Genomic DNA, 104,425 nt, shown 5'->3' on the forward strand with positions numbered 1-104,425 from the left:
TCTGGATTCCACACACCCACATGATCACTGCGGTGGCCGTCTCACGTCTCAGCCTCGACCAGATCGAGATCTCGAAGTGCGGCTGGAGTACTAAGAACTCGGCGGGAATTCCCGGTGGCGCTCATGCGTCCGAAAAAATAAGTGGCACGACCGCCGAGTCCGCCATTACCGTCGATGACAACGAAACGCGGGGCGGTGCCCGATCCGCCCCCTCCGGACCACAGCAAAGGAACCACGTCATGCTTCTCGCGGCCGCCGCACTCGGACAGGAAGGGCGAGGCTATCGCCGCCCTGCCGAGCTGGGCCGCGCCCTGCGTGAGGTGGCTCCTGGATGATCCTCGGAGAGGACCATTCCAGAGGCCGCCAGGTGACCACCCGGCGGCCTTTCCTTTTGCTGATTGACAATTGCACAGCGAAGCGCCATGGGCTGATGGTGAAAAGGCATCACACCTGCCTTGCAAGCAGGAGTTCGGGTTTCGAGATCCCGTCGGTCCACCAAGCCGCAGAAGCCGAACGGGTAAGGCGGCTGGCTTCCAACCAGCAGGACGGGGTTCGAGTCCCCGCTGCGGCTCTCCACGCGTCCGTAGCCCAATGGGAGAGGCGCCGGTCTTAGGAACCGGTCAGTGCGGGTTCGAATCCCGCCGGACGTACTGCGCCCCGTTCGTCCAGTGGTCAGGACACCCGGCTTTCACCCGGGAGATCGCCGGTTCGAATCCGGTACGGGGTACGGCCCCATAGCTCAATGGACGAGAGCGCCGGCCTACGAAGCCGGGTCTGGTGCAGGTTCGAGTCCTGCTGGGGTCACCTCACGCGCGAGCTGGGCATGTGGCGAGCCCACCCGGCTGTAAACCGGACGCTTCGGCTGTGGCGGTTCGACTCCGTCCTCGCGCACCGCTTTCCCGGCGCCGCCGGACCCCCATGATGCGGAGCTGAATGAGCCTGCGATAATGCGGCGAATGGATCATCGCTCTCATACGTGGATCCGGCGACGGCTGCGTTCGCTGGCGTGGCTCGAGTTGCTCAACATCCCGCTGCAGGCGATGATCTGGTTCGTCGCGGTCGGGTTTCCGCTGACGACCGTGAACATCGTGGGCTTCGGTCTGACCGCGCTTCTCCTGCTGGAGGGAGCCGCTTATTGGCGGGCCAAGCGCCGCAGGCTGGACACGGGCCGCAAAACCCTGCCCGGAGCCGGCGCTTTCACGGTCGCCCGCTGGGGCAATGTCGCCGTTCTGACCGCGGGCCTGCTCGTCATCCTTCGGGGCGTGGTCACCGATCCGGGAGTGGGAAGCTGGCCGGGTCTGGTGTTCGGCTTGTTCGCGTTTTTGGAGCACGTGAACTACTTCCACCTTCAGCTCATGTACGACACCGCCGAGGATCTCCGATACCTGCGAACGCGCGGCCTGCGCCGCGCCCATCTGGCCCGCGATCTCGCCCTCTATGCAAGAACGCGGGCATGACATTGTCGATTGACGAGATTCGTCAATCGTGCCGGCTTCTCATGGGCTTCCCGGCGCGTTCTGACGGCCGCGCCGGCTCGCCGATCCGCATGGCCCGGACTCTCAGCACTTGACCCTCGGCTCCGGCCGCGTCCACGGCCGCCTTGGACCGCGCCGGCCGCCGTATTGCGCGATCCGGCACCGCACGACGGACGTGCCTACGGCGTTGGCCGCCGAGGCCGCATCCCTTCGCGAAATCACCGAACGGCCGGCCGAGGTGACCAGGGGACCCTAGGGGCTGCCTCGGAGCGTTGACCGGCGGCGTGTCGCAGCTGCGCATCCACATCTCCGCCATCACCGACTGGCTCATCGCCCTCTGAAACACGCCCTTGCTGCTTGCCCTCCAGCGAGACGCCGGTGTGTTCGACGGGCGTCAGGGGAAGGCGCCGGACCAGCGGCGGCGCCACAGGTTCGTAGGGGGCGGGTGAGCTCGCCGTCACCGGTGCGGCGGCGGGCTCGTCGCCGTACGCCGCAGGCGGGGCGCCACACGAGGAGGGACGGGTGGCGCCGTCTTCGGCTGTCAGGAGGTGCGGCCGGGTGACGCGGGCGCGCTCCGGGCGGCACCGCTGTAGTAGGGGTACCACACGTCCCCACAGTCGGCCAGAGGCGCGTCGGCGACGCGCCAGCAGCAGATGTTCAAGACGTCTCGGAGCGTGTAGTAGACGAGGTACTGGAGCTTGCAAACGGTAAACGGCAAGGTCCCCGCACCGGGTAGTGATGTCGTGGCCTTGGTCTGGGCGCCGGCGGGTGCCGCTGTTCCTGCCGTCAGCAGCGCTACGGACATCACCGCGCCGAGCGCCGCGGCGAGTGCCTTCTTCGTGAGCATGGGCCTCCTCAAGGGACTTCTGTGACCTGTGGTGCACATGAGGAGTACCCCGCGGGCGGGGGCGCCGGACCAGCGGCGGCGCCACAGGTTCCTACGGGGCAGGGCAGCTTCACCGGCGGCGCGGCGGTTACTCGGACGTCACGGCCTCGGGCGCGGAGCGTCACGTGCGGGTTGTGCGGGCGGGGTGGGCGCCGGCATATGCGCAGGGCCCGAACCCCAGGCGGCGGGATCCGGGCCTTTCGCTGGTTCAGCGCGACCTGCTCTCCGGCTGATCTCCTGGCGCCGCACGGGGGAGTGATCTGCTTCCGGTGAAGACGAGTGCGTGGAAGGCGCTGCGGACGGCCGCGATCGGCTCGCGGTCCCGGCCGAAGTAGAGCTTGTTCGTCAGCAGGACGGCCCACCGTGACTGCTTGGCGGAGACCCACAGGGCCGTGCCGGTGAAGCCGTAGTGCACGTACACGTCCTCGTCGCCGCCGGGGCCGGGGTGCCAGAACAGGCCGCGCCGGGGAGCGAGGCCGCCGGTCTGGATCCGCAGCGACTGCGTCACCCACGCCTCCCCGAACCCGGCCCCGGGGGCGGGGTTGAGGAGGTGCCGCTGGAAGCGGGCCAGGTCGTCCAGGGTGGAGAAGACGCCGGCGATGCCGCACACGCCGCCGAGCAGACGGGCGGAGAAGTCATGGGCGACACCCTTGAGGTGGGCGCCGGACCCCGGGTCGAACTCGGTCGGAGCGCACCGCGCCCGCTCGGCGTCCGGCAGCGGCCCGAACCTCGTGCCGGTCATGCCCAGCGGCCGCCAGATCAGGCTCGCGGCGAGCCGGTCGAGCGGGGCGCCGGTGAGGTGCTCGGCGAGGAAGCCCAGGATGAGGGCGGCCCGGTCGGTGTACTCGACGGCCTCGCCGGGCGGCCGGTGCAGGGCCTCACGCAGCACTCCCTCCCGGACGGCGCGGGGGTCGGTGCCGTACGACGCCTTGAGGTTGGCCCGCAGCGGCACGCCGGCGGTATGGGTGAGCAGGTGATGTGCGGTGACCTGGCCGAGCGGCCGGCCCGCGACCTCGGGCCAGAAAGTGCCCAGGGGCTGGTCCAGCGGCAGCCGCCCCTCCTCCCACAGGGCGCCGATCACGGACCACACCGCGACGATCTTGGTCAGGCTTGCGACATCGAAGATCGTCTCGCGCCGCATCGCGGACCCGGGATCGTCGGGGTCGGCCAGCCCGCGGGCTCCCCAGCCGAGCACGCCGCTCGCATCGCCGACAGCCCACACCGCCCCCGGGAAGACCTGCTCGCGCACGCCCCGCTCCAGCAGCCGGATGATCGGGTCGTAGCAGTCCATGATGCGTCCTTGCAGGCAGGCGGGCATGCACCGGCCAGCGTAACGGCCGGTCCGCGTCGGGACCGGTCCTTCAGCGCGTACCACGCCCTGGTGTCGGCGCCCAGCGACAACACGAGCGTGATCGGCGCGGCAGCGCAACCGAACGCGTACGTCAGCGCCAGGGAGCCGGATCCCCGGCCGACGGCCATCGAAGGCCCGTCACCCGATCGCCCGCAAGGCGCGGGGCGGCAGCGGCCTCAAGGGGTGAGGACGAGACGGCCGCGGAGGCCGCCTTCTGCGAGGCGCTTGTGCGCGGCGGCGACCTGCTCCAAAGGCAGGGTCCCGGCCACGCGAAGGGTGAGTGACCCCGCCTCGACCAGGGCGGCGAGCTCGGCGAGGCGGGCGCCGTCAGCGTAGATCCAGTGGGTGAAGACGCGGACGCCGCGCAGCGGAGGCGGCGCCGCTCCGGCCACGAGCGCGGCGAAGGCCCCATGCGACCGGACCGCGTCGAGGGCGGCCGCGCCGGTCAGGGCGGCGTCCAGCGCAGCGTGCACGCCGCCGGGAACGAGGGCGCGAACGGCCTCGCCCAGCCGTGCCGTACGCGGCACGAAGAGATCGGCTCCGAGCTCGCGGACGAGCGGCTCGTCGCCGGCTCCGGCGACCGCGATCACCCGGATGCCGCGCGCGGCGGCGAGCTGGGTCGCGAAGCCGCCGACGGCGCCGGCCGCCCCGGTCACCAGCAGCGTCTGCCCGGGGCTCAGGCCGAGGCCGTCGAGCGCCTGCGCGGCGGTGAGCCCGTTCAGGGGAAGTGTGGCGGCCTGTACGGGCGAGACGCCCGCGGGTGTGGCCGTGACCGCGTCCGCATCGAGCACGACCTGGTCGGCCTGGGCGCCGAGCGGGACGTCCAGCCGGTCGGACAGGCCGATCACCCGGTCTCCGGGCTCGATGCCGGTGACTCCCGGGCCGACCTCCTCGACGGTTCCCGCGACGTCCCACCCGAGGCCCACCACGTCCCGCGCCGACATCAGGCCCGCCTCGGCGAGCGCACCCGACCGGGTGGCCAGATCGACAGGATTGACGGTCGCGGCCTCGACCCGGATCCGCACCTGTCCTTCTCCCGCGACCGGCACCGGAACCTCCGCGACTTCCAGGACCTCGGGCCCGCCGAACGAACGGACGACGACTGCACGCATGAAGATCTCCTCATCACGAAAAGTCGGAACTTGAGGAAGACCGTATGGAGACTTACTCTCTGTTGGGAAGTACGTACCTGAAGGTGCGTACCGTACGGAATGGAGAGCGATGACCACCCGCACCGCCGCCCAGCAGCGCGAGCAGGCGCGCATCGCCTACGACGCCTACCTCGCGACCTGCCCGACACGTCAGCTTCTCGACAGGATCGGCGACAAGTGGGTGGGTCTCGTGCTCACCGCCCTCGCCGATGGTCCCCAGCGCTACAGCGGCCTGTCGCGGACCATCGCCGGCGTCAGCGAGAAGATGCTCACCCAGACCCTGCGCACCCTCGAACGCGATGGCCTGGTCTCCCGGTCGGTCACGCTCTCCGTCCCGGTACGGGTCGACTACGCCCTCACCCCGCTGGGCAGAAGCCTGCTGCCCGTGATGCAGGCCATCAAGGACTGGGCCGAGACGCACATCGACGAGGTCACCGCCGCCCGCGCCGCCTACGACGAGCGCGAATCAGGTGAGCGGCAGGAGCACCTGCCATAGCTCCGAAGCCAGGTCCGCGCCGCCTGGTCATGGCGCCGCACCGGGAGGCGGGCAGGCGCAGTTCCCGCGGCGTCCGCTGCCGGAGAGCGGCACCGGGATGGCCGCCGTCTGCACCTGGCCCGCGACGCGGCCACCACGTCGGCCGCCTACCGCCGCGCCTACCGAGGCCGCCCGCAACCGCCCGGCCGAGACCGTCACTGAGGCTCCGGCCCGGTGTCAGGACTCGCGCACGACGAGGTGGCCCGCCACCACATGGCGGCCCGGCTGCGGATGCCCGTCGATCGCGGCGATCAGCAGCTCGGCGGCCCGGCGGCCGATCTCCTCCAGCCCCAGGTCGACCGTCGTCAACGGTGGCCGCGCGGCCTCCGCCACCAGGGCCCAGTTGTCCACGCCGACGACGCCGACCTGCATGGGCAGGGAGACCCCGGCCTCGCGCAGCCCGTCGGTGACGCCGCGGGCCACCACGTCGTTGCCGCAGAAGACGCCGTCCACGTCGGGGTGGGCGCGCAGCAGCTGGGCGGCGGCGAAGCGCCCCCACGCCTCGGTCCAGCTGCCGAAGTAGGGCTCGCCCACGAGCCGGAGGCCGTGCCCGGCCAGCGCTTCGATCGTGGCGTCTGCGCGTTCGCGGGCCGAGGCGTGGGAGTGCGGGCCGGTGATGTGGGCGATGCGGCGGCGGCCGGTCTTGACGAGGTGGTCCACGGCCAGGCGCGCGGCGCCGCGCTCGTCGCTGACGACGTTGCAGTCGTCCGGGTCGCTGCTCGGCGCGAGCGCGTACACGACGGGGACGGGCAGGTCGCGGCCCAGAGGGCGGCGCTCGTCGGTGCGCCGCCCGGCCACGATGATGCCGTCGACCCGGCGTTCGAGCAGCTTGCGCAGGTGGTGCTGCTCGCGGATGGGGTCGTCGCGGCTGTCGCACAGAAAGGCGATCATCTCGCCGGCGGCGAGCGAGTCCTCGGCGCCGCGCATCACGGGGATGCTGAAGCGGCCGTAGCTGTCGGTGGTGATGATGCCGACGGTGAACGTACGCCCGGACAGCAGGCTGCGCGCGTTGGTGTTGGGGGCGAAGCCCAGCTCCTCGGCCGCGGCGCGCACCCGGGCCCGGGTCTCCTCGCGGAGGTTGCCACGGCCGTTGAGCGCCTTGGACGCGGTGCCCAAGGACACGCCGGCCCTGGCGGCCACGTCCGCGATGCCGACGCGGCGGCCCGCGGCCTGGGGAGAAAGATCCTCGGTCATGTGCTGTTCTTCGTCGTCGATGGCGGGGCTGCGTGATCACAACCGTAAGCCGGAAACACGTGATCTCGTCTAGGAAAATTTTCCTCAACCGTACACGTGTGTGATGCTCCGCGATAGGCCGTGCCGAACGCCAGGATGCCGGTCGGAGCCTCAGATGGCCACTGTGAGCTGTTGTTTTCGCGGCGTCATGGCGCTCGGGTCTTGACCGGTTCAACGGCACGGTCCTATGTTGACGAACGGGAAAAGGTTTCATTCATGTTTCCCGGCGGTGTTGCCGCCCTCACGTTCCCGTCCATCCGCGATTGATCCCGACGTCACCGTGCGGCGGTGGTTCGGCGTCAGCAGCGACCCGGTCGACCGCTCCACGATCTCCACGAGAGGCAACAGCAGAACGTGCACACCCAAGACGCGCCGCCCCGAACCCGGATCCCGGGCCCGGCCGTACCGCGTAGGCCAGCGCGACTTGCCCCCATACCGCTGGACGCGGCGAAGCCGGACCCCGCGTCCCTGCTCGGCGGCTGGCAGGAGCTCAACGCCACGGCCACCATCCCGCACTGCGTCGACAACGTCGAGCGGACCTCCGCCATCGAGAACTTCCGCCGCCTGGCCGCGGCGGGCGAAGACGGGCCGCAGGGCACGTTCAAGGGGCCGTGGTTCGCCGACTCCGACCTGTACAAGACGCTTGAGGCCATCGGCTGGGAGGCCGGGCGCAGCGGCACCGGCCGCTGGGCGGACCTGCTCACGGAGCTGGCCGACCTGCTCGAACGCGCGCAGGCCCCCGACGGCTACCTCAACACCTACGTGCAGGGCACCGGCAGGGAGCCGTTCACCGACCTCGAGTGGACCCACGAGCTCTACTGCGCGGGCCACCTCATCCAGGCGGCCGTGGCCCTGCACCGAGGCGGCGGCGACGAACGCTTCCTCGCGATCGCCCGCCGCGTCGCCGACCTCATCGTGCGCGAGCTCGGCGAGGACGGCCGCCCGCTCATCGACGGCCACCCCGAGATAGAGACGGCCCTGGTCGAGCTGTACCGGGAGACGGGGGAGGAGTCCTACCTGCGCGCGGCCGAGCTGCAGATCGAACGCCGCGGCCACCGCTCGCTCGGCGCCGGCCGCTTCGGCTCGCAGTACTTCCAGGACCACCTGCCGGTACGGGAGGCGACCGAGGCGATCGGGCACTCGGTCAGGCAACTCTACCTGGCCGCCGGCGTCACCGACGTCTACCTGGAGAACGGCGACGAGACGCTGCTGGAGGCGATGGAACGCCTGTGGGACAGCGCCTTCGGCACCAAGATGTACATCACCGGCGGGCACGGCTCCCGGCACCGCGACGAGGCGTACGGCGACCCGTACGAGCTGCCCCCCGACCGCGCCTACGCCGAGACCTGCGCCTCCATCGCGGCCCTGCAGTGGTGCTGGCGGATGCTGCTGGCCACGGGCAAGGCCCGCTACGCCGAGGAGATGGAGCGCGCGCTGCTGAACGCGATCGCCGCCTCCATGGACCACACCGGCACCGCGTTCTTCTACTCCAACCCGCTCCAGCTGCGCACCGGGCACGACGGCTCGCACGAGGACGCGCCCAGCGAGCGCCTGCCCTGGTACAACTGCGCCTGCTGCCCGCCGAACCTGGCCCGCCTGCTGGCCTCGGCCGGCGCCTACACGGCCACGTCCGGCCCCGACGGGCTGCAGCTGCACCTGCTCACCGCGGGCACGTTCACCGGCCGGAACATGAGCGCCGCCGTCGAGACCGGCTACCCGTGGGACGGCGACGTGCTGGTCACGGTCAGCGGCGCCGGCGAGCTGGCCGTCCGGGTGCCGTCCTGGGCCGAGGGCGCCACCGCCACCGTCACCGGAGGGCGCGTGCTCGCCGAGCCGGTTCCCGGCGACTACCTGCGCGTGGCCTGCGACGACGGCGCCACCGTGCGCCTGACGCTGCCGATGACGCCGCGCCTGGTGCGCGCCGACGAGCGCGTGGACGCCGTACGCGGCTGCGCGGCCGTCATGCGCGGGCCGATCGTGTACTGCGTCGAGCAGGCCGACCTGCCCGAAGGCGTCCTGGTCGAGCAGCTCCGCCTCGACACCGCCGCCCCGATCACCGAGGAGCGCACCCCCGGCGACCTCACGCCCGTCCGGCTGCGCCTGTCCGGCACGATCCAGCCGCTGGGGACGGAGCTGTACGGCCCGTACGGCCAGGCCCCCGCCGCCCGCACCCCGATCACCTTCACCGCCATCCCCTACCACGCCTGGGCGAACCGCGGCCCAGGAGCCATGCGCGTGTGGATCCCGACCGCCTGACCCTCCATCCACCCCCCTCCACCCCCTGCCGGGCCGCGCGGGAAGCGGCCCGGCTCACCGCCCGCACGCGGCGCGGGCAGAAAGCGAAGTCACCATGAGAACCACGAGGCTCGCGGCCCTGGCGGCCGCTCTCGCGATCGCCGTCTCGGCCTGCGGGGGCGGCGACGCAGGCCAGACGTCGGCGGCCGGCGACAAGCCGACCGGCACCGCCACCCTCTGGGTACGCGACAGTGCCAAGGGCTTCATCAAGCTCCTCACCGACCAGTACAACAAGACGCACGAAGGCAAGGTGACGGTCACCATCGTGCCGTCGGGCAACTTCGTGCAGAAGTTCGGCACCGCCGCCGCCTCCGGAGCGGGACCGGACATCACCTCGATCGACCTGGTGTTCGCGCCGTACTTCGCCTCCAAGGGCGTCTTCGAGGACCTCACCCCGGTGCTGAACTCGCTGAGCTGGAAGGACGGGCTCAGCGAGGCGCACAAGAAGCTCGCCGTCTACGAAGGCAAGACCTACGCGCTGCCGTTCACCGCCGAGGCGTCGGTCACCTTCTACAACAAGGACCTGTTCAAGAAGGCCGGACTCGACCCCGACAAGCCGCCTGCCAACTACGCAGAGATGCTGGAGGCGGCGCGCGCGATCCGCAAGCTCGGCAGCGACTACTACGGCTTCACCATGGCCGGGCAGTGCGGCGGCTGCAACGTCTTCGAGTTCGCCCCGCATGTGTGGGCCAGCGGCGGGAAGATCCTGTCCGACGACGGCAAGACCGCGATGTTCGACAGCCCCGAGGTGACCGACGCCCTGGCCTTCTACCGCCAGATGTGGACCGAAGGGCTGATGCCTCCCTCGGCCAAGACCGACGGCGGCACCGTGCAGCCGCAGTCCTTCCAGAGCGGCAAGGTCGGCATGGTGAACCTGGGCGCCTTCTTCGTGCAGACGCTGGTGAAGGACAAGAAGTTCGACTTCGGCGCCACGCCCATCGTCGGCAAGGAGGGCGGCACCGCCTCGTTCGCCGGCGGCGACCTCATCGGCGTCGCCAAGAGCGCCAAGAACAAGGCCGTGGCCTACGACTTCGTCAAGTGGGCCACCGGCGAGGAGGCGCAGACCATCCTGGCCGAGAACGGCATCGTCCCGATCCGCACCGACCTCATCGACAAGATCTACGCCCCGCTCGACCCGCGCTACAAGGTGCTCGGTGACGCGATGGCCGCCGGGCAGACCCCGTACAGCGTGGTCGAAAACGCGATCATCAACGACAACAACGGCCCGTGGGCCAAGATGATCAACCAGGCGGTGTTCGGCACCGGCGACATCAAGGCGGCGCAGGACGCGGCCAAGCAGGCCGCCCAGCAGATCATCGACCAGGGCTGAGGACCGATGCCCGCCGCGGCGCCGGGCCGCCGCGGCGGGATGCACCACATCGGCCGAGCCGGCCGGAGGAGGGCCGCATGACCGAGACCGCAATTCCGAACGTGACGCCGGGCTCGCCGGACACCGCGGCGGCGACGCGGCCGCGCGGGCCCCGGCTGTCCATCAGACGGCGCCGCCAGCTGCTGGGGATGGCCGTGGTGGCGCCCGCCCTGACCGTCGTCACCGTGTTCTTCCTCATCCCGCTCGTCATGACGTTCTGGATGTCGCTGCACGAGTGGCCGCTGCTCGGCGACCACCAGTTCGTCGGGCTCGCCAACTACGTCAAGGCGCTGGGCGACGCCGAGTGGCTGAACGCCATCCGCTTCACCCTCGAGTACACGGCACTGATCACGCCGATCCTGTTCATCGCCGGCCTGGCGCTCGCCCTGCTCGTCCATCGCCGGAGCCGGGCGGCGCGGGTCTTCCAGTCGGTGTTCTTCCTGCCCGTGGTGATCGGCTTCGCGGCGGCCGCGTACCTGTGGCTCTACCTCGCCCAGCCGGGCCTCGGCCCGCTGTCGGACCTCGCCGTGCGGTTCGGGCTCGGCAGCCGCGACACCAACTGGTTCGCCACCGCCACCAGCGGCCTGCTCATCGTCACCGCGATGGTGGTGTGGAAGGTCACCGGCATGCAGATGCTCCTGCTGCTGTCGGGCCTGCAGTCGATCCCCGGCGAGCTGACCGAGGCGGCGCGCATCGACGGCGCGGGCCGCTGGAAGGTGTTCAGGCACGTCACGCTGCCGCTGCTGCGGCCGACCCTGGCGCTGGTGCTGGTCTTCTCCGTGGCCGGCTCGCTGCTCGCGTTCGACCAGTTCTACATCATGACCAGCGGCGGGCCGTCCAACGGGACGATCACCGCCGTCTACCAGATCTACCGCACGTCGTTCATCAACTTCGAGCTCGGCTACGGCGCCGCGCTGTCGGCCATGCTCATGGTCGTGCTCGCCGCGGTCAGCGCCGTGCAGATGCTCCTGCTGCGCAACTCGGACCACTCATGAACCTCATCGCCGACGTCCGCAGGACGCTTCCGCGCGCCGCCTGGTGGGCCGCATGCCTGTGCGTCTCCGTCGTCATCCTCTACCCGCTGTACACGATGCTGTCGCAGTCGCTGAAGACACCGGCCGAGGCGACGGAGAACCCGCCCACCCTCTACCCGCACAGCCTCTCGCTGGAGAACTACGCCGCACTCGGCGACACCGGCCAGGTCGGCCTCTGGCAGCACGTCGGCAACAGCCTCATGGTCGCCGCTGGCGCGACCCTGCTGACCGTGGTGCTCGCCACGCTCGCCGGCTACGGCTTCGCCAAGCTGCGCTTCCGCGGCAGCGGGGTGCTGTTCTTCGTCATCCTGATCACGTTCATGATCCCGTTCCAGGCGATCATCACGCCGCTGTTCTCCATCCTGCACGGCATGGGACTGAGCAACACGCTGCTCGGGCTCGTCCTCGTGTACGCGACGTTCCAGCTGCCGTTCGGCATCTTCCTGATGCGCAACAGCTTCGCCGCCCTGCCGCCGAGCATCGAGGAGGCCGCGCTCATGGACGGCTGCGGGCTCGTCGGCGCCATGACGCGCGTGCTGCTGCCGGTCGCGATCCCCGGCGTGATCAGCACCGCGCTGTTCACGTTCTTCGCCTCATGGAACGAGTTCTTCGCGGCGCTCATCCTCGTCACCGACGAGGCCAAGTTCACCCTGCCGGTGACGCTGACCGTGCTCGCCTCCAACCAGCTCGGCACCCTCAACTGGGGGCTCACCCAGGCCGGCGTCGCCGTCACGGCCGTCCCGTGCATCGTGCTGTACCTGCTGCTGCAGCGGTACTACGTCACCGGCCTCATCGCGGGCGCCGTCAAATGAGATCCGAGATCGGCCGGGTGCGATACTCGGAGATCACATGAGTACCGCACGCATCACCCGCACCGCCCTGACCGGAGGATGGACGCTCGAACCGGGCGCGGCCGGCCGCTTCCCCGAGCACGTACGCGCCCACGGCCCCATCCCCGCCACCGTCCCGGGCACCGTCCACACCGACCTGCTCGCCGCACACCTCATCGACGACCCCTACCTCGACGACAACGAACGCCTCCAGGGCTGGATCGGCGCCGCCGACTGGACCTACCGCCACGAACTGCGCTGGCGGCCCGACGGCAGCGACCGGCAGGAACTCCTCTTCCAGGGCATCGACACCGCCGCCGCCGTCAAGCTCAACGGGCACCTCCTGGGCACGACCAGGAACATGCACCGCAGCCACCGCTTCGACGTCACCGGCCTGCTGCGCGACGGCGCCAACGAGCTGACCGTCGAGTTCACCTCCTCGATCAGGGCCGCCGACGCCGCCAGCGTCGAGATCGGCTCCCGCCCCCACACCAACCACCACCCGTACAACGCGATCAGGAAGATGGCCTGCGGCTTCGGCTGGGACTGGGGCATCGACACCTCCACCTGCGGCCTGTGGCGGCCGGTCGTGCTGGAGACCTGGTCCGTCGCGGCGCTGTCCGAGCTGCGGGTGTCGGGCGTCGTACGCGACGGCGTCCCGACCGCCGTCGTGAACGCCACCGTCAAGCGCACCGGCGACGCCGGCCTGGCGCTGCGCGTCACGCTCGCCGGCCGCGAGACCGTACACACCCTGACCGGCGACCAGGCCACGATCGAGCTCGCCGCCCCGGACGCCGCGCTGTGGTGGCCACGCGGGCACGGCGACCCCGCCCTGCACGACCTGCGCGTCGAGCTGCTGCACGACGGCGAGATCCTCGACGCGCAGCAACGCCGCATCGGCTTCCGGACGGTCGAGCTGCAGACCGAGCCGGACGAGCACGGCACGCCGTTCCGCATCGCCGTCAACGGCGAGGTCGTGCTGATCCGCGGCGCCAACTGGATCCCCGACGACGCCTTCCCCCACCGCGTGGACCGGGCGCGGTACGCCCACCGGCTCGACCAGGCCGAGTTCGCCGGCATCAACCTGCTGCGGGTCTGGGGCGGCGGCATCTACGAGCAGGAGGACTTCTACGCCGAGTGCGACGAACGCGGCATCCTGACCTGGCAGGACTTCCTCTTCGCCTGCGCCGCCTACGCCGAGGAGGAGCCGCTGTGGCCGGAGATCGAGGCCGAGGCGCGTGAGGCCGTGGCCCGGCTCGGCGCGCACCCCTCCCTGGTGCTGTTCAACGGCAACAACGAGAACCTGTGGGGACGCCAGGAGTGGGGCTGGGACGCCGGGCTCGACGGGCAGACCTGGGGCGAGCGCTACTACTACGACCTGCTCCCGGCGATCGTCTCCGAGCTGGCCCCGCATGTGGCGTACACGCCGGGCAGCCCCTTCAACCCCGCGCGCGACGAGCGGCAGAACGACCCCGCCCACGGGACCGTCCACATCTGGGACGTCTGGAACGAGAAGGACTACCGGCACTACCGTGACTACCGGCCCCGCTTCGTGGCGGAGTTCGGCTGGCAGGGCCCGCCCACCTGGGCCACGCTCACCGAGTCGATCTCGGACGACCCGCTGACGCCCGAGTCGCCGGGCATGCTCGTCCACCAGAAGGCCGCGCGCGGCAACACGAAGCTCACCAACGGCCTCCTCCCGCACTTGAAGCTGCCCCGTGACATGCGCGACTGGCACTGGGCCATGTCGCTCAACCAGGCCGCCGCCGTCCGCACCGGCATCGAGTGGTTCCGCTCGCTCACCCCGCTGTGCGCGGGCACCGTGGTGTGGCAGCTCAACGACTGCTGGCCCGTCACGTCCTGGGCGGCGGTGGACGGCTACGGCCGCCGCAAGCCGCTGCTGTACGCGCTCCGCCAGGCCCACGCCGACCGGCTGCTCACCATCCAGCCGGACGGTGATGGGCTGGTGCTGACCGCCGTGAACGACACCGCCGAGCCCTGGCGCGGCACGCTCACGCTGGAACGCCGCCGCTACGACGGCACCGTGCTGGCCACCGAGACCGCCGAACTCGACATCCCGGCGCGCGGCACCGCCCGCCACACCGCCGGCCCGTCCCTGGCCACGCCCGGAGACGCCGCGAACGAGCTGCTCGTCGCCACCTTCAGCGGGGCCCGCGCGCACTGGTTCTTCACCGACTACCGGGACTCCGCCCTGCACGCGCCGGAGACCGAGGTCACCGCCGAGCGCACCCCGGACGGGTGGGCGGTGACGATCCGCGCCGCCACCCTCGTCCGCGACCTCGTGCTGCTCGCCGACGCGCTCGACCCGGACGCGGTCGCCGAGGACGGCCTCGTCACGCTCCTGCCGGGGGAGAGCGTCACCATCGCCGTCCGGGGCGCCGTGGACGCCCGCCCGGACGCGTTCGCCGCCCCGCCGGTGCTCCGGAGCGCGAACGACCTGGTGGCCGCTCAGCCGTAGCGGTACGCAGGCCCCGTCATCGGTGATCCGGCTCGTAGGCTCACGCGTATGGCGAAGCAGGAAGTCGGAGCCGCGAAGACCAGGAAGGCGTCCGAGATCGGCGGCCGCGCGTACTACGCGTGCTTCGCGCGGGGCGGCCGCCCCCACACCCTGCTGGACTGCTGGTTCGAGGACGAAGACGGGGACCGCGACAACTGCGACTGGGTCAACATCAAGACCGGCGAGGGGCCGTGGCCGTACGTCCGCAAAGGCGAAGTGATCACGCCGGAAGACCCGTGACGGGACCTACCGCGCGGGCCCGCGGACGTACCTGCCCGTCGACCAGGACCTCAGTGGCAGGGGTGCGATACCCGTCACCCTCCATCGTCGCGAGCGGCTTCGCCTCCGGCTCGCCCGGTTCGACCATCCCGGCGAGCAGCTGGGGGGCACCGCGTCACGGTCGCGCAGCAGGGCGCGGAAGAGGTGCTCGGCGCCCACGTACGCGTGGCCCATGGAACGCGCGACGCGCGCCGCCTCCTCGACGGCGGCCTCGTACCGAGGCGTCGGCGTGGGGCCGCCGGACCCTCGTGGCCGGTCATGTGCGGCGCTTGCCGTAGGTGCCGGCCGTCAGCGAGACGCCGAGCGCCGCCAGAGCCACCTGGATGCCCAGCTCGATCCAGTCGACGCCCGAGGTGTCGGCGACGCCGAGAACGGTGGCGATCGCGGTGCCGATCAGGGCCGCCACCAGGCCGATCACGATCGTGAGCCAGATCGGGATGCGCTGCCGTCCGGGGATGACGAGCCGCCCGAGCGCGCCGATGACGATGCCGACGATGAGGCCGGAGAAAATGCCGGTGATCTCCACGCGTCTACCTCCCGAGTCCCACACGTGCGTCTGCTCTGGGAACGAACGCCGCCCCGGCGCGGTTCCTGCACGGCCGGTCACGAAGGGGCGTTGCGCCGCTCGTAGTCCGCGAAGCCGTCGCCGACCGTGGTGATCGTCTGCTCGTGCCGGAAGTACGGAACGCCGAACAGGGGAGTGTCGCGCAGCCCCTCCCACAGGTCGTACCAGTCGCCCATGTCGGTCGTGGTGACCACGGCGACGTCGGTGGGGCTCGCGCTCCACGCCTCGGCGTCGAACCAGTCGAGCCGGGTGGTGCCGGCGTACCGCTCGAGCAGCGGCCGTACGTGCCGCTCGATCACGGCCCCGCGCTCGCTCCTGGTCAGCGCCAGCCAGGCGGGCAGCGCCGTGAAGTGCAGAAAGATCGTGTACGTCCGGCCGGCGCCGCCCTTTCCTGTAACAGGTGCTTCACTCATGGGTCGGCATTGAAACATGTAACACCTGCTACAGTCAACGCGTGGCGCGAGCGGCGGACCAGGAGAAACGCAGGCGGCTCATCGAGGCGGCCATCGACCACCTCGACCGGCACGGCGTCGCCGAGTTCTCGCTACGGCGGCTCGCCGAGGCCATCGGCACGAGCGCCCGCATGCTCGTCCACTACTTCGGCACCAAGGAGAACCTCCTGAGCCAGGCGCTGGCCGCCTCCCGCCCCGACGTGCCCGCCCTGTTCGGCACCGTCCGCGATGCCGCCGGCCTGCGCGAGGCGGCCTTCGCGCTCTGGCAGGACAGTGCGGAGGGCGCCCAACGCCGCAACGTCAAGCTGCTGCTGCAGACGATGGCCCTCGCGACCGCACCAGGCCACCACTACCGGCCGTTCGTCCAGGAGGCGGTGACCGCATGGGTGACGCCACTGGCCGCCGCCTTCGTACGCATCGGCCTTGACGAGGCGGAAGCCGAGGCCCGCGCGACCGCCCTGGTGTCAGGGCTCCGCGGCCTGCTCCTCGACCGCTACGCCACCCACGACACCACCCGCACCGACGCCGCCGCCCAAGCCCTCATCAACGCCCTCCTGCCCCCGCAATAGGCGACCGCCAAAACCCCCGCGATAGGTGGCCGGCGAAAGCCCCCGCGATAGGTAGCCGGGAAAAGCGTGATAGCCGCCCTTGCGCACACCCGAAAAGCGAGGTCAGATTTCAGCGAGAAATGCTCGCCTGATGTGCGCCAGCCCTCGTCACACCGCTGCTTTCAGCGTTATCGCGCGAGTTCACGGTCCGTTTCGAACGGACGAAATCACCACGAGGGAAAAGATATGGATCTCCAGCTTTCCGGCAGGGTCGCGGTCGTCACCGGCGCCTCCAAGGGCATCGGCCTGGCCGTCACCCGTACCCTCCTCTCCGAGGGCACACGTATCGTGGCCGCTTCACGGAAGAGCACCCCCGAGCTGGACGCGCTCAGCGGCGCGGCCGACATCATCGCCGCCGCGATCGGCGCCGACCGCGACAGCGTCCTCGACAAGGCCGCACCCGAGATGATGAAGCCGGTCACCGGCCGTCTGATCGCCCCCCAGGAGGTCGCCGACGTGATCGCCCTGCTCGCCTCACCCCGCTCGGCCGGCACGACCGGCGCCGACTTCGCCGTCGATGGCGGCCTCCTCAAGCAGATCTGACGAGCCCTGCCGTCCGGTGCCGGCTGCTTTCGGCGAGACCCGAAAGCTCGGGGGATGGGGCGGATGAAAGACGCCCCGGCGCCAGAGCCGAACACCTCTCGGCTGCTTGAGGATTCTCCACGTCATGAAGGCGACGCGTCATCAGCGCCCAGATCCTCCAGCAGGGCCGGCAGGAGCGTCTCCTCGTGGATGGCGAGGTCGTGCCGGCGCATGGCCTCCATGAGCTCCGGCTCCCAGGGAGTGGGGACCGGGGTGCCGGTGAGGGTGAGCACGGAGTCCGCCGCCAGGGCGGCCGCGGCCTCGACGTAGTCGCCGGTCCGCATCCGCCACGGCTCCACGCCGATCGAGAACAGACGCGCCGCGATCGCCACGCCCGGCCAGTCGAAATCGCCGTGGTAGCGGACACGTGCGCCGTCGTCCACGAGCCGGCGCACGACCTCCCAGGCCGCGAGGGACGGATTTCCCGCGAGGCACACCATGGGAGTGGTGACGCCGGCTCGCGCCGCGGCCTGCAGCACCTGCGGGTTCTCGCAGGCGAACACCTCGGCGCCGGGCGCGGCCAGGCGTTCCCCGAGCGCGGCGCCGCGCAGCTCGTGCAGGGTCAGGTGGGTCGCCAGGCCCATGCCGGCGCGGGCACGCATCATCTCCGGCCAGGGACCGGTACCGGGAGGACGGAGACGGAAGACCAGGGCGGTCCCCGAGACGAGATCGGGGGTGACGCCCAAGCGGATCCACAGCTCGCGCCGCTCCTCGGCGGTGCCGGGGGTGGCGACGCCGAACGCGGCCGCGGCCGCGCGGAGCAGGAGCGATGCGGTGAGTTCGCCGTCGTCCAGGCCGTGCGCGTCGCCGAGGCAGCGCCCGGCGAGCTCGGCCAGCTCCCAGCCGGGCCTGGGCACGACGGCGGTGTCGAAGACCTCCGCCGCGGCGCATTCGCGCAGCACCGCTGCGAACCGGGGGATCGCCGTCGAGGCGGCGTCGATGCCGGCTCTGGTCAGGATCCCCGAGCGGCGCACCCCCTCGACGAACGCCGGAGCCCAAGCGGCGCCGGCGAGGCCGGCGGACGCGAGGGCGGCGTCCAGGCGCTGCCAGATGCCCGCCCACGAGGCCCTGGTCTGCTCGCGGGCGGCCCTGCGGTCGACCAGGTCGCCGCCGGTGAGCTGGGCCACGACGGTGACCAGGCCCGCTTCGGCGGCCGAGCCTCGCAGCACCTGATCGAGCACGGGCAGGGAGACGCGGACCCGGCCCGCGGTGATCGTCCGGCCCAGCAGTCCGGAGAGCAGGGCCGCGCCATCGTCCTCCAGCGTCACGGCGACCGTTCCGGTGACGGCGAGCCCTGCGCGTTCCAGCTTCGTCCGGACGGCCGTCCACAGCGGAGCCAGGCCGGCGTGCGAGAGATAGCGGCGCGTGCGCTCAGGGAGGGCAGGAGCGGCGGTGGACGGGTTCATCGGGCGGCTCGCAGATGCCGGTTACGGCCGTCCCAGTGGATGTGCGTGGTCACGGCGGCCGTCCCTTCCCCTCGCCTGATCTCGTAGCAGTCCAGAGCCGGGACCTGGGCGAAGAATCCCCAGAGCGCGTGGCCCGTCATGGCGAAGTCCAGGTCGAGCCGGACGAGCAGCCCCAGCAGTTCGCCGATGGTGGGGTCGTCGACTTTGGCGAAGGCGTCGTCGAGCAGGATGAGGCGCAGCGCCTTCTTGGTGTCCGGCAATCCGGACAGATACGCGTCGACGGCGGCGAACAGCGTCACGTACGACACGAACCGCGTCTCGCCCTGGCTCAGCTTGGCCCGCCTGCTGATCTTCCGTTCCCGGCCCGGCTCGGGACCGGTGATGATGACCTCCACCTCATGCCACGCCCGGTAGTCCAGCGAGGACCGCAGGTGGGCCGCGTACCCGGCGGTCGGGTCCGTGGCGAACTCCTCATCGACGCGGGCCTTGAGCAGGTCGGTCAGCTCTTTCGTCTGTTCGGGGGAGCGGACGTCGTCGGCGACGGCCACGAGCGCGCGGATGCGCTCGACGGTGGGCCCGGCGTGCCCGGCGAGGCTCCAGCGCAGCCGGACGCCGATGCCGTGGCTGGTGCTGATGCCGCTCAGACTCGCGTTCATCGCCTTGATGAGGGTCTCGGCCTGCAGCAGGCGCCGGCGGAGCTCCTCGGCGACGCCTCCGAGGACGAACTCGGTGAAGACCCTCCGCTCCCGATCGCTCAGCGCGAGCCGGCCCTCCTCGCACTGGCGGCTCAGCTCGGCCGCGGCTTCCGGCAGTGAACGCTCACCGCTTCCGTCGACGATCGCGATCAGCCTGACGCCGTCGTTCACCGTGGGGATCACATCGAAGCCGCCGGAAAGCTCGCGTTCGGCCTTCTGCTGCGCGTGGATGAGCGCGTTCTCGTCGATGGCCGGGCCATGCCGCTTCAGCGCCGTCAGCAGGGCCTGGACGGCGCTCTTGACAGCGGCGGGCTCGGCGTCGGCCGGCGGAAGATCCGGGTGCGGCGGCATATCCGCCGCGGCGGCCACCCCGGGCAGCGCCAGCCGGCGGGCGAGCCGGTGGACGGCGCCGGCGAGCGAGCGTCGTTCGCGTGCGGCGCGCTCGTGCGCCGCACGCGCTTCAGCCTCGGCGGTGCCCTTCTGCTCGGCCAGCATGGCGATGCGCTTACCCACCTCGGTCAGCTCGCGGCGGCACGTGGCGAGCTCGGCTTCGGCGGCGTTCAGCTGGGCGTGCACCTCGTGGGCCGCCGCTTCGATGCCGGTTCGCATCGCGGCGACCGCGGATGCCTCTTTGTGCCAGTCGGCCCACTGATCCTCGGCCGCGGCCTCGGCTTCGCGTCGTTGATCGCGGGCGGCGCGCGTCCGCGCCGCGGCTCTGGCGTGCAGGTCGGCACGGTGCCGCAGCTCCCCGATGAGCCGGCGGGTGGCGCCGCACCGCTCTTCGGCCCGCCGGAGCAGCTCGCGTACGGCGTCGAGCGCGTCCACGGTGACGGGCAGGCCGAAAATCGCGCACGCCTCGCGGTGGGAGGAGACCGCCTGCGTCCATTCGTGGCGCAGTCTGGCCGCCTCTTCCCGGGCCTTGCGGCTCGCCTCCTCCGCCTTCTTCACCCGCTTGAGCGCCCTCTGCAGCGCGTCGCGCCTGCTCTGGACCGGCCGGCTGCGCGGAGCCGATCGGATGTGCGTCTCCAGTGCCCGCAGGTCGAGGTCCAGCTCCTGCCGCCTGGCGGCGCGCGCGGCGGCCGCGTCCGCCAGAGCGGCCAGGGAGCGGTCGATCTCGGCGAGCCGTTCCGCCCGCGCCGCGGCGCGGGCCGCGGCGCCGATGTGGCGGGCCGCCGCCGTGCGGTGGAGTCCCGTCAGCGGCCCGTTGCCCCAGGCGCCGTCGGCGTCCACCCAGGTCGGATGGTCACGATCACCCCAGGAGATCCGGCTGAGCACGTCCCGGACCAGCTCCACCGGCACAGGTGCGTCGGCGTCGACGACGAGTGCCTCCGTCAGCGGGTGGGCGGCCACCGGGCCGTGGGGGCTCACCAGAAGCCGGCCGTCGGAGGCGACGACGCTTCCCGCCCTGGTGATCGTCGCGGTCAGCAGACCCGACGCCAGCAAGGCACCTTCGAGGCCGGCGCGCTGGTCCTCGTCGAGGTGGGCGGCGAAGTCGAGGACGCGCCACAGAGGCACCTCGTCAGCGGACGGGGGACGTGTCCAGTGCGGCCGTGGAGGCTCGGGATCGCGTGCGGCGCGCAGCGCCTCGCGCTCGGCCTCCAGCTGATCGCGCCGTTCGTCGTCCGCCTGCTGCGCGGCGTCCAGGAGCGCGCGGGAACGGGACAGCTTGTCGCGTACGCCGATGGCGGCTTGTGAGGCGACATGGTCGAGCTCGGCCAGGAGCTCCCCTGTCTCATCGGGTTCGCCGGTGTCGCCGGGGACGAGCACGCCGGCGTCGTCGAGCACGCCGGGGACGACGAGCACGCCGGGGTCGTCGAGCACCGGCCCGAGAGCGGTCGAGCGCCAGTCGACCTCGCCCAGCAGGCTCTCCGTCGTCTCGTGGGCGATCCACGCGCGCCACGCTTCACGAAGATCGGCGGCGGCCCGCTCAAGCGCCTGCTCTTCCTCCTCGGCCTCCTGCCTGACATCGGCCAGCCGCTGCTCCTCCTGCGACGCCCGCTTGTCGGCCGCCTCCACCTCGCGTGCCTGCTCGTCGATCTCACGCGCCTGCACGCGGCGGGCGTCCGCGTGTGCGAGGCGCCGCTTCGCCGCCTCCTCGGCACGCGCCACCTGGCCGATCGCGTCGGAAAGGTCGGTGGGCGTCAGGGTGATCCGTGCCGGCACCGGGCGGGTCACCGGTGCCGGGTCGGCGTCCAAGGACAGCCGGACCACCTCGGTGCTGCCGGGATCGCCGTCTTCGCGTACGCAGGCGACCTGCGGCAGGGCCGCGTGCACACCGGCCTGCGCCAGCAGGTCACGGGCCTCTGCCAGGCTGGAGGTGACCTGCTGGGCCGCGTCGGTCACCTCTGCGGCGCGCTCGTCGGCCGTGCGTACTTTGTCGGCCTCGCCGTCCCGGGCGGAGCTCGCCGTGCCGAGGGCGGATGCCGCCGCCTTTCTCAGGGCGGTCACCCTCTTCTCCCGGTCGTCCAGCTCGCGCACGTCCCGGTAGGCCTGCGAATCGCGGATGCCCTCGACCGTCGCCTGCAGCTCCCGCTCGCTGTCGGTCAGCTGCGCAAGCCGCCTGCCGGCGTCGGTGTGCTCACTGGTCAGCCGCCGATGCTGGTCACACACTTCGGTGGCCTTCCGTTCGGCGGCTTCCGCGGTGGTCGCGGCGGCGTGAACGGTCTCGGCCGTCTCGCTCAAAACGCCCGCGACGTACCGGCGATAACTGCCGAGGAACCCCGAGACCTCCTTGTGCGCGGCCTCCAGCCGCTGCTGCGCGGTACGCGTCTCCAAGAGGCCGTCGAGCTGCTCGCCCGCGCGAGACAGCGCGGCATCGCTCGGCGGCGGCAGCGCGTCCGACAGGATCTGCGGAAGCCTGCCCTCCTCGATCCGGTTGCCGACGTCGGGCGAGCGCAGGGTACGCAGCAGCTGGAGGAGACCGGTGAAACGTTCGCGGCCCGACTCACCCGTCAGCCCGAACACGGCGGCGCGTACGCGCTCGCGATGCGTTTCCGGAGAGTCGGTGATGCGGTCGGCGCCGATCGCCGCGGCCAGATCGTCCCGCGACAGGGGAGTGCGGTCCGCCCCGAGCAGGACGAGATCCCGCCCCACGCGCAGGGGAGTGATGAAATACCACGCTTTCGCCTCTCCGGTGGATCGGGCGAAGCGCACCATCGCGCCCAGCGTCAGGAACTCGGGAGGGGTCGCGTGGCCGGGACCGTTCGCGTCGTCCGGGTGCCGGATGAGCTCCAGCCAGAGATGGCCCACCCTGTTCGGCTGCTCCTCGCCGCCCGCCCGCATGAGGTCCTCCAGGCGGACGCGGCCTGCTCCCGTCGCGTCCATCTTGCGGCGGTCGGCGTCGAGGAGGAAGGGCAGCAGCATCTCCAGCGCCCGGGATTTGCCCGAGCCGTTGGTGCCGCGCAACACCAGTCGCCCGCCGGAGAAGGCGAACTCGGTGTCGTAGTAGTACCAGACGTTCACGATCCCCGCGCGGTGCAGCCGCCACCGGAACGGATGGTGCCGGGCGGGCGTCTGCGCCACGGCGGCGAGCCCGTCAGCGGCCTGAGACAGCGGCGTCATGCGGGTTCTCCTCTTTCGTCGTCGACGGTGAACAAGGGGGATGGGAGCTGCCGCGCGTCGTCACCGAGGCGGCGCTTGGCGCGCGTGACCGGAGGGGCCAGGCGCACGGAGGGCCGGTAGCGCGCGGCGGCGGGGTGCAGCACCAGCCCCTCGGTCGTGATGGCGGCCAGGCCCACGGCCTGCAGCAGGGCGGCCACCTCCTCCCGGAACGGGAGCGGGTCGTCGAGGATGTCTTTGCGCCAGGCGGAGGCGTGGGCCCGCGCGAGCCTGCCGAGCTCGTCATCGACCATGGGCCACGGCGCGAGCACGCCGGGCACGGTGCGGCCGCCGACCGTCACCTGCTCGCCCCCCTGTGGTTCCAGGGCGCCGATCAAAGCCTCGATGAGGAGCAGTGCGGCTTGCCGCGTCGCGCCGCCGCCGGGGAAGGCGACATCGGTGAGCCGCCCGTCGGCGTCGTAGGCCAATGCTCCTTCGCCGCGCACCTCGAGCGTCAAGCCGAAGCTCTCCTCCAGGACACGGGTGAGCTCGCTGCGCTCCCTTCGCAGCACGTCGTGCTCGGCGTCACTGAGGTCGCCGCGATGCACAAGAGGGTTCTCCACGAGCTTGCGGCGCAGCGTGCGGCGTGGCGGCTCGGGCTCGTCGGGATCGGCGGCCCACAGATCTTCGGAACGTTCCAGAGTGTGCAGGGGACGGGAGACGAGATGGGGAAGCAGCCCGCGGTCGATCGTCAGCAGCGCCTCCTCACGGCGCTCGCCCCACGCCGTCACCGTGCCGTCCGTCTCGGCCAGGACACCCCAATCGAGCAGGAGGTTGATGGCGGCGACGAGGTCGCGACGTTCGGCCAAGGTGTCGTCGATCGTCACTCCCGCGATGACCGCGTCCGCCCGGATCTGTGCGACGAGCTGCGACAGCAGCACCTGCTCACCGACGTCGCGGGCCAGCAGCCCGGCGCAGACCAGCGCCAGATAGGTGTAGGTACGGGGCGTGAACTCGCTGCCGGAGGCCCGGCGGGCAGGACGGACCGGAGCCTCCGCCGGCAGCGGACCTTTCGTCAGCCGGGCGAAGCCGGACTGGACGACCAGCGAGTATCCGAGGAGCTGCCCGAACATCGGCTTGAGCGCGGCCGCATGCCGGCGGACGAGCGCGAGCTCTTCACTGTGGCGCGATGCGGTGAGTATGGGGGTGGCGAGCAGGGCACGGGCCGCCATGCGACGTTCGTCGGCGTCGTGAGCTGCGGTGGTCATCCGTCGGTTCCCGTCTGTGTGGCGTCGGCGTCGGGCATGGCAGGGGGCAGGACGCGCAGGGCGAGGTCGTGAACCGTGAGCCGGCCGTCGTCGGAAAGGACCGTGGTCCCACCGCCGGGAAGCGGCGCGGCGAGCAGCATCAGGCCCAGGTCGGTGTCCTGGGAGACGACCGGGACGGTCAGGTCGTGCGCCGCCGCGAGCAGCGCCGAGAGCCGTTCCAGCAGCAGGTCGCGGGCCGCGCGCGACACTGTGGCACCGCTGAGATCGCCCACGGCCAGTAACTCGGCCGCCGCTCCCTTCTTGCGCTTCGCCTCCTCTTCGGCCTCGGCCATCAGCCGTTCGCGATCGAGACCCGGGTCGGGAACGCGCGCCGTGCGGCCCCGCGCGGCCCTGTCACCGCGCTCACGCAGCGAGACCGGGACCTCGACCGGGTCCGCCTTCCACCACGAGGTGCCGGCCGTGGCGCGCACTCCCGCCTCATCGGGCCCCATCAGCAGGTGCCGCGCCGGGTAGGCGCCGAAAGCGGCGGCGAAGATGCGATGCGCCGTCTCGGTGTCGGCTTCGGCGAACCACGCGGCGAGCCGCAGGAAGTCGTCACGACGGGACACGCCTGTCCGCGAGGCGGCCAGCATGCGCTTGGCATTGGCGAGAAGCTGCCCGAGCGCCTGCTCGGCGGCGGCTCGGAGCTGGGCGGGACCCGACCGTCCGCCCTCACCGCCGTACCACGAGATCAGCTCCTGCCACTCGGCCGCCGTCCGCCCCGGCGAGCGCTCGGCGGGGCTTCCGTCGGGACCGGTGAGCCGGGGGAGGGCGGCCAAGGCCGTGAGCAGCCGGTCGAGATCGGCGACGATCCTCTTGAGCCGGGCGGCGACCGCCGGCGCGTGCCGGGCGACGTCGGCCGTGATGAGGTCGACGTACTCGAGGAGAAGGGACTTGAACGCCGAGTACTCTCCGCCCGACAGGTCGTACCGGGACAGGACCTGATGGAGGTAGGCGTAGAAGTCCCGGACGCTCTCCATGAACAGTCTCTGGTTGTTGAAGATCGTCGTGACGTCGGCGGCCAGCGCCTCGGCGTCGATGTCGTGGTCTCGGGAGAGCCGCCGCAGGATCCGGTCGAGCACCTCGACGGTGCCGCCGAGCAGCTCCCGGGCCACTTCCCGTGCGCCGTCGGTCGCCGACAGCACCTCCTCGATCTGGCGGTGCACGCGTCCGCCGAGTTTCGACACCTGATAACGCGAACGGGAGCGCAGCCATTCGGCGACCGTCGCCACCCGCGCGTCACGGCCTGACCGGGTCAGATTTCCCCACTCCATGAGCTGCCGGCAGCGGGCCTCCACCTCGTCGACCGAGAGCGTGATGCCCTCGTTCGCGAGGAGAACGGCTGCCTCCGACGCTGACAGGTCCGTGAGAAGCGTGCCGGTGAACAGCCGCATCAGCGCGATGTAGTCGTGCGCGACGTCGGCGGTGGCGTAACGATAGAGGTCGAGCCGCGCCCGCGGCTCGCCTGACGCGTCGACGTCATCGTCCTGTTCCAATGTTCCCGTCCGCCTTTCGTGAGGGTCGGCCGGCGGTGATGAGTCACCCACCTGCTGGAGAAATACGTCGGCTCGACGATAGGCATCGGCACTGACAATTTTCGGGCCGGCGATACGACTCGAAATGTTCTTCGAATTACGACAAATGCCTTTTGTTGGGGTGTTGGGGTGTTGGGGTGCTAATTGCGAACCGTACGTCAGTACCGGTGTCCATGACGGCCGAAATACCGTTTCTGTGAGAGAAGGCGGACTGTCAACGGCGCTGCGACAGCGGCGATCCGTGGAAGAACAGGGAAGACCAGGACGCCTGCCGCCGCGTGTGGGACGGTGCTGCGGTCGGGGTGTCTGCTGTGCGTGTGCGGTGGCCCTGTGATCGGGGTGTCTGTCGCGCGTGTGGGACGGTGCTGCGGTCGGGGTGTCTGCTGTGCGTGTGCGGTGGCCCTGTGATCGGGGTGTCTGTCGCGCGTGTGGGACGGTGCTGTGATCGGGGTGTCTGCTGTGCGTGTGCGGTGGGCCCTGCGGTCGGGATGTCTGGTGCGCGGCCGCTACGGCCGGATGTCGTCGTGTGCGCGTGTCTCGGCGCCGCCGCGCGGCTGGTGCCGCTGATCATTTCCGCTGCGAGGTGTGCCTGCTCTTGGACCCGGTTGCCGCCGTGGTCACTTCGCCGCTGCTCGGGGAGCTGGTCGTGAGGCGCAGCGGATGAGGTCGTATCCGGTCGAGCCGGGCCGCCCTTCTCTGGAGCGTGGTGGCACCGGCGGCGTTCACGGTGACGTAGGGCCGTGGTGTTCCCCGCGATCACTGTGATCGCGGCCGGGCCGCAGGCGGGTGGCGGCCATGCCGGCACGCAGGGCGTCATGGGTTGGTGGCGCTGCGGCGGCTGCCGCACATGCCGCTGCTCGTGGCCCTGGCCCTGTCCGCCCGCGCACCGGCGGCGGCCTTCGCCTACGGGGTGCCGGTGGTGACCGGCCGGTTCCGCAGGGCCGAGCGGTCCCGCTCATGGCCCCGGTCGCGGTCAGCGGGGTGTGCAGACGGTCAGGCGCAGGGCCGGGTCCTCGTTGGTCTGGAAGGTGGCGTAGTCGTAGGCGTGGCCGTGCAGCATCTTCCGGCCCGCCCCACCGCTCGCCACATCGTGCTCCTTCCACCACCGGCGGAACTCGGGGGAGCCGTGCCGCAGACGGTCGGCCAGCGTGGTGAAGGCCGCGTCCGGTGCCTGCAGGTCGTACGCGGCGCGGAACTGGGCGGTGGTGTGGCGCGCCTGGGCGGCCCAGGTCTCGCCGAAGACCTCGCGGGCCATCGGGGTGAGCAGCAGGTAGACGAGGACGTTGCGGTCGTCGGCGGGCAGGCGGTCGAGCCCCGTGAACAGGGCGGTCGCGGCGGTGTTGGCGGTCAGGATGTCCCAGCGGCGGCCGGTCACGTACGCGGGCCGGTCGAGGCTGTGCACCAGGCGGGCGGTGCCCTCCGGAGCCTGTTCCCTGGTGAACGCGGGGCGGGTGGGGTGGCGGGCGAGGGTGCGCAGGTGGGCGTGCTCGGTCTCGTCGAGGCAGAGGGCGGCGGCCAGGGCGTCGATCGTGGTGAGGGAGGGGGTGACGGCTCGGCCCTGTTCGAGGCGTACGTACCAGTCGATGCCGATGCCCGCGCGTTCGGCCACCTCCTCGCGGCGCAGGCCGGGTGCGCGGCGGCGGGGGCGCGGCGGCAGGCCCACCGCCTCGGGGGTCAGGCGTTCCCGCCTGGAGCGCAGGAAGTCGCCGAGCGCGCGGCCGGTGGACTCGGGCATGATCGTCCCCTTCCCGACGTCTGGCGGTTCCCAGGGTGGTATCGGGCCATCCCAGGACGATACCGGTCCTGGTTACGCCTCGGCCGGGCGGCCAGCATGAGTGCCGTCCACAGCGGCGGCCGGTGGCCTTCTGTGCCGTCCCAGGTATCAGGCGGATGGGTCTGAGGCCGTCCAATGAGCCGGGCGGTCGGCAGGCCGGCCGGCCCGCAGAGAAGGAGTGTCGTGAAGGCGGCTGTGCTGAAGGAGTTCGGATCCCCGTTGTCGGTGGAGCGGGTGCCGGACCCGGTGATGGGGACGGGCGAGGTGGTGGTGGACGTCGTGGCGGCGCCGGTGCTGCCGTACGCGGCCGAGGTGTTCAGCGGGGAGCGGCGGTATCCGCTGACGCTGCCGGTGACGCCGGGCGCGGGGGCGATCGGCGTCGTACGGGCGTGCGGCCCCGACGCCACCCGGCTGGCCCCGGGCGACTGGGTGCTGTGCGACCCGATGATCCGCGCCAGGGACGGCGCGCCGGCCCCCGACGTCACGTTGCAGGGATTGAGCGCCGGCGGCGAGGGCGGGCTGCTGCTGCAGCGCCACTACGGCCACGGGTCGTTCGCCGAGCGCCTGCTGATCCCCACCGAGAACGCCGTGCCGCTCGGCGGCCCCATCGACCCCGCCGACGCCGGGCGGTGGCTGGGGCTGACGCTGTGCCTGGTGCCGTACGGCGGGTTCCTGGCGGGCGGGCTGCGTCCGGGGGAGACGGTGCTGGTCAGCGGGGCGACCGGGAACTTCGGCGGCGCGGCGGTGGCGGTGGCCCTGGCGATGGGCGCCGCCCGCGTCGTCGCGCCGGGACGCAACGAGCAGGCGCTGGCCGGGCTGCGCCGCCGCTTCGGCGACCGGGTCGCCACCGTACGGCTGACCGGCGACGAGGACGCCGACCGCACGCGCATGATCGCACAAGGCCCGATCGACCTGGTGCTCGACATCCTGCCGCCCGCGGCGGGCCCGGCTCCCGTACGGGCCGCCGCCATGGCGGTGCGCGAGGGCGGCCGGGTCGTGCTCATGGGCGGCGTCGGCATGCTGGACGGCGCCGAGCTGGCGCTGCCGTACCGGTGGCTCATGCGCGGCAACGTGACGGTCCGCGGGCAGTGGATGTACCCGCGCGAGGCCCCGCCGCGGCTGGTGGCCCTGGCCCGCTCGGGCCTGCTGGACCTCACGCACTTCGACGTCACCGAGTTCCCGCTGGACGACGCGCGGGCGGCCGTGGCGCACGCCGCCGGGAAGCCGGCACCGTTCCACCTGACGGCCATCCGCCCCCACCCGTGAGGTGATCACGGGCGTAGACTCCCGGAAGCTCATCGGACTTCTCGGAGGGAGGGCACCCGTGAACCCCTTCACCGACCCCCATCTGACACCACACTGGGCCACCTCCGCGTTGCTGACCATCGACGTGCAGCGCGACTTCCTGTCGGAGTCGCCGTACGGCATCCCGGGCACCACCGAGGTGCTGCCGCAGATGGTCAGGCTGGCCGAGGCGTTCCGCGCCGCCGGGCGGCCGATCGTGCACCTCATCCGCCTGTACGACCCGAGCGGCGAGGACGCCGACCTGGTACGGCGGACACCGCTCTCCCAGGGGGCGAAGATCGTGCTGCCGGGCAGCGAGGGCAGCGAGATCGCCGGCGAGCTGCTGCCGCCGGGCGCGCCGCCGCTGAAGGCGGACCTGCTGCTGTCCGGCGAGCCGCAGACCCTGGGCGAGCGCGAGGTGGCGTTGTTCAAGCCGCGCTGGGGCGGCTTCTACCGGACGCGCCTCGACGAGCTGCTGCGCGGCTGGGACGTCGACACGCTGGTGGTGGCCGGCTGCAACTTCCCCAACTGCCCGCGCGCGACGCTGGTCGAGGCCAGCGAGCGGGACTACCGGCTGGTGCTCGCCGACGACGCGACCTCGCGCGTCCATGACGTCGGCCGTACGGAGGTGGCCGGCATCGGCGTGAACGTGCTGCCCGTCCAGACCATCACCGACGGGCTCACGGCCGCCTGAGGAGCGGCAGCGCCCGCGCGAGCAGAGGGCTCGCGTCGTCCGCCCGGTACACCAGGTGCAGCCTGCTGACCGTGCCGCGGATCGGCCGCGCCGCGACGCCTTCCCGGCGCAGGGTGCGGTAGGAGCCGGCCATCACGGTGGCGCCGAACCCGGCGGCCACCAGCGCGAGGATGGTCTGCACGGTACGCCCCTGCTGCGCCACCCGGGGCGCGAACCCGGCCCGGTGGCACAGCGCGATCACCTCGTCGTACGAGCGGGGCGCGGACTCCCGCGGCCACAGCAGCAGCGGGAGGTCCGCGAGCGCGGAGGCGTCCACCGGCCCGGTGTCCCTGGCGAGGGGATGGGCGGCCGGGAGGAAGAGCACGAGCGGCTCGCTCGCCCACGGCTCGGCGACCAGCCCCGCGTGGCGCACCGGCAGCCGGTGCACCGCCAGGTCGAAGGAGCCGTCCAGCACCCCCTTGGACATCTCGACGTCGTCGAACAGCTCGACCAGGTCGAGCCGCACGCCGGGCAGCTCGTCGCGGAGCCGGCCGAGCGCTGTGCCGAGCCTGCCGTTGATCCCCGACCCGGCGAACGCCACCGTCAGCCGCCCGCTCAGCCCGCGCGCCGCCGCCGCGACGTCGTCGAGGATCGCCTCCGCCTCGGCGAGCACCCGCGCCGCGCGATCCACCAGCGCCCGCCCGGCCGCCGTCGGCGTCAGGCCGCGCCTGCCCCGGACGAACAGCTCGACGCCCAGCCGGTTCTCCAGCTCGCGCAGTTGCCTGCTGAGCGTCGGCTGGGTGAGGTGCAGCCGGCGGGCCGCCGCGCCGATCGAGCCCTCCTCCGCGATCGCGGTGACGTACGACAGCACCCGCAGGTCATACTTCCAGGGCATGACCGCGATGCTAATCCATGCCCGGCGCGTCGCCCCTGCCGTGCGCTCCGGGAGGATGGAGGGGCACCACGACAGGGAGGCCGCATGACCAGGCACCTCGGCATCCTCGGCCACAGCGCGGAGGGCGCGGCGCTGTGCTTCCGTACGTTCTGCCGGCTGGGCGAGGAGGCGCTCGGCGAGCACGAGCATCCGGACGTGACGCTGGACTGCATCTCGTTCGCGCGCTGCATGCCCGCCTACGACCGGGGCGACTTCGACGAGATCAGGGCGACCATGGAGGTCAGCCTCGACCGCCTCGCCGAAGCGGGCGCCGACTTCTTCGTCTGCCCGGACAACACCGTGCACCAGGCGCTGGAACGGCCGGGCCGCGACTTCCCCATCCCCGGACTGCACATCGCCCACGTGGTGGCCGGCCACGCGGCACGCGCCGGATATCGCCGGGTGGCCCTGCTGGGCACCCGCTACACCATGGACGGCCCGGTCTATCCGGCGGCGCTCGGGGCGCACGGCATCGAGGCGGTGGTGCCCGATCCCGGCGACCGCGAGCTGGTCAACGAGATCATCTTCAGCGAGCTGGTCAAGGGCGTCTTCACCGACGCCTCGCGCGAGACGTACCGGAAGATCATCCAGACGCTCGCCGGGCGCGGCTGCGACGCGGTGGCACTCGTCTGCACCGAGATCCCGCTGCTCGTCACCCCCGAGTCGTCGCCGCTGCCCACGCTCGACTCGACCAGGCTGCTCGCCAGGGCGGCCCTCGACGTCGCCGTCGGCCGCCGCCCGATGCCGGCCTGGCGCGGCGGCCCGCACCCGTAGATCAGCCCGTCCCCATGAGACGACCCGTCCACATGACCGGCGCTCACGCCTGACCGGCGCGGCCGGGAGGCACCAGCCCGCTCTCGTACGCGATGTGCACGAGCTGCGCGCGGTCGCGGGCGCCCAGCTTGGTGAGCAGCCGGCTGACGTACGTGCGCACGGTCGCCGGGCTGATGAACAGCCGCCCGGCGATCTCGTCGTTCGGGCGGCCCGCCGCGATCTCGGCGAGCAGCTCCCGCTCCCGCTCGGTGAGCTGGGCGATCAGCCCGGAGTCGGCGGGCCGGTACGTGCCGGCGACCGCGGCCATCACCCGCTTGGTCACCGACGGCGACAGCAGCGCCTCACCGGCCGCGACCGTGCGGACGGCGGCGCGCAGCTCCTCCGGCCGGGTCGTCTTGATGACGAAGCCCGCCGCCCCGGCCCGGATCGCGTCGAAGATGTGCTCGTCGGTGTCGAACGTGGTCAGCATGATCACCCGCACGTCGCGCAGCCGCTCGTCGGCGACGATCCTGCGGGTCGCCTCGATGCCGTCAACGCCCGGCATGCGGATGTCCATGAGCACCACGTCGGGCCGCTCGGCGAGGACCAGCTCGTACGCCGCCGCGCCGTCGCCCGCCTCGCCGGCCACCGTGATGTCGTCGGCACGTTCGAGCAGCGCGGCGAGCCCCGCGCGCATGAGGTCCTGATCGTCGACCAGCACCACCCGGATCACTGTCGTCCGACCTCCACAGGCAGCCAGGCCTCCACCACGAACCCGCCGTTCTCCGGCGCCTCCGCCACGTCCACCCTGCCACCGAGCAGCGCGGCACGCTCGCGCATGCCTTCGATGCCGAAGCCGGAGCCGCCGCCGGGATCATCATCGCGCCGGCCCGCGCCCCGCCCGTCGTCGGTCACCCGGATGCCCAGCCCGCCGCGCTCGTAGCGCAGCTCGACCTCGGCCCTGCTCGCCTCGGCGTGGCGGAGGGTGTTGGTCAGGGCCTCCTGAACGATGCGGTAGGCGGTGGTGTCGACGACGGCGGGCAGCAGCACCGGCTCGCCCTCGGCGCGCAGCTCCACCGCAAGGCCGCTCTCGCGGGTGGCGGCGAGCAGGCTGCCGAGGTTGCGCAGCGTCCCCGTCGGCGCCCGGTCCTCCGGCTCGCCGGGCGAGCGCAGCAGCCCGAGCGTGCCGCGCAGCTCGTGGATCGCCTCCTCGCCGGCGGACCTGATGGTCTTGAGCGCCGCCCGGACCGTCCCGGGGTCGTCGTCCAGCGCCTCCTCGGCCACGTCGGCCTGGACGGCGACCAGCGCGATCGTGTGTCCGATCACGTCGTGCAGGTCGCGGGCGATGCGCAGCCGCTCGTCCTGCACGCGCCTGCGCGCCTCCGCCTCGCGCTCGGCCGCCGCCTGCCGCGCCGTGCGCAGCTGCTCGGCGCGCAGCAGCCGGGTCGCCCGTACGGCGGCGCCGAGCGCGATGGCCGCGAACATCAGCCCGGCGGTCGAGGCCAGCTCGAAGCCGAGCAGGTAGGCGAGGCTCTCGCCCTCGCGCAGCCGGAAGAACGTGCTGACCGCGATCAGCGCGGCCCCGGTCACCGCCGAGATCAGCAGCTTGCCCGCCTCGGCCGCGGAGTAGAGCGCGGCGGCCACGGGCAGCGCCAGCCCGATCGCGGGATAGCCGGCCGCGTAGTAGGCGAGCAGCCCGGCCGCCGTCGCCACCAGCGCCAGCACGGGGAAGTGGCGTCGGACGAACATCAGCGCGCCGAGGCAGACGGCGAACAGGTACGCCAGGAAGTCGGGGCTCCGGGCGCCGCCCAGGTCCATCGCGATCGCCACGGTGACCACCAGCGACGTGCCCAGGCCGATCGCCGCGTCGGTCAGCACCGCGCGCCATCCGCTTCTTCCCAGCTCCACCCGGCACAGGATAGGCGAGCGGCGCTGACGGCCACAGTCGTCAGAAGTTGACACTTGATGTCGTCGAAAATCACCTCATGGCGCCGCACGTCATCCCCCAGAAGTCGACGCCGATCGACGACCGTGCGCCGATGTGCGCGGCACCCCCGCCTGCCTAAGGTCGTCGCCGTCCATGACTTACGGAAAGCAGAAGGGACACACGACATGCGCACCCTCGGCGTCGCCATCCTCGGCCTGTTCGTCGGACTGGCGGCCGGATTCCTGCTGTTCAGCGAGCTGGTGGCCAGGCTCGTCGTGCACGACGGCACGGTGGACCCGCCCTGGGCCTTCGTGATCGGGTTCGGCCCGCAGGTCCTCGCGGTGGCGGGCGCGGTGGTCGCCGTCGTCATCGATCGGCGCAGGGGCGGGGGTGAGGCGCGATGACGCTCTCGCGCCGGGAACTGCTGCGGATGGCCGCGGGCGGGCTGGTGCTCGCGCCGTTAACGGCCGCCTGCTCGGGCATCGTGGTCAGCGGCGGGGCCAACGTCGAGACCGAGTCCAGCGCGGGCGCCCTGCTGCGCAGCAAGGCGAAGCTGCCCGCGCCGTTCACGCTGCCGTTCCGGGTGCCGCCGGTGCTGCGGCCGGCCCGCAGCGACGGCGACACCGACCATTACGAGATCACCCAGCGGGCGGCGCAGGTGGAGATCCTGCCGGGGCTGCGCACGGAGGTGTGGGGGTACAACGGCATCTTCCCCGGGCCCACGATCGTCTCGCGGCGCGGGCGGCGCACCGTCGTACGGCACCGCAACGAGCTGCCCGTCCCCGTCGTCGTGCACCTGCACGGCGGCCGCACACCGCCGGAGAGCGACGGCTACCCCACCGACCTGGTCAAAGCCTCCGGCGGGACCAAGGAGTACGCCTACCCGCTCGACCAGCCCGCCGCCACGCTCTGGTACCACGACCACCGCATGGACTTCACCGGGCCGCAGGTCTATCGCGGCCTGGCCGGGCTCCACCTGCACCACGACGACGAGGAGGAGGCGCTGCCGCTCCCGCGCGGCGACCGCGACGTCCCCCTGATGATCACCGACCGGGCGTTCGACGAGGACGGCTCGTTCAGCTACCCCTCTGTGGACCCCTCGCTCCAGGGGAAGCCGGGCGTGACCGGCGACTTCATGAGCGGCGTGCTCGGCGACTGCGTGCTGGTGAACGGCGTGCCCTGGCCGGTCATGGAGGTCACCGCGGCCCGCTACCGCTTCCGCGTGCTCAACGCCTCCAACGCCCGGCGCTACCTGCTCGCGCTCGACCCGCCGCCGCCGGACGGCGCCGCGTTCACGCAGATCGGCAGCGACCAGGGCCTGCTCGCCGCCCCGGTCGGCCACGACGAGCTGCAGATCGCCCAGGCCGAACGCTTCGACGTGATCGTCGACTTCTCCCGCTACCCGATCGGCACGCAGGTCACGCTGCGCAACAAGCTCGGCAAGGACGGCACCGGCGACGTCATGCGGTTCATCGTCGCGCGCAGGGGCAGCGACGACAGCCGCATCCCGGACCGGCTCGCCGACATCCGGCCGCTGTCACGGTCGGACGCCGTGGCCGAGCGGGAGTTCACCTTCGAACGCGGCGGCGCCGAGCACGACGGGGTGACATTGTGGACGGTGAACGGCACGCCGTTCAGCCCCGACACCATCGCCGCCACGCCCAGGCTCGGCACGGTGGAGCTGTGGAAGCTGCGCGCCCAGAACGTGCCGCACCCGATCCACATCCACCTCGCGCCGTTCCAGGTGCTCGACCCCGGCCCGTACGCCGGCGGCTGGAAGGACACCGTCGACCTGCGCAGCGGCGACCAGGCCGAGGTGCTGGTGAAGTTCGACGGCTACCGGGGCAAGTACGTCTTCCACTGCCACAACCTGGAGCACGAGGACATGATGATGATGGCCAACTTCGACGTGCGTTGAGGCGGGGCCGCCCGGCCGCTGCCGGGCGGCCCCGCCTCCCGCTAGCGGTTGCCGTACTGCTCGGTCTCCGGACGCTCGATCATCAACGCGTGCGCCGGCTGCTCGGCCACCGGGCGGTGCCGCACGCCCTTCGGCACCACGAACAGCTCGCCGCCGGACAGCGTCACCGGGTCGCGCCCCTCCATCTCGATGCGGAAGGAACCGTCCCAGCACAGGAACAGCTCGTCCTCGTCGTGCTCGTGCCAGGGGAACTCGCCCTCGAACCTGGCGATCCGCACCACGGTGTCGTTGGCGGCGGCGAGGTCGCGCGGCTGGAAGGGGCCGGGCAGCGTGGCGGCGACCTTCTCGATCGACACGGGCTCGATCGACACGGGCTCGATCGACACGGGCTCCGTCATGACGTTCATCCTCCGGATGACATCGAACGATCAACAGAGCCACCCAGGATATTCACCGCAGCCGCCACCGAGGTTTGAACACCGACAGCGTCGTCGCGGCCAGCAGCATGACGATCTGCGTGCTCAGCGCCGCGACCTGCCCCCACTGGCGGGAGGCCGCGACCTGCCGCGCGCCCTCGGTGGCCGCGGCCATCCCCTCGGGGTCGAACACGAAGATGCCCACCCCGATGACGGCCAGGAGCAGCACCAGCTTGATCGCCACCCAGTAGTAGCGCAGCAGTCCCCAGTGGCTGCCCAGGCCCAGTGCGACGCCGGTGATGAACGCGGTCATGCTCAGCGGCACGCCGCCCGCGAAGATCATGAAGGGCATCAGCCGGTACGCCGTGTGCGCCAGCGCCAGGTCCTCGGTCAGCGTGGCGACCGTGTTGAGCACCACCAGCCCCCACACCTCCCCGGCCAGCGCGACCGAGACGACGATGTGAACGACCAGCAGGGTCTTACGGATGCGCGGTGCCATTGCTCTCGCCTCACCTCTGTCATCGGCATGTGCGGCCATCGTCGCGGCTTCGCATCCGCGCGGCGTCCGCCCATGGATGGCGCTCCCGGTACGCCGTGAGGTGTAGGCGAGGCGTCAGGCGGAGGGCCCAGCAGAGGACCCGCGGAGGACGCCGCAGAGGACGCCGCGGAGGACGCCGCGGAGGACGCCGCCGACGACTCCGAGGGGGACTCCACGCCGCCCGCGATGATCTCGACGGCGCGCCGGCCCGCCGCCAGGACCTCCCCGGGCGAGGCGCCGTGCTGCTGCGCGACGAGGCCGGCCACGCCCATGGCGCCCCAGAAGCCGCCGACCACGGCGGCCGCCGTGATGAGGTCGAGCCGGTCGGGGTAGGTCCGGTGCAGCGCCTCGGCGAGGCGCGGCTGCTGGTCGAACATCAGCGACAGCCCGCGTGCGCGCAGCGCCGGCTCGGACAGCAGCAGCCGCGAACGCGTGGTGGACAGGGCGACGTCCAGCTCGTCGTCGGCGGCGAACCCCTGCACGAGCAGGTCGTGGAGCCGGAGCAGCAGCGTCCAGCGGCTCGCCGGGCTCGCGCTCCGCGATCGCCGCGACGAGCCGGTCCAGGCGGTCCTCCGCCTGCAGGAAGAGCGGCTCCCGGTCACCTGGTGACACGACCGCGTCCCGGCACGCGCGAGGCGTACCGGGAGGTCGCACGGAGTCTTGAGCGAGGCCGCGCGCGGGGTCCGGCCCCGGCGGGCCGGCCGCTGCGCGCCGGGTTCAGCGGGCGGACCGGCCGCCGCGGAGCCTGCGCCACACCTGGGCGCACCAGGCGACCACGCCGACGGCCGCGCCGCTGCCGAGACCGATCATCATCGCGATCCCGCTGGTGTACACGCGGAGCGCGAGCTCCCGCCAGGCGGGGTCGAAGCCGGCGGCGAAGGCGACCGCGCTCTCCGGCGGGCTGTGGCCGAGCGAGGGCCCGACGTCCCAGAGAACCTGGTGGACGATCAGCAGCGACAGGCCGTACAGGGCTCCCAGCACGAGGAAGTCCAGGAACGGCCGGCGCGTGCCGCGTACCAGCGCGACCACCACCCACGCCGCGAACGGCGCGAGCGCGAGCACGTAGTACAGCAGCGAGCTCTCCGGGGCGACGATGCCCAGGTCGGCGAGTACGGTGCGGGGCAGCCCGGCCGCGACCAGCGCCAGCATGAGCCCCACCGGCATGTCGGTGGCGGGGAAGCGGCGGGCGGTGGAGTTGAGGATGTCAGCGGTCATGGCCCGAGTGTGTTCCCGGACCGAGGGCCGGGACATCGGCTCCGGGGCGCGCCCTCCGCCGCGCTCTCTACACCCTGCGGTGTATCCCCGTCACGTCTGCACGGCGTAGACGCCGAAACCGATCACGGCCACGCACGCCGCGGCCGCGAACAGCGGCACGTTGACCGCCACGGACAGGTACTCGCGCCGCCGGAGATGCAGCCGCATCGCCAGCACCATGATCACCGCGAGGCCGGCGGCGGCCAGCGGGGTGAGCGCCGACGCGATGCCTGTGGCGGCCGGCAGCACCACGCCCGCCGCGCCGGCCGCCTCCGCGAGCGCGATCAGCCGGACCGACCGCACCGAGTAGCCGCTCAGCGCCTCGGGCAGGGCGTCGGGGGCCCGGACGACCTTCAGGAGCGCGGAGACCAGGAAGATCGCCGCCAGCGTGCCCTGGACCGCCCAGAGGAAGGCGTTCACAAGCCGGCCGCGGACACGCCGCCGTCGATGGTGAAGACCGCGCCGGTGGTGTAGGCGGAGCGGTCGGAGGCGAGGAACGCGACCAGGTCGGCGACCTCGCGGGGGAGCGCGGCACGGCCCAGCGGGAACATGGCGGTCAGCTCGGTGTGCCGCGACTCGTCGCCGAAGCGGGCGCGGGCCTGGGCCTTCATCAGGGTCTGGATGCGTTCGGTCGCGACCGGACCCGGGTTGACGCCGACGACGCGGATCCCGTCGGCGAGGCTGCGCCCGCCCAAGGCCTTCGTGAACGTCATCAGCGCGGCGTTGCCGGTACTGCCGGCGATGTAGTTGGCGTCGTAGCCCTCGCCGGACGCGCCGATGTTGTTGATGATCACACCGTGGCCGCGCTCCTTCATCCGCGCGTACAGGTGGCGGGTCAGGTTGATGTAGCCGTACACCTTCAGCTCCCAGCCGTGCCGCCACGCCTGCTCGTCCACCGCGTGCAGCGGGCCGCCGGGGATGTCGCCGGCGTTGTTGACCAGGATGTCCGGCACCTCGACCGTCGTCGCGAACCGGTCGAGGTCGTCGCCGCGCCGCAGGTCCACGACGTGGGCGCGGGCGTCCACCCCGTGCTCGTCCGTCAGTCTGGCGGCCAGCTTCTCCAGGTCGGGGCCGCTGCGGGCGGCCAGGTCGAGGTCGCAGCCCTCCTCGGCGAGCACCTCGGCGATGGCCGCGCCGATGCCGCGCGACGCACCCGTGATGAGGGCACGCTTGCCCCGCAGATGCAGGTCCATGTCGTCCACCTTTCGGGAACCGTCAGTTTCGACAAGCATTGACGAAACTAGCGGTTCCGTCAACTGGGCGGCATGATCACGGATCGCCGTGACCCACGCCCCCGCCGGAGCGGGCGCGGAAGGCGCGGAACGCGGCGTCCGGATGCTCGGAACGGGAGGCGTAGGCGGCGGCGATGCGGTCGTACGTCGCGGTGGCCCGTGCGGTGAGATCGTCCATCACGCGAGTATCCGCCGGGCACGCCATGCTTCAACAGTTCGGACCTCCCGGCCGTCTACCCCGTGACGGTACGAGGAAAGGCAGAAGTCATTGGACGACGAGCCCCGCTTCGAGGACTTCGTGGCGGAACGAGCCGACGCGCTCCTGCGCTACGGCTACCTGATCAGCGGCGACCCGCACGACGCGGCCGACCTGACGCAGGAGGCGCTCATCCGGCTGCATCAGGCGTGGCCCCGCGTACGCCGCAAACACGCCCCGGAGAGCTACACCAAGATGATCATGGTGCGGCTGCACATCAGCACGTGGCGGTTGCGCAGGCGCGAACGGCCCGGCTGGGCGCTGCCCGAGGTCGCGGGCTTCGACGCACCGCCGTCCGACAGCGACGAGGGCCTGTGGGAGGCGCTCGCCACACTGCCCCGCAAACAGCGGGCCGTGCTGGTGCTGCGCTACTACGAGGACCTGTCCGACGCCGACATCGCCGCCGTGCTCGGCATCTCGCGCGGCACCGTACGCAGCCACGCCTCGCTCGGCCTGGCCAAGCTCCGTTCCATGCTGCCCAGCACCTCAGAGATCAACGGGAGCCCCGCATGACCGACCCCCTGGAGTCCCGCCTGCGCGCCGCGCTGGGCCGCGCCGCCACCCGCGCGCCGCAGGCCCCGCCGAGGTTCTCGGCCGAGCTGGTGGCCAGGTCCCGGCGGCGCAGGATGCGCAAGAACGCGGTGCTGGCCGGCGTCTGCGTCGCCGCCATCGCCGCGCCCGTCACGATGCTGATCGCGGGCGGCGGCGATCCCGGCTACGTCGCCGCCGTCGTCGCGTCCACCCCGGCCCCGCCCAGCGAGCCGGCCCCCATCGGCGAGCGCCTGACGATCGAGAACCCCTCAGAGCGGCGCCCCATCTCGTTCTGGTACGCCAGGACGGCGAACGGCGACACCGTCCTGTGCCACCAGCGGCTGTCGCGGACGGGAGCGAGCGTGGAATCCTGCGGCGACCGGCCGGTGGACGGCGAGCAGGCCACCGAGCAGGGCGACACCAGGACGTTCCCGCCCCCCGCCACGGGCGAGGTGCTGCACTTCGGCAGCGCGGGAGCCGAGGTCGCCCGGGTCACGGCCGTACTGAAGGAAGGAGAGCGCGTCACCGGCACGCTCGCCACACCCCGGGGCGCCCCGCAGGCCGTCTGGACCGTGACCGTCCCCGCGGACGAGCCGGTCACGGCGATCGAGTTCGCCGGCCGCGACGGCAAGACGATCAAGCGGATCGCGCCACGGCCGCTGACGGTGCCCGAGGCGACGGCCAAGCCGGTCGGCGACACGGTGAGGATGCCCGCCAAGCTCGAGGCCGGCCTCTACGAGACCCCCGGCAGGACGCTGATCTGGAAGCTCGGCGGGCAGGCCGTGGGCCTGCACCACCTGGACGGCGCGCGGACGCCGCTCGGCATGGGCGGCGACCGCAGGAACGCGGAGCTGCGCGAGCACGGCAAGCGCTGGTTCGGCATCACCGGCGAGGAGACCGCCCGCGTCGCGCTGGTCTTCGCGGACGGCACGTCGGTCAGCGCCGCCACCAGACCGGATCCGTGGAAGCTCGGCGGCTTGCGGATGTTCGCGGGGACGCAGGAGCGCACCGGCGACCTGTACGCCGAGGGCTTCACGATCGTCGGCTACGGCGAGGACGGCGCCGAGCTCTGGCGTGAGAAGCACGATCCCGCGCGCTGAACGCCCCGGGCCGGCGGGCCGGGCCATCCGAGCGCTCCGGCGGGGAGGACGAGGCTCACCGTGGTCCCCTCACCGCGTACGGCGTTCACGCTCAGCCCGCCGCCCAGCCGCGCGGCCTCGGCCCGGCGCGCCTCGCACGTCTCGGCCGCCGTTCCCTGCCCGTCGTCGCTCACCGTCAACCGCAACCCGCCGGAGCCCACGGTGAGCGCGACGCAGACCGCACGGGCGCGCCCCTGCCGCTCCACCTCGTCCAACACATCGCCGATCACGCCGTGCACGAGACCGTCCACCCGGCTCGGAAGGGCCCGGCCGGGCAGGGCCCACACCTCCACCGCGACCCCGGTCCGCGACGACCACTCCGCCAGCCGCTCCTCCAGCGCAGCCGCCCGGCTGACCGGCTCGGTTCCCTTGACCACGTGTCTCACTCCGATCATCGTCCGCGAGGAGACCGGGCGGCTTGCTCACCACGCGGCTCCATGGCCAAGATCATCCCACCGATTCGCACGTTCCGTTTCCACCCCAGGCTGACACGGTCACCTGATCCCGTTCGCAGCCCGCTGAACCTCTCAGACCTTGAGAGCGCGCCTCGGCGAAAACGCGGCGACCGGATCAGCGACGCGTCCACGCCATGTTGACGGTCTCGGCCGCGACCACTTCGACGGCAGGCGGAGCGCCGCCCTCACGCTCTTCGTGACGATCACCGGGATGGGATGGAAGGCGGCCGTCCGGACGGTGAGAACCGCCCCGTGATCGTCTCTCGACACTCTGCCGTCCGACCGCGCCTTTTGGCCGCGCTCGACCAGCCCCGGCTCGTAAGGTAGGCGGCGTGACGACTGGCACGGTGGACGAGCTGCGCGCCGCGCTGGCAGGGGCTTCGGTGCCCGAGTTGCGGCGCAGGACGGAACGGCTCTGGCGGGAGTGGCAGGACCGGCCGGGCGAGCTGCTGGAGGCGCTCGTGGCGCTGTGGGAGCCGGACGGCGAACGTGAGGTGCGCATGGGCGCCGCCATGCTGCTGGGCGCGGTGGCGGTGGCGGAACGGGCGGCCCTGGAGGTCATGACCACGACCTGTGCCGATGACGCCGACTGGCGGGTGCAGGAGGCGCTGGCCAAGGGGCTCGACTGGCACTGCGCGCTGCGGGGCTGGGCGGAGAGCGTGCCGCTGCTGGAGTCGTGGCTGACGCACGGGCATCCGAACGTGCGCAGGGCGGCGGCCGAAGGACCTCGGGTGTGGACCGCCCGCCCTCACTTCAAGGACCGTCCCGATGAGGCGTTGCGGCTGCTCGGTCTGGTGCGCGCCGATGACAGCGCGTACGTGCGCAAGTCGGCCGCCAATGCGATCAGCGACATCAGCAAGAAGCATCCTGAGCTGGTGCTGGCCACGCTCTCCGGCTGGACGGACACCACCTCGGCCGGCGCGTGGACGATCAAGCACGCCTGCCGGCACCTCACCAAGTCCCACCCCGGCGAAACCGCCGAGATCCTGGCCGGACTCGGAGGATGACCGCGAGTCGGGACCACGGGCCGGCCCGCGGTCAACGCTCGAATCGAGCGACCGTCACCGCACCTTTTTCGCGTGCCGCCGGATGTGCTCCTGCGCGGCGGCGATCACCGAGGCGTGCCGGGCCGCCGTGCTCGCCTGCGCGAACGGACGCCCGGGATGGACCCGCGCCGGCTGCTCCTCGCAGGTCGCCCTCGGCCAACGCCTTCGAATGCCGCTCCGGCCTCGCGCCAGGCGCCCACCGCCGCCGCGCCACGACACCGGCCCCGCCCGCGCTGCCCGGCCCGCGGCGCTTCTCGCGCGACTGCCGCGCACGCACGGCCCCGCACTATGACCGAGCGTATTCGACAACTCAGAGCCGCGATCCGGGCGAATCCACCCCTGAGGTCGAATTGCGCGAAGAAAGACAGCGCTTTCCGCCATGCAGATCCCGGAAAATCATCCGATTTTCGATGGTTCTTCGGTAATAACGGTCAGCCTACGCAGAACTCGTTGCCCTCCGGGTCGCGCATCACCGTCCAGGTGAGTTCGTCCATGCGGCGCGTCGCGACTGCCGTGGCTCCCAGCTCGCGCAGCCGCCGGATCTCGGCTTCGGGGTCGGAAGCGGCCAGGTCGAGGTGGAGACGGTTCTTGGCGATCTTGCGTTCGGGCACCTTCACGAGGATGAGGTGCGGGTCCTGTCCGCCGGGGCCCGGCGTGAGCCGGGCCGAGCGCTCGTCGGCGTGGGTGATGCCGTAGCCCATGGCCGCGCTCCAGAAGCGGGCCAGGCGCGGTGGGCTCTCGCAGTCGATCACGATGTTGTGCACGGACAAGGCCATCGCACCACCCCGGACGTCAGCTCTGCCGGACGCCGTTGAGCACCAGGCGTTTGCGCTGTGCGGTGGGGGAGCGGTCATACTCCATGTGGCCGCACATCATGCGGTGATGTAAGCCATGCTCGTGCGCGAAGATGACCAGCTGGACCCGGTCGCGCACGTTGAGCTTGGTGCACAGGCTTCGCACGTGCGACTTCACCGTGCTCTCGCTGACCCGCAGCATCCGGGCGATCTCGTCGTTCCGTAAGCCCCGGAGCACCAGCCCGAGGACCTCACGCTCCCGGGGTGTCAGGCTCTCGACCTCCGGCAGCGCCTGGGGAGGCCGGGCCTGGGTGCGGCTGAACTCGGCGACCAGCCGCGTCAGGCCATGACTGGTCAGCACCGCCTCGCCGGCCCGGACACGGTGGATCGCCGAGATGAGCTGTTCAGGTCCGATGTCCTTGAGGAGGAAGCCGCGGGCGCCGAGGCGGAGCGCGCGGAAGAGATCCTCATCCGGGTCGGTCGGGCCGAACATCAGGACCTTGACGCCCGGGACGCCGCCAGGGCCGCAGATCTCGGCTGTGGCCTGAAAGCCGTCCATCTTGGGCATCAGCGTGTCCATGAGCACCACGTCGGGCCGCAGCTGCCGGCACAGCCGGACCGCATCGAGGCCGTCGACGGCTTCCGCGACCACCTTGATGCCGGTGCGTTCGCAGAAGGCGGTGCGCAGCCCGATGTGGATCACCGGTTGGTCGTCGGCCACCACCAGTCTGATGACGCTCATCAGCACACCGCGGGTGAAGTAGCGCCTGTAGGGTCGATCATGATCATTTCGGCTCCCCCAGTGAATGATCGATACAGGGTCTGTGATAGCAGCCCACCCGTTCGCGCATCATCGCGTCCAATTGACCACATCTGCTCCAGAAGCGTCAAACAGTCGTATATCTGGAGATTGACGGCGATAGTTACTTTTCGTCATTCGCATAGTTGCTCCGGCACGTCACCGGTGGAAAAGCGGCCTCTCCCGTTGCCCGATGGGCGACGAACGCCTCAGCCAAGAGACACGCCGGCGAAGCGGGCATCGTCCGGCGGACGAGTACGGGGTGTCCGAAAGGCGAGGGCCACTTCAGCGGCTCGGTTGAAGACGGGCCGTGCCGTCCTTTCCTAGGCTGACCGCGCCATGGAGATGGTCACGCCGTCACCGGCACAAGGACCATCGCGGGTAAAGGCGGGAAAGGCCAGGTGGTCGCCATGAACGTCGAGATCGTCACGCAACTGATGGCCGCAGTGGGAGCGGACGTGACACCGGAGCAGTTCGACCGGACGTTCGAGTCGCTGAACATCGACTCGCTGGCCAGGGCGGAGATCTCCGCAAGGGCCGAAGAGCGGTACGGGGTCGTCATCGAGGACCGGTTGACCGCCGACACCACGCCGGCCCAGCTCGGTGCACTGCTCGGTGAGCACGCACCCGCCGAGAAGGGCTGAGGGGACGCGTCATGGGCCACACCGACAACAGCATCGTGATCGAGGCGCCGATCGCGTACGTCTGGGCCAGGACCAACGACCTCCGCTCGTGGACGGACCTGTTCACCGAGTACGCCAAGGTCGAGGTGCTGTCCGAAGAGCCCGGCCACATCACCTTCAGGCTCACCACCCATCCCGACGAGGAGGGCAAGGTGTGGTCGTGGGTGTCGGAGCGCCGGCTGGACCGCGAGCACTGGACGGTGCGGGCCCGGCGCGTGGAGCCGGGCCCGTTCCAGTTCATGAACCTCTACTGGACCTATGAGGCGCTCACCCCCGACACCACGCGGCTGCGCTGGGTCCAGGACTTCACCATGCGGCCCGACGCGCCAGTGGACGACGCGGCGATGGAGGCCCGGCTCAACCGCGGCTCGGCCGAACAGCTCCGCGTCATCGCCCAGCGGATCAAGGCCTCACGCTCCCGGCCGCAGAGCTTCGCTTCCACCCGCTCGGTGCGGCAACGGGGCGGGGACATGCGCACCCTGCTCAACCCCGCCTCGACCGGCAGCGCGCACGGCATATCCGGCGCTGTCGAACTGGCACCGGGCGAAAAGGTCAACGAGCACTACCATCCCTACTCCGAAGAGCACCTGTTCGTCGCCGAGGGCACCGTACGCGTCGACATCGACGGCGAGCCCCACACCCTCAAGCCCCGCGACGCGGTGTTCGTGCCCCGCGAGGTCCGCCATCGGGTGACCAACGTCGGGACCGGCCCGGCACTGGTGGTCTTCGCGCTCGGCCCCCTTGCGCCCAGCCCCGAGCTGGGCCACGTCGACACCGAGGACGCGCCCTCGCCGGCGGCGACATGAGCCGGCGGGTAGTGGTCACCGGCATCGGGGTGCAGGCGCCCGGAGGGGCGGGGGCCGACGCGTTCTGGGCGAGGCTCGTGTCCGGACGCTCGGCGATCCGCCGCATCAGCACCTTCGACCCGGCTCCCTTCCGCTCCCAGATCGCGGCGGAGTGCGACTTCATCCCTGAGGAGTGGGGCCTGACGCCGCGCGAGATCCGGCGCTGCGACCGGTTCGTGTTACTCGCCCTGGCCGCGGCCCGCGAAGCGGTCACCAGCAGCGGACTCGACCTCGAGGGCGCGGACGCCGGCCCGGCGGTCGGCGTCTGCCTCGGCAGCGCGGTCGGCGCGACGATCCGCCTGGAGGAGGAGTACGTCGTCGCCAGCGACGCCGGCCGGGACTGGACGGTCGCCGCCGACCACAGTCTCCCCTTCCTCTACCAGGCACTGGTCCCCTCCAGCGCGGTGAGCGAGCTGGCCGCCCGCTACGGCGCCCACGGCCCCGCCCTCATGGTCTCGACCGGCTGCACGTCGGGCATCGACGCCATCGGCACCGCGTACGAGCTGATCGCCGACGGCGAGGCCGACGTGATGATCGCGGGCGCCTCCGACGCGCCCATCTCGCCCATCACCGTGGCCTGTTTCGACGCCATCCGCGCCACCACGGCAAGGAACGACGCGCCGGAGACCGCCTCCAGGCCGTTCGACGCGACCCGCGACGGGTTCGTGCTCGGAGAGGGCAGCGCCGTTCTGGTGCTGGAGGAACTGGAGCACGCCAGGCGGCGCGGCGCGCCGATCCACTGCGAGATCAGCGGCTACGCCGGCCGCGCCAACGCCCACCACATGACCGGCCTGCGCCCGGACGGAATCGAGATGAGCGAGGCCATCCTCGACGTGCTGCGGCAGGCCAGGCTCGCGCCCGGCGACCTCGGCTACATCAGCGCACACGGCTCCGGCACCAAGCAGAACGACCGGCACGAGACGGCCGCCTTCAAGCGGGCGCTCGGCCCGGCCGCCGCTCAGGTGCCGATCAGCTCGATCAAATCGGTGGTCGGTCACTCGCTCGGCGCCATCGGAGCGATCGAGATGGCCGCGTGCGCGCTGGCCATCCGGCACCAGGTCGTGCCGCCCACGGCCAACCTGACCACGCCCGATCCCGAGTGCGACCTGGACTACGTGCCGGTGACCGCGCGCGAGCACCGTATCGGCCACGCCCTGTCGGTCGGCAGCGGGTTCGGCGGGTTCCAGTCGGCCATGGTCGTCTCCGCCCTGGCGAAGTCACGGAAGGAAGGCATCGCGTGACGGAACCCGCCTCGCTCGTCATCAGTGGCATCGGCGTCGTCGCACCCACCGGTATCGGCGTCGCCGCGCACTGGAAGAACACCCTCGACCGGCGTGCCGGCATCCGGCCCGTCGACCCGGCCACGGCCGGCGACAGCGGCATCCGCGTGGCCGGCGTGGTCAGCGACTTCGACCCGGCGGATTTCGTGCCCCGGCGGCTGCAGGTGCAGACCGACCGGTGGTGCTGGATGGGCCTGGCCGCGGCCGAGATGGCACTCGCCGACGCGGCGATCAGCGACTTCGACCCCTACCGGCTGGCGATCCTGACCGCCGCATCCGAAGGGGGCAACGAATACGGCCAGCGCGAGATCCAGGCGCTGTGGCGCGACGGTCCCCGGGCGGTCAGCGCCTATCAGTCGATCGCGTGGTTCTACGCCGCGCTCGCCGGCCAGGTCTCCATCCGCCACGGCGCGAAGGGCCGCTGCGGCGTGGCCGTCGCCGACGCGGCGGGCGGCCTGCACGCCGCGGCCCAGGCACGCCGCCTGCTCCTGCGCGGGCAGGCCGACCATGTGCTGCTCGGCGCGGCCGAAGCGCCGCTTTCGCCGTACGCGCTCCTCTGCCAGGCATCGCTCGGCCGGCACAGCACCGCCGGTGCCGCCGCGGGGGCCTACCTGCCCTTCAGCGAGCAGGCGGCCGGGTGGGTCCCCGGCGAGGGCGGCGCCATGCTGGTCCTGGAGCGCGCGGAGACGGCGCGCGCCCGCGGCGCGCAGATCTACGCCGAGCTGGCCGCCGTGGCGAGCACCCACGACGCCCACCACCCCGCCGACCCGCCGCCGACGGCCGCGCACATGGCCGCGGCCATCGCGCTCGCGCTCGAACGAGCCGGCGTGACGCCCGGCGAGGTGGACCTGGTCCTCGCCGACGGCGACGGCAACAGGCGATGGGACGCGCTCGAGGCCGAGGCCCTGATCTCGGCACTCGGCCGGCGGGCCGCGGACGTCCCGGTGGCCGTGCCCAAGACGCTCACCGGCCGGCTGAACTCCGCCTGCGGCGTGCTCGACCTCGCCTGGGCCGCGCTCGCACTCTTCCACGACGTCGTCCCGCCCGCCTGCGAAGACCTCGATGGACGGCCGGTCATCGCCGGCCTCGACGTCGCGCGCGCCCCTCGCCGGGACGCGAACCTGCACACGGCACTGGTGTTCACCCGCGGCGTGGGCGGCTTCAACGCCGCCGCCGTGCTCAAAACGGCTGGAGGCCCGTCATGACGACCGTCGAGCCGCACCGGACGGGCCGCGTCGCCCTGCCCGCCACCGGCCGGCTGATCGACCTGAGCATGCCCATCGAACCCAGCCCCTTCGACCCCGCCGTCATGCGCAGGCGGCTGTGGCGCCACGAGCACGGGGGACGCCGCATCGGCCGCAAGGCCGTCTTCAACCGCCGCCTGCCCCTCCGGCTCAGGCTGGCCAGGGCCGCCCGGTACGTCGCCGGCGGCCGCCGCATCGGTCCCGGCTGCTTTCCCGACGGCCTGTTCCTCGGCAACGAGGTGTTCACGCTGTCCGTGCACGCGGGCTCCCATGTGGACGCACCCTTCCACTACGGGCCGCGTACCGGGGATCGCCCGGCGCTGCGGGTGGACGAGATCCCCCTCGACCGCTGCGTCGGCCCGGGCGTGCTGCTGCGGCTGACCCACAAGCTGACCGATCACGGACCGGCGCAGAGCATCACCGCCGCCGACATCCGGCAGGCACTGGCCAGGATCGAGCACACGCTTTCCCCCGGTGAGGTCGTCCTGATCCACACCGGGGCCGATCGCCTGTGGCCGGGGCCGCGCTACTTCACCGCTCATCCCGGCATGACCGTCGAGGCCACCGAGTACCTCCTCGAGCAGGGCGTCACGGTCATCGGAGTGGACACCGCGGGCTTCGACCTGCCCGCGCCGGTGATGATCGAGCGCTACTACCGTTCGGGGGACGCGGCCCACCTGTGGCCGTGCCATCTGCTCGGCCGGCGCCGCGCATTCCTGCAGATCGAGCGGCTCGGCGGGCTCGACCGGCTGCCGCGCCCGACCGGCTTCACGGTCATGTTCCTGCCCATCCACGTCAGGGGTGCGGGCGCGGCCTGGACCCGCCCCGTCGCCATCGTCCCCGAGGAGGGCACGTGAAGGTCCTGCTCATCGCCACCAACAGGGAACGGCGGCCCTCCTTCGCCGTGCCGGCGGGAGTCGCCTACCTTCAGACGGCTCTCATCGACGCCGGCCACGAGGCCCGCATCCTCGACCTCTGCTTCGACCCCGACGACCGCCTGGCAAGCCACGTCACCGAGACGATCGAAGAGTACGGGCCCGACCTGATCGGCATCTCCGTCCGCAACATCGACAACGAGACCTACCTGCAGTATCGCGGCAACCTTGGCGACGTGCGGATCGTGCTGGAGGCATGCCGCGCGGCCTGCTCCGCGCCGGTCGTGCTCGGCGGGTCGGCCTTCTCGCTGATGCCGGTCGAGATCATGAACGTGCTGGACGCGGACCTCGGCGTCGTCGGTGAGGGCGAGCCCGCCATGGTGGCCATCGCCGACGCACTGGCGGAAGGCCGGCCCATCACCGACGCGCCGGGACTGCTGCGGCGCGAGGGGACGCAGGTGGCGGTCTCGGAGCCGGCCAGGGTGAGCGACCCCGGCTCGATCGTCGCGCCGCGCTACTTCGTCCCCGACAGCCGGTATTTCAGCACCCAGGTGGTCGGGCCGCAGCCCACGTACGGCATCCAGACCAAGCGCGGCTGCGCCTTCCGCTGCTCCTACTGCCCGGTGCCCTCGATCGAGGGCAAGCGGTTCCGGCTCCGCTCGCCCGCGCACATCGTGGACGAGATGCGGCACGTCCGCGATCTGGCCGGGGTCAGGCGGTTCTTCATCACCGACAGCATCTTCAACCTCCCCAGGCGGCATGCGATCGCCGTGTGCGAGGAGATGGTGGCCGCCGACCTCGGCGTCACGTGGATGGCCTACACCAACCCGCTGCAGTACGACGACCACCTGGCCCAGCTGTTCAAAAGGGCCGGCTGCGAGACGCTCAACTTCGGCTTGGACGCCGGCTGCGACGAGATGCTGACCAGCCTCCAGAAGGACTTCACCGTCGCCGACATCGAGAACGCCACGGCGTGCGCCCGAAGGGCCGGTGTCCGCATCATCCACTCGCTGCTCCTGGGCGGTCCGGGCGAAACGGCCGACACCGTGGCGCGGACGCTGGAGACGATGGATCGCTGCGCCCCGGACATCCTCACCATCGCCTTCGGCATCCGGGTGTACCCCCAGACCCCGCTGTGGCGTGGCATCGCCGGCAGGAGCGGCCGGCCCGACATCGACATGCTGCAGGCCGTTTTCTACGTCGACGAGGCGCTCGGGCCCGCCGAGTGCCGCACGATCCTCCGGCTCATCGAAGAGTTCGTCGAGAGCCACCCCAAGATCATGGTCCGCATGAACTTCGACCCCAAGAACCTGGAGGCGGAGGTCTCCACGAGCTCGCTCCGCATCTCCGCGCAGGCTGGCGCAGGAAGGAAGGCATGATGAGCGCGACCGCCGCTCTCCCGTACGCCGCCCGGGACCGCTACCCGGTCATGTGCTACCCGATGCCGTGGGCCCCGCCGCAGTACGAGCGGATCGCCGAGCAGATGGAGCTGGACCGGCCGAGCCGGGCCCCTCAACCGGCCGCCATGTACATGCACATCCCGTTCTGCGATTACCTGTGCGGCTTCTGCCCGTTCGTGAAGTACCTCAAGGACGAAGGCCGGGTCCGCAAGTACCTGGACGATCTCAAGTCCGAGATGGCCATGTACGCGCGGACGCCGTACTTCCGCAGCACCGTCTTCGGCTCCCTCTACATGGGCGGCGGGACCGCGAGCAGCCTGTCGGCCACGCAGCTCGCCGAGATCATCTCCTTCGCCCGCGAGCAGTTCACCTTCGCGCCCGACGCTGAGATCACCCTGGAGTGCAGCCCGATCACCGTCGGCCCGGAGAAGTTCGCCGCCGTCCGCAAGGCGGGCGTCAACCGGGTCAGCTTCGGCGTGCAGACCTTCGATAAGGAGATCGGCCAGGCGTCGGACGTCGCCCAGGACGGCGAGACCTCGCTGCGGGTGATCCGGCAGGCGCAGGAGGCGGGCATCGACCACATCAGCATCGACCTGATCTACAACCTGCCGGGCCAGGGCGTCGCTCCGCTGCTGACCGACCTGGACATCGCGCTGGACGCCGGGGTCAAGCAGATCACGCTGTTCCCGCTGTCGATCATGCCGCACACCAAGCTCTTCAGGGACGTCAACGAGGGCAAGGCCGGCCGCCCGGGCGACCTCGCCCATGAGCTCGAGCTGTGCCGGCGGGCCGGCGAGCACCTGGCCGCGCGCGGCCTGCGCCAGACCTCGGTGCCCGACTACTCGCTGCCCGACGTCACCTACCGGCACGCTCGCATCCACTTCACCGACTTCGGCGACCTGCTCGGCCTCGGGGCCGGAGCGATGGGCACGGTCAACGAGTACACCTACGTCAACGTGGCCGAACTCAAGCGCTACACCGAGCTGACCGCGCAGGGCGTGCCACCGGTCAACGCCGGTCAGCTCACCCCGCACGAGGAGCGGCCGCGCGCGACGATGGCCATGGGCCTGCGGATGCTCTCTGTCGCCCGGCAGACCTTCCGCGATCGCCACGGCCAGGAGCCCGAAGACGTCTTCGGCCCGCTGCTCGACGACCTCACCCGTCGTGACCTGCTGGTCTGCGACACCGACGAGATCCGCCTGACCGAGCTGGGCGCGCTGTTCGGCTACGACGTGGCCAAGGAGTTCTACTCCGACGAGATCAGAGCCCGCGGCCAGAAGCTCGCGGAATCGCTGGCCAGGAAGCGCGACGTGGCGGCGCCGGCCTCCGCCCGCCCCGCCACCACCAAGTAGCCCGCCACCCGAAGGAGCCCGGCGTGAGCACCGCAACGAAACCGTACGACAAGCGCGAACGCATCTGCGTCTCGCACTACCCGCTGCCCGCTGACCCGCCCGACGTCAGCGAGGTGCCGATGCTGATGAACCTGAACTCGCCGTCCACCCGCGACGGCGAGAAGGCCATGTACATCCATATCCCGTTCTGCGACAAGATCTGTAACTTCTGTCCCTTCAACAAGCAGCTCATGGACGAGGCGAAGCTGGAGAGCTACCTCGTCCGGCTGAAGCGGGAGATCACCACGTACGCGGAGAGCCCGCTGGTCAGGTCGTTCACCTTCGGCTCCCTGGCCATCGGCGGCGGCACGCCGAGCTGCCTGTCGGCCGAACAGCTGCACGACTTGATCACCCACTGCAGGACGGTGCTGCGCTTCAGCCCGGAGGCGGAGATCAGCGCCGAGGGCAACCCGTCCAACTTCACCCGCGAGAAGCTCGTCGCGGCACGGGAGGCCGGCTGCAACCGGATCAGCTTCGGAGTCCAGACCTACAACGACCGCTACGCCGGCATGCTGGAGATCCCGCAGGACCCGGCCACCTCCCGTGTGGCCACCCAGGTCGCCCGCGACGCCGGCTACGACAACGTCGGTATCGACCTGATCTACAACCTGCCCGAGCAGACCCTCGACGAGTGGCGGGCCGACGTCGAGGAGGCCATCGACTGGCGCTACGAGCACGTCACGCTGTTCTCCCTCATCATCCCGCCCTTCACCCGGCTGTTCTCGAAGATCGACACCAAGCGGCTCAAGCCGCCCGGCGACCACGACCACGAGGTCGCGATGTACCGCATGGCCGTGAGCATGCTGCGCGATGCCGGATACGAGCAGTACTCCGTCTACGACTTCGCGCTGCCCGGAAAGATCAACAAGCATGCCGTGCTCTACTTCTCCGAGCAGCAGGACCTGCTCGGCGTCGGCGCGGCCGCCTTCGGCTATCTCGGCAGGTACATGTACGTCAACAAGGGCCCTCTGGCCGACTACCAGGGCGCGGTCGACCGTGGCGAGCTCCCCGTGCTGATCGGCTCCCGCGCCGACCGCGACGAGGAGATGTGCGGCGCCATGGCCAAGGGCCTGCGGCTGTTCAGCGTCTCTCGCCCCAGGTTCCGCTCCCTGTTCGGCTGCGACCCCATCGACGTGTTCGGCGAGAAGATCGACAAGCTGGTCGCGCGCGGCCTGCTGGAGATCACCGACGAGGAGATCCGCCTGACCGAGGAAGGCGTCTTCTGGGGCAACAACGTCTGCCGCGAGTTCTTCTCCGCCCGCTACACCGAGATCGAGGCCATCCCTCGGGAGGTGCTCGCCCGAGGACGGCTCATGAAAGCCGGGCAGGCCGCGCCCCGGCGCATCCGCGACTGATCGGAGAACCGCGATGAAGTCGAAGAACGTGCTCGGGATCTGCGGCTCGCCGAAGACGACCGCCAAGAGCGCCAGCGAGTTCCTGTGCCGCGAGGCCCTCAAGGGCGCCGCCGAGCTGGGCGCCCAGACACGGCTCGTCCGCCTGGTCGACTATCCGATCGTCGACTGCGACGGCTGCGGCGACTGCATGAACAGGACCCAATGCCACCTGTTCAAGCACCCCGACGACCGCTACACCCGCCTGTACAAGGAGGTCCGCTGGGCGGACGCCTTCATCTTCGCCTCCCCGGTCTACGCGCTCGGCCTGCCCTTCACCTGGAAACAGTGGCTCGACCGGTGCGAGCCGGCCGACGAGGACGACCTGGAGTACCAGTACTACAACTACGAGGTCGCCGCCGACGTCAAGGGCAAGGCGTTCCAAGGCAAGGTCGCCGGCCAGATCATCACCTCCGGCGGCATCGGCCAGGAGTGGGCCATGGCCCAGCTCATGCCGCTGTGGACGAACGTCAAGCTGTCCGTGGTCATCAGCGTCGGGCTCAGCCTCATCGAATTCGACGAGCAGCCCGGCATCAGGACCAAACCGTGGGGCGTGGGCGTCGACAACGCGGAGTTCGCCATCGAGATCGCCCGCCAGGTCGGCCGCCGCGTGACCTCCGCGATCGGGTTCTCCACCTTCAACGTGCACGGCGCCTCGCCGCGGCTCGGCGGCTCGGAGGGCCGCGACTGCACCGAGCAGCTCCGCTTGCTGAAGGACCTGCACGACCGGTCCTTCGCGCTGCCGCAGAACGGCGGGCTGAGCCCGTTCGTCTTCGTCGTCTCCGGCCAGGACAAAAGCGAGGAGGCCGTACGGCGCATCCAGGCGATACTCAAGCGCTTCCCGGGGCTCGACGTGCGGCTCGTCGCCGTCGTCGACCAGCTGCCGCACTTCATCACCCGCGACTTCGTCAAGGAACGGATCGCCGAACAGCAGCACCCCGTGCCCGTACTGATCGACTGGGACCGCGCTTTCGCCCAGGAGCTGGGGCTCGCGGCGAACGTCGACCCGCACGTCGTCATCGTCACCCCCCAAGGACGGCTGCGCAGAGCGATCACCGGCACCAACACCACCCGGGAGATCGTCACCGAGATCGAGGAGATCGTCCGGGAGATGCGCAGCCTCGACCTGTCCGTGGCCAGCGAAGGAGCACGGTCATGATGCCGCTCACCTGGAAACTGCCCACCACCTGCGATGCCGTGGAACTGTCGGACGGCGCCCGGCTCTTCTACCGCATGTCAGGACCCGAGACCGCCGCGCCGCCCGTGGTGTTCCTGCACGGCAACCGCGACAACCACACCCACTTCGCCGAGCTGATCTCGCTGCTCGACCCGACGCTGCGCTGCCTCGCGCTCGACCTGCGCGGGCACGGCCTGTCGTCCAAGGAGGACCACCCCCTGTCGGCCGCCCAGTGCGCCGCCGACGTGATCGAGGTGCTCGACCACCTCGGATGGGACCAGGTCATCCTCGCCGGGCATTCCCTCGGCTCCGTCACCGCCATGATGCTGGCGCTGGAGCACCCGGAACGGGTCGCCGGCCTCGTCCTCATGGGCTCGGCCGCGCACTACGAGATGAAGTGGAAGCGTCCGGAGGTGACCGAGGAGACCTACCGCCAGGTCATCGAGGAGTCCAACAAACGCGCCGCCCCCTTCTTCTTCCTCGACGGCTACCCCGAGGTGGCCAATCGGGTCATCGCGAGCTGGTCCTGGGTGCCCTGGTCCGTGCACCGCAACCTCATCCGGCTCACCCATCCCGACCTGCGCGAGCGCGTACGCGACATCGCCGCGCCGACCCTCGTCGTGGCCGGCGAACTGGACCGCAGCACCCCCGTGGAGAGCGCACGCTACCTGGCCGAGACCATCCCCGGCGCCCGCCTGCACGTGGTGCCCGGCACCGGTCACTTCATGTTCATGGAAAAGCCCGTCCCCGTGGCGGCGGCCATCGCAGAATTCCTGGGTGTTCAGCTCGGCGGCTCCGGCGGCTGCGGCTCCGGATGCGGCTGCGCGTCCTGAACCTTGTCGCCCATACCCCAAGGAAACGATCCGATGACACGATCCGAACCACGACCCGGCCCCGCACCCGCCACCGACCTCAGGCTGAGCGGCCTGCTGACCACCGAACGCGGCCGGGGGCTGGCCGTCTTGTCCGGCGCCGTCCTGGTGCAGTGGGCCGCCATGATGTCGGTCTTTCCCGCGCTGCCGTCGATCTCCGGCTCGCTCGGGGTCGGGCCGGACGCGCTCGGCCTGGTGCTGATGGTGTCGTCGCTGCTCATGACCGTGCTCAACGTCCCGGCCGGCGTCGCCGCCGACCGCTACGGGCGCAAGCCCGTCATCGTCGGCGGCCTCGCGGTCAGCGCCCTCGGCGTGCTGGTGTCCGCGCTGTGGGCGGCCGCCTGGCCGTTCCTGACCGGCTGGGTGCTCTTCGGCATCGGCCGCGGCCTGTTCACCTCGCCGGCCTTCACCGTCCCCGCCGACACCTACGGTCCGCATGAACGGGGCAAGGCCATCGGCATCCTGGCCGGCGCCATCGGGACCGGCTCCGTGCTCGGCTACGTCGCGGGCGGCCTCGCGCTGACCGCGGCGACCTGGCAGGCCGTGCTGGCCGCAGACGCCGCGCTCCTGCTGGCGGCGTGCGCGCTCACCTGGTTCGCACTGCCCGAGACGGCCCAGGAGCGGCACGTGGCACCGCTGCGCACCGCGGTCGCCCAGACCTTCGCCTGGTACCGGCGGCGCGTGGTGCTGCTGTCGGGCATCGTGGCCGGCCTGTCGTTCGCCGTCGGCGTCGCGGCCACCTTCCTCGTCCCGTTCAGCCTGACCGGGCTCGCCGCGTCACCGTTCGTGATCGCGCTCGTGTTCATCCCGTACGAGCTGGTGGCCTCCGCGGGCACCGTGCTGGCCGGGGCCATCTCCGACAAGGTGGGCAGGCGGCTGCCGCTGCTGATCGCCCTGCTGCTCGTCGCGGCGGCCCTGGCCGGCCTGCCGATCGCCGGAGTCACCGTGTGGAGCGTGGCCTTGGTCTACGCCATCGTCGGTCTCGCCGAAGGGCCCGTCATCTCGCTGTCGACGACCATGGTCACCGACGACGTGCTCAAGGCCGACCCGCGCCGCATCGGTGCGGCGCTGGGCGCCAACCGCCTTGTCCAGGGCATCGGCCCGATCCTCGGCCCGGTGGTCGGCGGCCTGCTCGCCGAGCGGGCCGGGCTGGGCGCGCGCTACTGGATCCTCGCTGCGGTGCTGGCCGCCACCGCGGTACTGGTCGCGTTCCTCCCCGAAACCTGGGCGGGGAAGGAGGCGGCGCGATGACCGGCACGGAGGACGAGCCGCTGGAGGCGCTCGCGGTGATGCGGGAGCCGGGTGGCGAGCGTGAGGTTCGCATGCATCCCAACGCGGGCAGGCCGGCCGCCGGCGCGATCGGCGACATCAGCGAGAAGCATCCCGGGCCGGTGCCGGCCAGGCCCTCCGGCTGGACGGACACCACATCGGCCGGCGCGTGGACGATCGAACACGCCTGCCGGCACCTTACGACATCCCACCCCGACGAAACCGCCAGAATCCTGGCCGAACTGCGGGAGTGATTCGAATGCCGCTCACCTTCGGCAGCTTCAACCTGCCCACCTTCGACCCCGAATCCGACGGGCCGCCCGACCGCATGCTCTCCCGCATCCAGACGCTCGCCGTCCTGGCCGAAGACCTCGGCTTCGACAGCGTCTGGCTGGCCGAGCATCACTTCCAGCCGCACGGCGGGATCCTGTCGGCCCCCGACGTGCTGCTGGCCGCACTCGCGGCCAAGACCCGGCGCATCCGGCTCGGCCTCGGCGTCGTGCAGATCCCCTACCACCACCCGCTGTCGGTCGCCGAGCGGGTCGCCACCCTCGATCAGGTGAGCGGCGGGCGGCTCGACCTGGGCATCGGCAGAGCGTTCCTCAAGTGCGAGTACGACGGCTTCGGCATCCCCATGGAGGAGAGCCGGGCCCGCTTCGCGGAGAACAGCGAGATCCTCCTCCAGGCCCTGCGAGGGGAGAGCTTCGCCCACGAAGGCCGTTTCTTCCGCTTCCCCGAGCTACGGGTGGAGCCCCGATGCCTGCAACGCCCGCACCCGCCGGTGTGGGTGGCGGCGGCCACGACCCCGGAGACGTTCACCTGGGCGGGGGAGAAGGGGCATCACCTGATGATCGCGCCGCTGCTCTCACCTGACCTGGCCTCGCTGTCGGAGAAGGTCGGCCTGTACTTCGCCGCCAGGGAACGAGCCGGCCTCGACCCCGCGGCCGGCAAGGTGCTGATGAACGTGCACGTCCACGTCGACGACACCTTCGAGGCCGCCTTCGACACAGCCGCTCCGCACGTGATGCGCTACGTCGCCGAGACGCGCGCGGCCGGTGCGTCCACCATCGCCGCGTTCAAGCGCGACGGCGTGCCCCGCGACTTCACCCACTACCCGGCCCTCGGCATGCGCTGGGGCGGTTTCACCCCGGAGGACGCGGCCGGCAAGGGCACGATCGTCGTGGGCGCCCCCGACGACTGCGTCGTCAAGCTGGCGGACCTCATCGACAACCTGCACGTCACCACGGTCGCCGCCACGTTCGACTTCGGCCAGCCGATGGAGGCCGTGACACGGTCGATGCGGCTGTTCGCGGACAAGGTCATCCCTCAGCTCACCGGGGAGGAGACGGCCTGAGATGGGGGCCCGACGACCACCGCTGCCGTTCCGCGCCGCCATGCGGGTCCGCGGCGCGCTTCCCCTGCTCGGCCTGCGCCGCGGCGAGCCGCTCCTGCCCCGTCTGGTCTTCATGGGCGTCGATCCGGGAGAGGCGCTGGACGCGCTGCGCGCCATCCGCTCACCCGGCGCGTGGTGCTCCGTCTGGGAGGGGCTCGCCGAGCGGCACGAGCGGACCGGCCGCACGCTCGCCTCGGACGGCGATCACGTCACCGCGGCCGAGTGCCTCCAGCGGGCGGTCGCCTGCTACCGCGCCGCCGAGTACATGGAGTTCCGGCCGGCCGAACGCGCCCGCCTGTGGCGGCGGCTGGTGGCGGCGGCGACGGCAAGCGGCGACCTGCTGAACCCGCCCGTCCGGCGGCTGGAGATCCCGGTGGACGGCGTCGCCGTCCCCGTCACCCTCCGCGTCCCCGCCGGCCGGCGGCCCGCTCCCTGCGTGCTCACCCTCGGCGGAGTGGACGGAGTGAAAGAGGAGTTCCACCGCATCAGCGAGGCGTACACGGCCCGCGGCTGGGCCTCCGCCGCCCTCGACCTGCCCGGTCAGGGCGAGCTGCGCCGCTTCCACGACGTGCCGTGGCGGGCCGACGCCGAGGTGGTGATCGCCGCCGTGCTGGACACGCTCACCCGGCTGCCAGAACTGGACGCGGACCGGATCGCCGTGGTCGGCGGCAGCGCGGGAGGCTACTTCGCGCTCCGCGCCGCGGCCGCCGACCGGCGCCTCGCGGCCTGCGCGGTCATCTCCGCCCCTCTGGACCTGCTCGAGGTGCACCGCGTAGCGCCTCCGCCCATCCCGCAGACCATGGAGTACAACCTCGGCCTGTCCGGCCGCCGAGCCGTGGCGGCGCTCGCCGCGTTCCACGTGGACGACATGCTGCCCGCCGTCACCTGCCCGGTGCTGCAGATCCACGGCGATGCCGACCGCACCGTGCCCTGGGCGCACGCGAGCCGGCTCCGCGAGGCTCTGGGGGAGCGGCTCACGGTCTGTTTCCTGAAGAACGGCGATCACATGTGCTTCAACCGCCTCCCCGAGTGGGAGGCGCGGCTCCGCTCGTGGCTGAGCACGGTCCTCGACGACGCTCCCGGCGACCGCGAGCCCTGCCCTCCCGGCAGCGGCCGCCTTCAGGCGCTGGACGGAGGCGCCGCCCAAAACCGCGGGGTGACAGCGGCCCGTTCCATGAGCAGCGAGGGCGGGACATGAGCGGGCTCGCAGACCTCGCCATCGCCGGCTCGGCGCACGCGGGCAACGGAACGTCCGACCCGGCCCGCGCCTGGCTGGACGGCCTGCTCGACCCCGGGTCGTTCGTCGAGTTCGGCGCCCACGGCCGGCACCGGGAGTCGGCACTCGGCATGGCCCGCCGGCGCCCCGCCGGCGACGGCATCGTGGCCGGTCTCGGGCGGCTGGACGGGCGGCCGGTCGCCGCGTACGCGCAGAACCCGCGCCAGCTCGGCGGCACCCTCGGCGAGGTCCACGGCCAGAAGATGGCCAGAGCCCTCGAACACGCGCTGCGCGGCCGCATGCCGGTGGTCGGCGCCATCAGCTCCGGCGGCGCCCGCATCCAGGAGGGCGTGGGCGCGCTCGACGCCTACGCCGCGGTCTTCCGGCTCAACGCCGCGCTGTCGGGCCGGGTTCCGCAGATCAGCGTGGTGCTCGGCTCATGCGCCGGGGGCGCCGTCTACTCGCCCGCGCTCACCGATGTCGTGATCATGACCAGGGACGGCTCCTCCATGTTCCTCACCGGCCCGCGCGTCGTGCACGCCGTCACCAAAGAGCAGGTCACTCCAGCGGAACTCGGCGGCTCTCAGGTGCACGTCACCCGATCGGGTGTCGTTCACCTCGTCGCCGACGATGCGGCGGACGCCATGGCCAAGGCCAGGAGGGTGCTGTCGTTCCTGCCCGGCTCGTGCTGGGAGCCGCCGCCGCCGGCCGCACCCGAACCTCCCGGCGTCATGCCGGACGTGCCACGCGAAGCCCGCAAGGTGTACGACGTGCGCGGCGTCATTCGCGGGCTGGCCGACGGCGCTGACTTCCTGGAGCTTCAGCCACGCTACGCTCCGAACATCGTGACCGGCTTCGCGCGGCTGGCCGGCCACCCGGTCGGGGTCGTCGCCAACCAGCCCCTGCGGCTGGCCGGCGTCATCGACGCTCGCGCGGCCGAGAAGGGTGCCCGGTTCGTACGCATGTGCGATGCCTTCGGCGTTCCGCTGCTCGTCCTCGTCGACACACCGGGCTTCCTGCCCGGACGCCGCCAGGAGGCCGAAGGCGTCATCCGGCGCGGGGCGAAGCTGCTGTTCGCCTTCTCCGAGGCCACGGTCCCGCGGGTCACCGTGATTCTCAGAAAGGCCTATGGCGGGGCGTACATCGTGATGAACTCCCGCAACCTCGGGGCCGACGCGGTGCTCGCCTGGCCCGGCGCCGAAATCGCCGTCATGGGCGAGGAGTCGGCCGTTGAGGTGGTGTTCCACCGCGAGCTGGCCGCCGACCCGGCGGCCCGGCCGCAGCTGATCGACCGCTACCGTGCCGCCGGAGTGGGCGGCGAGCGGGCCCTGGAACGCATGTCCGTGGACCGAGAGATCACGCCGGCCGGCACCCGGCAGGAGCTGGTCCGGACGTTCGCGGCCCTGCTGCCCTCCCTGCGGCCCGGCTTCCGCCACGACAACCTGCCTCAGTGACCTGCACGCCAGTCCGCACCAAGGAGCCGTGTTCGCCATGACCTATCAACTCATCTGTCACCTGTCCGACATTCCCGACGGCGGCCTGCTCGGCGTCGAGGCGTCGGGAACCCCGATCGCCCTGGCGCGCCAAGGCGACGAGGTCTTCGCCCTGCACGACGTCTGTCCGCACGCGGGCGCCACCCTGAGCGAGGGCGAGCTCGACGGCGGCACCCTGGAATGCTGGCTGCACGGCTCGTGCTTCGACGTCCGCACCGGCAAACCGGTGGCCCCGAACACGCTGCCGGTCACCACGTACCCGGTGAAGGTCGAGGACGGGCAGGTGTTCGTCGCGGTCACCCCGGCCGGCTCGGCGCCCGCTTCATGACGGGCTCGCCGTCCACGACGACCGCCCCAAGCCCTCCCGCGGGCGGCTCCGCCGGCGTCTCCCCGGAGCGGTTCCGCGGAGTGCTGGCCCGGCATGCCGCGGGCGTCGTGGTGATCACCGTCGCGGACGGGGGCGGCCCCGCCGGGCTCACGGTCACCTCGTTCACCTCGGCCAGCCTGCGTCCGCCGCTCGTCTCCTGCTGGGTGGACGAACGCTCCGAGACCCTGCCCAAGCTGCGCTCGGCCGGCCTGTTCGCCGTGAACATCCTGAGCGGCGGCCAGCCGGAGACGGCGGCGAGATTCGCCGGTCGGCGGGCCGATCGCTTCGCGCCGCCCACGCGATGGCGCCCCGGCCCGTACGGCCTCCCCGTGCTGGACGGCATCGCCGCCTTTCTCGCATGCCGCCCCCACAGCATCCTCAAGGCCGGCGACCACCACCTCATCCTCGGCCTGGTCGTCCACGCAGAGGCGCTCGGCCGCACCGACGACCCCTTGCTGTACCACCACGGCGCCTACGGGCGCTTCCTCCCCGCACCGTCCGAGCCCGCCGCCGCACACGAGCGCTGACGTCGGACGCGCACCGCGGCTCGGCCGCGCGGGAACCGCCCATGAGTCGGATCTCCGGCGACCGCAGGCGGGGCGGCGTGGTGAGCATGCCGACGAGGGCGCCGAGCGCCCAGCCTCGCCACCCGGTTCGTGAATCGGGCTGGCACGGTGGACGAGCTGCGCGCCGGCGCGTGGAGGACCAAACACGCCTGCCGGCACCTCACCACGTCCCACCCCGACGACACCGCCGAAATCCTGGCCGAACTCGGGGGCTCGCCGCGCAAGGGCCTGTTCTCAGGCTCCCGCCGGGTCGGCGTTGAGGAGTTGCGCGTACTCCTCGACGTTCAGGTGCCGCCCCTTGAGCTGGGACGTGAGCTCCGCGTCGAGGATGCCCAGCTCCAGCAGCCCGTCACCGCGCTCCTTCGCATGCTGCCTGATGTGCTCCTGCGTGGCGGCGTCCACGTAGTCCTCCCAGTCGGGTGCGTACGTCGCGCCGCCGTCCGGGCCGAGCGGGAGCACGATCCCCGGCAGTCCGGGCCGGTAGGCGGTCAGCTCGTCATCACCCTGGAGCAGCGCGCGGATGTTGGCCGCGATCACCGACGCGTGCCGGGTCGCCGCGCTCGCCTGCTTGGCCTCGGGGATCGCGGTGACGTCGCCGAGCGCGAACACCCGCGACTGGCCGGGCAGCCGCAGCTCGTCGGTGACCGCGAGCCGCCCGTCCGGCCGCCGCGCGGAAACCAGGCTCCCGGCCAGGTAGCCGGTGTCGGGGACGCCGCCGAAGCAGCGGAACCAGATGTCGGCGGTGAGCCGTTCGCCGGAGTCGAGGGTGGCGGTGAACGTCGCGTACTCACCGGCTTCCGACGGGGGCTGCTCGCGCAGGCGCGCCCCGAGGACGACCCGGATGCCCAGCGCGTCGAGCTGGCGGCGCAGCTCCGCCCTGAACTCGGCGGAATACCCGCCGGAGACGATCTCGGACCCCGGGTCGAGGAGGGTGATCGACTTGTCGGGCCAGGCCGCCAGGATCTCCCCGGCCAGTTCGAGCCCGACAGGACCGGCGCCCAGCAGCAGGACGCGGCCGGCCCTCGCGAGCGCCTCGCGGGTCGCGTGGTACCTCTCCTTGGCGGCGGCGCTGTCCTCGACGTCCACCTTGGCGGGGAACGGGTAGGACGAGCCCGTCGCCAGCACGATGTAGCCGGCCTCGATCCGCTCGCCCGATCGCAGCCAGACGGACGTCTCGTCCACCCGCACGGCCCGGTCCCTGATGATCGTGCCGCGCTCGAGCAGCCGGTCGTAGGGGAGGAACATCCGGTCCGTCCAGCCCGGATCGGTGAGGCCGCGCAGCGCGGCGACGTTGTGGACGAAGGTGTCCCGAGGCTCGACGAGCACCACGTCGGTGACGCCGTCGAGCTCCTTGGCGACGGTGATGCCGCCGTATCCGCCGCCGATGACGGCCACGGTCGTACGCATATCGTTCTCTCCTCACAAGAGGGTGGTCGGGGTGACGGTGCCTACCTGCAGCACGGCGTCGAACCATTCGTCGAGCCGCCCGGCCGTCAGGTAGTGCTCGGGATCGGCTTCCGCCTTGTAGATCCCGCTGATGATGCGGAGCTTGTGCGGCCCGCCCAGCCAGTCGTCCACCGGCTCGGGCCGAGGCGAACGCAGGTCGAGCAGATAGCGATCAGGCCCCGCGGCGAGCACGGCGTCGGCCGACCCGGGCATCGGATCGGGAACGACCTGGCCCGGATGCAGGCCGCTCACATCGCCGCGCGCGAACGCGATCAGCAAGGAGACATAGCGCTCGCCCAGCCGTTCGCGCAGCTCGTTGCCGACGCTCTGGAACGGGCCGAGCAGGGCGGCGGGGATGACGCGGGGCGCGTTCGCGGTGAACGACATGCCCTCCCAGTAGGCGATCTTCACGCCGTCGTCGCGCAGCAGCGAGGTCAGCACGGCGACCGAGCGGCGCCTCGTCTCGGCGTAGTCGAAGCCGCCGCCGGCGAAGCTGCCGGCGTGCGCGTCCACGATCAGCTTCGCCTTCTCCAGCGCCACGCCTGGGTCGGGCAGCGCGGCCACCAGGTCGAGGGCGTCGCGCGCGTGCTCGACGAAGGGACGTCCAGGATGGACGCCCCGCGCGTGCTGCACGTGCTCGGGCACCTCGTGTGCGGTGACGATCGTGTCGTAGTGGCGGCGCAGCTCGGGGACCAGCCCGGGACGTACGCGGGCCACATGCTCGATCACGGCCTGGTAGTCCGCGGGCCGGGCGGACGGAGCGTCCAGCCCCACGATCCGCAGCGGGTCGGACCGATGCCGCCGGTTGAACGCCCGCGCCCACTCGACGACGGCGCGCAGCTCCGCGGTCCGCCACGGGGCCCACAGCTCGGACATCGCCGTACGGACGTCTTCGTCACCGCCGAGGACATAGGCGTTCACCCGCTCGACCGCCACCTCGTCGTCCTGGATCGCGAGGACGCGGAACCCCAGGTCCTCGACCAGCAGCCGCAGCACCCGGTGCGCCTGCGTCATCACCTCGTGCGCCGCGCGGGTCTGCTCGCCTATCCCGACGATCTCCGCATCGGCCAGCAGCTCGCGAAGCGGGTGGAGGTCGGTGAGCGCGTCCGCCGGGTCGGTGGTCGTCAGCGCGCGGGCGTGCTCGGCCACCCACCGCCGGGCGGCGGTCTCTGTCGTACGTGCCATGCGTCCGAGGCTACGAGCGTACGGTGAGACAATGAATGCTCAGCTGTGGCACTTTTATACGCGAACGTATCAAAGCGCGGGGTGAACGAGATGGACATCCTCAGCGACGTGATCTCCGCCGTACGGGTGGGCACGCCCGCCACCGAACGGGTCGAGTGGCGGGCGCCCTGGCGGCGCACCTTCCCCGACCTGCCGGGCACGGCCGGCTTCCTGGTGGTGCTCCAGGGCACCTGCTGGCTGATCGACAAGGCCGACGAGCCCGCCCACCTGGCACCCGGCGACGTCGTCTTCTCCCCGCACGGCGACGGCTACACCCTGGCCGACAGCCCGTCCACGACCGCACACGCCACCGGATCCACCACCGTCACCTTGTGCGGCGGCTACCGGCTCAGCCCCGAGTGGACCCACCCGCTCCTGCGCGAGCTGCCGGGCGTCATCCACATCCCGGCCCGCCCCGGACACCACGCGGGCCTGCGCGCGGCCGTGGAGGTGCTCGGCGCGGAGACCGGCAGCCGCCGCCTCGGCGCCGCCGCGCTCCTGCCCGTGGCGCTCGACATGCTTCTGCTGTACGTCCTGCGCATCTGGTTCGAAGAGCACCCCGGCGGCGAGCCCGACACCGGCTGGGCCGCAGCCCTCGCCGCACCCGACATCAGGGCGGCGCTCAACGCCATGCACGACGACCCCGCCCACCCCTGGACCGTCCAGGAACTGGCCGACCGGGCGAGGGTGTCCAGAGCCACCCTGTCCCGCCGCTTCGGCGCGCTCATCGGCCAGCCGCCGCTGACGTACCTGACCTGGTGGCGCATGACCACGGCCGCCCGGCTCCTCGTCCTCGACCCCGCCGCCTCCCTGGACTCCGTGGCCGCTCGCGTCGGCTACTCCTCGGAGTTCGCCTTCGCCAACGCCTTCAAGCGCCACTTCGGCCTCGCCCCGGGCGCCTACCGCCGCCGGGCCACGACTCCCGCCGGTCAGGACGGCACCGCTGTCCCCGCTCCTCCTCGATGAACGGCATGGGAAGCCCGCCACCGGGCTCCCGGCGCGTCCGGCCGTGATCGGCGCGGCAGGAGAAGCGCCGTTCACGCTCTCCATTCCGACCGGCGGAACGCGGCCACGGCGATGCCGAGCGTGACCCCGGCACGGCCGTGACCTGGCCGAGCACGCGTACCAGGTGGGTGGCTTCGATGACGGCGGACACTACGGCCTCACCGGTGCGGTCAACGGGGCGCGCACGTCAGTCGCCCTGGGCGACGTCCGTGCCCCGGCCCGGCTCGCCCGCGGACAGCATCAGGTGCGTTCCCTGCGCGAGCCTGAACTCCAGGATGCCCTCGTCAGGGGACATCGGCGCGGTTCCGAGCAGGGCTTCGTCCCACTTCGCCGATGCGTCGAGGTCGCTGACTTCGACACCGAAGGTGACGCTCTTGATCGGTGGAATCGCCATGCGGTCGTGCCTCCGTTCCGTTGTTCCGTCTCACCGGATCGAGCGACCCGCCGCGCGCCGCGAGTGGCCCCCGCCTTGGCTAGCGCTCGGAGATCCGCGTGCGTTACGCCCGCTCCTCGTCGATGACCGGCATCGGCGGCCCGCCCGGCTGCCACGTCTCCAGGAACGACGCCTGCTGCCGCTGATCGACGAGCTCGACGTCCGCCCCGATGGAGTCGAGGCGGTGGTAGGCGAACAGACGCCCGTACGGGCAGCCGGAGAACGTCTCGGGAAAGCCGGAGGCGGCCAGCCGCTCGGCGCCCGCGGCCACGTCGGACGTCCAGAACCCGAGATGGTGGAAGCGCGGCGTGCTCGTGTCGCCCCACGGCCCTCCGGGCGCGGCCTCGATGAGCTCGATGAACGCGGGCCCCTCGGCGGAGAAGACGATGCGGTAGTCCCACTCCCCGATACGGCCGTCGCGCGGCTCGCGCCAGGCGACCCCGGCCGCGCTGGACAGGTCCCGCATCGCCGCCCGCAGATCGGGAACGGCGAAGCAGACGTGGTAGTAAGGCGACATCGCGGTTGACGCGCTCCTCCCGCAGAGACGACGAAGGCGATCAGATCTACCCGCTGCGCCTCGCGTCCGCAATCAGCGGCCCGTTCCGCCCGGCGTGGGCGATCAGCGACCGTCCCGCCTAAGTACGCGATCAGCGCGGGGCGCCCGAGTGCAGGATCTCGTGCGTCCACCGGTCGCGGGGCTGCGCGTGCAGGGTCCAATAGTGCTCGGCGATGTCGTCGGGGTCGAAGGCGGTGCCGGGGGCGACCGGGCCGTCCACGGTGACGCTCGCCGGGTGCACGCCGGAGGCGCCGTACGCCTGGTCGATCAGCGTGACCAGGGTACGGACGCCCGCCTTGCCCAGCGACAGGCTCACGTACTGCGGCTTGGGCTCGGGCATGCCGCCGGTGATGATGATCGTGCCGTGCCCGCGCGCCGCCATGGCGGCCGATCAGCAGCCGTGCGGCGGCGATCACCGCCAGAGCGAGGCGAACGTTCACCACGCGACCCCTTCACGCGACCGCAGCGGAAACGGCCTCGGCCGGCCGCCGGTGCCCGGGGTAGTGCCAGGCGAACCCGAACCGGCGGCGGGTGTAGCCGAACGCGATCCCGGCCGCCGGGTCGGCGAACGCCTCCGACCCCGCCCGCCTGGCCGCCCTCGGCCTGGAACCGTGACCCGGCAGGCCGAGGGCGGCGGAACGGTCAGGCGAACCGCAGGACGAAACGCCCGCGGACGCCGTGCTTTTCGAGCGAGCGGTGCGCGTCGGCGGCCTCGGCGGCGGGCGGCTGCCCGGCCACGCGCAGGGTGAGCCGCCCGTCGCCGGCCAGCTCGGCGAGCCGGTCCAGCTTCTCCGCCTCTTCGGCGTAGCCGCGGACGAAGATGGGAGCGACCCGCACCCGGTCGGTCCCGTCGCCCTGCCAGCCGCGTACGGTGACCAGCGTCCCGCCGTCCTTGACGGCCGGGAGCGCGGCGGCGTCCAGCACGGCGGCGTCCAGCAGCCCGTCCACGCCGTGAGGGTAGAGGCGGCGGACCTCCGCCACGAACCCGTCACCGCGCGGCAGCACCACGTCGGCGCCGCACGAACGTACGAACTCCTCGTCCTGCGGGGCGGCGTCGGCCACGACGACCAGCCCGGCCAGCTTGGCGAGCTGCACGAAGTACCCGCCGAGCGTCCCCGCGGCGCCCGTGACGGCCACCGTCGCACCGGCCGGGAGCGCCAGCGTGTCCAGCGCGAGCCGCGCGGTGAGGCCGTTCATCGGAACGGTGGCGGCCTCGGCGTCCGGCAGCCCGGCAGGGATCTTCGCCACCGACCGCGCCGGCACGACCAGGTCGGAACGGTAGCCGCCGTGCTCGCCCGACGGCACCACGATGGCCATGACGGCGTCCCCGATCTGGAACGGGCGGTCGACGTCCGGGCCGATCTCGCTGATGGTGCCGGCGACGTCCATGCCCGGCACCCGTACGCCGTCCGCCTCGCCCTGCCGCGGACGTGACCTGACCAGGGTGTCGGTCGGGTTCACCGCGGCGCTGGTGACCCGGATCCGCACCTGGCCGGGGCCGAGCGGCTCCGGCTCCAGGTCGAGCTCGACGAGCGCGTCCGGCCCGCCCGGTTCTGTCACTCCGATTGCGTGAACCACGATGCTCCTTAGTGATTGCTGTCGCCCCGTCGAGGTGCCTGCAGACCTTCGAGTATCAGGCCGCACACCTCGTCGAGCTGGGTCTCGATGCCCGGGTCCGGCCACTCGGCGGCATGGGCGAGGTGGTGGAACTTGGCCGTGGCGTGGAAGACCGCGCGGGCGGCGGCCTCCGCGTCACCGGTGCGGAAGCTCCCGTCATCGACGCCGTCGGCGACGATGGCCGTCAGCTGCCCCAACAGGTCGGCGACATGCCCGGTGGCGACGGCGCTGTGCGCGGCGGCGAGATGACCGTACGCGGCGAACAGCTCGGGATCCTCACGGATCTTGGCCTGCTTCAGCGACAGGACCGCATGCAGCCACCTGCGCAGCCGCTGAGGCGGCCGGAGCGTACGGTCGGCCGCGATGACGGCGAGCGTGTCGCGGTTGCGGTCGAGCCAGCGCCGGGTCACCGCCTCGCGCAGCGCCTGCTTCGACGGGAAGTGCTTGTAGACGGCGGCATGGCTGACCCCGAGCGCACGGGCGACGTCCACGACCGTCGCCTTGTCCGGCCCGTGGCGGCGCAGGATCTCCTCGGTGGCCGCCAGGATCGCGTCCGCGTCCAGCGGAGTGCGGGCGGCCATCAGTGCTTCAGCTCCACGCCGCCAGGCTAGCCGCCGAAGTTACAGATATCAAATCTTGTAACTTGATACCCACTACAGTGCTTCCGCCCTCCGTCTTGAGTACGAGCGCACGGCTCCGACCTGAGGCCCATGACGGCCCGAGCGGCGGAACTTAGCGTGAGAGCATGCTTCCGCGCCCGCCTGAGGCTGACCGGCAGCCCTTGCCCGATCTGCTGCATCGCGCGCTCTTCAAGACGGTGTCGCTGCTCCCGCCCGGGGCGCAGGCGGTGCTGTTACGGCGCTACTTCGACTGGTGGCACCGCTCGCCCGATCCCTGGCATCTCCTGACCGACGACTACGAGCAGCACAAGTACGCCACGACGTTACGCCTGGTCCCTCATCGCCCTTATCGCCGCATCCTCGACGTGGGCTGCAGCGAAGGCGTCTTCACACACATGCTGGCCACGCGGTACCCCGACGCGGAGGTCACCGGAGTGGACGTCTCCGAGCGTGCGCTCAACCGCGCCCGCGCCCGCCCCGCCCGCAAACGGCCGACGTTCATCCGCGCCGACCTGATCTCCTACCGCCCCGCCGACTCCTTCGACCTCGTCTTCTGCGCCGAGACGCTCTACTACCTCGGCCGCGGCGACCGCCTGCGGCTCGCCTCCGCCCGGCTCATCGAACTCGTCCGCCCCGGGGGCCTGCTCACCCTCGTCCACCCCTGGCCGGAGGCCGAACGCCTGTACGTCCACCTCGGCGGCCTGACACGCATCCTGCACCACGTCGAGGAAGAGGCGCACCGCCCCTTCTCCGTCACCGTCCTCGAGGCATGAGCATGATGGCGCCCGGCGAGCGGGCCGGCGTGGATGCGCCGGAGCTCGCCGGACGACGATCGCCATAACGTGCGGCGTGCGCCGTGCAGCGCGGCCGCTGTGACATGCGGCGTGCGCCGTACAACGCGGCCGCTATGACGTGCGGCGTTTGCCGTACAGGGCGGCCGCGCCGGCCACGCCCGCCGCCGCCAGCACGACCTGGATGATCAGCTCGATCCAGTCGATGCCTCGGGTGTCGGCGACGCCCAGCGCGGCGGCGATGGCCGTGCCGATGAGGGCGGCGACGATGCCGATCACGATGGTGAGCCAGAACGGGATGTTCTGACGTCCGGGAACGACCAGGCGCCCGAGAACGCCGATGATCACCCCGATGATGAGCGCGGAGATGATACCGGTGACTTCCATGCTGCGCCGCCTTTCTGGTGATCGCTTGACGGAGGTACGGCAGGTCGCAGAGACACGTCGGCAATCCGTTGCTTCCCGAATGCACAAACGCGCAAACGACAAGGTCCTGTAACGACGGGGTGAGCCGCCGCTGATCCGGGAGGAGTCCCGGCGGGCCGCGTTTACGATGCCGGTGTGACCGCCGATCACGCATTCCACCGCGAGTACCGGTATCCGTCAGGCGGTTGGCTGTGGACCGCCCTTGCCGCCCCCGCGGCCGCAGGTGTCCTGCTGGTCGTGCGCCTGGTTCTGGACGAAGACGTGCCGGCCTTCGTCCCCGTCGCCGTCGGGGCGCTGTTCGCCGCCCTCATCCTCTTCGCGGTGCGCGCGGGCACCGGGAGCGCGACGATCGTCGACGGAGACGGGATCACGATCAGAAACGCGTTCAGCAGCCACGCCACGCCCTGGCCGGACGTCCAGGGCATCGAGATCGAGATCAACCCCGGTGCGGGGCGCGGCGCGCCGGACCTGATCGTCGTCCTTTACGACGCGGAGGGCCGCCGCCGTATCCTGCCGCAGCTCAACGAGAAGAACCTCCCCGACCTGGAGGGCGAGGTGGAGGCTCTGCGCGAGGTGTGGATGCTGCGCAGGGGCGAGGACTGGGCGCCGGTCGGCAAGGCGGCAGACAAGATCGCCCGCGCCCGCAGATACCCGCGACCGCTGGTGCACGTCGCGGTCATGGCCATGTTTCTCGGACTCGCGGCCGGGGTCGTGATCTCCCTCGTCATGCTGGCCACGGGCATGTACGACGTCATCAACGAAAACCCCGTCACCGAGGCCCTGTTCCGCCCCATGACGCTGATCTTGGCGATGCCCTTCCTGGCGTACATCGGCACCTTCGTGATCGGGGCGATCGTCCGCCGCCGTCGCTGAACCTCGCATCTGGAAACGCGCACTCCACCACAGTCGGGGAGGCATCGAGCTGCGCCGGTCCGCGTCGCAGGGATGTCACGCGGGCGGGCCCGCCTTGACCCGCCGCACCGGTTGCTCCAGCGAACCCCGGTAACCGTGGAGGTGCTCAAACCACCACGTGGCGCCCGCATCCGCGTAAGCCTGGACCGGCGAGCCGGGGTCGCTCACCCCGATGACCGCCACGTCGAAGCCGCCGTCGGCGGCCCGATGCCGCCGCACCTCACCGACCTGAGCGGCCAGGGCCTCGGGGGAGAGCGTCATGCGGCCGTCCTGGTCGTCGCCCGCGACGATCCACCCGTCCCAGCGGGCGGCGCGCCGCAGCGCGCCGGCAGCCGTGCCGCCGACCCACACCGGAACCCGGGGCCGCTGCACCGGCAGCGGCGCGAGCCGCACCCCGTCGACGGTGTAGTGAGCGCCCCGGTGGCGCACCTCCTCGCCGGACCAGAGCGCGGCCAGCACCTCTAACGCCTCGTCGAGCACGGCCCCGCCGGGACGCGCCGCGCCGAAGGCGGTGAACTCCCGCTCCACGCCGCCGAGCCCGGCGCCCAGGATCGCGCGGCCGCCGCTCAGCCTGTCGAACGTCGCCACCGTCTGCGCCAGCCGCTCCGGGCGGTGCCCGGCCACGGGCGTCACCGCCGTGCCCAGCCTGATGCGGGACGTCGCCTGCGCCGCCGCACCCAGCGCCACCCACGGGTCGGCCGACGGCACGCCCCAGGCGAAGCCGAGATGGTCCCACACCAGCAGGGCCTCCCACCCGGCCGCCTCGGCCTCCCGGGCGAGGGTCACCAGGTGCGCGGGCTCGGCGAGGTCACCGAGGATCGCGACGTCGATGCCGTACCGCATGCCCCCACTCAAGCACCCGGCACCGACAGTTCGACGGAACGCGGGCACTGGCGGCTTACAGCATCACGGCCAGGGTGACCGCCGTGGCGGACGCTCCCGCGACGGCGCCCGTGACCGCCTGGGCGGGCGTGTGGTCGCGCAGCACCGTACGCGCCCACCCGATCAACCCCACCAGCACGGCCCCGGCGGCGAGCACCACGGCGGGCCGCGGAAGCACCCAGGCGAGCATCACCACCGACCCCGCCGCCACCGCGGTGTGGAAGGAGATCTTCCAGGCCAGCGTGACCGGCCCGACCACGGCCAGCGTGGCGAGCATGATGACCACGCACGCCACCATCACCATGGGAGCCCCGAGCACGACCAGCAGGGCCAGCGCCACGACGACGAGGGCGACGATGACCGCGATCAGCTTCGGCCGCTGGGACCGCTCACCGATGTGCCAGTCCCCGAACCACCCCTTGCGGACCCCGCCGAAGATGACGATCGCGGGCACGCCACCGCACAACCCGGAGGCGAGCGCGCCCCAGCCGACCCCGGGCCACCCCGACGTGACCGCGCCCACCACCAGCGGCAGGCCCATCACGAACCACATCGGGGCGAACACATCGGTCAGGCGCCGAGCGAGGCGGACCTGCGGCCGCTGCCGAGCTGCTTGAACGCCTTCGCGACCTGTCGCAACCACTGTGTCTCTCTTTCCATGTCACCGGCGAAATCAGGGCCGGGGATGCGACCGGACGGCACCCCCGGCTCGTGTCCTGCGCGAGCCGCGCCCAGGGCGTCGGCGACCCACCGCGCCACCCGGGCGGGGTCGTCGCTCGACGGCGGCTCGGCCACCGTCGTGAGGTTGAGCATGCCGTCGCGGATCTCCAGCACCCGCCGCACCACCCGGGCGCGCAGGTCCACCTTCAACGGCAGCGAAAGGTCGGGGTACTGCGCCGTCAGCGCGTCCCACAGCGGACGCAGCTCGCGCAGCGCGGCCAGGTGGCGCAGCCTGGCCACGCCCAGCCGGCAGGCCGGAATCGACGTGCCGGCCGTGATGCCGACGACGCACGCCAGCAGGGTCACCCGCCCCAGGACGGGGATCTCCCGCAAGGTGGTGTCCGGGTCGAGGAGGGTGGCGAGGTTGACGGTCATGACGTGCGCCCGGTTGATCACCCCGGCGGTCATGCCGATCGTGGACAGCACCAGGCCGAGCCGCAGCAGCGGCGGCGCCACCCGCGCGTACCCGGCGAACATCCAGCCCGCCGACGCCAGGCACGTCATCAGCCAGGCGTCGAACATCGCCAGATAGACGCGGCCCTCGACGGCCGTCGCGCCGGGGGAGTGCGCGCCGTCCACCCAGTAGATGCGGCCACCGCGTACGGCGAACATGGTGACCAGGACGCCCATCGTGAGCAGGGCGGCCGGCCAGATCCAGCGGGCCCGCGACGGCCGCCCCCGCCGGGTGATCGCCTCGACGTACGCGAGCAGGCTCGTCGCCGACGCCAGGCCGGTGAGATGCCGCAGCAGCGTCGCCAGCTCCGTGCCGGTGGCGGCGTCCATCCACGTCACCACCGCGGGCGCGGTGAACACCCGCGACAGAGCCAGCCCGGTGAAGGCGGCCCACAGCATCCGCTGCTCGTGCGAGCGCATCGCCGGACGGATGCGGGAGATCGACGCGCCCCACAGCAGGATCATGGCTAACCACTCGGCCAGGCCCACGCATGCCTCCTACGTCTCATATCCGAAGGTCCTGGACAGGCGGCGCAGGCCCTCATCGCCCCTCTCGGGCGGGGTGTACGCGCGCGTCAGAATGAGGGTGGCGAGCTCTTCGGCGTCGCGCTCCCACTGGGTCTCGTACCGGCCGCGCCCGTTCCAGCCGACGACGGGGCCGATCATGCGGCGCATGAACTCCTCGACGTCGCCCCCGATGCGGCCGTGCGTCAGCAGCATGTGGCTGATCTCGTGCAGCACGATGTTGACCCGCAGCAGCCCGGACGCGCCCGGCGCGACGAAGATGTGGTCGGCCCTGCGCGTGCCGAACCACAGCCCGGTCACCGCGCCCGCGGCCTCCGCGGGCAGGTCGTGCATGTGGAGCGGACGCCGCCGCTCGGCGCGGATGCGCTCAAGGAACGCATCCAGCGTGAACGGGTGCGGGATGGGCGCCGCCTCCAGGGCAGCCAGCAGCGTGGGAGACGGCATTCGTAACCTTTCCGCCGAGGCCCGGACAGACTATCGACCATCCGCTCAAGCCATGGTCACTGCGAGCGCGTCGGTTGATCATCGTCGGGGGTCCGTGCCGGATCGTCCAGACCTTCGGCGCGGCGCATCGCCTCGATCATCGTGAGCAGCGCGCTGCGCGAGATCTCCGACAAACCGGCCGTACGCTCGGCGATGTACTCCACGCCGAGCTGCTCGGCCCCCTGCCGGATCTGCGCCTCCAGCCGCTGATCTTCGGCGCTGAGCGGCGGCGGTTCGTCGTCGCCGTTGAGCCAGCCGTACGAGACGCCGAGGAGCTGTGCCAGGGCGGCCAGCCGGTCCCGGCCGACGTTCGTCTGCTTGCCCTTCGCGATGCGGCTGATGTAGGCGTGCGACATCTCAACGCCCTGCTCGCGCAGCCGCTTCGACGCCTCTCGGGCGGAATAACCCTTGGCAGCCAGGGCTTGGGTCAACCGCTCGGCCAGGGTAGCCATTCAGTCCCGCTCCTTCATGCCGGTTCGCCCCGGTTTGGGGGTTATCTGCACTCCGGCAGTGGAACCACAGAGTACACAATTTGTCCAGGTGTGACCCGGTAGTTGACAATGCTCCCCTGTCGGGGAAGGATCAAGCGCCCAGGTGTGAACTGTCGGTACACACGCAGGATCCTCATTCCCGACGTCCGACCTCATCGGAGAGCCCCCCGTGACCTTGCCGGACACAGACGGCCGACATCTCGTCCTGCGGCTCTCCCCGAACCTGTCCGCCCCTTTCGCATCAGCGGACGATCACGCGGCCGCGCGCCGTCAGGCGGCTTGCCCCCGCCCGGGACAGGGCCAGTGCGGTGGCCCGATCTCCCTCGCCGAAGGGCGGGGGCAAGTCTTTCCCATGATTGTCGCTACAGCCTGTCCACGGCCGGTGAGCCGGGTGGCCGTTGCGGGCCGGCGCGGGCCGCACTGGTAAGGTGCCGGGCATGTCAGGCGCTTCATGCTCGGCCGCGTGCGCGGCGGTGACCAGGACGCTCCGCTAGCGGCGGGACGTTCGCGGCACACCACCCTCCTTGCGCGAGAACGTCCGGTCGCTTCGTGATCAGTCCGGAGCGGCACCTTCGTGCTGCTCAGACGCCCCCATGAGCACCGGAGCGCTTGATGCTTTCCTCCCACGGGCAACGCCCGATCTCTCCCATGCGCGCATGGCTGGTGCTGTGCGCGATGTCGATGCTGCAGTTCCTTCTCGCGGTCGACGTGACCGTGGTCAACATCGCCCTGCCCTCGATCGGCAGGGACCTCAGTGCCGCAGGGCACTCCCTGACCTGGGTCGTGGTCGGCTACACCATCGCCGGTGGCGGGCTGCTGATGCTCGGCGGCCGGCTGGCCGACCTGCTGGGCCGCCGCCGCATGCTGCTGGCCGGCGCCTCCCTCTTCGGCGCGGCGTCGCTGCTGGCCGGGCTGGCGCCCACGTTCGAAGTCCTCGTTCTGGCGCGTCTCCTGCAGGGCGCCGGTGAGGCCACCGCGCTGCCGGCCGCGATGGCCACCGTCGTGGTGCTGTTCCCCGAAGGGCCGCGCAGGTCACGGGCGCTGGGCGTGTGGACCGCGGTCGCCAGTTGCGGGCTCGTCCTCGGGTTCGTCCTGTCCGGCGTCATCACCGCGCGGCTGGGCTGGCGGTGGACGTTCCTGCTCCCCGTGCCCGTCATCCTGGGCGTCATCGCGGCCGCCCTGCTCCTCATCGAAGCCGACCGGTCCGTGGCACGCTCATCCGGCCCGCTGGATGTGCCGGGGACGCTGCTGATCACCGCGTGCCCGCTGCTGTTCGCGTACGGGGTGGTCAGAGCCGGCGAACCCGGCATGAACCCCTGGCTGAGCGCGGCGGTGCTGGCCGGGGCGGCACTGGCGGGCGGCGCGTTCCTGCGCGTCGAAGCCCGCTCCGCGCATCCGCTGGTGCCGCGGGGCTTCTTCGCCCACCGCGCCCGCATCACCGCCAACGTCACCACCATGCTGCTCAGCGGGGCGCTGTCCACGTCGTTCCTGCTGTTCACGTTCTACCTGCAGGACGTCCTCTGGATCGGCCCGCTGGCGGCCGGGCTCACGATGCTGCCCATGGGAGTCGCCACGATCGCCGCCTCCCTGCTCGTTCCGCGCATGCTCGGCCGCTGGGGAGTGCGGGCGTGCGTGCTGGCGGGACTCGGGCTCACCACGGGCGCGATGGCCACGATCGCGCTCGTCGCCGTACTCGAAGCCGGAGCGGCGTGGCTGATCCCGGCGATGGTGCTGGTCGCCGCCGGGATGTGCTTCGGGCTGATCGGCCTGCAGTACCTCGCGGTCAGCGGCACCACCGGCGAGGACGCCGGGATCGCCTCGGGGGTGCAGCGGGCGGTCGACCAGCTCGGCGGCGCCTGCGGCGTCACCGTCTATGTGGGGATCGGATTCGCGCCCGGCCTGCACACGGCGAATCCCTTCGTTTTCGCCACCGTGCTCGCGGCCGCAGGGCTCCTCATCGGCGCCCTCGTTGTGCACCGGCGGCTGGTACGACGCTGCTGAACACCGGTGCGGCGGCGGGACAACGTCCACGCCGCCGCACCGCCAGGTGGGTCAGACGCCGTCGATGAGGCGGATGGCGATGTCAGGGCTGAACTGCCCGGCCGGGGTGGTCGGCGCGATGCCGCACTCGCCGTCGGAGTCGCCGGGGACCTTCACCCACAGCAGCATCTCCGTGCCGCCGGGGCCGCCGACCTGGGCGGGCGTGCCGAGCCGGCGACCGGCGGGGTTGCACCACTCGCCGTTGGAGCCATTGCCGTTGCGGCTGGTGTCGATCACCCACTTCGCGGTGCCGCCCAGCGCGGCGTTCACGGCGGACGCGTACGCGGCCGACTCGGAGGTCGTGTAGTAGTTGGAGACGTTCACCGCGAAACCGCGCACGTTGCTCACACCCACCTCGAGCAGCCTCTCGGCCATCTGCCCCGGCCGGTCCCCGAACCAGCCGGCGTTCGCCGCGTCGAGGTAGGCCCACGTGTTGGGCGCCTTGTCGCGGAACTGCTCGGTGGCGTACCTCAGCATGCCGACGCGGTCCCGCTTCTGGTTGTCGTCCATGCACTCGAAGTCGCCCAGCGAGTCGGGCTCGATGATGACGACGGCGGGACGGTCACCGATCGCGGACGCGAAGGCGGAGATCCACGCCTTGTACGCGTCCACGCTGCCGGCGCCACCGCCCGAGTGGCCGCCGCAGGCGTCCCGGCCGGGGATGTTGTACGCCACCAGCACGGGCAGCTTGCCGGCCGCGGCGGCGCCGGAGACGTAGGAGGACACGGCGGCGCTGATGTCGGGGTTCCAGTTGCCGAACCAGCGGGCCATCGGCTTGGAGGCGATGGCCGCCTCGATGCGGCCGGCCCTGTAGTCGCCGCCGTTGTCGCCCACCCAGCGGGCCGGGTTGGACTCGGGATCCACGTAGAAGCCGTCGGTCAGCTCGATCGGGCTCGAGGAGGACCCGCCGGCCTCGGTCAGCGACACGTTGTCGAGGTAGAACGTGTGAGCGGCGCCGCCGCCGAGCTGGAAGGTGACCTGACCGGCCGAGGTGGTCAGCGTCGAGGTGAAGGGGAAGCTGAAGCGCTTGCTGGTGGGGGAGAGGGAGATCGGCTGCGTCAGCGTGTTGGTGTAGGGGGCGTCGCCGAGCTGCACGGTGGTGACCGCGGAGACGTTCGTGCTGGCGGAGGCGTCGAACGAGAGCGTGTACGTCTTGCCCTGCGCCAGCGGGATGTCATTCTGGGCCACCATCGCGTCCCACGGGTTGGCGGTGCCGCCGGACACGCCGACCCGCAGCCGCCCGGCGTCGGTGGTCATCGTGGTGTTGGCCGAGTTCCACCAAGGGGCGGTGCCGTTGGTGAACGTGCCGTTGACGACCAGCTCGGTGGCGGCGGCCGGCGCGGGAGCGGCCGAGGCCGCGGCCGCGGGTAACGATGTCAGGGCCGTGGCAAGCGCGATCGCGAGGGTGAACAGTCGCACGTAGTGCTTCCCTTCTGGGGTGTTCTTGGATCTCGCGTTGTGAATATCACAAAGATCATGAAAAGTCGTGACATCTTGGGAAAAGTCACCGAAGTCGAACGCGACCAGGGCGAATGCGGATCCGGTCCGCGAGGCCCTACGACATAAGGACCAAAAGTGCATCAGCACATGGTGTTGGTGCTGTTTGTCCGGCATGGGCCAGACCTCGGAGCGGTATGACTCCACTTCGATACGGGCAGCGGGGGAGGGACCGGTGGCAAGGGCCTTTCTGGTCGTGGCGGTGATGCTCGGGATGGTCGCCGGGCCGACGGCAGGCTGCGGCTCAGATCGCTCAGATGTGAGGGAATCGGGAGCCGGCGCTCCGGGGCAGGCAGGGCCGGGTACGCGAGCACGGCCGGTCATCACCCCCGGGGGGCAAACTCGTCTCGGAAGACAACAGCGGTGACCTTCCTGATGCCACGGCCCAGGTCTGCCGGGAATGTCAGCGAGGACTGGGAAAGTCCGACGCCCGCTTGGCCCCACGGATGGAAAGGGTGGCCAAATCCAGGAGCGGCAGCAACAGCGCAAAGAGCGACAGCGCAAAGGCGGTAGCGCTGAACTGCGCGGCGGCGGCGCGCGCGAACGAGAGTGCGAAACAGGGAGCCCAGGGCTTCTCCAGCCGGTCGCAGAAGAATGCCGAGCTCGCGCTCGAGAACGCCGATAAGGCGAAAGCGGTCGAAGGCGCCATTCCCGCCAGCATACGGACACTGGTGGCAGGGCTCGGTGCTCGCGCGGAATTGGTCGCCGCCGCCACCTTGGGACAGCAGGACCGAGTTCGTGCCGCTCTGAAGCGCCTGGAGGCGCTCGGATACGAGGCGGGCGATTATCTGCGGGACGCCTGCGCGGTGGCCGCCGACCCCGCCGCCATTCCCGAGTGCGAGAGCGCGACACCCTCGGGCGGCGAGACCGAAGCGCCGTCCGATGAGCCGGAGACCACGGTGACCTCCGAGACCGAGACTCCTCCGACCGAGGAGGGCGGCGAGACCGATGACGGAGACACGCAGCAGCCCGACGAGAAAGGGCCGACCGATGAAGTGGCCCCCGCGCCGCCCGTGGACGGCGACGATCCGGCCCCGGCCGAGACGTAGCGGCACCCGCCCATGAGCACTTCCGGGGGCGGCGATGGCGCGGACTTCGCCCGTATCTGGGGGATCCTCACGCACATCGTGACGCCGACCACGCTGGTGGCGGCGATCATGATGTACTTCGGAGCGGTACGCGCCAACACCATGTACGGGCTTCTCGGCGTCGACCAGAGCATGCTGGGCCTGTCCTTCCAGGACTACGTGCTGCGCAGCGTCGCGCTGGCCATCGAACCCCTGATCCTGGTTCTTCTGGTGGCCCTGATCGCTCCTCCGCTGCACGGCTGGGTGACGCGCTCCGCCGAGCGGCATCGCACCGCCGCGATGCGGGGCATCGCGGTCGCGACCGCGCTCGGGCTCGCAGGCGTCGTGACGGGACTCCTGGGCCTGGTCGGATGGGCTGCGCTCCCGCCCTTCGTCCTGCCGCTCTGCCTGGGCGCCGGCATCGTCATCCTGGTCTACAGCGCCGGCCTGTACGGCAGGCTCACCATGGGCCGGGCGACCACCGCCACCCGTCCGGTCGTACGGCGCGCGGTCTGCGGGGCGCTTCTGCTGCTCCTGCTGTTGTGGTCGGTCACCGAGTACGCGCAGCAACGAGGCAGGGAGGCGGCCGACCGGTACTGGGCCGATCCTGGGATGTTGCCGAGCACGGTCGTCTACGCGGCACGGCGGCTTTTCCTGGAAGGCCCTGGAATCACCGAGACCGTCCTTCCCGACCCGAACGCGATGTACCGCTACCGCTACACCGGCCTGCGCCTGCTGATCCATTCCAACCAGCGCTACTTCCTGCTGCCCGCCTGCTTCGCGACGAGCCCGTGGGCCCGGGCGATCGCACTTCCCGCCGACGCGTCGCTGCGGCTGGAGTTCCACGTACTCAAAATCCCGCCGGAGTGCCCACCCGGCCAGTGAGCACCGGCCGTGCCGGCCGGGCGGAGGCCGTCGACGATGTGCAGCGGGACGCCCGGTGTGGCGCTCCGCGCGCGATCACGGGCCATCATGCGGATCATGATTCCGTTACACCGACGACGACCTGCCCGCGCTGCCCTCTCACGAACCGTACGGCTTCGAGGGCTTGTCCAATTGGAACGAGTACTACGAGCAAATGACCGAGCCCAGCTTCGCCGAGCAGGTGATGACATGGCTGCCCGCCCTCGCCGCCGGGGCGGCGGTCGGCTTCGCGGCCGGCGTCGTGACCACTCTGATCATCATCAAGGCGAGGCGGAGGCGGGCTCTCCTGAACACGGGGACGCACTCTGCCGGACCTGCGCAGCCCGGGTGGCCGAACGGGCATCATTCACACTGAGCGCATTTGCCGGAAATTTTCCGTCTCTCATCAGCGACATCAACCGACTTAACAAGCTATTTCTTATAACGCGATAAAAGATCATCGCCGATGAAGCGGTCAGAAGACGGCCGGCGCATAGCGCCAGCTCAGTAAGCCGAGTCGCAGCCGGAACGATGCTCTCGAACTGACATGCGGCATTACAGGCCGGTCGCCGATGAATATTGGCGAATGGTCGACAAATATCACTTGTAGCACCGCGGAGTAGGTGAGTCCGGACGTAGCATGCTCACCACGGAATGGCGCTGCGGGAGAGTCGATCATGCGGTTGAAAGGCCGGCGAGGTGCGGTGACCCTGGTGCACGCGCTGTCCAAGCGCGATACCCCCCATGGGCCCGACAGACCGGTCCTGCTGCTGACCGGCCCTCGAGGAAGCGGCAAGACGGCCCTGCTCAACGGGATCGGGGAATATCTCGACGGCCGCCTGCCGTACGCGAAGGTCGATTTCGAGGAGCTGGCCAGGGACACCGTCTGCGACGTCCTCAACATGATCAGCATCGACTTCAACCGGCACGGCGCACCGTACGGCCGCATGGCGTTCCCCAGGCTGGTGCTCGGGCAGATCGCCATGGCCGAGCCCCGGCTGAACGAGGTGCGCGCCCTTGCCCGGCAGGAGCTGCAGGAACGGTTCGAGAAGTATCACCGGGTCGACGAGCTGCGGAAATTCTTCGCCCAGGCGGTGGGGACGCCGGCGTCCGGGGCCACACAAGGGATCGTCACCTCGGACCTGATCGACGCCGTGCTCGGCGTGGTGCTGATCGGGCTCAGGTCCTGGCGGGGGGCCCGCCCGGTGGTGATCGGCCCCGGTACGAGCTGGTACCGCCATCAGGACCGGGGCTTGGACCACGATCCCCTGGACGTGCTCATCGACCTGAACGCGTGGGCCCACGACAGGGACACCGCGGGCAACGGCGCGAAGGCCGATGAGCTCATGCTCTCGGCGTTCCTCGCCGACCTGCGCGCCGCGTTCCGGCGGCGGCGACGGCTGCGCGGGGCCGGTTATCGCTGCGTCATCATGCTGGACAACGCCGACACCAAGGCGGGACGAGCGTTCCTGGACGCCCTGATCTCCGCGGGCGAGCGCCAGGACACCATCATGGTGACCGCCACCACCCGCGGCCCGCTGACCACCGACGTGGCCGGATCGAACCGGCTGCTGCCCACGACGGAGACCGCGGACGTCGATAAGCGTTTAGACGCGCGGGACGACGCCGACGGCCACTGGTTCCCGGTACGTCTCGCCGACCTTACGACCGCGCACGTCCACGAGCTGGTCCGCGACCTGGACCTGCGCAGATGCAACGGCAAGCACGCCGAGATGGCCGTCTACGGCTTCACCCAGGGCCACGCCGGCGCCACAGCCCTGCTTCTCAGCGCCATCGCGCAGCACCAGGCCGACCCCATCGACCTCCGGCGGATCCTGGAGATGAGCCCGCAGACGGCGAGCGGGCCCCAGACGTATGGGGAACGGCTCCGCGGCATGCTCCTGGGCGACCTCCCCGACGCCGAAGCGGACCTCCTGGCCACCTGCGCCGCGGCGCGCGACATGGCAGAAGCGGTGCAGATGGCAGGGCAAGCCCCCTTGCCGGACGTTCGCGTCAAGCGCATCACCGACGCCGAGGTGTGGATGCCCGGAACGTCCACGGGCAGCCCGGTCATGCACCCGGTCGTACGGCGACTGCTGCTCCAGCGCCTCGCCGAGCGCGACCCCGGCGCGGAGAACGGCTGGACGACCGTGTACGGCTGGTTGCGCGGCAACGCCGAGAGCCACGGCGACACCACCGGCGAGCTGCACCACGCCCTCGCACTCGGCGAGGTCGAGCACGTCACCGAGGAGATGACCAGGCGGTTCCATCACCCCGACGTCCCGACGAAGACCTGGCTGGACGAGCTGAAGGCGGTGGTGGCGGCGCCCTGCCGTGCGCGTATCGAAGGACCTCCGCTCGACCACGTCAACGGCATGAAACGGTGGGCCGGGTACGAGCCGACGATCACCCACAGCGTGGCGACGCTGGTGGCGGGCCTGTGGGTGGCCAGCGAACCGCTGATCGACAGCCGGCGCGCGGCTCTGTACCAGCAGATAGAGAACGCCTTCTCCGAGCTGTCCGGCAAGTGCAGTAACGACTCGGAACCGCTGACCGCCGAGGCGGCGCGGTACGGAGCCCTGGCCACGAGGTGGGGTCGATGACGCAGACGCTGTTGCCGCTGGAGGAGAACCCGTGGCCCAGGCCGCCCCGCCGCAGGTGGGGCTGGATCGTCGCAGGGGTGTGCGCGGTGGTGCTGCTGGCCTATGGCGGGTTCCAGGTGGTCGATCACCTCTCGCGCTGCGCGCCGGGCGTGGCACGCGTCACGGTGGCCGCAGCCGGACGCGAGGAATGCGTGGGGATCAGCGACTCCTATGCGTTCGAGCCCCGGTTCCAGCATGTCGTGAACGCCCTGATCACAGAGAACGAGTTCGCCACGGCGGGCGGGGAGGGCACGTACGTCACGGTGGCGTTCGCCGCCGGCCTGACCAACCCGGACGGGCGGGTGGTCGCCGAGCTGGAGGGAGCCGTCGCCGGGCTGCGCCGGGCCAACCGCGAGAACCTCGTCGGCAGCAGACCCCTGATCAAAATGGTGCTGGCCAACATGGACAGCGAGCAGACCCACTGGCAGGAGGTCACCGACGACCTGCTCGAGATGGTGGACGGCCCCGACCGGCTGAGGGCCGTCGTGGGGCTCGGCTTGAGCAGCGACGAGGCGGTCAACGGCATGCGACGGCTGAGCGAGGCCGAGCTGCCCATGATCGCCGACGTCATGACCGCCGACGACATCACCAAGAAGCAGGCCAACGGCTTCGCGCGGGTCAACCCGACGGTCGGCGAGGAACTGGCGGCGGTGGCACAGTACGTGCGCACCACCGAGGAGCGCACCGCCGAGCAACGCAGCGCCATGATGGTGACCTACAGCGAGGAGAACGACCGCTACGCGGCAGCGCTGTCCAACGCCTTCAAGACTCGTTTCGGTGAACACTGGAAGCGCAGCGGACGGGTCAGCAACCCCTTCAGCCGGGACCCCGGCATCAACTTCGACCTCATCGTCGGCAGCCTGTGTGACGATGACTCGCCCGACCTCATCCTGTACGGCGGGCGCGGCAAAGACCTGCCGGCGTTCATCCAGTACCTCAGCCAGCGCAAATGCCACGACGACGAGGTCACCATCGTGACCGGCTCCGACGCGGCGCGCCTGCTCACCGACAGCCCGGAGAACAAGCCGGCCGTGGACGCCCTGTACTCCCAGGAGAAGCCGATCTCGCTGATCTACTCGCCGCTGGCCGAGCCCGCCGTCCTCCGCGGCGGCGCCGGGCAGCCTGCGGAGCCCCAGCTCGTCAAGCTGGAGCAGACCTTCAGGGACGTCGGCTTCGACCCCCGCCACCTGCGCACCGGCTGGGCGATCATGGCCCACGACGCCGTGCTGGTCGCCGCCCGGGCGATCCGGCTCGCGGCCCTGTCGAACCCCATCCCGCCGCCCCGCAAGGTCCGTGACCACATCTACTTGATGTCTCCCAAGGTCAACGGCGTGCAGGGGGCTTCCGGGCTCATCGAGATCGACCCGGAGACCGGCAACCGCCGCATCGAGCGGCTGCCCGTCCTGCGCCTGCTGCCGCGCGGCGAGCCCGAGATCCTCGGCCTGTACCCCGTACGCTAGGCGCCTCCTAGTCCTGCGCACGGGTCAGGAACGCCATGACGGCCACGGCGAGCCCGACAAAACCCGCGAATCCGCCCGCCCCGGTCAGCACGGCCACCGGAACGGCGGCACCGCCCAGCCAGGCCAGAACTCCGCCCGCGAAGGCGACGAAGAAACCGGCGGTAACGATCAGGGCGACCCACAGTCCCCGGTTGTTGTTCATGGCGTTCCTCACGTCGTCGTGAAGGGTCAAGGTCATCGAATGCCCGTTTCCAGGTAATGGAACGGCAAAGCGTGATCACGATGCCTTGCAGCGGTACGCGATCACCAGCAGGCAAAAAGGAGTCGAACGATGTCGATGCGGAGCGTAACGATCAGAACGGATTCGTTCCCCGGCGGAGGATGGCGTTCGGCTTCGTTCGGGCTCCTCCGATGTCCGTCTGGACATGCCGCGTGAGCTGGGGCGAAGCGGGGGAGGTCAGGCCGAACGACCTCGAATGAGTGATCGGCGCGCGCCTTGCACCGCATCGATGGCAGCATGATTGTCGTCACGATTCGTAGATCCCATTCGTCACGGCGTGACTCCCCCAGTAGAAAGATCACGAATCGATCGCCATCGATGACCCAACCGCACAACCCTGCGCACCGCGCTTTCATCGACCAGCTCAACCGGCTGCGCGAACAGGCGGGCAACCCGCCGCTGTCCCACCTGCGCAGGCTGTCGCGCAGACGGCTGCCCAACGGCAGAGAGGGGCGCGAGCTCGCGCCCAGCACCACGCAGGAGATCCTCAGCGGCAAACGCCGCCACCTGCCTCAGTGGAGCTGGGTCGTCTCGTTCGTCGCGGCCTGCCACGAGGCGGCCAGGGAAGGCAACCTCGACCTCGGCCCGATGGACCTGGCGGCCTGGAGCGCCCGCCTGCTCCACGCCCGGCACGGCGACCGCCCGGCCATCCGCTGCGCCCCCCTCGTCCCGGCCGGCCCCGATCAGCTGACCGCCGACGACATCGTCCAGTCCCACCTCGAGACCCACGGCCGCGTCGCCGCCCGCCTGGCCCGCGAGGCCATGAACGGCGACACCGAAGCCTGCTTCCACCTGGCGCTCTTCACGCTGCTGCGCGGCTGGAGCCTGGACGGCATGACCTGGCTCGCCCGCGCCGCCGACGCCGGCCACGAAGCCGCCCTGGAGCTGCAGAACGCCGACGACGTGCGCGCACAGGCCGCCGAGGTCGCCTACCGGCACGCCTGCGCCCTGGAGGCGGGCGGCCCCACCAGGGCCAGCATCGCCCGCTGCTTCTACCGGCTCGCCGCGGAAACCGGCCACCCCGGGGCGACGGCGAAGCTCAAGGTCGCTCCCGCCGCGGATGCTCCGCTGACCGCCTCCGACTTCGACCAGCCGTTGATGTCATGACGGGCGGGTGCAGGTCATGAGGTACGGGCGTCGTACTCCTCCCGGTTGGCGAGCACTTCGCCCATGTGCGCCTGGGCCCAGTGGCGGAGCCCGCGCGTCATCTCATGCAGCGACAGGCCGAGCGCGGTCAGCTCGTAGGTGACGGTGACGGGCACGGTCGGCGTCACCGTACGGGTGAGCAGCCCGTCGCGCTCCAGCGACCGCAGCGTCTGCGTCAGCATCTTCTGGCTCACCCCGGCCAGCAGCCGGGCCAGCTCCGAGTACCGCATCGCCCGCGGACCGGACTGCCCGGCGGCGTCGCCGCCCAGCGCGCACAGGATCAGCACGACCCACTTGTCCGCGATCCGGTCGAGCAACTGCCGGCTCGGACACGCGGCCAGGAACGCGTTGTACTCCATCTTGGCCTGCTCCCGCCGCTGCGCCGCGTTCGTCGTCGCCACCGATCGCCCCTCTCGCCTTCGGGTGGGTTACGCACTTTCAAGTGCCTACTTCCCTACAGGAAGCTGCTCTCCCATCCTGATGCACGAACGCGAAAAGCACCACGTACGACAAGGAGAGAAGGCGTGAGCACTTCCGCCCTGCCCGGCGGCACCTGGACCCTGGGGGACCTGACCGTCACCCGGTTCGGCTACGGCGCCATGCAACTGGCCGGCCCGTACGTCATGGGGCCGCCCGCCGACCGCGAGGGCGCCCTGGCCGTGCTCCGCGCAGCGGTCGACAGCGGCATCACCCACATCGACACCGCGCACGCGTACGGGCCGGGCTTCACCAACGAGCTGATCCGCGAGGCCCTGCACCCCTACCCGGAGTCGCTGCTCATCGCGACCAAGGTCGGCGCCACCCGCGACGCCCAGGGCGGCTGGCCGCCGGCCCGGCGCCCCATAGACCTGCGCCACCAGGTCTACGACAACCTCAAGTCCCTCAGGCTCGACGTCCTCGACCTGGTCAACCTCCGGCTCGGCAACGCCGAGGGCCCGCAGCGGGAATCGGTCGCCGAGGCGTTCGAGACGCTTGTGGAGCTGCAGCAGCAGGGCCTGATCCGCCACCTCGGGGTCAGCAACGCCACCGAGGAGCAGGTCGCCGAAGCCCGGAGCATCGCGCCGATCGTGTGCGTGCAGAACATGCACAACCTCGCCCACCGCCACGACGACAAGCTCGTCGACCGGCTCGCGGAGGACGGCATCGCGTACGTCCCCTTCTTCCCGCTCGGCGGCTTCACCCCGCTGCAGTCCTCGGCCCTTTCGGCGGTCGCCGCCCGCCGCGGCGCCACCCCGATGTCGGTCGCGCTCGCCTGGCTGCTCCAGCGATCACCCAACATCCTGCTCATCCCCGGCACGTCCTCCGCCGCCCACCTGCGCGAGAACATCGCCGGCGCGGGCCTGACCCTGACCCCCGAGGACATGGCCGAGCTGGACGCCATAGGCCGCTGAGCTCTTGTGCCGTCCAGGTGCCTGGAAAGCCCGACGATGCTCCCTCCAGGCACCTCATCGCGGTGGACGAGTTCGTGTACGAGTAAGCCATCATCGGCCCGCGTTCGGCCAGGACGGCAGTAGTCGAGCCCGTCTCGGGCATTCGCGATTCGGAGAGATTCCTGGTCCTGGGACCGCAGGCGACCTAGTGAACGCGCCGCCATTTGTAGCCGCTCTGCTCGTCACTCGTGTACGCGACAGTGTATTGAGACAGATCGGGGTTCCCTGCGGCGTCAACAAGTCGTGCCGTGACCCTGAAGGGTCGGCCATGATCGTCAATGACGATCTCGTGTTGGGTCCCGTGCGCTAGGGCGTCGATGACGAACCTGAACGAACATGAATGATCATTGGTTCTCGCGTAGAGGTACAGGACGCGGTCTTCGCCGCGCTTCAGGGAAATGGTCTTCTCGGCGAAGAATGGTCCTGCGAAGTCCCATTCATCAGTGATCTTCTGAGCGATGCTGACGCCGCCAGGAGTGTCCAGATCGAAGCCCAGGCGAGTCACGGGGTCATCTGCCCCGCCCGCCAGTGAATGGAAGAGCGTGCCGCGATAGGGGGGTGCGCATTTCTTGCGTGCCGATACCTGGGTGATGCGGACGCCGCTCTCGGGGGTCCCTTCTACCACGACCTTGACTCTCAGTACATTGATAGCGGCACTACCGTGTTCTTCGAACCAGGACTCGACTTCGCCGACTTCGCCTTTCTCTTCCAGTCGATTGAGCTCGTTCAGCTCTTGCGTGCTCAATCTCACCGGTTTCGGAAGAATGTAGTCACCTCCGCCTTCGAGATTCGGTTCGACCTCGACCAGGGTGACCGCTAGGGGTGCTCCCTCAGACGAGGGCGGAGGAGTAGGTGTGGGTGTAGGCGTGGATGTTGCGCTCGCTGGCGGCGGACTGCTCTGTACACTTTCCGGCTTCGCGTCGGTGGAACTTCCGCTGGCGCCGGACAGAAGCGCTATAGGCACGCTCAAGACGCCAGCGATGCTGCCGATGCCCTGCCACCAGTCCTTCCCAAGAAATCTGGTAACACCGCCCTTGCTCTTTTTCCGAGCGGTCTCGTCAGAGCTCATTCGTTGAACCGATCTACCTGAAGGTGAGGTTCGGCTGAAAGGCCGACTTCGACGGCGCGCCCGCGAGAGAGATGCGCCTCGGTAGATCGAGTTTAACTCCTGACGAGCAGGTCTACTGCGGATCCGTGCCCCACCCTGATTACGGGCCTGTGAATTCGGTATAAAGGGCCGCCCATGCGGTCGGCGGATCGTTGGAGTGATGCCGGGACATTGCCGCCAACAAGACGCCCTCTCTCTTATACGATCATTGCGGGCGGGTCGCGCGTACGTAATACATCATCAGGTTCGGCATCGGCCCCTCATCGTCCACGCGGAAACCGGCATCCGGGATCATCGTGCCGAGCAGGTCGCGAGGGTCGTGATGCATGGCGTGGCCGGTGACCGCGCCGACGAGGCGCCGGGCGACGGGGTTGGACGGCGGGCGGAACTCGGCGATGAGCAACCGGCCGCCGGGGCGCAGGACGCGGAACATCTGGCGCAGCGCCTCGGGCCTGGCGGCGGCGGGCATGTGGTGGATGGCCAGGCTGGAGACGACCAGGTCGAAGGAGCCGTCGGGGAACGGCAGGTTCTGGCCTTCGCCGACCACGTACGTGCAGTTCGACGGCGCCCGCCTGGTCGCGTACTCGATCATCGCGGGGGAGGCGTCGAGGCCGGTGACGTGGCCGCGCGGGACGACCACCGGCGCGATGATGCGGGTGAGGTAGCCGGTGCCGCAGCCCACGTCGAGTACGCGGTCGCCGATGCGCGGGCGCGCGACGGTGGCCAGGCGGGTGAAGGCGGCGCGGCGGCCGCCGAGGAACGCGATCGCCCCGAAGGCGTCGTAGAGGCGGGGGTGGTCGATGGTGCTGCCGGCGTGTGAGTGCTCGTGGTGGCCGCGCAGGAGTTCGCCCAAGCCCATGATCAGCTGCCTTTCCGAACGAGGTGTTCAGAAACGAATTGTGTGTCCATACTAGAGGGAGGTCAACGAACAGTTCGGCCGATGCGTGCCGTACGGAACAAGGGGCGGGAAAGTGTCCGGAGACCGGCGGGTGCGGCGGACACGGCGGCTCATCCAGGAGGCGCTGGTGGCGCTGATCCTGGAGAAGGGGTACGACGCGGTCACCGTCACCGACATCATCGAGCGCGCCGACGTGGGCCGCTCCACCTTCTACGCCCACTTCGCCGACAAGCAGGACGTGCTGTTCAGCAACCTCGACCAGCTCACCTTCCTCCACCCCGCGCCGAGGGACGACCCGGGGGAGCTGTTCGCGTTCAGCCGGCCGATGTTCGAGCACGTACGCGAGCAGGAACGGCTCGTACGCGCCCTGATGGGCAGGCGCGGCGGCGGCCTGGCGCACAGGCGCGGCGAGCAGCTGCTGGCCGCGCGGGTCAAGGACGAGCTCATCGCGGCGGGCGGCCGGGCGTCGGCCGCGCTCGACCTGCTGGTGACCTGCGTGGTCGGTGCGTTCATGGGACTCCTGCGGGCCTGGATCGACGGCGAGACCACCGCCTCGCCCGCCGAGCTCGACGCCGCCTTCCGCGCGGCCGTCCTGCCGGGGGTGCGGGCGGCGCTGAAGGAGACCTGAAACGCCCTATTCGGCGATCAGCTCGGTCATGGGGCGGCGGTGAGCGCGGGGCGCGATCCCGCCGTACCCCAGCCGCATGATCATCTGTGGGTGGCCGCGCCGGTGGCGCGGGTTACGGCGGCCTCGCATGTCACGCAGGTCGAGAGGCTGGTTCAGGTACGAGACCGAGATCCTGTGCCCGGCGGCGACCAGCAGCATGCGCTGCAGCGCTTGACCGGCCTGCAACCAGTCCACCGGCTCGTCGGCCGCGGCGGTGAGGACGGCGAGCTGCGGGCGCGGCTCGAAACGCGCGTATCCGACCTGGCAGCCGAAGTCGCGGACCGGGTCCACGTCCGGCACGTACGAGGACGGGTCCCAGGCCGCCAGCTCGGCCTGGTACTCCTCGTCGCGGTCCAGCTCGGCCTGCGCCACGGCCACGTGGCCGAGCAGGTCGACGGCCGCGCGCCCGCTGCGGAAGGAGAGCCTGGCACCCTCCAGCACCGCCGCCGTGCACAGCTCGGCCCGCACCGGCTCGGGGATGACCCGGTCGGCGAACGGGCCCCGGTACGTCCGCCGGACCCTGATCAGGTCGTAAAGACGCCGCGCCTCCTCCGCCGGCGAGGCCGAGGTTGACGCTGGGGCCTGGCCCGGAGCAGGAGTCGCAGCCGCAGCCGACGTTGCAGTCAGCTCCGGAGCCGCAGCGGGAGCTGAAGCCGGAGCCGAGATCGAGGCCGGAGCCGGAGCCGGGGCGGGCGGGGCGAGTGTCACGCGGGCCAGCAGCTCGGGAGCGCTCTTCGGGTCCGGCAGCAGCCGTACGGCGGGCTCGTACCCCATCGCCTGGGCGGCGATGCGCAGGTTGAACACCGCCGCCCCGCAGCTGATGTGCAGCCAACGCCCCTGCGGGTCCCTCATCCGCAGCCAGCGGTACCGGTCGGCGAGCACGTCGATGACGTCGGGACGGCGTACGGTGAAACGCCACGGCTGCGTGTTGAGCACCGAAGGCGCGGACCCGGCCGCGGCGAGCAACCGGCTGGCGGCGACTGCGGTGAGTGCGATGGGCATGTAGGTCCTCCTCGCACTTCAGGCTGCCGTGAGTCCCCGAGCCGCAGCAGGGTCGAAAGTCCCGCCGAAGGTCCTGATCGGCTATCCACGAAGGCGAGCGGCACGTCGCGGGCGTCCTAGAGAGGACTACACGGCCGCGGCGATGGCGGCGGCGATGAAGAGCACCTGCAAAGCGGTACGGGCGGGCAGCGGGGTCACCGGCTTGCCGGCGAGGGTGAGGCCGCGGCTGGCGGCGGAGACGTTCGCGGGGAACATCGCGACCATGAGCAGCGCGAGCCCGATCGCGGCCCACGGCGCCAGCGGCGGGATCAGCAGCCCGGCGGCGCCCGCCAGCTCCAGCACTCCGGCCGGTCAGGGCGATGAACGGAGCCATTCCGTCCTCCAATCTTGTCACCGGAAAGATTCGTGAACGGGCGGCGCACGTGCTCGCCACCAGCACCCGTAAGCTGTCGCCGAGCCCTGAGCACGACCGCCTGACCACCATCGCCGCCTGGTCGCTGGCCCACTGCTTCGCCGGGCTGCGGCTGAACGGCGCCCTGCCGGAGACCGCCCACGAGGACCCCGAGGCCCTGGCCCGCAACATGATCCGGCTCTTCTTCGACGACGCGCTCTGAGAGCCGGGAGAGGACCAAGGTCCCTCCGTACGGCGGCCGTCCGGCACTGCCCCCGACCAACCGCCAACCGTGTCATGGAGGGGACACGATGAACGACTGGAAGGGGAGGGACCGTCATGGCCGCCACGATCGACAGGCCCGCCACCACCGCCACCACCGAGGGACGCCGCCCGGTCGAGTACGTCTGGGCCGCCGCCAGGCTCGCGATCGGCTGGATCTTCTTATGGGCGTTCCTGGACAAGACGTTCGGCTGGGGTTTCGCGACCCCGCCGGGCAAAGCCTGGCTCGCGGGCGGCAGCCCGACGACCGGGTTCCTCAAGGGCACCGGCGACAACGCGCTCGGCGGCTTCTTCTCCGCGCTGGCGGGTCAGGCGTGGGTGGACTGGCTGTTCATGGCCGGGCTGCTCGGCATCGGCCTGGCGCTGATGCTCGGCGCCGGCACCCGCATCGCCGCCGCCACAGGCACGCTGATGCTGGTCCTGATGTGGGCGGCCGAGCTGCCCCTGGACACCAACCCGTTCATGGACGACCACATCGTCTACGCGATCGTCCTCATCGGCCTGGCCATGGCCGACGCCGGCGCCACCCTCGGCCTCGGCGGCCTGCCCATCGTGCGGCGCAACGCCTGGCTGAAGTAGTCACGAACGCGAGGGGTGCAGGATGCGGTCGAGGCGGGCGGCGACGTACCCCAGAGAGGACAGCACCAGCACGATCAGCAGGTCGCCGGGTGCGAGCGGCCGGGTGCCGAGCAGCTCCTGCAGCAGCGGCACGTACAGACCGGCGAGCTGGAGCACGAGCGCGCCCGCCACGGCGACGAGCAGCATCGGGTTGGCGAGCGAGCGCGGCCGGGTACGCGTCCCGAGCGCCACCCCGAGCTGGGTCGCCCCGAGCGCGAAGAACGCCATGCTCTGCCACGGCCGCCCGGTCGCCGAAGCCCACACCGCGACCCCGACAGTGACGGCGGTGAGCACGATGGCGATGCGGACGACCCGCTGCCACAGGCCCGCCCCCATGATGCTCTGGCCGGGCGGCCGTGGCGGGCGCGACATGGATCCGGGGATGACGGGTTCGCCGCCCAGCGCCACGCCGGGCAGGCCATGCGTGAGCAGGTTGATCCACAGGATCTGCGCGGGCAGCAGGGGGAGCGGCAGCCCGACGAACGGCCCCAGCAGCATCACCGCGATCTCCGCCGCGCCGCCGGACAGGCCGTAGACGAGGAAGCGGCGGATGTTGGCGTACACCCGGCGGCCCTCTTCGACGGCCGCGACGACGGTCTCCAGGTTGTCGTCGGCGAGCACGAGGTCGGCGGCCTGCCGCGCCACCTCCGTGCCCCGCCTGCCCATGGCGACGCCGATGTCGGCGCGGCGCAGCGCGGGGCCGTCGTTCACGCCGTCGCCGGTCATCGCCATGACCTCGCCACGGCCGCGCAGGCTCTCGATGAGGTCGAGCTTCTGCTCCGGCGTGGCCCGCGCGTAGACGGCGGCCGGTCCATCCTCGTCCACGAGCACGCCGGGCTCGCGGCAGTCCACGGCGGCGTCCCTGGGGCCGACGATGCCGAGGTCGGCGGCGATGGCGCGGGCGGTGCCCGGATGGTCGCCGGTGATGAGCACGGGCTTGATGCCCGCCTTCTTGCAGTCGGCCACGGCGCCGGCGGCGGCCGCGCGCGGCGGGTCCAGGATCGCGATCAGCCCGAGCAAGCTCAGCCCGCTCTCCCGTACGGGCGCCGGCACGGCGTCCAGGTCGGCGCCGGCGACGGCGAGCACGCGGTAGCCGTCACGGGCGTACCGGTCGGCGCGCTCGGCGGCCCGGGCCACCAGCGCGGGATCGTCGGTGAGCACGTCGGGGTGGAGCAGCGCCTCGGGCGCGCCCTTGCAGATGAGCCGGGCGCCGCCGTCCGGCAGCAGGTGCACGGTGGTCATCCGCTTGCGTCCGCTGTCGAACGGCAGCTCCGCCACCCGGGGGAACCGCCGCTGCAGGCCGGCGTGGTCGAGGCCGAGCCGGGCGGCGGCGGCGAGCAGGGCCGCCTCGGTCGGGTCGCCCAGCGCCGTCCACTCGCCGCCGCCCTCGTCCTGCGGCGGGCGCAGGTGGGCGTCGTTGCACAGCGCCGCCGCCTCCAGCAGCGCCCGGAACCGCGCCGGGTCTTCGGCGTCGATCGCGCCGTCGGGCGCGTAGCCGGAGCCGGTGACGGGGGCTTCGGCGTACGGGGTCCACAGGTGCCGCGCGACCATCCGGCCCTCGGTGAGCGTGCCCGTCTTGTCGGTGGCGAGCACGGTCACCGAGCCGAGCGTCTCCACGGCGGGCAGGTGGCGGATGAGCGCGTTCCGCGCCGCCATGCGGCGGGCCCCGAGCGCCAGGCTCAACGTCACCACCGCCGGCAACGACTCCGGCACCGCCGCGACCACCAGGCTGATCGCGGTCACCACCATCAGCTCCACCGGCTGGCCGCGTACCAGACCCAGCACCAGCACGAGCGCCGACAGCGCGACCGCGACACCGGCCAGCAGCCGCCCCACCCCGGCCAGGCGGCGCTGCAACGGCGTCAGCCCGCCGCCCTTGACCATGAGGGCGGCGATGCGGCCGCTCGCGCTCGCCGCGCCCGTCGCCGTCACCACCGCCCGGCCCCTGCCCCGCACCACCACGGTGCCGGAGGAGACCCGCGCGGCGACGCCCTTGTCCACCGGCACCGACTCGCCCGTCAGCGCCGACTCGTCCACCAGCAGCGCCGCCGACTCCACCACCTCGGCGTCCGCCGGCACGATGTCGCCCTCCGCCAGCACCAGCAGGTCACCCCGCACGACCTCGCTCGCCGGGATCTGCCGCTGCTGCCCGTCGCGTACCACGCGGGCCTCGGGCGTGGTGAGGTCGGCCAGGGCCGTGATGGCGCGGTCGGCGCGCACCTCCTGCGCCACGCCGACCGCCGTGTTCACCACGATCACCAGCATGATCACGACGGCGTCGGTCCAGTCGCCGGTGCCGATCGTCAGCACCGCCGCGACGAGCAGTACGACGATGAGCGGGTCGCGAAGCTGCGTGAGGACCCGCCGCCACAACGGGGTCGGCGGCTTGCGCGGGAGCACGTTCGCGCCGTCGCGCGCCAGCCGCGCGGCGGCCTCCGCCGACGACAGGCCAGAAGACGAGGTCGTCACGTTGCCGCCCTCCCTGCCCGCCGTACGCGTGTCCGTCAGTCCTAGTGTCGGCGCTGGCCGGCGCGGTGACCGGGTGCGGCACGCGCACCGGCCACAGTTCAGGCTCCAGGGCCGGTGCCGCGTGCATCAGAGGCGAAAGTCCCACCGGTCTGCAAGCTTTCAGCACTCAGTGACCGGTAGACGGTATTTCGTCCCATGCGGAAGCCGCCGTACCCGATCCTGACCGCCGAGGCGCGGCCCGCGCTCGCGGCGAGCGCGCACGGCGTGCTGACCCCGCGGGCGCGGCACGAAGGCGCAGGGTCGGGGCGACGCGTCCTGTCCGGGCAGCCGCAGCGGGCGCCGACCAGCCGGGTCGTCATCGACCAGGCCAAGAACGTGCTCAGCGAGCGGCACGGGCTGCCCATGGACCGGGCCTTCGCCCTGCTGTGCCGGCTCGCCCGCAGCCATCACCGCAAGCTGACCGGGCCGGCGCAGGCGGTGGTGGACCGCACGGCCGCCCCCGCCCGGAGACCCCGCGCGCATCCACCCTCTGACCGGCGGGGCCGGGAAGCCGAGGGCCCGGCCGGATCGGTTGATCCGGCCGGGCCTCGCGCGCACTGCGCCTGACGGAATCGCTAGGAGATCGGCGTGTAAACGCAGGGCAGTCCCATGCGCGAGTACGTACCGTCGGCGTTCTTCCGATAGGCCTCGACGCAGAACTGGCTGCCGTTGGCGAAATTGCGTCCGATCTTCCGGTAGTGAATGAGGCTGTGCGAGTTATCGCGGTCCGCCGTGTTGTACGCGAATCCCGGGCCCCAGAGGCGGAAGTGGCCATAGAAGCTGAGCACAGACCACATATTCGTATAGGCCTGGATCTGATCCACCCGGCCGCCACTGCCGATGATCTTGACGCAGGCGTAGCCGTTGCAGCCGCTGTTGTCGGCCGCGTGGGCCGGCGAGGCGAGTCCCAGACCGGCGATGAGGACCGCCAGGCACGTGGCGAGGGCGGCGGCGATTCTGGACGAACGTCTTTTCATGACTGGCTCCATTTCCTTCATCTGAAAGTTCCTGGCGGAAAGGAATCGAGGTTGTGCCGTCCACCTCCAAGCGGTGCGGGCCGGCCGCGCGGCAGTGCCCTTCACCATCGAGTGCGTAGTGCAAGTGTCGATGGGGGCATACGCATGATCCAGGGCATTGCCCGGACATTCACCGGCACTTCGCAGGACAGCCGGATCTCTGCTTTCTGATAGCGTTTTTCGCGTTACTGTGGTATTGGACTGCCTGCCGTCACGGCCGGTGGGGTGGAATTTCCGCGGTAATACCGGTCGCCGGCTGAATGGCGCGATGAAATGGACGTGTGCCCACCGGTTCTCCCCCGCGCGGCCTCCTCGCGTGCCGCCGCGCGTGATCCGCTTCACGCCCGCCACCGCCCGGGCCCGCAGGGCCGCCCGCGACATGCCGCCGCCTGAACCTGAGGCGGTCGGACGGGCCCCTGTCCCATCCGCGTCCTCGTGGCTCCGCATCCGGTGGCGGCTCGCCGGCGCGGGCCTGGCCACGGCGGTGATCGGCGGCGTCGGTTCACCGGCCGGGGTCTGTGGTACACCGCCCGCACGGTGGAGACCGCCCAGCGAAGCCAGATCACCGACCGCTACACCGAGGCCGTCAGGCAGCTCGGCTCCTCCGAGACCGACGTGCGGCTGGGCGGCGTGGACCGCCGGGGTCTGGGGCAGCCGGATTCCCCTTCGGCTCCTTACCCTCCGCGAGACGCGGCGAGTCCGGCCGTGCCGGTGGTCCGTGCCTGGCGTGCTGAAGGAGGCCGAAATCCCCGCGAGGAAGTCAGCTCCGGGACAGCACCACCTTCAGCGCACCGGTCGCCGCCGCGCCGGCGAAGGCGTCGTACGCGGCCGGCATGTCGTCCAGCGTGAAGCGGTGCGTGATGAACCCGGTGGGGTCCAGCCGCCCGGCCGCGACCATCTCCAGCAGGTCCGGCGTGGAGAAGGTGTCGACCAGGCCGGTGGTGATGGTCAGGTTGCGGATCCACAGGTCCTCCAGGTGCAGCGTGGCCGGCCGCCCGTGCACCCCGACGTTGGCCACGTGACCGCCCGGGCGCACCAGCCTCGTGCACAGCTCGAACGTCTCCGGCAGGCCCACGGCCTCGATGGCGACGTCCGCGCCGAGCCTTCCGGTCAGGTCGCCGACGGCGGCGGCCGGGTCGTCACCGGCGCCGACGGTCACGTCCGCGCCGAGCCGCTTGGCGGCCTCCAGCCGGGCCGGCGCCAGATCGACCACGACGATGTGCGCCGGAGTGAAGAGCTGCGCGGTGGTGATCGCGGCCAGGCCGATCGGTCCCGCGCCGACGATCACGACCGTGTCGCCGGGACGGACGCGGCCGTTGAGCACGCCCACCTCGTACGCGGTCGGCAGGATGTCGGCCAGCATGAGCGCCGCCTCGTCGGAGACCCCGCCGGGCAGCACGTGGGTGGAGGTGTCGGCGAACGGGACGCGCACGTACTCGGCCTGCGTGCCGTTGATCCGGTGGCCGAGGATCCACCCGCCGCCGCCCAGGCACTGGCCGTACGCGCCCGTGCGACAGTAGCGGCAGCGCCCGCACGCCGAGATGCACGACACCAAGACCCGGTCTCCCGGCTTGACCGCCGTCACCGCCGCACCGATCTCCGTCACCGTGCCGACCGCCTCGTGCCCGAGGATCGTCCCCGGCCGCACGGCGGGCACGTCGCCCTTCAGGATGTGCAGGTCGGTGCCACAGATGGTGACCGCGTCCACCCGTACGATCGCGTCCGTCGCCTCGGCCGGGCGAGGAACGGGAACGTCCGTCCACGAACGCCGGCCCGGCCCCTCGTAGATGAGCGCCTTCATCGTGCCTCCTCGTCGGTTCCCCCACGCTCGCCCGCGCCGCCCGTACGCGGCCAGGGACGAAGGTCCCGCAGGTCAGAGCATTGGACCCCGGCAGGCTCAACCCGGCGGAATGCGCGGATTCAGCACGGTCGCCGGGGTCACCGCCACCGGACACCACGATTCCAGCAGCGCCGTCTGCGTCACCCGCCCGAGCAGCATGCAAGGCGGGCACTCGTTGCCCCGGTTGCCGAGCACGAGCAGCGTGGCGTCCCTGGCCATATCGATGAGCACCCGCTGCGGCCGTTCGGTCACGAACTCCGTGAACACCGTCACGTCCGGACGCCTGCGGGCCAGATGCGAGACCACCTCGCGGAAGCGGGCCTCCGCGCCGGTGCGCAGGGCATGCGAGTTCACGAACGGCAGCGGCTCCTGCCAGGACGCCGACCCGCAGTCCGTCCAGCAGCACAGCGCCGACACCGTGCAGCCGCGCAGCGCCGCCTCGTCGAGCGCGAAGTCGAAGGCGGCCAGGCTGGGCGGCGAGCCGTCCAGGCCGACCACGATCCGCGCCTCCTCGCCGCTCGGCCGATACGGCGACGGCCGTACCACGATCACGGGCCTGGAACTGTGCGCGGGCACCTGCACCGCCGCCGACCCCACCTGCAGCCCCTCGAACCCGCCCTGACCGCGCGCTCCCAGAACCGTCAGCTCCGCCTCGGATGCGGCGCGCAGAAGCACCGCCGACGGCGTGCCGCTGCCCAGCATCGACTGCACGTCCAGCTCTGGCGCGAGCTCCTTGGCGCGGCGCACGCCCTCCTCCACGATGCTCAGCGCGACGTGCTCGATCTGCTGGAAGACGTCCTGGGGGACGGTCCTCGGCAGGTACGGCCAGTGCAGGGCGTGGCAGACCAGCAGCGGCAGCCCGCGCAGCCGGGCCTCCTCGACCGCCCACACCAGCGCGTCCCGGCTCTCGGGGTAGTCGTCGTAGCCCACCAGAACGGGACGCTCACCGCTCACTGACTTCCTCCAGGGACTGGCCTCGCCGGTTGCCCCTTCCCATAGGTCCCTGGATGAGCGTCACAGGTGAGAAAAGTGTTGGTCTGTCTCGCTTGCCGCGGCTTTCCCGGTTGGCAGGCGGTGAACCGCGACCATGGCGGCATCGTCGTCGAGCCGCCCGCCCGTGTAGTCGAGAAGATCGTCGCACAGCCGCTTGAGCAGACCTTCCGGGGTCTCCTGCGTCCAGGCGGCGACCCGTTCCTGCAGCGGATAGAAGACGCCGGAGGCGTCGCGCGCCTCGGTGACGCCATCGGTGTGGAGCAGCAGCAGATCCCCCGGCTCGAACCGGAACGAACAGACACACAACCGCTGGCTGCTGAGGTCCCCCAGGCCCAGGGGAGGGGCCGGAGGATCGCACGGCAACAGGATGACCTCGCCGTGGTGGATCAGCAGCGGCGGCGGATGGCCGCAGCTCACCACGCTGAGCACCGGCTCATCATCCGGGAACTCGAGCACGGCCGCGGTGACGAAGCTCTCCTCTTCCGCCGGGCTCTCCTCGGCGAACCGGTACGGGGTGAACTCGGCGCTGTCCTCCAGATCCGCGACGAGCTCGGCCAGGGACAGATCCCGGCGGGCCGCCTCGCGGAACGCGCCCACGAGGGCCGCCGCATCGGCGATGGCCGGCAGCCCCTTGCCGCGGGCGTCGCCGATGAGCAGGCGGGTGGCGCGCGCGGTGCGTACCGCGCCGTACAGGTCCCCGCCGATCCGGGCCTCCGCCGCGGCGGCCAGATAGACGCTGGCGAGCCGGAGCGGCCCGAGCGCCCCCGGCAGCGGACGCAGCAAGGCCAGCTGCGCGGCTTCCGCCACCGACCGCACCTGCGCCAGGACCCGTCTCTCCCGGTTCCGCAGGTGGCAGAACAGCACCACGAACACCGAGACCACCGCGATGGCGGCCAGTTCGGCCTTGATGCTGTCGGTGCCCAGCGTCCCGCTCTGGAGGGCGATGAACGCCTCGCCCGCCAGCGCGAGCAGCCCGATCACGGCGGTGAACCCGGCACCGGCGAAGGACGCCGAGATCGCGGGCGCCGCCACCAGCAAGGCCCCGAAGTGGATGCGGCTGGGGGACAGCAGATCGGCGGCAGTGATCACCGCGATCATGCCGAGCGGGATGACGGCCAGCGCACGATTGTGCGTCGGTTTCTGTCTCCCTATGTGCGGGTTGTCCCCGTATGCCACATCTTCTGTTTACCCGTGGTGAACATGCGCACCGAGCTGCCGTGACCAGGACTTGGGGGCCCGCAGGGGAAGGCTTGGGGCCGCGCGCCGTATCAGGCGGGCCCCGGCGGCGTCACCGCTCGGCGTCCGCCCTGAGCCCGTTCTCCACCTCCTGAGCCGGTTGCTCGATGTCGATGGTCCAATGGGCGGCCACAGCGGCCAATCCCGCCACCACCGTGAGGAACGGCGCCGCCACGAACGCCACGGCCCCCGCCGTCAGCGGAACGTTCAGCACCGTGCGCCCGCGCGCGTCCCTGATGATGATCCGCCGCACCTTGCCCTCGTGCAGCAGCGTCTTGACCGTGTCGGCGAGCCTCCCGCTGGTGAGGCCATGCTCGGCGACGCTCATGGCGACGTCCCCCTATCACCATGAACGGCCCGGCACCGGCGAGCCGGCCACCGCGCTGATGTCGCGCTGCGTCCACCGCTTGGCTTGCATCGTCAGCCCCCTTCAACGTTCTCCTTCCACCCCACCTCGTCAGCCAGGCGAGGAGACAGGGGCGAACGTCCCGGCGCCGCCGTGACGAAGGGCCGGCCCGACGGGAGGGGCGGGACCTGCGTACCGCACGATCCGGGACCAAAGGCACACGCTCCCGTGACCTCCTCCCGCAGCGCCGTTCACCAGCCTCGATGGAAGCTGAAAGTGAGGGATCGAACGGTGAGGAGAGGGCGATGTCGAAGCAGATCGTGGTCGGCGCGGACGGCTCGCCCGCGGCAGCGGCGGCGGTGGAATGGGCGGCCGACGACGCCACGCGGCGCGGGCTCGACCTGCGCATCGTGCACGTGTGCGAGCAGTGGTCGCACAACCAGGGCGTCGAATATTGCGAGGGCGCGCTCGAAGCCGCCGCCGACATCGCCCACGGCCTCGCCGCCGGCGTCAAGGTGACGACCGAGCTGCTGACCGGCAACGTCGTCGAGCGGCTGATCGCCGAGTCCACGACGGCCGACAGCATCGTGCTGGGCAGCCGCGGCCTCGGCGGGTTCACCGGCATGCTGCTCGGCTCCGTCAGCACCGCGGTGGCCGGGCACGCGGCCGGACCGGTCGTGGTCGTCCGCGCCCCGCACCCGGTGGAGCACGGCCGCGTCGTGGTGGGCTACGACGGCTCCGATCACGCGCGGGCGGCCATGGAGTACGCCGTCGAGCAGGCAAGGAGCCGCCGGGCGAGGCTGCACGTGGTCACCGCCTGGCAGGTGCCGCCGTTCTCCCCGTACGGCGTCGCCTACGGTCAGCTCGTCGAGCAGATCATGGAGGAACTGCCGCGCCGGGCACGCGAACTGGTCGAGCCTTGGCGCACCGGCAACCCCGACCTGGTCGTGACCGACGAGCAGCAGTGCGACCACCCCGCCACCGCCCTGGTCAGGGCGGCCGAGACCGCCGACCTCGTCGTGGTCGGCTCGCGCGGGCGCGGCGGCTTCGCCTCGGCGCTGCTCGGCTCGATCAGCCACGCCGTCCTGCACCACGCGACCTGCCCGGTCGCCGTGGTCCGTCCTCCCGCCGAGAAGGACGCGTGATCGCCTGCCCAGCCCGTCAGCAGCAGAAGCGCAGGTAGTCCCGCAGGTCGTCGAGGATGCGGGCGACGCTGTCGCGGTCGCCCCGGTACAGCACCTCCTTGCCGGCGCGGCGTGAGGTGACGATGCCGCCTCGCCGGAGCAGGGCGAGCTGCTGGGAGGCGGCCGATTGGCTGATGCCGGCGCGTTCGGCGACCTGGTTGACCGACAGCTCGGCGCCCTGGGCGAACAGCAGCATGATCTGCTGACGGCTCTCGTTGGCCAGGGCTTTGAGGAAGTCCTGAGCGGCCTGCGGCAGCCGCGGCGCGCACGTGGCGCCCGCTGTCGCCTCTGACGGTGTCGTGGTCTCGCTCATGCCTGCTCCCTCCCGATACCACCCGCAGCTTACCCCTCGTACCAAATTATTGACATATTAGAAAATGACGGTACGTTCTGCCGCATGCCGAACGACTCCATCCTGATCGTCGGAGCCGGGCAGTCCGGCCTGGCCGCCGCGCACGCCGCCCTGGAGCAGGGCCTGCGGCCCGTGCTGCTGGAGGCGTCGGACCGCCCGGCCGGATCATGGCCGCGCTACTACGACAGCCTCACCCTGTTCTCGCCCGCCCGCTACAGCAGCCTGCCCGGCATGCCCTTCGGCGGCGACCCCGAACGCTACCCGCACCGAGACGAGGTCGTCGCCTACCTGGAGCGCTACGCCACCGCCCTGGTCGAGCGCGGTGCCGAGCTGCGCACCGGCTCCCGCGTCAGCGCCGTGAAGCCCAGCGCGGGCGGCTTCCTCGTACGCCTGGCCGATGGGCAGGAGTGGACCGCCCCGGCCGTCATCGCGGCCAGCGGCTCCTTCGGCCGCCCGCACCGGCCCGGCCTCCCCGGCCTGGACACCTTCACCGGAGGTCCGGTGCTGCACGCCGCCGACTACCGCTCGCCGTCCTCGCTGCCGGGCGAGCACGTCGTCGTGGTCGGGGCGGGCAACTCGGCGGTCCAGATCGCGTACGAGCTGGCCGCCGAACGCCGGGTGACGCTGGTCAGTCGGGCGCCCATCCGCTTCGTCGAGCAGCGCCCGCTGGGCCGGGACCTGCACTTCTGGTTCCGCGTCACCGGGTTCGACCGGCTGCCCCTGGCCCGCGCGCAGATGCCGCCGCCGTCGCCCGTCCTCGATGACGGCCGCTACCGCCGGGCGCTGCGCGAGGGTCGTTACGTGCGGCGGGCGATGTTCACCCGGCTGGACGGCGATCACGCGATCTGGAGCGACCGCCGGCGCGAGCGGGTCGATGCGGTGCTGCTGGCCACCGGGTACCTGCCGGACCTGCCGTACCTCGCCGACATGGGCGCGCTGGACGCCGAGGGGCGGCCGCGCCAGCGCCGCGGCCTGTCGCCGACCCATCCCGGCCTGGGCTACCTGGGACTCGAGTGGCAGCGTACGCCGTCATCCAACACGCTGCGCGGAGTCGGGGCGGACGCCCGTCGCGTCGTCGCCGCGCTGACCCGCCAAGTGCGCGGAGCTCGTCAGGGCGCTCGCACCTCGCTATTTAGATGAACATCTAATTTGACATCTCTCTAATTCGACGGGCATGCTGCCGGTGAGCGCTGCTTAGATATCTTTCGAAGCAAACTGCCGATGAGGAGAAGCACCATGAGCGGATGCCGCGGTCCCGCCCCCGTCGAGCGGGAGCCGAGCCGCCAGGCCCGGCAGCCCGATGACCTGCCCATCGCCGTCATCGGGGCAGGCCCGATCGGCCTGGCCGCGGCGGCCCATCTCACCGAACGCGGCCTCGACTTCGTGGTGCTGGAAGCGGGGGAGCGGGCGGGCGCGTCGATCGCCCAGTGGGGGCACGTACGGCTGTTCAGCCCGTGGACGTACGACATCGACCCCGCCGCCCGCCGCCTGCTGGAGGCCGACGGCTGGAGCGCGCCGGACCCCGACTGGCTGCCCACCGGCGCCGAGCTCATCGACTGCTACCTGGCTCCGCTGGCCAAACTGTTCGGCGACCGGATCCGTACCGGAGCGAAGGTGACGGCGATCAGCAGGCTCGGCTACGACCGCGTCCGTACGGCGGGCCGCGAGCAGGCGCCGTTCCTGATCCGCCTGGCCGACGGCGGCGAGCTGCACGCCCGCGCCGTCATCGACGCCTCCGGCACCTATGCCACCCCGAACGTCCTCGGCGCGTCCGGCCTGCCCGCCCACGGCGAGGCCGACGCCGGTGATCTGATCGACCACGCGCTGCCCGACGTCCTCGGCGCGGACCGCGACCGGTACGAGGGCAGGCACGTTCTGGTGATCGGCGCGGGTCACTCGGCCGCCACCACCCTGCTCGGCCTGGCCGAGCTGGAGGACACCTCGATCACCTGGGCGATCCGCGCGAGCAGCGCCGCCCGTACGTACGGCGGCGGCGAAGCGGACGCGCTGCCCGCGAGGGGAGCGCTCGGCACCCGCCTGCACGCCCACGTCGACAGCGGCCGCATCCGCCTGCTGACCGGCTTCTTCACCCACGCCATCGAACGCGAGGGCACGCGGGCACGGGTGATCAGCCGCACCCCTTCGGGACACGAACAGTCGGTTCTCGCCGACCGCATCGTGGCCGCCACCGGCTACCGTCCCGACCACACCATCGCCGCCGAGCTCCGCCTCGACCTCGACCCCGTCCTCGGCTCCACCCGCGCACTCGCCCCGCTCATCGACCCCAATCAGCACTCCTGCGGCACCGTCCCGCCGCACGGCGCGGACGAACTGGCGCATCCCGAGCCCGGCTACTACGCCATCGGCGTCAAAAGCTACGGCCGCGCCCCCACGTTCCTGCTGGCCACCGGCTACGAACAGGCCCGCTCGGTGGTCGCCGCCCTCGCCGGAGACCGGGAGGCTGCCAGGAACGTACAGCTCGACCTGCCCGAGACCGGCGTGTGCTCCTCCAGCCTCGCCGAGGCCCAGGAGCAGCGCGTCAGCCTCTCCGCCGGAATCGGCGGCACCCCGCTCCCGCTGGCGACGTCCCAAGGCGGCTGCTGCGGGTGACGTGAACAGCGCGAAGGCCCCCGCCGGATCGGCGAGGGCCTTCGTTCACGTATGCGTACCGGTGTGCGTGTCGCCTCTCGGCGAAAGGCTCAACGCGGCTCCAGCCGAACGGTAGTCCGCGAAGGCAATAGGTGAGGCCCGGGGACACTGGGCACACCGGCCACGATCCATGTAACCACGACAGGCCGCACGATGTTCCCGAAAGGAACGAAATCAGGTTCCGACCACCGGACTGCGCCGCTCCACCATCAGCACGTCCCGCCACACGCCGTGATGGCGGGCGATGCGCTCGCGGGTCCCGACGACGCGGAACCCGAGCGCCTTGTGCAGGGCCAGGCTGGCGGCGTTCTCAGGGAAGATGCCGGACTGGATCGTCCACACGCCGGCGTTCTCGGATGCGGCGATGAACGCCGTCATCAGGGCGCGGCCGATGCCGTGAGCCTGGCAGCCGGGGTGGACGTAAACGCTGTGCTCGACCACCCCGGCATAGACGCTCCGCGCCGAGACCCGCGAGGCCGCCACCCAGCCGAGCACCTCGCCCGAATCGGCGTCGGCCGCCACGTACCGCAGATGCGGCAGCCGGCTCGCGGTGAAGACCTCCCAGCTCGGCGCGACGGTCTCGAAGCTCGCGTCGCCGGTGTCCAGCCCGGCCTGGTAGATCGCCAGCACCTCAGCCGCGTCGCCGTCGCGCATCGGCCGGATCTCCATGCCCGGCCCCATGCGAGCCTGGCCGGTACGCAGCTCCGCGACGGCACCCGGATCGCCGCACGCGAGATCGGCGGGAAGCGCGGTGATGTCGTCCGTCATGGAGATCTCCTCACTCACAGACCGGCGCGGGCGGCACCGGCTTGCCCATCACCACGTCCGCCGCGGTGGGGAAGCAGCTCACGCAGTTCTCGTTGATCCGGTAAAGGCTGGACGTCCCCTGCCGCTCCACCAGCACGAACCGCACCTCGGACAGGATCTTCAGGTGATGCGACACCGTGGACTGCCCCACCCCGGACGCGGCCACGATCTCGCCCACGCTCATCGGTTCGCGCCGCCGTGCCAGCAACGACACGATCTGGATCCGCGTCGCGTCGGCCAGCGCCTTGAACCAGCTCGCGTACTCCTCAGCCTCCGCACGGGGCAACGGCCCTTTTTCCTCCTTCATCGACAATCGACGATATTCGATGAAGGAGGAATGGGGAAGCCTCCGGAGCGTGGACCGGCCGGATCGCGGTCGGTGGCCGCCTTCCCGCGAGCCCTTCCGGTGCCGGCCGGTCATGGCCGGGTCACTGTCCCGGCAGTGCCTGAAGCTTGGCGGCGTCGATCTCGACGTACTCGACGATCGCGCCGCCGGGATGGCGGACCGTCAGGTTGCGGCCGGTGGGGACGTCGTTGGGGCCGTCGAGCGTCTCGCCGCCTTCCCGCGAGCCCTTCCGGTGCCGGCCGGTCATGGCCGGGTCACTGTCCCGGCAGTGCCTGAAGCTTGGCGGCGTCGATCTCGACGTACTC

At 71.4% G+C, this 104,425-nt stretch carries 107 protein-coding genes, 6 tRNA genes and 1 pseudogene; 60 read left to right on the forward strand and 54 right to left on the reverse strand.

The annotated features are described in order from the left end of the window. From AB0K67_RS36125 to AB0K67_RS36160, 8 genes are all read left to right on the forward strand, one after another. A partial coding sequence (locus AB0K67_RS36125) for a hypothetical protein (RefSeq protein ID WP_364069137.1) occupies positions 1–335 on the forward strand: 335 nt, incomplete at its 5' end. Between the two features lie 89 nt (positions 336–424). Further along, positions 425–498: transfer RNA gene (locus tag AB0K67_RS36130), tRNA-Ala, on the forward strand. 1 nt (position 499) lies between these two features. Beyond that, positions 500–571 (forward strand) — tRNA-Gly (locus AB0K67_RS36135). A 6-nt stretch (positions 572–577) separates the two neighbouring features. Beyond that, a tRNA-Leu gene (locus AB0K67_RS36140) sits at positions 578–650 on the forward strand. 4 nt (positions 651–654) lie between these two features. Continuing rightward, positions 655–727: transfer RNA gene (locus AB0K67_RS36145), tRNA-Glu, on the forward strand. Position 728: 1 nt separating this feature from the next. Further along, positions 729–804 (forward strand) — tRNA-Arg (locus tag AB0K67_RS36150). 6 nt (positions 805–810) lie between these two features. Further along, positions 811–891, forward strand: a tRNA-Tyr gene (locus AB0K67_RS36155). A gap of 65 nt (positions 892–956) precedes the next feature. Then, on the forward strand, positions 957–1,457 hold the full coding sequence (locus AB0K67_RS36160) for a hypothetical protein (RefSeq protein ID WP_364069139.1): 501 nt from the start codon (positions 957–959) through the stop codon (positions 1,455–1,457). 559 nt (positions 1,458–2,016) lie between these two features. Here the strand turns inward: AB0K67_RS36160 and AB0K67_RS36165 are convergent. From AB0K67_RS36165 to AB0K67_RS36175, 3 genes are all read right to left on the reverse strand, one after another. Further along, positions 2,017–2,322 (reverse strand): hypothetical protein, encoded by a 306-nt coding sequence (locus AB0K67_RS36165; RefSeq protein WP_364069141.1) that lies wholly within the window; start codon positions 2,320–2,322, stop codon positions 2,017–2,019. Positions 2,323–2,569: 247 nt separating this feature from the next. Next, positions 2,570–3,652 carry a serine hydrolase domain-containing protein gene (locus AB0K67_RS36170; RefSeq protein WP_364069143.1) on the reverse strand — a complete coding sequence of 361 codons (1,083 nt, stop codon included), beginning with the start codon at positions 3,650–3,652 and terminating at the stop codon, positions 2,570–2,572. A gap of 236 nt (positions 3,653–3,888) precedes the next feature. Continuing rightward, the gene (locus AB0K67_RS36175) at positions 3,889–4,824 is read right to left on the reverse strand and encodes an NADP-dependent oxidoreductase (protein WP_364069145.1); all 936 of its coding nucleotides are present in this window, start codon (positions 4,822–4,824) and stop codon (positions 3,889–3,891) included. A gap of 109 nt (positions 4,825–4,933) precedes the next feature. Between AB0K67_RS36175 and AB0K67_RS36180 the strand changes: the two genes are divergently transcribed. Then, positions 4,934–5,359 carry a helix-turn-helix domain-containing protein gene (locus tag AB0K67_RS36180; protein ID WP_364069147.1) on the forward strand — a complete coding sequence of 142 codons (426 nt, stop codon included), beginning with the start codon at positions 4,934–4,936 and terminating at the stop codon, positions 5,357–5,359. A gap of 216 nt (positions 5,360–5,575) precedes the next feature. Here AB0K67_RS36180 and AB0K67_RS36185 read toward each other — a convergent pair whose 3' ends face one another. After that, complete coding sequence (locus AB0K67_RS36185) at positions 5,576–6,592, reverse strand: LacI family DNA-binding transcriptional regulator (RefSeq protein ID WP_364069149.1); 1,017 nt, start codon at positions 6,590–6,592, stop codon at positions 5,576–5,578. Positions 6,593–6,985: 393 nt separating this feature from the next. Between AB0K67_RS36185 and AB0K67_RS36190 the strand changes: the two genes are divergently transcribed. From AB0K67_RS36190 to AB0K67_RS36215, 6 genes are all read left to right on the forward strand, one after another. After that, positions 6,986–8,887, forward strand: a complete 1,902-nt coding sequence (locus AB0K67_RS36190; protein ID WP_364069151.1) for a beta-L-arabinofuranosidase domain-containing protein — start codon at positions 6,986–6,988, stop codon at positions 8,885–8,887. Between the two features lie 94 nt (positions 8,888–8,981). Continuing rightward, positions 8,982–10,256: a sugar ABC transporter substrate-binding protein gene (locus AB0K67_RS36195; RefSeq protein WP_364069153.1), complete on the forward strand. Its 1,275-nt coding sequence runs from the start codon at positions 8,982–8,984 to the stop codon at positions 10,254–10,256. Positions 10,257–10,333: 77 nt separating this feature from the next. After that, positions 10,334–11,290 (forward strand): sugar ABC transporter permease, encoded by a 957-nt coding sequence (locus AB0K67_RS36200; RefSeq protein WP_364069155.1) that lies wholly within the window; start codon positions 10,334–10,336, stop codon positions 11,288–11,290. Beyond that, positions 11,287–12,141 (forward strand): carbohydrate ABC transporter permease, encoded by an 855-nt coding sequence (locus AB0K67_RS36205; RefSeq protein ID WP_364069157.1) that lies wholly within the window; start codon positions 11,287–11,289, stop codon positions 12,139–12,141. The genes AB0K67_RS36200 and AB0K67_RS36205 overlap by 4 nt, the downstream gene beginning before the upstream one ends. 37 nt (positions 12,142–12,178) lie before the next feature. Next, positions 12,179–14,638: a glycoside hydrolase family 2 protein gene (locus tag AB0K67_RS36210; RefSeq protein ID WP_364069159.1), complete on the forward strand. Its 2,460-nt coding sequence runs from the start codon at positions 12,179–12,181 to the stop codon at positions 14,636–14,638. A gap of 48 nt (positions 14,639–14,686) precedes the next feature. After that, entirely contained in the window at positions 14,687–14,917 is a 231-nt protein-coding gene (locus tag AB0K67_RS36215; protein ID WP_364069161.1) for a hypothetical protein, read from the forward strand. Between the two features lie 6 nt (positions 14,918–14,923). Here AB0K67_RS36215 and AB0K67_RS36220 read toward each other — a convergent pair. From AB0K67_RS36220 to AB0K67_RS36230, 3 genes and pseudogenes are all read right to left on the reverse strand, one after another. Continuing rightward, positions 14,924–15,139, reverse strand: a pseudogene (locus AB0K67_RS36220) (Clp protease N-terminal domain-containing protein); the annotation flags it as partial. Positions 15,140–15,212: 73 nt separating this feature from the next. Beyond that, positions 15,213–15,482 carry a GlsB/YeaQ/YmgE family stress response membrane protein gene (locus AB0K67_RS36225; protein WP_364069163.1) on the reverse strand — a complete coding sequence of 90 codons (270 nt, stop codon included), beginning with the start codon at positions 15,480–15,482 and terminating at the stop codon, positions 15,213–15,215. A 77-nt stretch (positions 15,483–15,559) separates the two neighbouring features. Then, positions 15,560–15,934, reverse strand: a complete 375-nt coding sequence (locus AB0K67_RS36230) for a darcynin family protein (RefSeq protein WP_364069165.1) — start codon at positions 15,932–15,934, stop codon at positions 15,560–15,562. A 41-nt stretch (positions 15,935–15,975) separates the two neighbouring features. On the opposite strand from AB0K67_RS36230, the gene AB0K67_RS36235 reads away from it, so the two are divergent. Together AB0K67_RS36235 and AB0K67_RS36240 are read left to right on the forward strand one after the other, a co-directional pair. After that, a complete protein-coding gene (locus AB0K67_RS36235; RefSeq protein ID WP_364069167.1) occupies positions 15,976–16,542 on the forward strand; it encodes a TetR/AcrR family transcriptional regulator in 567 nt (188 codons plus the stop codon). A gap of 225 nt (positions 16,543–16,767) precedes the next feature. Continuing rightward, the gene (locus tag AB0K67_RS36240) at positions 16,768–17,124 is read left to right on the forward strand and encodes an SDR family oxidoreductase (protein ID WP_364069169.1); all 357 of its coding nucleotides are present in this window, start codon (positions 16,768–16,770) and stop codon (positions 17,122–17,124) included. 122 nt (positions 17,125–17,246) lie between these two features. Here AB0K67_RS36240 and AB0K67_RS36245 read toward each other — a convergent pair whose 3' ends face one another. From AB0K67_RS36245 to AB0K67_RS36265, 5 genes are all read right to left on the reverse strand, one after another. Continuing rightward, positions 17,247–18,569, reverse strand: coding sequence for a TIGR02679 family protein (locus tag AB0K67_RS36245; protein ID WP_364069171.1), 1,323 nt, complete (start codon positions 18,567–18,569; stop codon positions 17,247–17,249). Continuing rightward, positions 18,566–22,825 (reverse strand): TIGR02680 family protein, encoded by a 4,260-nt coding sequence (locus AB0K67_RS36250; protein ID WP_364069173.1) that lies wholly within the window; start codon positions 22,823–22,825, stop codon positions 18,566–18,568. The genes AB0K67_RS36245 and AB0K67_RS36250 overlap by 4 nt, the downstream gene beginning before the upstream one ends. Further along, positions 22,822–24,069, reverse strand: coding sequence for a TIGR02678 family protein (locus AB0K67_RS36255; RefSeq protein WP_364069175.1), 1,248 nt, complete (start codon positions 24,067–24,069; stop codon positions 22,822–22,824). Before AB0K67_RS36255 ends, AB0K67_RS36250 begins: the two co-directional genes overlap by 4 nt. Further along, positions 24,066–25,604: a TIGR02677 family protein gene (locus AB0K67_RS36260; RefSeq protein ID WP_364069177.1), complete on the reverse strand. Its 1,539-nt coding sequence runs from the start codon at positions 25,602–25,604 to the stop codon at positions 24,066–24,068. Before AB0K67_RS36260 ends, AB0K67_RS36255 begins: the two co-directional genes overlap by 4 nt. 1,012 nt (positions 25,605–26,616) lie before the next feature. Continuing rightward, on the reverse strand, positions 26,617–27,378 hold the full coding sequence (locus AB0K67_RS36265; protein WP_364069179.1) for a helix-turn-helix transcriptional regulator: 762 nt from the start codon (positions 27,376–27,378) through the stop codon (positions 26,617–26,619). A 222-nt stretch (positions 27,379–27,600) separates the two neighbouring features. Here AB0K67_RS36265 and AB0K67_RS36270 point away from each other — a divergent pair, with 222 nt between their 5' ends. Next, on the forward strand, positions 27,601–28,683 hold the full coding sequence (locus tag AB0K67_RS36270) for a zinc-binding dehydrogenase (RefSeq protein WP_364069181.1): 1,083 nt from the start codon (positions 27,601–27,603) through the stop codon (positions 28,681–28,683). Between the two features lie 58 nt (positions 28,684–28,741). Then, positions 28,742–29,395, forward strand: a complete 654-nt coding sequence (locus AB0K67_RS36275; RefSeq protein ID WP_364069183.1) for an isochorismatase family cysteine hydrolase — start codon at positions 28,742–28,744, stop codon at positions 29,393–29,395. Here the strand turns inward: AB0K67_RS36275 and AB0K67_RS36280 are convergent. Beyond that, positions 29,382–30,269 carry a LysR family transcriptional regulator gene (locus AB0K67_RS36280; RefSeq protein ID WP_364069185.1) on the reverse strand — a complete coding sequence of 296 codons (888 nt, stop codon included), beginning with the start codon at positions 30,267–30,269 and terminating at the stop codon, positions 29,382–29,384. The genes AB0K67_RS36275 and AB0K67_RS36280 overlap by 14 nt on opposite strands. 84 nt (positions 30,270–30,353) lie before the next feature. Between AB0K67_RS36280 and AB0K67_RS36285 the strand changes: the two genes are divergently transcribed. Continuing rightward, positions 30,354–31,082, forward strand: a complete 729-nt coding sequence (locus tag AB0K67_RS36285) for an amino acid racemase (RefSeq protein ID WP_364069187.1) — start codon at positions 30,354–30,356, stop codon at positions 31,080–31,082. A 43-nt stretch (positions 31,083–31,125) separates the two neighbouring features. Here AB0K67_RS36285 and AB0K67_RS36290 read toward each other — a convergent pair whose 3' ends face one another. Further along, a complete protein-coding gene (locus AB0K67_RS36290; RefSeq protein ID WP_364069189.1) occupies positions 31,126–31,794 on the reverse strand; it encodes a response regulator transcription factor in 669 nt (222 codons plus the stop codon). Further along, complete coding sequence (locus AB0K67_RS36295; protein WP_364069191.1) at positions 31,791–32,969, reverse strand: histidine kinase; 1,179 nt, start codon at positions 32,967–32,969, stop codon at positions 31,791–31,793. Before AB0K67_RS36295 ends, AB0K67_RS36290 begins: the two co-directional genes overlap by 4 nt. 204 nt (positions 32,970–33,173) lie before the next feature. Between AB0K67_RS36295 and AB0K67_RS36300 the strand changes: the two genes are divergently transcribed. Both AB0K67_RS36300 and AB0K67_RS36305 read left to right on the forward strand, forming a co-directional pair. After that, positions 33,174–33,392, forward strand: a complete 219-nt coding sequence (locus AB0K67_RS36300) for a DUF5957 family protein (protein WP_364069193.1) — start codon at positions 33,174–33,176, stop codon at positions 33,390–33,392. Next, positions 33,389–34,906, forward strand: coding sequence for a multicopper oxidase family protein (locus tag AB0K67_RS36305; protein WP_364069195.1), 1,518 nt, complete (start codon positions 33,389–33,391; stop codon positions 34,904–34,906). Before AB0K67_RS36300 ends, AB0K67_RS36305 begins: the two co-directional genes overlap by 4 nt. Before the next feature lie 41 nt (positions 34,907–34,947). Here AB0K67_RS36305 and AB0K67_RS36310 read toward each other — a convergent pair whose 3' ends face one another. Both AB0K67_RS36310 and AB0K67_RS36315 read right to left on the reverse strand, forming a co-directional pair. Further along, the gene (locus AB0K67_RS36310) at positions 34,948–35,304 is read right to left on the reverse strand and encodes a cupin domain-containing protein (protein ID WP_364069197.1); all 357 of its coding nucleotides are present in this window, start codon (positions 35,302–35,304) and stop codon (positions 34,948–34,950) included. A 52-nt stretch (positions 35,305–35,356) separates the two neighbouring features. Beyond that, the gene (locus tag AB0K67_RS36315) at positions 35,357–35,821 is read right to left on the reverse strand and encodes a hypothetical protein (protein WP_364069199.1); all 465 of its coding nucleotides are present in this window, start codon (positions 35,819–35,821) and stop codon (positions 35,357–35,359) included. Positions 35,822–36,292: 471 nt separating this feature from the next. Here AB0K67_RS36315 and AB0K67_RS36320 point away from each other — a divergent pair, with 471 nt between their 5' ends. Then, positions 36,293–36,469, forward strand: coding sequence for a hypothetical protein (locus AB0K67_RS36320; protein ID WP_364069201.1), 177 nt, complete (start codon positions 36,293–36,295; stop codon positions 36,467–36,469). Positions 36,470–36,577: 108 nt separating this feature from the next. Here AB0K67_RS36320 and AB0K67_RS36325 read toward each other — a convergent pair whose 3' ends face one another. The 4 genes from AB0K67_RS36325 to AB0K67_RS36340 all read right to left on the reverse strand — a co-directional run bounded on the left by AB0K67_RS36325 (position 36,578) and on the right by AB0K67_RS36340 (position 38,524). Beyond that, a complete protein-coding gene (locus AB0K67_RS36325; RefSeq protein ID WP_364069203.1) occupies positions 36,578–37,075 on the reverse strand; it encodes a hypothetical protein in 498 nt (165 codons plus the stop codon). Between the two features lie 90 nt (positions 37,076–37,165). Further along, positions 37,166–37,534 carry a DoxX family protein gene (locus tag AB0K67_RS36330; protein ID WP_364069205.1) on the reverse strand — a complete coding sequence of 123 codons (369 nt, stop codon included), beginning with the start codon at positions 37,532–37,534 and terminating at the stop codon, positions 37,166–37,168. After that, on the reverse strand, positions 37,531–38,307 hold the full coding sequence (locus AB0K67_RS36335; RefSeq protein WP_364069207.1) for an SDR family oxidoreductase: 777 nt from the start codon (positions 38,305–38,307) through the stop codon (positions 37,531–37,533). Before AB0K67_RS36335 ends, AB0K67_RS36330 begins: the two co-directional genes overlap by 4 nt. A gap of 76 nt (positions 38,308–38,383) precedes the next feature. Next, positions 38,384–38,524 carry a hypothetical protein gene (locus AB0K67_RS36340; RefSeq protein WP_364069209.1) on the reverse strand — a complete coding sequence of 47 codons (141 nt, stop codon included), beginning with the start codon at positions 38,522–38,524 and terminating at the stop codon, positions 38,384–38,386. 90 nt (positions 38,525–38,614) lie between these two features. Here AB0K67_RS36340 and AB0K67_RS36345 point away from each other — a divergent pair, with 90 nt between their 5' ends. Both AB0K67_RS36345 and AB0K67_RS36350 read left to right on the forward strand, forming a co-directional pair. Then, a complete protein-coding gene (locus AB0K67_RS36345; RefSeq protein WP_364069211.1) occupies positions 38,615–39,115 on the forward strand; it encodes a SigE family RNA polymerase sigma factor in 501 nt (166 codons plus the stop codon). After that, the gene (locus tag AB0K67_RS36350) at positions 39,112–40,233 is read left to right on the forward strand and encodes a hypothetical protein (protein ID WP_364069213.1); all 1,122 of its coding nucleotides are present in this window, start codon (positions 39,112–39,114) and stop codon (positions 40,231–40,233) included. The genes AB0K67_RS36345 and AB0K67_RS36350 overlap by 4 nt, the downstream gene beginning before the upstream one ends. Here the strand turns inward: AB0K67_RS36350 and AB0K67_RS36355 are convergent. Next, positions 40,179–40,667 carry a hypothetical protein gene (locus tag AB0K67_RS36355; protein WP_364069215.1) on the reverse strand — a complete coding sequence of 163 codons (489 nt, stop codon included), beginning with the start codon at positions 40,665–40,667 and terminating at the stop codon, positions 40,179–40,181. The genes AB0K67_RS36350 and AB0K67_RS36355 overlap by 55 nt on opposite strands. Positions 40,668–41,059: 392 nt before the next feature. Between AB0K67_RS36355 and AB0K67_RS36360 the strand changes: the two genes are divergently transcribed. Continuing rightward, positions 41,060–41,734, forward strand: coding sequence for a DNA alkylation repair protein (locus AB0K67_RS36360; protein ID WP_364069217.1), 675 nt, complete (start codon positions 41,060–41,062; stop codon positions 41,732–41,734). A gap of 470 nt (positions 41,735–42,204) precedes the next feature. Here AB0K67_RS36360 and AB0K67_RS36365 read toward each other — a convergent pair whose 3' ends face one another. Next, the gene (locus tag AB0K67_RS36365) at positions 42,205–42,549 is read right to left on the reverse strand and encodes a VOC family protein (RefSeq protein ID WP_364069219.1); all 345 of its coding nucleotides are present in this window, start codon (positions 42,547–42,549) and stop codon (positions 42,205–42,207) included. Positions 42,550–42,565: 16 nt separating this feature from the next. Then, positions 42,566–43,309 (reverse strand): response regulator transcription factor, encoded by a 744-nt coding sequence (locus AB0K67_RS36370; RefSeq protein ID WP_364069494.1) that lies wholly within the window; start codon positions 43,307–43,309, stop codon positions 42,566–42,568. Between the two features lie 467 nt (positions 43,310–43,776). Here AB0K67_RS36370 and AB0K67_RS36375 point away from each other — a divergent pair, with 467 nt between their 5' ends. The 17 genes from AB0K67_RS36375 to AB0K67_RS36455 all read left to right on the forward strand — a co-directional run bounded on the left by AB0K67_RS36375 (position 43,777) and on the right by AB0K67_RS36455 (position 60,789). Beyond that, a complete protein-coding gene (locus AB0K67_RS36375) occupies positions 43,777–44,010 on the forward strand; it encodes an acyl carrier protein (RefSeq protein ID WP_364069221.1) in 234 nt (77 codons plus the stop codon). Between the two features lie 11 nt (positions 44,011–44,021). After that, positions 44,022–44,855, forward strand: coding sequence for a cupin domain-containing protein (locus AB0K67_RS36380; protein ID WP_364069223.1), 834 nt, complete (start codon positions 44,022–44,024; stop codon positions 44,853–44,855). Continuing rightward, a complete protein-coding gene (locus tag AB0K67_RS36385; RefSeq protein WP_364069225.1) occupies positions 44,852–46,135 on the forward strand; it encodes a beta-ketoacyl-[acyl-carrier-protein] synthase family protein in 1,284 nt (427 codons plus the stop codon). Before AB0K67_RS36380 ends, AB0K67_RS36385 begins: the two co-directional genes overlap by 4 nt. Then, on the forward strand, positions 46,132–47,379 hold the full coding sequence (locus AB0K67_RS36390; protein ID WP_364069227.1) for a beta-ketoacyl synthase N-terminal-like domain-containing protein: 1,248 nt from the start codon (positions 46,132–46,134) through the stop codon (positions 47,377–47,379). The genes AB0K67_RS36385 and AB0K67_RS36390 overlap by 4 nt, the downstream gene beginning before the upstream one ends. Beyond that, positions 47,376–48,275: a cyclase family protein gene (locus tag AB0K67_RS36395; protein ID WP_364069229.1), complete on the forward strand. Its 900-nt coding sequence runs from the start codon at positions 47,376–47,378 to the stop codon at positions 48,273–48,275. Before AB0K67_RS36390 ends, AB0K67_RS36395 begins: the two co-directional genes overlap by 4 nt. Next, positions 48,272–49,672, forward strand: coding sequence for a radical SAM protein (locus AB0K67_RS36400; RefSeq protein ID WP_364069231.1), 1,401 nt, complete (start codon positions 48,272–48,274; stop codon positions 49,670–49,672). Before AB0K67_RS36395 ends, AB0K67_RS36400 begins: the two co-directional genes overlap by 4 nt. After that, positions 49,669–51,045 (forward strand): coproporphyrinogen-III oxidase family protein, encoded by a 1,377-nt coding sequence (locus AB0K67_RS36405; RefSeq protein WP_364069233.1) that lies wholly within the window; start codon positions 49,669–49,671, stop codon positions 51,043–51,045. The genes AB0K67_RS36400 and AB0K67_RS36405 overlap by 4 nt, the downstream gene beginning before the upstream one ends. 23 nt (positions 51,046–51,068) lie before the next feature. Next, complete coding sequence (gene hemW / locus AB0K67_RS36410) at positions 51,069–52,439, forward strand: radical SAM family heme chaperone HemW (RefSeq protein ID WP_364069236.1); 1,371 nt, start codon at positions 51,069–51,071, stop codon at positions 52,437–52,439. A gap of 13 nt (positions 52,440–52,452) precedes the next feature. Beyond that, positions 52,453–53,634 (forward strand): NAD(P)H-dependent oxidoreductase, encoded by a 1,182-nt coding sequence (locus AB0K67_RS36415; protein ID WP_364069238.1) that lies wholly within the window; start codon positions 52,453–52,455, stop codon positions 53,632–53,634. Further along, complete coding sequence (locus AB0K67_RS36420) at positions 53,631–54,485, forward strand: alpha/beta fold hydrolase (protein WP_364069240.1); 855 nt, start codon at positions 53,631–53,633, stop codon at positions 54,483–54,485. Before AB0K67_RS36415 ends, AB0K67_RS36420 begins: the two co-directional genes overlap by 4 nt. 33 nt (positions 54,486–54,518) lie before the next feature. Then, a complete protein-coding gene (locus tag AB0K67_RS36425; protein ID WP_364069242.1) occupies positions 54,519–55,775 on the forward strand; it encodes an MFS transporter in 1,257 nt (418 codons plus the stop codon). After that, entirely contained in the window at positions 55,772–56,047 is a 276-nt protein-coding gene (locus AB0K67_RS36430; protein WP_364069244.1) for a hypothetical protein, read from the forward strand. Before AB0K67_RS36425 ends, AB0K67_RS36430 begins: the two co-directional genes overlap by 4 nt. 5 nt (positions 56,048–56,052) lie before the next feature. After that, a complete protein-coding gene (locus AB0K67_RS36435; protein WP_364069246.1) occupies positions 56,053–57,147 on the forward strand; it encodes an LLM class flavin-dependent oxidoreductase in 1,095 nt (364 codons plus the stop codon). Between the two features lies 1 nt (position 57,148). Further along, positions 57,149–58,384, forward strand: a complete 1,236-nt coding sequence (locus AB0K67_RS36440; RefSeq protein ID WP_364069248.1) for an alpha/beta fold hydrolase — start codon at positions 57,149–57,151, stop codon at positions 58,382–58,384. Further along, the gene (locus AB0K67_RS36445) at positions 58,381–59,856 is read left to right on the forward strand and encodes an acyl-CoA carboxylase subunit beta (RefSeq protein WP_364069250.1); all 1,476 of its coding nucleotides are present in this window, start codon (positions 58,381–58,383) and stop codon (positions 59,854–59,856) included. Before AB0K67_RS36440 ends, AB0K67_RS36445 begins: the two co-directional genes overlap by 4 nt. Before the next feature lie 37 nt (positions 59,857–59,893). Further along, a complete protein-coding gene (locus AB0K67_RS36450; RefSeq protein ID WP_364069252.1) occupies positions 59,894–60,223 on the forward strand; it encodes a non-heme iron oxygenase ferredoxin subunit in 330 nt (109 codons plus the stop codon). Between the two features lie 80 nt (positions 60,224–60,303). After that, positions 60,304–60,789, forward strand: a complete 486-nt coding sequence (locus AB0K67_RS36455; RefSeq protein WP_364069254.1) for a flavin reductase family protein — start codon at positions 60,304–60,306, stop codon at positions 60,787–60,789. A 273-nt stretch (positions 60,790–61,062) separates the two neighbouring features. On the opposite strand, the gene AB0K67_RS36460 is transcribed toward AB0K67_RS36455, so the two are convergent. Together AB0K67_RS36460 and AB0K67_RS36465 are read right to left on the reverse strand one after the other, a co-directional pair. Then, positions 61,063–62,235, reverse strand: a complete 1,173-nt coding sequence (locus tag AB0K67_RS36460; protein ID WP_364069256.1) for an FAD-dependent oxidoreductase — start codon at positions 62,233–62,235, stop codon at positions 61,063–61,065. Between the two features lie 12 nt (positions 62,236–62,247). Beyond that, entirely contained in the window at positions 62,248–63,459 is a 1,212-nt protein-coding gene (locus tag AB0K67_RS36465; RefSeq protein WP_364069258.1) for an erythromycin esterase family protein, read from the reverse strand. A 90-nt stretch (positions 63,460–63,549) separates the two neighbouring features. Here AB0K67_RS36465 and AB0K67_RS36470 point away from each other — a divergent pair, with 90 nt between their 5' ends. Beyond that, the gene (locus tag AB0K67_RS36470) at positions 63,550–64,464 is read left to right on the forward strand and encodes an AraC family transcriptional regulator (RefSeq protein WP_364069496.1); all 915 of its coding nucleotides are present in this window, start codon (positions 63,550–63,552) and stop codon (positions 64,462–64,464) included. 226 nt (positions 64,465–64,690) lie between these two features. Here the strand turns inward: AB0K67_RS36470 and AB0K67_RS36475 are convergent, their stop codons facing one another. The 5 genes from AB0K67_RS36475 to AB0K67_RS36495 all read right to left on the reverse strand — a co-directional run bounded on the left by AB0K67_RS36475 (position 64,691) and on the right by AB0K67_RS36495 (position 67,690). Further along, positions 64,691–64,897: a hypothetical protein gene (locus AB0K67_RS36475; protein WP_364069260.1), complete on the reverse strand. Its 207-nt coding sequence runs from the start codon at positions 64,895–64,897 to the stop codon at positions 64,691–64,693. A 103-nt stretch (positions 64,898–65,000) separates the two neighbouring features. After that, positions 65,001–65,453 carry a VOC family protein gene (locus AB0K67_RS36480; RefSeq protein WP_364069262.1) on the reverse strand — a complete coding sequence of 151 codons (453 nt, stop codon included), beginning with the start codon at positions 65,451–65,453 and terminating at the stop codon, positions 65,001–65,003. A gap of 130 nt (positions 65,454–65,583) precedes the next feature. Further along, positions 65,584–65,874, reverse strand: a complete 291-nt coding sequence (locus AB0K67_RS36485; RefSeq protein WP_364069264.1) for a hypothetical protein — start codon at positions 65,872–65,874, stop codon at positions 65,584–65,586. Positions 65,875–66,134: 260 nt separating this feature from the next. Further along, entirely contained in the window at positions 66,135–67,070 is a 936-nt protein-coding gene (locus tag AB0K67_RS36490; protein WP_364069266.1) for an NADP-dependent oxidoreductase, read from the reverse strand. A gap of 8 nt (positions 67,071–67,078) precedes the next feature. Then, on the reverse strand, positions 67,079–67,690 hold the full coding sequence (locus AB0K67_RS36495; protein WP_364069268.1) for a TetR family transcriptional regulator: 612 nt from the start codon (positions 67,688–67,690) through the stop codon (positions 67,079–67,081). 200 nt (positions 67,691–67,890) lie between these two features. Between AB0K67_RS36495 and AB0K67_RS36500 the strand changes: the two genes are divergently transcribed. Next, positions 67,891–68,502, forward strand: a complete 612-nt coding sequence (locus AB0K67_RS36500) for a class I SAM-dependent methyltransferase (protein ID WP_364069270.1) — start codon at positions 67,891–67,893, stop codon at positions 68,500–68,502. Between the two features lie 132 nt (positions 68,503–68,634). Here AB0K67_RS36500 and AB0K67_RS36505 read toward each other — a convergent pair whose 3' ends face one another. Then, the gene (locus AB0K67_RS36505; RefSeq protein ID WP_364069272.1) at positions 68,635–68,907 is read right to left on the reverse strand and encodes a GlsB/YeaQ/YmgE family stress response membrane protein; all 273 of its coding nucleotides are present in this window, start codon (positions 68,905–68,907) and stop codon (positions 68,635–68,637) included. 174 nt (positions 68,908–69,081) lie between these two features. Between AB0K67_RS36505 and AB0K67_RS36510 the strand changes: the two genes are divergently transcribed. Then, complete coding sequence (locus AB0K67_RS36510) at positions 69,082–69,819, forward strand: PH domain-containing protein (RefSeq protein WP_364069274.1); 738 nt, start codon at positions 69,082–69,084, stop codon at positions 69,817–69,819. A gap of 75 nt (positions 69,820–69,894) precedes the next feature. Here the strand turns inward: AB0K67_RS36510 and AB0K67_RS36515 are convergent, their stop codons facing one another. Genes AB0K67_RS36515 through AB0K67_RS36535 form a run of 5 tightly spaced genes read right to left on the reverse strand, consistent with a single transcriptional unit; the run spans position 69,895 to position 73,373 of the window. Continuing rightward, on the reverse strand, positions 69,895–70,701 hold the full coding sequence (locus AB0K67_RS36515) for an LLM class flavin-dependent oxidoreductase (RefSeq protein WP_364069276.1): 807 nt from the start codon (positions 70,699–70,701) through the stop codon (positions 69,895–69,897). Positions 70,702–70,756: 55 nt separating this feature from the next. After that, complete coding sequence (locus AB0K67_RS36520) at positions 70,757–71,293, reverse strand: hypothetical protein (protein WP_364069278.1); 537 nt, start codon at positions 71,291–71,293, stop codon at positions 70,757–70,759. A gap of 17 nt (positions 71,294–71,310) precedes the next feature. After that, positions 71,311–72,402 (reverse strand): MAB_1171c family putative transporter, encoded by a 1,092-nt coding sequence (locus AB0K67_RS36525; protein WP_364069280.1) that lies wholly within the window; start codon positions 72,400–72,402, stop codon positions 71,311–71,313. 9 nt (positions 72,403–72,411) lie between these two features. Beyond that, positions 72,412–72,882 (reverse strand): hypothetical protein, encoded by a 471-nt coding sequence (locus AB0K67_RS36530; protein ID WP_364069282.1) that lies wholly within the window; start codon positions 72,880–72,882, stop codon positions 72,412–72,414. A 56-nt stretch (positions 72,883–72,938) separates the two neighbouring features. Beyond that, positions 72,939–73,373, reverse strand: coding sequence for a helix-turn-helix domain-containing protein (locus AB0K67_RS36535; RefSeq protein WP_364069284.1), 435 nt, complete (start codon positions 73,371–73,373; stop codon positions 72,939–72,941). Positions 73,374–74,060: 687 nt separating this feature from the next. Between AB0K67_RS36535 and AB0K67_RS36540 the strand changes: the two genes are divergently transcribed. Next, complete coding sequence (locus tag AB0K67_RS36540; RefSeq protein ID WP_364069285.1) at positions 74,061–75,413, forward strand: MFS transporter; 1,353 nt, start codon at positions 74,061–74,063, stop codon at positions 75,411–75,413. Positions 75,414–75,464: 51 nt separating this feature from the next. Here the strand turns inward: AB0K67_RS36540 and AB0K67_RS36545 are convergent, their stop codons facing one another. After that, entirely contained in the window at positions 75,465–76,871 is a 1,407-nt protein-coding gene (locus AB0K67_RS36545) for a glycoside hydrolase family 6 protein (RefSeq protein ID WP_364069287.1), read from the reverse strand. Between the two features lie 533 nt (positions 76,872–77,404). Between AB0K67_RS36545 and AB0K67_RS36550 the strand changes: the two genes are divergently transcribed. The 4 genes from AB0K67_RS36550 to AB0K67_RS36565 all read left to right on the forward strand — a co-directional run bounded on the left by AB0K67_RS36550 (position 77,405) and on the right by AB0K67_RS36565 (position 83,021). Continuing rightward, positions 77,405–77,998, forward strand: a complete 594-nt coding sequence (locus AB0K67_RS36550; RefSeq protein WP_364069289.1) for a hypothetical protein — start codon at positions 77,405–77,407, stop codon at positions 77,996–77,998. Between the two features lie 12 nt (positions 77,999–78,010). Continuing rightward, positions 78,011–78,901: a hypothetical protein gene (locus tag AB0K67_RS36555; RefSeq protein WP_364069291.1), complete on the forward strand. Its 891-nt coding sequence runs from the start codon at positions 78,011–78,013 to the stop codon at positions 78,899–78,901. Between the two features lie 695 nt (positions 78,902–79,596). Beyond that, on the forward strand, positions 79,597–81,522 hold the full coding sequence (locus tag AB0K67_RS36560; RefSeq protein ID WP_364069293.1) for an AAA family ATPase: 1,926 nt from the start codon (positions 79,597–79,599) through the stop codon (positions 81,520–81,522). Further along, entirely contained in the window at positions 81,519–83,021 is a 1,503-nt protein-coding gene (locus AB0K67_RS36565) for a hypothetical protein (protein WP_364069295.1), read from the forward strand. Before AB0K67_RS36560 ends, AB0K67_RS36565 begins: the two co-directional genes overlap by 4 nt. A 7-nt stretch (positions 83,022–83,028) precedes the next feature. Here the strand turns inward: AB0K67_RS36565 and AB0K67_RS36570 are convergent, their stop codons facing one another. Further along, a complete protein-coding gene (locus AB0K67_RS36570) occupies positions 83,029–83,223 on the reverse strand; it encodes a hypothetical protein (protein WP_364069297.1) in 195 nt (64 codons plus the stop codon). A gap of 396 nt (positions 83,224–83,619) precedes the next feature. On the opposite strand from AB0K67_RS36570, the gene AB0K67_RS36575 reads away from it, so the two are divergent. Next, a complete protein-coding gene (locus tag AB0K67_RS36575) occupies positions 83,620–84,408 on the forward strand; it encodes a hypothetical protein (RefSeq protein WP_364069299.1) in 789 nt (262 codons plus the stop codon). Positions 84,409–84,422: 14 nt separating this feature from the next. Here AB0K67_RS36575 and AB0K67_RS36580 read toward each other — a convergent pair whose 3' ends face one another. Further along, complete coding sequence (locus tag AB0K67_RS36580) at positions 84,423–84,848, reverse strand: helix-turn-helix domain-containing protein (RefSeq protein ID WP_364069301.1); 426 nt, start codon at positions 84,846–84,848, stop codon at positions 84,423–84,425. 123 nt (positions 84,849–84,971) lie between these two features. Here AB0K67_RS36580 and AB0K67_RS36585 point away from each other — a divergent pair, with 123 nt between their 5' ends. Continuing rightward, positions 84,972–85,838, forward strand: a complete 867-nt coding sequence (locus tag AB0K67_RS36585) for an aldo/keto reductase family oxidoreductase (RefSeq protein WP_364069303.1) — start codon at positions 84,972–84,974, stop codon at positions 85,836–85,838. Positions 85,839–86,022: 184 nt separating this feature from the next. Here AB0K67_RS36585 and AB0K67_RS36590 read toward each other — a convergent pair whose 3' ends face one another. Both AB0K67_RS36590 and AB0K67_RS36595 read right to left on the reverse strand, forming a co-directional pair. Beyond that, a complete protein-coding gene (locus AB0K67_RS36590) occupies positions 86,023–86,946 on the reverse strand; it encodes a hypothetical protein (protein WP_364069305.1) in 924 nt (307 codons plus the stop codon). Positions 86,947–87,190: 244 nt separating this feature from the next. Continuing rightward, a complete protein-coding gene (locus AB0K67_RS36595; RefSeq protein ID WP_364069307.1) occupies positions 87,191–87,844 on the reverse strand; it encodes a methyltransferase domain-containing protein in 654 nt (217 codons plus the stop codon). Positions 87,845–87,956: 112 nt separating this feature from the next. On the opposite strand from AB0K67_RS36595, the gene AB0K67_RS36600 reads away from it, so the two are divergent. Beyond that, positions 87,957–88,511: a TetR/AcrR family transcriptional regulator gene (locus AB0K67_RS36600; RefSeq protein WP_364069309.1), complete on the forward strand. Its 555-nt coding sequence runs from the start codon at positions 87,957–87,959 to the stop codon at positions 88,509–88,511. A gap of 6 nt (positions 88,512–88,517) precedes the next feature. Here AB0K67_RS36600 and AB0K67_RS36605 read toward each other — a convergent pair whose 3' ends face one another. Together AB0K67_RS36605 and AB0K67_RS36610 are read right to left on the reverse strand one after the other, a co-directional pair. Next, positions 88,518–89,552: a hypothetical protein gene (locus tag AB0K67_RS36605; RefSeq protein WP_364069311.1), complete on the reverse strand. Its 1,035-nt coding sequence runs from the start codon at positions 89,550–89,552 to the stop codon at positions 88,518–88,520. Positions 89,553–89,678: 126 nt separating this feature from the next. Further along, on the reverse strand, positions 89,679–89,894 hold the full coding sequence (locus AB0K67_RS36610; protein ID WP_364069313.1) for a hypothetical protein: 216 nt from the start codon (positions 89,892–89,894) through the stop codon (positions 89,679–89,681). Between the two features lie 17 nt (positions 89,895–89,911). On the opposite strand from AB0K67_RS36610, the gene AB0K67_RS36615 reads away from it, so the two are divergent. Together AB0K67_RS36615 and AB0K67_RS36620 are read left to right on the forward strand one after the other, a co-directional pair. Next, positions 89,912–90,166, forward strand: coding sequence for a hypothetical protein (locus tag AB0K67_RS36615; protein WP_364069314.1), 255 nt, complete (start codon positions 89,912–89,914; stop codon positions 90,164–90,166). A 116-nt stretch (positions 90,167–90,282) separates the two neighbouring features. Further along, entirely contained in the window at positions 90,283–90,804 is a 522-nt protein-coding gene (locus AB0K67_RS36620) for a hypothetical protein (RefSeq protein WP_364069316.1), read from the forward strand. On the opposite strand, the gene AB0K67_RS36625 is transcribed toward AB0K67_RS36620, so the two are convergent. Then, positions 90,805–93,312, reverse strand: coding sequence for a cation-transporting P-type ATPase (locus AB0K67_RS36625; protein WP_364069318.1), 2,508 nt, complete (start codon positions 93,310–93,312; stop codon positions 90,805–90,807). 195 nt (positions 93,313–93,507) lie between these two features. Between AB0K67_RS36625 and AB0K67_RS36630 the strand changes: the two genes are divergently transcribed. Then, positions 93,508–93,918: an ANTAR domain-containing protein gene (locus AB0K67_RS36630; protein ID WP_364069320.1), complete on the forward strand. Its 411-nt coding sequence runs from the start codon at positions 93,508–93,510 to the stop codon at positions 93,916–93,918. 8 nt (positions 93,919–93,926) lie between these two features. On the opposite strand, the gene AB0K67_RS36635 is transcribed toward AB0K67_RS36630, so the two are convergent. The 5 genes from AB0K67_RS36635 to AB0K67_RS36655 all read right to left on the reverse strand — a co-directional run bounded on the left by AB0K67_RS36635 (position 93,927) and on the right by AB0K67_RS36655 (position 98,764). After that, positions 93,927–94,349, reverse strand: a complete 423-nt coding sequence (locus AB0K67_RS36635) for a hypothetical protein (RefSeq protein WP_364069321.1) — start codon at positions 94,347–94,349, stop codon at positions 93,927–93,929. A 778-nt stretch (positions 94,350–95,127) separates the two neighbouring features. Then, positions 95,128–96,168, reverse strand: a complete 1,041-nt coding sequence (locus tag AB0K67_RS36640) for a zinc-dependent alcohol dehydrogenase family protein (protein WP_364069322.1) — start codon at positions 96,166–96,168, stop codon at positions 95,128–95,130. A gap of 96 nt (positions 96,169–96,264) precedes the next feature. After that, positions 96,265–97,161 carry a universal stress protein gene (locus AB0K67_RS36645; RefSeq protein ID WP_364069323.1) on the reverse strand — a complete coding sequence of 299 codons (897 nt, stop codon included), beginning with the start codon at positions 97,159–97,161 and terminating at the stop codon, positions 96,265–96,267. A gap of 60 nt (positions 97,162–97,221) precedes the next feature. After that, positions 97,222–98,298: a PP2C family protein-serine/threonine phosphatase gene (locus tag AB0K67_RS36650; protein WP_364069324.1), complete on the reverse strand. Its 1,077-nt coding sequence runs from the start codon at positions 98,296–98,298 to the stop codon at positions 97,222–97,224. Positions 98,299–98,488: 190 nt separating this feature from the next. After that, positions 98,489–98,764, reverse strand: a complete 276-nt coding sequence (locus AB0K67_RS36655) for a DUF4342 domain-containing protein (RefSeq protein ID WP_364069325.1) — start codon at positions 98,762–98,764, stop codon at positions 98,489–98,491. Positions 98,765–99,087: 323 nt separating this feature from the next. Between AB0K67_RS36655 and AB0K67_RS36660 the strand changes: the two genes are divergently transcribed. Continuing rightward, complete coding sequence (locus AB0K67_RS36660) at positions 99,088–99,927, forward strand: universal stress protein (protein WP_364069326.1); 840 nt, start codon at positions 99,088–99,090, stop codon at positions 99,925–99,927. Positions 99,928–99,943: 16 nt separating this feature from the next. On the opposite strand, the gene AB0K67_RS36665 is transcribed toward AB0K67_RS36660, so the two are convergent. After that, positions 99,944–100,279, reverse strand: coding sequence for a metalloregulator ArsR/SmtB family transcription factor (locus tag AB0K67_RS36665; protein ID WP_364069328.1), 336 nt, complete (start codon positions 100,277–100,279; stop codon positions 99,944–99,946). An 84-nt stretch (positions 100,280–100,363) separates the two neighbouring features. On the opposite strand from AB0K67_RS36665, the gene AB0K67_RS36670 reads away from it, so the two are divergent. Then, on the forward strand, positions 100,364–101,458 hold the full coding sequence (locus AB0K67_RS36670; protein ID WP_364069330.1) for an NAD(P)/FAD-dependent oxidoreductase: 1,095 nt from the start codon (positions 100,364–100,366) through the stop codon (positions 101,456–101,458). Between the two features lie 96 nt (positions 101,459–101,554). Next, positions 101,555–102,928: an FAD-dependent oxidoreductase gene (locus AB0K67_RS36675; RefSeq protein WP_364069332.1), complete on the forward strand. Its 1,374-nt coding sequence runs from the start codon at positions 101,555–101,557 to the stop codon at positions 102,926–102,928. A 213-nt stretch (positions 102,929–103,141) separates the two neighbouring features. Here AB0K67_RS36675 and AB0K67_RS36680 read toward each other — a convergent pair whose 3' ends face one another. From AB0K67_RS36680 to AB0K67_RS36690, 3 genes are all read right to left on the reverse strand, one after another. Then, the gene (locus tag AB0K67_RS36680) at positions 103,142–103,735 is read right to left on the reverse strand and encodes an N-acetyltransferase family protein (RefSeq protein ID WP_364069334.1); all 594 of its coding nucleotides are present in this window, start codon (positions 103,733–103,735) and stop codon (positions 103,142–103,144) included. Between the two features lie 10 nt (positions 103,736–103,745). Next, a complete protein-coding gene (locus AB0K67_RS36685; RefSeq protein WP_364069336.1) occupies positions 103,746–104,060 on the reverse strand; it encodes a metalloregulator ArsR/SmtB family transcription factor in 315 nt (104 codons plus the stop codon). Between the two features lie 142 nt (positions 104,061–104,202). After that, on the reverse strand, positions 104,203–104,367 hold the full coding sequence (locus tag AB0K67_RS36690) for a hypothetical protein (protein WP_364069338.1): 165 nt from the start codon (positions 104,365–104,367) through the stop codon (positions 104,203–104,205). Positions 104,368–104,425: the final 58 nt, after the last annotated feature.

Origin of the sequence: Nonomuraea sp. NPDC052634 (genome assembly GCF_040678535.1) — a bacterium.
In the GTDB taxonomy this organism is placed as follows: Bacteria; Actinomycetota; Actinomycetes; order Streptosporangiales; family Streptosporangiaceae; genus Nonomuraea; species Nonomuraea fastidiosa.

What these genes read in the sequence shown, in the direction of transcription:
- AB0K67_RS36680 (WP_364069334.1), bottom strand. Translation starts at nt 103,735, where the DNA reads ATGACGGACGACATCACCGCGCTTCCCGCCGATCTCGCGTGCGGCGAT.
- AB0K67_RS36305 (WP_364069195.1), top strand. Translation starts at nt 33,389, where the DNA reads ATGACGCTCTCGCGCCGGGAACTGCTGCGGATGGCCGCGGGCGGGCTG.
- AB0K67_RS36605 (WP_364069311.1), bottom strand. Translation starts at nt 89,552, where the DNA reads ATGCCCATCGCACTCACCGCAGTCGCCGCCAGCCGGTTGCTCGCCGCG.
- AB0K67_RS36465 (WP_364069258.1), bottom strand. Translation starts at nt 63,459, where the DNA reads ATGGCACGTACGACAGAGACCGCCGCCCGGCGGTGGGTGGCCGAGCAC.
- AB0K67_RS36170 (WP_364069143.1), bottom strand. Translation starts at nt 3,652, where the DNA reads ATGGACTGCTACGACCCGATCATCCGGCTGCTGGAGCGGGGCGTGCGC.
- AB0K67_RS36460 (WP_364069256.1), bottom strand. Translation starts at nt 62,235, where the DNA reads ATGCGTACGACCGTGGCCGTCATCGGCGGCGGATACGGCGGCATCACC.
- AB0K67_RS36355 (WP_364069215.1), bottom strand. Translation starts at nt 40,667, where the DNA reads ATGATCGGAGTGAGACACGTGGTCAAGGGAACCGAGCCGGTCAGCCGG.
- AB0K67_RS36205 (WP_364069157.1), top strand. Translation starts at nt 11,287, where the DNA reads ATGAACCTCATCGCCGACGTCCGCAGGACGCTTCCGCGCGCCGCCTGG.
- AB0K67_RS36195 (WP_364069153.1), top strand. Translation starts at nt 8,982, where the DNA reads ATGAGAACCACGAGGCTCGCGGCCCTGGCGGCCGCTCTCGCGATCGCC.
- AB0K67_RS36430 (WP_364069244.1), top strand. Translation starts at nt 55,772, where the DNA reads ATGACCGGCACGGAGGACGAGCCGCTGGAGGCGCTCGCGGTGATGCGG.
- AB0K67_RS36325 (WP_364069203.1), bottom strand. Translation starts at nt 37,075, where the DNA reads ATGACCGCTGACATCCTCAACTCCACCGCCCGCCGCTTCCCCGCCACC.
- AB0K67_RS36555 (WP_364069291.1), top strand. Translation starts at nt 78,011, where the DNA reads ATGAGCACTTCCGGGGGCGGCGATGGCGCGGACTTCGCCCGTATCTGG.
- AB0K67_RS36640 (WP_364069322.1), bottom strand. Translation starts at nt 96,168, where the DNA reads ATGAAGGCGCTCATCTACGAGGGGCCGGGCCGGCGTTCGTGGACGGAC.
- AB0K67_RS36670 (WP_364069330.1), top strand. Translation starts at nt 100,364, where the DNA reads ATGCCGAACGACTCCATCCTGATCGTCGGAGCCGGGCAGTCCGGCCTG.
- AB0K67_RS36570 (WP_364069297.1), bottom strand. Translation starts at nt 83,223, where the DNA reads ATGAACAACAACCGGGGACTGTGGGTCGCCCTGATCGTTACCGCCGGT.
- AB0K67_RS36160 (WP_364069139.1), top strand. Translation starts at nt 957, where the DNA reads ATGGATCATCGCTCTCATACGTGGATCCGGCGACGGCTGCGTTCGCTG.
- AB0K67_RS36655 (WP_364069325.1), bottom strand. Translation starts at nt 98,764, where the DNA reads ATGAGCGTCGCCGAGCATGGCCTCACCAGCGGGAGGCTCGCCGACACG.
- AB0K67_RS36245 (WP_364069171.1), bottom strand. Translation starts at nt 18,569, where the DNA reads ATGAACCCGTCCACCGCCGCTCCTGCCCTCCCTGAGCGCACGCGCCGC.
- AB0K67_RS36595 (WP_364069307.1), bottom strand. Translation starts at nt 87,844, where the DNA reads ATGGGCTTGGGCGAACTCCTGCGCGGCCACCACGAGCACTCACACGCC.
- AB0K67_RS36215 (WP_364069161.1), top strand. Translation starts at nt 14,687, where the DNA reads ATGGCGAAGCAGGAAGTCGGAGCCGCGAAGACCAGGAAGGCGTCCGAG.
- AB0K67_RS36210 (WP_364069159.1), top strand. Translation starts at nt 12,179, where the DNA reads ATGAGTACCGCACGCATCACCCGCACCGCCCTGACCGGAGGATGGACG.
- AB0K67_RS36375 (WP_364069221.1), top strand. Translation starts at nt 43,777, where the DNA reads ATGAACGTCGAGATCGTCACGCAACTGATGGCCGCAGTGGGAGCGGAC.
- AB0K67_RS36445 (WP_364069250.1), top strand. Translation starts at nt 58,381, where the DNA reads ATGAGCGGGCTCGCAGACCTCGCCATCGCCGGCTCGGCGCACGCGGGC.
- AB0K67_RS36660 (WP_364069326.1), top strand. Translation starts at nt 99,088, where the DNA reads ATGTCGAAGCAGATCGTGGTCGGCGCGGACGGCTCGCCCGCGGCAGCG.
- AB0K67_RS36485 (WP_364069264.1), bottom strand. Translation starts at nt 65,874, where the DNA reads ATGGCGGCGCGCGGGCACGGCACGATCATCATCACCGGCGGCATGCCC.
- AB0K67_RS36630 (WP_364069320.1), top strand. Translation starts at nt 93,508, where the DNA reads ATGCGGAAGCCGCCGTACCCGATCCTGACCGCCGAGGCGCGGCCCGCG.
- AB0K67_RS36315 (WP_364069199.1), bottom strand. Translation starts at nt 35,821, where the DNA reads ATGGCACCGCGCATCCGTAAGACCCTGCTGGTCGTTCACATCGTCGTC.
- AB0K67_RS36240 (WP_364069169.1), top strand. Translation starts at nt 16,768, where the DNA reads ATGGATCTCCAGCTTTCCGGCAGGGTCGCGGTCGTCACCGGCGCCTCC.
- AB0K67_RS36530 (WP_364069282.1), bottom strand. Translation starts at nt 72,882, where the DNA reads ATGCCGTCTCCCACGCTGCTGGCTGCCCTGGAGGCGGCGCCCATCCCG.
- AB0K67_RS36370 (WP_364069494.1), bottom strand. Translation starts at nt 43,309, where the DNA reads ATGAGCGTCATCAGACTGGTGGTGGCCGACGACCAACCGGTGATCCAC.
- AB0K67_RS36505 (WP_364069272.1), bottom strand. Translation starts at nt 68,907, where the DNA reads ATGGAAGTCACCGGTATCATCTCCGCGCTCATCATCGGGGTGATCATC.
- AB0K67_RS36340 (WP_364069209.1), bottom strand. Translation starts at nt 38,524, where the DNA reads ATGGACGATCTCACCGCACGGGCCACCGCGACGTACGACCGCATCGCC.
- AB0K67_RS36175 (WP_364069145.1), bottom strand. Translation starts at nt 4,824, where the DNA reads ATGCGTGCAGTCGTCGTCCGTTCGTTCGGCGGGCCCGAGGTCCTGGAA.
- AB0K67_RS36415 (WP_364069238.1), top strand. Translation starts at nt 52,453, where the DNA reads ATGAAGTCGAAGAACGTGCTCGGGATCTGCGGCTCGCCGAAGACGACC.
- AB0K67_RS36300 (WP_364069193.1), top strand. Translation starts at nt 33,174, where the DNA reads ATGCGCACCCTCGGCGTCGCCATCCTCGGCCTGTTCGTCGGACTGGCG.
- AB0K67_RS36440 (WP_364069248.1), top strand. Translation starts at nt 57,149, where the DNA reads ATGGGGGCCCGACGACCACCGCTGCCGTTCCGCGCCGCCATGCGGGTC.
- AB0K67_RS36515 (WP_364069276.1), bottom strand. Translation starts at nt 70,701, where the DNA reads ATGCGGTACGGCATCGACGTCGCGATCCTCGGTGACCTCGCCGAGCCC.
- AB0K67_RS36635 (WP_364069321.1), bottom strand. Translation starts at nt 94,349, where the DNA reads ATGAAGGAAATGGAGCCAGTCATGAAAAGACGTTCGTCCAGAATCGCC.
- AB0K67_RS36535 (WP_364069284.1), bottom strand. Translation starts at nt 73,373, where the DNA reads ATGGCTACCCTGGCCGAGCGGTTGACCCAAGCCCTGGCTGCCAAGGGT.
- AB0K67_RS36405 (WP_364069233.1), top strand. Translation starts at nt 49,669, where the DNA reads ATGATGAGCGCGACCGCCGCTCTCCCGTACGCCGCCCGGGACCGCTAC.
- AB0K67_RS36590 (WP_364069305.1), bottom strand. Translation starts at nt 86,946, where the DNA reads ATGAGCTCTGACGAGACCGCTCGGAAAAAGAGCAAGGGCGGTGTTACC.
- AB0K67_RS36380 (WP_364069223.1), top strand. Translation starts at nt 44,022, where the DNA reads ATGGGCCACACCGACAACAGCATCGTGATCGAGGCGCCGATCGCGTAC.
- AB0K67_RS36395 (WP_364069229.1), top strand. Translation starts at nt 47,376, where the DNA reads ATGACGACCGTCGAGCCGCACCGGACGGGCCGCGTCGCCCTGCCCGCC.
- AB0K67_RS36615 (WP_364069314.1), top strand. Translation starts at nt 89,912, where the DNA reads ATGAACGGAGCCATTCCGTCCTCCAATCTTGTCACCGGAAAGATTCGT.
- AB0K67_RS36335 (WP_364069207.1), bottom strand. Translation starts at nt 38,307, where the DNA reads ATGGACCTGCATCTGCGGGGCAAGCGTGCCCTCATCACGGGTGCGTCG.
- AB0K67_RS36250 (WP_364069173.1), bottom strand. Translation starts at nt 22,825, where the DNA reads ATGACGCCGCTGTCTCAGGCCGCTGACGGGCTCGCCGCCGTGGCGCAG.
- AB0K67_RS36475 (WP_364069260.1), bottom strand. Translation starts at nt 64,897, where the DNA reads ATGGCGATTCCACCGATCAAGAGCGTCACCTTCGGTGTCGAAGTCAGC.
- AB0K67_RS36265 (WP_364069179.1), bottom strand. Translation starts at nt 27,378, where the DNA reads ATGCCCGAGTCCACCGGCCGCGCGCTCGGCGACTTCCTGCGCTCCAGG.
- AB0K67_RS36420 (WP_364069240.1), top strand. Translation starts at nt 53,631, where the DNA reads ATGATGCCGCTCACCTGGAAACTGCCCACCACCTGCGATGCCGTGGAA.
- AB0K67_RS36385 (WP_364069225.1), top strand. Translation starts at nt 44,852, where the DNA reads ATGAGCCGGCGGGTAGTGGTCACCGGCATCGGGGTGCAGGCGCCCGGA.
- AB0K67_RS36650 (WP_364069324.1), bottom strand. Translation starts at nt 98,298, where the DNA reads ATGATCGCGGTGATCACTGCCGCCGATCTGCTGTCCCCCAGCCGCATC.
- AB0K67_RS36280 (WP_364069185.1), bottom strand. Translation starts at nt 30,269, where the DNA reads ATGCCCTGGAAGTATGACCTGCGGGTGCTGTCGTACGTCACCGCGATC.
- AB0K67_RS36520 (WP_364069278.1), bottom strand. Translation starts at nt 71,293, where the DNA reads ATGTGGTTCGTGATGGGCCTGCCGCTGGTGGTGGGCGCGGTCACGTCG.
- AB0K67_RS36180 (WP_364069147.1), top strand. Translation starts at nt 4,934, where the DNA reads ATGACCACCCGCACCGCCGCCCAGCAGCGCGAGCAGGCGCGCATCGCC.
- AB0K67_RS36565 (WP_364069295.1), top strand. Translation starts at nt 81,519, where the DNA reads ATGACGCAGACGCTGTTGCCGCTGGAGGAGAACCCGTGGCCCAGGCCG.
- AB0K67_RS36690 (WP_364069338.1), bottom strand. Translation starts at nt 104,367, where the DNA reads ATGACCGGCCGGCACCGGAAGGGCTCGCGGGAAGGCGGCGAGACGCTC.
- AB0K67_RS36540 (WP_364069285.1), top strand. Translation starts at nt 74,061, where the DNA reads ATGCGCGCATGGCTGGTGCTGTGCGCGATGTCGATGCTGCAGTTCCTT.
- AB0K67_RS36480 (WP_364069262.1), bottom strand. Translation starts at nt 65,453, where the DNA reads ATGTCGCCTTACTACCACGTCTGCTTCGCCGTTCCCGATCTGCGGGCG.
- AB0K67_RS36285 (WP_364069187.1), top strand. Translation starts at nt 30,354, where the DNA reads ATGACCAGGCACCTCGGCATCCTCGGCCACAGCGCGGAGGGCGCGGCG.
- AB0K67_RS36310 (WP_364069197.1), bottom strand. Translation starts at nt 35,304, where the DNA reads ATGACGGAGCCCGTGTCGATCGAGCCCGTGTCGATCGAGCCCGTGTCG.
- AB0K67_RS36165 (WP_364069141.1), bottom strand. Translation starts at nt 2,322, where the DNA reads ATGCTCACGAAGAAGGCACTCGCCGCGGCGCTCGGCGCGGTGATGTCC.
- AB0K67_RS36620 (WP_364069316.1), top strand. Translation starts at nt 90,283, where the DNA reads ATGGCCGCCACGATCGACAGGCCCGCCACCACCGCCACCACCGAGGGA.
- AB0K67_RS36450 (WP_364069252.1), top strand. Translation starts at nt 59,894, where the DNA reads ATGACCTATCAACTCATCTGTCACCTGTCCGACATTCCCGACGGCGGC.
- AB0K67_RS36675 (WP_364069332.1), top strand. Translation starts at nt 101,555, where the DNA reads ATGAGCGGATGCCGCGGTCCCGCCCCCGTCGAGCGGGAGCCGAGCCGC.
- AB0K67_RS36230 (WP_364069165.1), bottom strand. Translation starts at nt 15,934, where the DNA reads ATGAGTGAAGCACCTGTTACAGGAAAGGGCGGCGCCGGCCGGACGTAC.
- AB0K67_RS36365 (WP_364069219.1), bottom strand. Translation starts at nt 42,549, where the DNA reads ATGGCCTTGTCCGTGCACAACATCGTGATCGACTGCGAGAGCCCACCG.
- AB0K67_RS36185 (WP_364069149.1), bottom strand. Translation starts at nt 6,592, where the DNA reads ATGACCGAGGATCTTTCTCCCCAGGCCGCGGGCCGCCGCGTCGGCATC.
- AB0K67_RS36425 (WP_364069242.1), top strand. Translation starts at nt 54,519, where the DNA reads ATGACACGATCCGAACCACGACCCGGCCCCGCACCCGCCACCGACCTC.
- AB0K67_RS36255 (WP_364069175.1), bottom strand. Translation starts at nt 24,069, where the DNA reads ATGACCACCGCAGCTCACGACGCCGACGAACGTCGCATGGCGGCCCGT.
- AB0K67_RS36470 (WP_364069496.1), top strand. Translation starts at nt 63,550, where the DNA reads ATGGACATCCTCAGCGACGTGATCTCCGCCGTACGGGTGGGCACGCCC.
- AB0K67_RS36665 (WP_364069328.1), bottom strand. Translation starts at nt 100,279, where the DNA reads ATGAGCGAGACCACGACACCGTCAGAGGCGACAGCGGGCGCCACGTGC.
- AB0K67_RS36560 (WP_364069293.1), top strand. Translation starts at nt 79,597, where the DNA reads ATGCGGTTGAAAGGCCGGCGAGGTGCGGTGACCCTGGTGCACGCGCTG.
- AB0K67_RS36575 (WP_364069299.1), top strand. Translation starts at nt 83,620, where the DNA reads ATGACCCAACCGCACAACCCTGCGCACCGCGCTTTCATCGACCAGCTC.
- AB0K67_RS36495 (WP_364069268.1), bottom strand. Translation starts at nt 67,690, where the DNA reads ATGGCCGCCCGCACTCCGCTGGACGCGGACGCGATCCTGGCGGCCACC.
- AB0K67_RS36200 (WP_364069155.1), top strand. Translation starts at nt 10,334, where the DNA reads ATGACCGAGACCGCAATTCCGAACGTGACGCCGGGCTCGCCGGACACC.
- AB0K67_RS36435 (WP_364069246.1), top strand. Translation starts at nt 56,053, where the DNA reads ATGCCGCTCACCTTCGGCAGCTTCAACCTGCCCACCTTCGACCCCGAA.
- AB0K67_RS36350 (WP_364069213.1), top strand. Translation starts at nt 39,112, where the DNA reads ATGACCGACCCCCTGGAGTCCCGCCTGCGCGCCGCGCTGGGCCGCGCC.